The following is a 115,343-nucleotide window of genomic DNA, read 5'->3' as shown; positions in this document are numbered from 1 at the left end:
ATTGCCGGTAAGATTACTCGAGATAAAGCCTGCCAGCGTGTCGCACCAAGATCATAGGCAGCATCCACTAACGTTGGTGATAGTTCGTTAATCTTAGGTAAAACCATTAAGACAACAATTGGGATCGAAAAGGCAATGTGGCTTAAAAGAACCGAGATAAAGCCCAGACGAATTCCAAGAACCGTAAAGAATATCAGGAAGCTTGCCCCAATAATCACATCTGGAGAAACCATCAAAACGTTATTAAGCGATAGTAAACTATTCCGCCATGCACCACGGCTTTCCTTGATTGCTAATGCACCAAGTGTCCCCACGATTGTCGCGATTAAGGACGCTAAAACAGCGACCAATACGGTATTGATCACGATCGTAATCATTCGAGAATCAGCGAATAGGTCTGCGTAGTGTTGAAAGGAGAAGCCATGGTACCTTTCCATCGTCTTTCCAGAACTAAAGGAAAAGATCATCAAATATAAGATTGGGGCATAAAGGATGACGAACACTAAGCCTAAGTAAACCTTTCCCCAAGCAACTTTCCTTTTCATTAGTGGCGTCCTCCCTTCTCCCGTGAATCACCAGTAATAAACATTACAATAAACATTGCCAAGATCAGGACAACACCAATTGTGGAACCCATTCCCCAGTTTTGGGTCGTTAGGAAATGCTCTTCAATTGCCGTTCCGAGAGTAATCACCCGGTTCCCACCAATTAATCTGGTAATCATAAAGAGGGATAGTGACGGGATAAAGACAGCTTGAATTCCGGCCTTAACCCCTGGCATTGATAACGGCAAAACGATTCGCCGAAAAGTCTGCCATGACGTCGCTCCCAGATCCTTACTGGCATTTAATAATGACGGGTTGATTTCAATCAATGCATTGAAGATCGGTAAAACCATAAACGGAATCTCAATATATGCCGCAACGAACATAAAGCTAGCATCAGTGAATAACAACTGGTGACTTCCTAATCCCATAAACTGTAAAAACTGATTAACTGAACCTGTCCGGGAAAAGAGACCAATAAATGCGTAGGTCTTCAATAAAAGGTTAATCCATGTTGGCAAAATAACGATCAACAACCAAAACTGGCGGTTCTCTAACTGGGTTAAAACATAGGCTGTCGGGTAGCTGATCACCAGAGTCACAACCGTAATTAAGGCCGCATACCAAACTGAATTTAGCGTCATTTTCAAATATGTTGCTGAAGTTAAATAATCTTGGTAATTAGCCAGGGTAAAGTGACTATTCAAATCGAAAAATGATTGGTAAAAGATTAAAGCTAGTGGTGCGATCACGAATAAGACAATCCATAAAGCGTAGGGAACGATAAATAGTGCTTTTTGCCGCATTAATCCTCATCCTCCTCGTAACTGTCAAGTCGTGCATCAAAGTCTTCTTCGGACTCGTTATAGCGCATTACGTGAATATCTTCGGGATCGAAGACAATTCCTACCTGTGCCCCAACAGTTGTTTTATGGATCGAGTTAATCTTCCATTCATGTTCCCGCTGATCGTGGGCAGTTATCTGATAATCAACTCCCCGGAACAATTGGGTGTCTACCGTTGCTTTCAACTCACCCTTATCGACCGTGGTAATATCGAGATCTTCCGGTCGGATCACAACCTCGACCTTTTCGTTAGGCTTCATTCCAGCATCGACACATTCAAAGTCCTGACCGTTAATGTTAACAACATAGTCCTTTTTCATTACCCCAGGAACAATGTTGCTTTCCCCAATAAAATCAGCGACAAAGTGATTCAATGGTTCATCGTAAATATCAACTGGTGTCCCAGTCTGTTGAATCCGTCCATCATTAATAATCATGATTTGGTCACTCATTGCCAACGCTTCTTCTTGATCATGGGTCACAAAAATAAAAGTAATTCCCAATTGCCGTTGTAGTTGGCGCAATTCTCGCTGCATATCTACCCGGAGCTTATGATCAAGAGCGGACAATGCTTCATCAAGCAATAAAACTTTCGGTCGGTTAACAATCGCCCGAGCAATCGCTACCCGTTGTCGTTGACCACCAGACATTGCCGTGATCGCTCGTTCTCCGTAACCATCTAGGCGAACTAAGTGAAGTGCTTCTTTGACCCGTTGCTGGATCACCGTCTTTTTTACTCCTTTAATCTGAAGACCAAATGCCACGTTTTCAGCAACATTCATGTGTGGAAATAAAGCATAGTCCTGAAAAACAGTATTTACCTGTCGCTGGTTAGCCGGAACATCATTAATCCGTTGACCGTCAAAAAGGACTTCACCACTACTTGCCTGATCGAAGCCCGCAATAATCCGTAAAATAGTCGTCTTCCCCGAACCTGACGGACCAAGCAACGTATAAAACTTCCCCGCCTCAACCCCAAAATTAATGTCTCGAAGAACCACATTTTCATCGTAACGCTTACCAACATGCTTAAATTCCAGAATATTCTTTCCCATTTCCGTCCTCCGCAATCCCTTTTTTCTCCGCTTAAGAATGGCGTATTAATTATATCACTAAGAGAGTGTGAGCCAGCAAAGAGCTTGCGGTAAGTTAGCAATTTCTCCTGACGAAGGTGTCCTACGCCTAGGAAGGAGGTTGCTAACTCTAGCAAGCTCCTGGCGAACCGATCTTGACTATGTTGCAGTAGAACATTAGACGGAGGTGGCGGTCGCGGCGAACTCGTTTCGACTATGTTACAGTAGAACTAATAACAGTCGAACCTAAGCACTCTCTGAACAATATGAGGTGATTTTTATGCATATTAATCAATTTAGCATTACTAAAACAAATCCAGAAGAACAACTACGTGAACTAAAACGAATCCACCTTCTTAAAGGAAACGAAGCAGTTGAACTTGATCCAACCCAAATGTGGCTAACTCTACTAACTCGAACCCACACAACAAGTCAGGAACCGGTCGCAATCCGACAGTGGCTTCACGATCTGTTAGCCACCCCTGATCTCGCCGTTGACGAATGGCTTGAACGTGACCAACCGTTAACAACCGATATCTTTTACCGAGTTGCTTTTCAGCTTCTTAATTTTGAACCGGCAATTGACTTTAGCCTCGACCATCCCCTCGAAGATTGGGCACACATTGGTCTGCCATTTGCCCAACATACCAGCTGGTCAACGGAAGACGTTTTAACCGCTTTTTACCTTCTCCTTAACACTAGAAATAAGAATGGGCAATCATACATTGATCAACTTACCAGCGAAGGATTTATGGCCTGGTCATACCAGCTCTCCGCTTCACAAAAGCCGCTCTTTTTCAACGGTAAGCCACTAGCATCATTTGATCCCGCAAAATTCATCCGTGAAGTCGTGTACGTTGAAACGGACATGGATACTGATTATGATGGTCACGCCGATCTCGTCAAAGCTGAAATTCTCCGTCCGGTCGATAGCAATGACGGTCTAAAGGTCCCCGCCGTTTTTACTGCTAGTCCATACAACCAGGGAACAAATGACGAGTGGGGTGAAAAAGCAACCCACCACGTTAATCATCCCCTAACCCATAAAACCGCCGATGACATAGCACCAGCTGAGCCAACATTTCCCGGGAAATTTTCTCATCAGGAAATAAAAGGTAAAAGTAAAATAGCTACCGAAAGCTTTGCGGAAACACCTGCTTATACGCTTAATAACTACCTTGCTGCCCGGGGATACGCAATTGTTTATTCAGCAGGAATCGGGACGAAAGATTCTGATGGTTTACAAACATGTGGCTCACCTGAACAAACAGATTCAATGAAGGCGATTGTCGAATGGCTTCATGGTGATCGAGTCGCCTTTACCGATAGACACAGTGGGATCCAAATCAAGGCCTGGTGGTGTAATGGTAACGTTGCGATGACTGGTCGCTCTTACTTGGGAACCCTTGCTACCGCGGTCGCAACTACTGCCGTCCCTGGCTTAAAGGCAATCATTAGTGAAGCCGCTATTTCTTCCTGGTATGACTATTACCGGGAAAATGGTCTTGTTCGGGCTGCTGGCGGTTTTCAGGGTGAAGACGCAGATGTTCTTGCAGACGAAACCTTTAGCCGAACTAAGCGCCCTGCCGACTATCACCGAATCGAAGAAACCAATACTAAGTATATCGCTGGCCTAGCTAAAGCGATGGATCGGGAAGCCGGAAACTATAACGCCTTTTGGGCCAACCGAAACTATCGTCCTGCCATTAAGAATATTAAGGCAGCGGTAATGATGGTCCACGGCCTAAACGACACCAATGTTAAGCCAAGCAACGTCAAGGCCCTTTACGACGGTTTACAGGAGCTCCCCGTAACCAGTAAGCTAATTCTTCACCAAGGACAGCACATTTACATTAACGCTTTCCAGTCATTAGACTTTTCCGAAATGGTTAACCTGTGGCTAGCAAATAAACTTTGGGGCCAAAAGAACCACGCTGATGAAACTCTTCCTGATGTCCTTGTTCAGGATAATACTCGACCAGAAACTTGGCAGACATATGATCAGTGGACAGCTGGCAAGCGAAAAAAGCTTTACTTCGATCAAGCAAGGTTAAGTGATAAAGAATCACAAGACGTTACAGAGGTCCACTTCAACGATCAACAATCGCCTGAAACTTTTGAAAAGTGGTGCCAGGATAATATCGCTTGGCAAACTGCTCTAATTCAGGATAACGGAAAGTTCTCTTATCAACTAAGAACTGCCCCAGTCACTCAAGATCTGTTGCTTCGGGGAACACCAACCGTAGACATCACCGTTGCCAGTTCGGCTGATCACGGAATGATTAGTGCTCAACTTGTTGATTTTGGAAATGCCAAACGGTTAACTACATCTCCAGTATTAATGAATCGCAATGGTCTCCAACTGGGCTTCCACTGGGCTAGTGATGATCTTCGTGAATTCCGTCTACAGAAAAAGACAAGTGCCTTCAAGGTGATCGCTGATGGCCATATCAACTTGCAGAACCGTCATAGTGCTAGTCAAGTTGATGAGTTATCCGCAAACCAATTTGTGAAAATTCATTTTGAACTTCAGCCAATTTTCCACCATTTACTTAAGGGTCACCAACTTGGATTAGTCATCTACAGTACTGACTTTGGTGCTACTCTCCGTGGTAACGAGGCGATCAGTTACACAATTAAACCAGGCGAAAGTTCATTACAAATTCCTGGAGTAATGCCTTTTTAATGGTTCAATTTAAGACCGTTATTTTCACAAGCAAGTTCATCATGTGCTAGAATGGTCTTTATATCGTATAAATATACGAACAAAGGAGAGATTGAGAATGAAAACAGGAACCAAGATTATCACCCTTGATAACGGTTATCATCTTTGGACAAATACTCAAGGACAAGGTGATATTCACTTGCTTGCCCTCCACGGTGGCCCAGGTGGTAACCATGAATACTGGGAAGATGCTGCTGACCAATTAAAGAAGCAGGGCTTAAACGTTCAAGTAACAATGTACGATCAACTAGGCTCACTTTACTCTGATCAGCCTGATTACTCAGATCCTGAAATTGCGAAGAAATACCTGACTTATGAATACTTCTTGGACGAAGTTGATGAAGTTCGGGAAAAATTAGGTCTTGATAACTTCTACCTGATCGGCCAAAGTTGGGGCGGCTTGCTCGTTCAAGAATATGCCGTTAAATACGGTCAACACCTAAAGGGCGCAATCATTTCATCAATGGTTGACGAAATTGATGACTACGTTAAGCATGTTAATGCACTTCGGGAAAAGACTCTCCCTAAGGAAGCCGTTGATTTCATGAAGGACTGTGAGGCAAAGAACGACTACAGCAATCCAAAGTACCAAGAATACGTTCAGGTAATGAATGAAAATTACATTGACCGGAAGCAACCTTCCAAGCTTGACCACCTTAAGGATATTGGTGGCGATGCTGTTTACAATGCCTTCCAAGGTGATAATGAATTTGTCATTACCGGGAAATTAAAGGATTGGCATTTCCGTAACCAACTTAAGAACATTAAAGTTCCTACTCTGGTAACCTTTGGTGAACACGAATCAATGCCTCTCGCCACTGGTAAAAAGATGGCTGAGTTAATCCCAAACGCTAAATTTGTTACAACGCCAGAGGGTGGTCACCACCACATGGTTGATAATCCTGACGTTTACTACAAGCACCTTGCTGACTTTATCCGTCAGGTTGAAAATAACACTTTTAACAAGTAACCTTCTCTTTCTTTAGTGCCTGGTTGAATTAATTAATTCATTACCTTACTTTTGGTATAATGACACTGGAAACACTTAAGATTGCGAGGTTTATTTTATGGCACGCCAAATTACTAACTTTATTTTTGATATTGATGGTACGTTGATTAATACTTACGAAAAATACATGCCACCAATGATTGAAGTAATGGAAAAGCATGGTTACCACGTTCCGGCAGATCAAGTTGATACTCTGAAACGAGAACTGTTCGGAATCACTGGAGCCGATTCTCTACGTCAAGCGGGCGTTAAGGAAGAAGATATTCCTGAAATGACTGCTGAGTGGCGTGAGCTTTCGTTCCAACGCGAAGACTTAGTAACGGCTTTCCCCGGAATCAAAGAAATGATTGCAGGGTTAGCAGCTCGTCCGGACACTAAGCTAGCCATTGCAACCTCTAAAGTTCGCGAAGACTACCAGGAACACTTTGTTAATGACTACGAGTGGACAAAGTATTTTGATGTTGCCGTAACTGAAGAGTTAACCAGCAAACACAAGCCTGATCCTGATCCAATCCTGCTAGCAATGAAGAAAATGGGCGCCCGTCCTGAAAATTCCGTCTATGTTGGCGACACGATTAACGACTTAAAAGCCGCCCACAACGCTGGAATTAAATTTGCTGGTGCACTATATGGATCATCACAACCACAAAATATCCAAGGTGCTGATTATCCGCTCCATAAACCACAAGACTTATTGGACGTTGATTAAATATTGAGACTAAAAAATTCCCCTAGGGTTTATCGTTTAACCTTAGGGGATTTTTATCATTTATTTTTTGAATAACTGTGCCATTTTAGCAGCAACTTCAGGATCGAGGTTATCCGCAAGCGTTCCTGTATTATTTTCTGCTTTTGATTGCTGACTGTTCTTAATTACTTCGGCTAAGTTGTCGGCAACTGCCTGTTCACCAATCTCAACTGGGTTAATGGTCAAGCGACCACCAGCGGCATCAGCATGACCGCCACCATTAAAGTATTTTTCGGCAAACTTAGCAACGTCTAATTTCCCGTTACTCCGTAGTGAAACACTAACAGGGCTAATCACCAAAGCTGCTTCGACATCCGGGTACTGAAGCAATAACTCGTGCGCGATTTCAGACTTATAGTCATCAGCATAAACGATTCCTAACTGGTGACCGTCAATTTTTGTAACCAGAGTATCCTTAAGGTGACTCTTCAAGTACTTTGCCCGGCGCTCATTCAGTGTCTTAATTAGAAGGCGATTTTGTTTGGAATATTCATCCCAACCGGTACTAAAGACATTGGATACAAATGACGCTGAATCCTGTAATGGGTAGAACCAGAACAGCTGGTCAAAGTTATCCGCAGCGACCCGTTCCTCTTCAGTAATATCAGGATCATTTTGCCAGTCCCACGTATCATAAGCGCGAATCAACTCAACAAGATAGTCAAGCTGCTGACGGCGCTGTTCACTTAATTCATTAAAGTGCGGCTGTTCCTTTAGCCAATCCCATACCAAACTGGTTGCACTTGGATTGACTTTGGGGTTAGCTGGTCGAATGCTGTTAGCGGAATATTGCTCCCGTAAATTGGCTTCCGTTTCATGGTGGTCAAATACTAGCCAATGATTAGCAAAATTAGTATTTAGCTGCTTAAATGTATAGTCACTATCCGGTGTCATATCCATAATGTAGACATCAGTGGCACGGCTAGATTCTGCTGTTTGTAGCCACTTAGCGAATTCTTCATCGATCCGTCCTGCACCACAATTTGTGAGATCAAACTCGCAATTGGGGAACATCGTCTCTTTAACGGCTTCTAACAATAGCGGTGCGCCAAAGCCATCCAAGTCGTTGTGTGAGAAAATTTTAATTACCTGATTTGCCATGTTTATTACCATTTCCTTTGATTAATCCACATCAATTATACAGTAAGCCCGTACTTATGTCCTGACACTTTCCGAACTTCTTGGTATGATTGTTATTAGTAAGCATTTAGAAAGGGTAAGTATTATGCAATTATATGATTATCGACATGACTTAATTGAGCTGCTGGAAAGTACCAGTAGTGATCAAGAAAGCCTAAAACAAACACTACACAGTTTAACCACCGTTATTAATATCTTAAACCACTATGAGGATCACGATTCAAGCACCCCAATCCAGCGGCCAAAGCGGTTTTCTCAAAGTGAAAACAAGGCTAAACGGCCAGCACCACGGATTCGTCAAGCAAGTCACTCATCCCTCCTTACCGGACCAGCACATGAGGTAACTACTAATTCAGTGAGCCACTCAGTTCTCCCGGTTGAACCGACTGCAGTTGAAACTGTTTCTCAAGAAGAACGCCTTGCTGCGGACGATCTTTACCTCGTCCACAGGAAGTTAAGCGGTGCCGAGATTAATCATCGCTACTATAACGAAGCGTTGATTCACTCACTTCACTTTCCAATTGAGGATGGTGATATCGTCCAACTGGATCCGCAACAAACTGTTCGTGGACTACCAGCGATCCGTCGAGTGACTGCTGATCACATTGACGATTACGAACCCCAAAAGATCAAAGTAATCGAGTATGCTGAGCTGACTAGCGTTCCTGGTTCAGATGTTCTCCAGATCAGTTCCACAATGAAGGGAAACTCAATCCTTGATGAAGCTTCTGCTAACACCATTGTCATTGATCCTTTCAAGTTCCCTGGTCGGAGCCTGAAAGCCGGAATGGTAATTGACTATGCCTACTTCGATCATGGTAACGGCCTTGAAGACGCTAAGAACGGATCAATTCGCTGGATTCATGAAAAGCAGGACTTTGATACTACTAAGCAGCCTGAAAAGCCAAAGCAAACTAAAAAGCCCGTCCACACTCGTCACGACTACGAGAAAAAATTAGATTATGATTTGAAACAACGGATCGTCCTCGTCATCACCGGCGACCGGGAACGTTCACAAGAACTCAAGAACGTTGTTGATAAGCACCACGGAATTTACCATGCCCTTGATGCCTCGATGGAAGATAAGGTTTCAAGCAGCAAGATGAAACGGGAAATCCGTGAAGCCGATTTTGTTGTGGTTTGCATTGATAAGATCCACCACCGAATTAGCCAGCTGGCAAACCACCATGCTAAGCGTTATGAAAAGCCTTTAGCAATTGCTAATACCACTACAAACACAGCCGTAGAACGGGCAATTGCTCGAGCATTAAATGGCGATCCAGCCTATGCTCAAACAAGCGAAGATTTAGCCAATTACAAGAAAAAATAAAAAAGATTCTAAAAAAATGTTGACTTTGATTAAAAATTAGTTAGAATAATAAACAACAATTTAATTATTCGATCGCAATGAGAAAGAAGAGTAAATTAACGGTAACCTTAAGCGAGTCTCGTCAGGTGAAAGGAGATAGGTTTAACGTTAATCGAAAATCACTTTCGAGCTTAAGTCTTAACGATAGTAAGATTTAATGGTAGCACCCATTAACGTGCCAGCGTATCGCCCAGTCCCGGGCCGTACGTGTAAGGTATTATCAGCAATGATGATACGAAGATAGGGTGGTACCACGCTCGAGCGTCCCTTAGCCAAAGCAATTTTGGTTAAGGGACTTTTTTGTTGGGATCAAAGCAATTATTTAATGCTTTTTATATCCTAGGAGGGAATTAATTATGCAGGATTTAACAACAAAAAAGTTGACATTTAAGCAATACTTAGTTGTTGCTTCACTACTATTCGGATTGTTCTTCGGTGCTGGGAACTTAATTTTCCCCCTTCACCTTGGACAATTAGCCGGTGCTCATTGGGGACCAGCCGCATTAGGCTTCCTCGTTACCGCAGTTTTACTCCCGTTGCTATCAGTATTAGCAATTGCCGTAACTCGTGCAGAAGGGGTTTATGACGTTGGTCGGCCGCTTGGCGCAGTGTTTGCCCTAGTATTTATGGTCCTGATTCACGCTACCATCGGTCCATTATTCGGAACTCCCCGGACAGCAACCGTATCATTCACTGTTGGTGTCGCTCCGTTCGTTCCAAAAGCAGCTCAAGGTTGGGCACTTCTCCTATTCTCCGCGGTATTCTTCGTCCTCGCCTTTGCTTTCTCCTACAAGGAAAACAGCATTCTTTCAAATGTTGGTAAAGTTTTGAACCCAGTTTTCCTTGCACTCTTATTTCTTGTCTTCGTTGTCGCATTCGCTAATCCACTTGGTAACCCTGCCAGCGCTCCCGTAACAGGCGCTTACGTTCACGGTGCTGTTACTAATGGTTTCCTTGAAGGTTACAACACAATGGATGCTCTTGCCGGATTAGCTTTTGGTGTTACTGTTGTTACTGCTGTTAAAGGGATGGGCGTTCGTCGTCCAGGCGCTGTTTCTAAGGTTGTTACCCGTTCTGGCCTTCTTGCTGTTGGTGCCATCGGCTTTATCTACCTTCTCTTGATCGTTCTTGGTGCAATGTCACTTGGACGCTTTAAGGTTTCTCCTGATGGTGGTGTTGCCTTCAACCAATTAGTTAACGCTTATGCCGGTGCCTTTGGTCAAGTTGTTCTTGCCTTTCTTTTGACGGTTACTTGTTTAACAACCGCTGTTGGTTTAGTTGCTGCCTTTGCCCAAGACTTCCATAAACACTTTCCAAAGGTTAGCTACCACGCTTGGTTAGCCCTTAGCTGCCTTGCTTCATTCTTAACTGCCAACTTTGGTCTCGATCAAATCATTGCTTGGTCTACCCCAATGTTAATGTTCCTTTACCCATTATCAATGGTATTGATCGTTCTTTCCGTTGCTTCACCACTTTTCCATCGTGACAGCGTTGTCTACTTCTTCGTTGTTCTCTTAACAGTGGTTCCCGCACTTGGTGACATGGTCGTTGCTTTCCCAGCGGTTGTTAGTCAAAGTTCATTTGGCCTCTGGGTAGCTGGTGTCCGGAAGATGTTGCCACTTGCTTCAATGGGCCTTTCCTGGGTTGTTCCAGCCCTCGTTGGATTAGCTGTTGGTCTCGCATTCCACTTCTTCCGTCGCAACCAAGTTCATGTTAATCAGACTGAGGTTGATTAATAGAAAATATAATCTTGAAGATCAAAAAAATAGCAGGTACTGATAATAGGTCGGTACCTGCTATTTTTTTGATAATGTAACATTGGCCAGAGTTTTCTAGAGCTAAGGTTCTACTGTTACATAGTAAAGATCTGCTCATCAGGAACTTACTAGAACTAACACTTCTAGGCAACATAGCCTAAACGTGCTTCGCCCGAGTTTCCTAGGGCTAGCAACCTCCTTCCTAGGCGCAGGTCGCCTTCGTCAGGAGAAATTGCTAGCCTTCCGGAAAACCTTTGGGGCGAAGGCACTCTATTTATCATACTTCTCCAACCCAAACTTATGGATAGCGTAGATGAGTTTGTTGGCGTAGTTGGGATCGGTTGCGTAACCGTTCTTTTGGAGCTCTTGGGCGGCTTTTTGGTAGTCGGTTTTGGTCCGAACGCCATCGAAACGGTGGTGGTTATCTTTAGTTCCGTTCACAATGATGTTAGTGTGGGCCTTAATTGAATCGTCCCAAGTTTGGTAAACGGCAAAGTATTGGGGAATATAACGGCGCTTACCATTAATGTTTTCAATGGTGTACATCCGAACCTTTTCTTCACCCTTAGTGGCCTTCATTCCGAACAGGTTATTATATTTATTACCAAGGCGGCTATTACCCCATTGAGATTCTAGTCCTGCCTGAGCAATGGTGATGCTGGCCGGAATACCATACTTCTTTTGTTCCCGTTGAGCAGCTGGTGCAACCTGGGAAACAAATTCTTGAACTGTCATGTTTTGATCGTGAATTTGTCGTGGCATCCCCGACATCGGGTTGTTTTTAATTGTAATTCCACAGATCGCAAAAACAATGAGTAAGAATACAATCGTGATTGCCGAAATAATTTTAGTTTCTTTTTTCATCCTGTTATTCCTCTTTTGATATAAGCATTCGCGCTTATTATAGCCAATCAATTAGTTTAAGGCGAGTAATTTTAGTCTTTCTTTACTAAGTTCTTCTTTACTTCATTAAACCGCTTCGTATCAGTCAGCTTCATTCTTGGGAAGCTCTTAATCAGCCGCCGTTGGTTCCAAGAAAGCTGCTGCTTAAACTTCCGCAGTTCATCACTATCCGTTACCTCAGCACGCCAATTTGCTAAGCGGTGTTTTAGTAGTTTGCTTTCGGCAGGTCCCGCAACATGAATTCGCTGGTGGAGTTCTTCAAGGTGTTGATTAATCCGTTGATCCCACTGCTTGGTAGAAGTATGGAATTGATGAACACTGATCATTGTTAAAGCAGTATCGGTTCCCATCACAAGAACAATTATTACCGCTAGCCAGCCGTGAGTTCTCGCTTCTTCCCAGTTAATGATTCTTTGGATAAATGGTTGGATATATTTAACCAGGAACACGACGCCAATTCCCCAGAACAGTGATATTTCTGGAGCAACCCGTCCCTGGATGTTTCCCTTTAGTTTCGAGTAATCCCAAAGTTTCATGTGAAAAAGTTTTTCTAGCAGCAAGCTTGCAAAATACTCAAAAATACTAGCAACGATAAAACCAACAATGAATAGGAGAAGTAGGTTATGCTTAACCGGTTCCGCGGTAATTAGGATTGTTGTAACCGCAAAGCCATATACTGGACAGTACGGACCAAACAAAAATCCCCGGTAGGCATAATGATGATCCTTAATTGAGCAGTAAAAAGTTTCCCATAACCAACCTACAATTGAATAGGTAAAAAATAAGACAATAATTTCTGATAATGAGTAGTAGTGCATAACACCGCATCCTCCCTTCAGTATTTATTGTCTCATATTTTTTATTTTAAACTAAGTTTTTCAACGTTCAGGATCTTATCAAGCCAACCCTCATAGAAGCTCTGTTCGTGACTAACCAAAATTAAATTTCCCGGGAAATTTTGGAGAGCTGTCTTTAACCCATCCTTCGTTTCATCGTCCAAGTGGTTTGTCGGTTCATCCATGATCAAAAAGTTACATGGCGTTAACTCGAGGATTGCCAACTTCACCTTGGTTTGCTCACCACCAGACAGGAGGTGCAATGGCTTCATCGTGTTTGCCGCGTTAATTCCAGCTCGGGCTAACTTTTGACGAATCGTCTTTGGCTGCATCGTTGGAAACATATTCTGAATCGTCTGTAATGGCGTTAACGATGGATCATCCCATTCAAGATCCTGATCAAAGTAGTTAATCTTAGCGGATGGCGAAAAGGTTGCAGTTCCACCAAGGGCAGGGATCTTCTTAAGAATTGACTTAATCAACGTTGACTTCCCAACACCGTTAAATCCCGTGAAAAGAAGCTTTTCTCCCATCGTCATTGAGAAAGTTACAGGGGCTAATAATGGGTGTCCATAACCAACCGAAAGTTTTTCGACCCGGAGTGCATTTGCGGAGCCAGTGTTTTCATACGGAAATTTAAACGTTGCTTTTAGATTATCTGCCGGTGGATCAATCCGTTTCATCCGGGCAAGCATCTTTTCCCGTGACTTGGCCATTGTTGACTTTGAACCGGCCTTATTCTTACGGATAAAGCGCTCGGCCTTTTCAATGACAACCTGTTGCTTTTCGTATTCGCGTTCTTGAGTTTCTTTCCGCTCTTCCTTTTGCCGCATTGCTTGCTCAAAACTACCGCGATACTTAGTAATTTTTCCAAACGCCACGTCACAAATCGTGTTAGTTACCTGTTCCAGAAAATCATAGTCATGCGAGATAATCATTGCTGCCCCATCAAAGTTATTGAGGTAATCAATTAGCCATTCGATATGAGCAGTATCAAGATAGTTAGTCGGTTCATCAAGCAGGATCACATCTGGCTTTTCCAGCAGCATCTTAGCCAAAATAATCTTTGACCGTTGACCACCACTCATCTCCGAAACAACGTGATCCTTCCCAATTTCAGTCAATCCTAGTCCGTTCATTACCCGCTCAACTTCCGTCTCAATATCATAGAAGTTATGGGCATCAAGCTGTTCTTGTAACCGACCCGCTTTAGTTAGCAGTTCATCGTCCATGTTTTGAGCGTAATCTTGGTACAACTTATTCATCCGGTCATTGATTTCATAGAGATCGGCAAAGGCAGTATGAAGAAATTTAATCAGGGTCATCCCCTTTGGAATATCCACATACTGGTCCAAATAACCAATTTTGACATTTTTCGCCCAAGTAACCGTTCCTGCCACTGGAAGGACCTTACCGATTAGAATCTTAATAAGTGTACTCTTCCCTGCACCGTTTTGGCCAACGATTCCCATATGTTCATGCTTTTCAAGCTGGAAGCTCGCATCATCGTAGAGCTGTTTATCAGCATAACTCATCGTCAGTCCTTTGACATCTAATACTGCCATGTCGTTTCTCTCTCCTCATTTTGCCGTTTTAAACTGCTTAATATGGTAACACAAATTAAATTGCTCTCCAAACCAAAGCCTTCTCCACTCTTTAATGTGATTATTAAAAAAGTCTCATTTTTACCTTGACATCCAGATAACCCTTCGCTAAACTATAGACAATCTAAATGAACGGGAGAATGTTAAATGATTACTTTAAATCGCAACAAGTTAAGTCTTCGTTGGCAAAGCCGGTAGTTCGGGTTGAATTCGTCATGGATGCAACCTGAGATGACAGATTGCATCTGTGCCGGCTGAAAGTGATCATTTATTCAGTCTGCATGGATCAAACATGCAGGCTTTTCTTTTGTTAAAACGGGGAGCCATTCGCATGTGGTTCTCCGTTTTTTAATTTGGAAGGAGTTTATCTTATGAAAAGGATGTATACGGTAATTATCCTATTGTTGGGATTCCTCGGGATCGCCTTTTTCACTGAAAATGGCGGCGTTACTAAGCAGCGAGTTCCGAAGGTCGGTGTCTTAACTCTAATGCACCATCCCGCCTTAGACCAGATCTACAAAGGATTTATTGATGAACTTGCTAAGGAAGGTTACCACAACGGTAAAAATATTAAAATTGAATACGAAAACGCAAACGGTGATCAAAGTAACCTGAAGACGATGGCGAATACATTAGCCAACGATAATCCAACGGTGCTTTTTGGAATTACCACACCAGCTTCCCAAGCATTAGCGAACTCAACCAGTAAAATTCCAATCGTCCTTGGTGCGGTTTCTAATCCACAAGGTGCCGGACTTGTAAAAAATAATGAACACCCTGGTAGCAATATCAGTGGGGTCTCTGACCTTGCACCCGTTCATCAACAATTAACATTGATTAAGCAATTTGTACCAAACTTAAAAACACTCGGGGTCATTTACACTTCAAACGATAGTTCCGGTGTCACTGGTTACCACCAAATTGTCCGTGAATGCAAGAAAATGCACATCAACCTTAAGGCTTACTCGATTTCTAACAGTAACGACTTAAACCAGGTTTCACAACAAATGTTAAGTCAAGTCGATGCCGTGATTGTCCCAACCGATAATACAGTTGCCGGTGCAATGCAAACGCTAGTAAAAAATGCCGATGCAGTTAACAAACCCGTCTTTCCAGCTAGTGATACGATGGTTAAACAGGGTGGTGTCGCTACATATAGCGTTAACCAATACAAACTTGGGGTTATGAGTGCCAAGATGACGGTAAAAGTAATCAAGGGGAAGCAGATCGGTAACATGCCAATTGAGTATGTACGCCATGGTGACCCGGTCCTCAATCTTAAGCAGGCAAAGAAGCTCCACCTTCAAATTCCAGCTCAATTTGAACACGAAGCTCAAACAAAGGGGGAAGTATTCAAATGAATTTAATCGTCTCATCAATCGGGCAGGGACTGTTATGGGCTCTTCTCGGTCTCGGTCTCTACCTTACATTTAGGATTCTCGATTTTGCTGATATGACTGTTGAAGGGACCTTTCCTCTCGGTGCTGCTACTGCCGTTACCGCTATTTCAAACGGAATTAACCCATTTTTGGCAACGTTATTAGCAATTGGTGCGGGGATGATCGCCGGACTAATCACTGGTCTCCTCTATACTAAGGGGAAGATCCCGAGTCTTTTAGCCGGGATTCTTACAATGACCGCGATTTACTCCGTTGACTTACGGATTATGGGAAAGTCTAACATTTCCTTGCTTGGAAAGCCGACCCTTTTTAATGGTAACTTTCTTCAGCAACTCCCCCAGTTCTTTGACAGTGTCTCTGTCGGTCTGATCGTAATCATCATCGTTACGGTATTAATGATGCTTTTCTTAGCAACCGATTATGGTCAAGGCTTCATTGCCACCGGTGATAACCCAACAATGGCTAAATCATTAGGGATTCACACCGATTCAATGATCAATGTGGGGCTAATGGTTTCCAACGGGATGGTTGCCCTTTGTGGTGCTCTAGTAGCGCAAAGTAACGGTTACGCTGATGTTAACATGGGGATCGGGACAATCGTAATTGCCCTTGCTTCCATTATTATCGGTGAAGTAGCGTTTGGTGATTTAACACTTAACCAACGACTAGTTGCCGTAACCCTCGGTTCAATTATTTACCGGCTAATCCTTCTTGCGGTACTCCAACTTGGCTTCTCCGCTAATGATCTTAACTTGATCTCTTCAGTTGTCCTCGCAATCTGCATGATGTTACCACAATTAGAAAAGGTCGTTCATCTCCGGAAGCCAATCATGAAGGGAGTGCAGCCACATGAATAAACCAATTTTAGAACTAAAAAATGTCAAGACGGTTGTTAATAAGGGCACCGCAAACGAGACCACAATTCTTAAGGGGATTAACCTTAAAATTAATGAAGGAGATTTCATTACCATTGTCGGCACTAACGGTGCTGGAAAATCAACCCTCTTCAACGTCATCGGGGGTAATCTCCAAGCGGACAGCGGGCAAATTCTTCATAACGGTAAAGATATTACCCATTCAACCGAAGAACAGCGAACCACTTTTCTTGCTCGGGTCTTCCAGGATCCTAAGCTTGGAACGGCTCCCCGAATGACTGTTGCTGAAAACATGTTACTTGCTATAAAGCGTGGTGAAAAGCGCCACCTCGTTCTTCGTAAACTTAAGCAGAACATGGAACGGTTTACTAAACTTGCCGCTACAATGAACAATGGTCTTGAGAACCGGATGACAACGGCAACCGGAGCACTTTCTGGTGGTCAACGTCAAGCCCTAAGCTTCTTAATGGCAACTCTTAAGCGGCCAGACATTCTCCTACTGGATGAACATACAGCTGCCCTTGATCCGCACACAAGTTTAAACCTCCTCCACGCAACTAATGAACGGATTAATCAGGATCACCTGACAGCACTAATGATTACTCACCACCTTGAGGATGCTTTAACTTACGGGAATCGCCTAATTGTCCTAAAAGACGGCCAAGTTAAAGCTGACTTTAAGGGAGAAGAAAAGGAATCCCTAACAACAGAGAAACTTTACACCTATTTTGAAGATTAACCTTGTAAATATTCCAAAAGTGATATATATTTAAAATGAAATATATCGTTTTTGGAATATTGGAGGTTTAAACCATGAATTATTGGCTTCTTTTTGTTACCTTTATCGCAGTTAACCTGGACTTCTTCTTTATCTTGCTTTGTTTGGTTAATAAGTATCCATTGCGAGACGTCATTATTGGCTATGTGATTGGGGTCGCACTCCTGGTCACCACTAGTTTTGCTGCCGGAAAGGTTCTTGCACTCTTCCTTCCCGAATGGATCCTTGGTTTTCTTGGAATTTTACCAATTTACATGGCGCTTCACGATAATGACGAAGATCCAAATCAGCAATCAGCCACCCGATCGCCAATTCTAATTGTTCTTATAACTTACCTTGCAGTTTGTTCTGGCTGCAATCTCTCGATCTTCTTACCAATCTTAACTGGAATTCCGCTTAGTCACTTTGGTTTAGCATTGAGTTTCATCCTGATCCTCACCGTTCTCGTTGTAATCTTGATTAAGGGAATCGGCAAACTATCTCCAGTCGCTCGGTTTATGGATAAGTATAGTGAACTGTTAATGAAGATTGTTTATATTGGGGTCGGAATCTATGTCTTCTTTGATAGTGGACTGATTCATCACTTGGCACAGTGGGTTGGTCTGGTATAATATTCATCAAAAAGCGATGGAGGACTTTACCCGTGGAACAAGCAGATGTCTTAATTAATGAAGCGGCAAAGATTTACAAAGTATTAAGCAATAGTACGCGAATTAAAATTCTTTACTACCTTCGTCATCAAACTAATGAGGTTGATGTAAAAACAATTGTTAATGATCTTGGCCTTGCTCAGCCAGTGGTTTCCAAACAACTAGGAATCCTCCGTCGTTACCAACTAGTTTGTTCTCGCCGCTCCGGCACCCGAGTCTTCTACATTCTTGATGATCCTCATATCATGGAATTAACCGATGACATGCTCGCCCACGTTAAACACGAAATCAAAGGCGAACCACATCCGAAGAATTTGTATTAGAGGAAGAGAGTGCGAAGCCAGCAGAGGACTTGCGGTTGGCTAACGATGTCTTCTGGCGAAGGCGTGACTTGTTCACGTCTAGCCAGAAGTGCGTTAGCTCTAGCAAGTCCCTGGCAAGCAGATCTCGACTCTGTCGTCTAAGCAACGGCGCCTTGCCGTCGGAGGTGGAGGTTGCTAGCTTTAGGGAACTCGGGGCGAAGTACGTTTAAACTATGTAACAGTAGAAAACTCGGCGAAGCACAGTAGCTGAGCCGAGCTCTCACTCCAGTCATAAAAAGTCCTTACACAACCATCCCCTCCTGCGCTACAATATCAATATCCTTTAAATACTAGAGACTGAGATTATCCTCGGTCTCTTTAATGATTTAAATAACTATTTCTAACAGGAGGATTTTTGTGGATAACCTATTTGAACACACTTCAATAAGAAAAGCCTACTTTACCCTTGCACTACCAGTGGTGCTAAGCATGGCTGTCACACTTATCTATAACCTAGTTGATACTTTCTTCGTTTCGAAGACCGGTAACCCTGACTTGGTCGCAGGGGTATCTCAGGGAGCACCAATTTTTACCCTGATGATTGCGATCGGTGATATTTTTGGTCTTGGTGGTAGCTCGCTAATCTCCCGCCTCTTTGGTGAACACAAGGACCGGATTGCAAGAAATGTTTCAGGATATTGCTTCTACTATTCAATTGCTTGTGGACTCATCGTCACCGCATTAATGTTAATTTTTCAAAACCCGATTCTTCACATGCTCGGTGCCTCATCAACCACTTGGAAGTACGCTCGTGAGTATTACTTGGTAATCGCCTGGGGTGCGGCTTTTATCATCTTTGGCCTATCACCAACCAATATTCTCCGAACAGAAGGTCTGGCGATCCAATCGATGATTGCCTCAATGGCCGGTACAATCATTAACGTCTTCCTTAACCCGATCTTTATTTTCACTTGTGGATTAGGAGCTGCGGGATCAGCACTTGCGACCGTTACTTCTAGCGTGATTGCTGATATTATCATGGTTTACTACTTAAGGACAAAAAGTAAAAAGTTGACGACTTCGATTCACGAAACCAAAATCAATCGTCATCTTCAATTGCAAATCTATGCAATCGGTATCCCCGCTTCAATCACTAACATCATGGTTTCCTTTGCAACTGCCATGACCAATCGTTATCTAATTTCATACGGGGGCTAATAGCGTTGCCGCAATGGGGATTGCGATGAAAGCCAATTCCATCATCGTGATGATTATCGTCGGCTTTGCTTTTGGTGCTCAGCCCTTAATTGGTTATGCCTATGGGGCAAAAAACGAAAAACGCTTCTATGAAATTATTCACTTTGATCTATTTGTTATTTCTTCAATTAACATCGGATTAACAATTCTGCTTCTCATTTTTGCCCCAAACGTTATTCGGATCTTTATGAATGATCCAATAATCGTTAAAGAAGGAGCATTAATGCTTCGGTGGCTTTCGTTAACAACAACGTTTGCTGGGATTATTTTGGTATTCACCACGGCCTTCCAATCAATGGGAAAGGCATCTCCTGCTTTCTGGCTTTCGTTTAGTCGTCAAGGACTCATCTTTGGCTTTTCAATTGCAATCTTAGCTCACTTCTTCGGCTACACTGGGATATTAGCGGCTCAGGCTTGTTCAGATATGCTAACGTTAATATTAAGTCTTATTTTCTATAAAGTTTACGAACCGCATTTTAACAAAGAAGGAAATTAATATTGAAAACTTCACAATTGGTCCACCACAACAATCCGATGTCAATCCGGATTCTTGCACTGATTATCGGATTAGTTCTAAATGCATTAGGAAATGGTCTCACAGCTTCAACTGCCATGGGGACAAGTCCATGGACCGCCTCGGAAGTTAACATTGCTGCAATCGTTGGTACATCAGTCGACTTACCGATGTTTACTGTTGGTGTACTAGGTAGCAATTGCTAATCAAATTTTGATTCACCAATGGGATAAATTACGTTTCTTTGGTGAAGTTGGCTTCATCGCCTGCTTTAGTTACTTTGTTGATGTTTTTCTGGCCTTCTTTAACTGGATAGGCGTTCCAAAACTACCAATAATTATCCGTGTTGTTCTCTGTTTCATTGGGGTGCTCACGTTCGTTCTGCTGTGCCATTTCAATCTATCAGCGAGCTAACCTCATAATGCACCCGAACGACGATACTACCAACATTCTCCGTTTTCTTTATCTTCACAATAACGTTATTGTTGCTCAACTAGTTAATTTTCTCCCGCCAATCATCATTATGCTAATCATATTTTTAATTGACGGCCACCTATATGCCATCAATATCGGGACCCTTTTTGCGTTATTTACAAACGGCCCGGCAATCGGCTTTTTCGACCACCATATTTGGCATGGTCTCCACCACAACTTTCGGGTTAAGGTTAACAACTAAACTTAATACAAAAACAAAGCCACTAGGACTCGCTTAAACCGAATTCTAGTGGCTTTTATATTTTATGCTTCGTTAACTTTTCGCCCTAAGTAATGATCTAACTTTGCCTCTGGATAGAAGCCGGTTACCTTTTCCTTAGCTACCCCATTGCGAAGAAGTACTAAGGTTGGGATACTCATCACTTTATATTTAGCGGCGATTTCTTTATTATCATCAACATTTAATTTAAAAAACTTAATCTGATCATGGTATTTCTCTTCAAGGTGCTCCAAGGCCGGTGCCATCATTTTGCATGGCCCACACCATGGTGCCCAAAAGTCAACAATTGCTAGTGGCACATCCTTAGTAGCCGCTACAAATGTCTGATCAGTAATTTCTTTAGCCATTATTCATTCTCCTTTTTCTTTGGTCGGCGAAGGTAATGGATAATTAGGGTTGCCACAAGGACAACTAGAACGAAGATTCCAAAGACACTTGATGGGATTTCAATGTCAATTGCCGGAATGGTAAGAAATAGCTTAATCGCAATAACAAAAATCAGAATATATGCCATTGGTTCAAGCTCAGGGACCTTCCGCATTAGCTTCATAATCACCTCAGCGACTCCCCGCATACATGCAATCCCGATCATTCCACCAATCAGAACAATTACTGGATTACTGGAAACGGCCAGCGATGCTAAAACGGAATCAATTGAGAAGACAATATCCATCATTTCAATTTGAGCCACAACGGACCAGAATAATTTCCGTCCCGTTAACTTTGTCCCCCATTTTCGCTTCTTAGTCTTCTTCTCTCCAATCTCTTTCTTACCGAATTTTGCGCTAAAGAAGCGGTAAACCAGGTAAAGTAAGTAGGCAGATCCCAGAACCTTAATTTCCCAAAAGTGGATCAAGTAGGTACCTAGACCGATAACCAAGAAACGAAAAATATACGAACCCCAGATACCATAGAATAGTGATTCTTCCTGCTCTTTTAACGATGGCAGTACCCGAGTCTGGGCAGCAAGAACGATTGCATTATCAACTGACAGCAAACACTCAATCAAGACCAGTGAAAAAATGATTAGCCAATCCTGACCTGAAGTAATAACGGTTGCCCAATTATGACCATCAAAGAATGGACCGTAAAGTTTTCCTAAAAGTGACAACAAGTGTCCCCCTTTTTGTTTATTCTAAATGATATTTTACCAGATCCCGCTCAAAATAAGTTGGAACTGGTGCAATAATTTCAAGTTGCTCATTTGAGAATGGTAAAACCAATCGTTGCCTTTGCCCATGAAGGAGCATCCCCTCACCAGATCCAGGATTATAGATCGGGTCACCAATAATCGGATGGCCACTATGAGCAAGGTGGACACGAAGTTGGTGAGTCCTTCCCGTCCCAAGTTTTAGCCGTACTAATGAAGCTTGCTCAGTAGCGGCGAGTGTCTGGTAGAATGTTTGCGCTGGCTGAGCTGCTTCTCCATTAACCATCCGGCGCCACGGATCTGTCGGGTCATCCCCAATTGGCCAGTTCCACTCACCGCTTCCTGTCAGTCGTCCAGTAACGATTGCCAGGTATTCACGGTGAATTTGCCCACGACTAATCAAACGGTCCAAGATCGGCACAACGATTGGATTTTTTGCAACAATTACTGCACCACTAGTTTGCTGATCAATTCGGTGAACCATATATGCTTGGTGATGCAAGTAACCAGCAACATCGTTCATTAATGTCCCGGTTTCCCCCTTTTCGTTAGGATGACTTTTCTGTCCCCGCGGTTTATTGACAACTACCAGATCGCGGTTTTCATATAGGACATTTAAATGCGGCGTTGCTGTCGGTAAGTACTGATTAGCATCTGACTGCCGAAATTCATCTCCTCTAAATTGCAGAGTCACTTGATCCCCAGAATGAATAAGGGTATTCATTGACTGATATTCACCATTGATCAACACTTGACGACGACTCCGGAGATAGTGAACGAACCTTTTCGGAAGGAGCCACTGACGTTGTAACAACTCACGAATCGACACCACTGGCTGATCGGCGACTAACTGTTCCCGAAGCTGCCATTGATAATCAGCCATTACTTTACCTCCCGGACAGTTAATTGGTCAGGGACGTGGTAAACTTTCGGCTTATCCCAGTCAAGCATTTCTGAAGTTAATTGTAACTTTGTAATATCACCACGGTGGTAAGGCTGAAAATAATAACTTCTGCTTTCAGCAACCGTCACCGCCCGGTAGACCGAATAAGTTTCCTGGTGACGCGTATTCTGAGGTACCGTAACACTATCCAAGAGGTGCCATTCACTAATTACCCCGTGTTTCTCATCGCGGGGGATATCAGAACGTTCCTTTAAATAAGCCGCACGGACGAAGCGGGCACTTGGCGAATAATAGCCTGGTGGATTAGTCTTTCCAGAAAGGCGACCGGTTGTTACCCGTGGCGTATTAAGCGGTACCCGGTGCTCCTTAAATTCGGTTGTAAAGTCGACGTACTTTTCCATCTGCTGGAGCTGCTTTTCAAAATTAGGACTATTAGTGACAACCCCTAACGGATTCTCAACAACTCTTAGCGGATTTTGGGTAGGTTCGATGACAACAATTCTCCCCATCTTATCAGCAACCGCAAAGTGAAGCTCCGGATTACCATACTTGGTATCGCTATTTTTCTCGCTCATCAATTCGACTTCATCAAGGTGGTCCTCAATCTCGGTAACTGTTCGAAAATTACCCAATAGCCAAAAGATGAATTCATACGCTGCTAGTTGGGTCTTACTTTGATCTCGCTGATCAACATAGTGTGCCCCGTTAGCAAAAGTTAATTTCTGAGCCATCAAGCCATGTTCATTTACCCCGTCTGAAACATCAATCCGGGTTGCTGAAAGGCTACCACCACCGACCATTGCGTACTTATTAGTATAAATTCGGTGGTCAAATGCCGTTGCCCACTTAAACTGACGTGGGACGAACAACGGCGATACCTTCAGCTGGGGCCAATCCATTGTCCGGGCCAATAAGTGAGTTTTGTCGAGCGTTACCTGATAGATACTGGTACACATAACGTTTTTCCTCCCCATTTTCATTATTACTAGTCTAAATGATTTCCCGGGAAATAGTTAGAATTTTGTCTTCGGACTGCTTTACTTTTCTTTGTTAAAATAGTTGAATAGGGTTATAGGTGATTTAAGCAAGGGGATGAAGCGGATGTTAAGTACAGAGAGAATTAATGCTCATAGCTGGTGGATCAGTGTTTTTGAACCACTTCCCCATGAGCGTCAGGACCTGATTCAAAAATATGAGGTCACCAAAGAGCTCCTTGACTACGCCATCGACCCCTACGAAAAGGCCCGGGTAGAAGTTGATCCAGACGCCGGTGTTACCCTGCTAATCTTCGACGTTTACGTACCAACTCACGCAGTCACCTCTCCCCAAACCGCACCAATCGGGATCATGTTAACCAACAATAACCTGATCACATTTACAAACGCAAAAACTAACTTTGTTAACGGGATCATTGCAAACCAGCTTAAAAGACTGCAAAATCGCGATGCCGTTGTTGAAAAGCTCAACCTTGTCCTTGCCGTTCTCTATCGACTATCAACTGACTACTTTGGTCCCTTGCGACGGGTTGACCAAAAGCGGCAACAGATTCAGCAATCCCTTCAAGCACGGACTGGCCGTAAAGCCATCACCGAATTTATGGAAATTGAAACCGGCTTGGTCTACATGCTCACCTCATTAAAAGGTAACGTCTCCTTGCTCGAAGAATTCAAGCGACGGATGAAGCCCCTGATGTCAACTCGCCAAAGTAACGACTTAGATGATGTCATCGTCGAAGCGCAACAAGGACTGGAGATGGCCCAAATGACCTCGGATGTCTCTGCCCGTGTTTCAAACGCGTACAGCAAGGTCCTAGACAGTGACCTAAACCAAACGATGAAGTTTTTAACCATCTACTCGATCCTTCTTTCAATTCCAACCATTGTCGCCGGATTCTACGGTGAAAACGTCGCGTTACCACTAGCCAACAAAAGCTACTCCTGGATCATTACCATCGTGATCGCAATCCTCCTAATGATCCTCTGCGCCGTCTTCCTGATTAGAAAGAATTGGTGGAAGTAAGGAAGTGCGCCGTCCCAAAAAGCTTCCGGTTGATTAGCGATTTCTCCTGACGAAGGCGACTTGCGCCTCGGAAGGAGGTCGCTAATTCTAGGAAGCTCGGACGAAGCACGTTATCGCTAAGTAAACTCCCGACTGGATGCTGTAAGCATCTGGGAGGGAGGTTGTTGTCTATAGGGCCTTCCCTGCGAACGCGTTTTGGCTTGGTTGAAGTAGAAGCTAGGAAGCTCGTTATTGCTGTATAGCACCCCATATAATGTATCTCTACTCAAACATTTTGTAGTAATATATGGTATTTTTTAGTTAACTATTTGGTAATACAAGCTCACAAATTAACAAAAAAGTCTTGACAGCGTTTTCAATTAGTTTTATATTAAAACCGTAAATTAAATAAGCAGATTTGCCTGACACTGGTTAGGTAAATTGAAGGCATTTATTACAAGCCGTAAGTATAATGATTAATTTCATTTAAGGCTTGTAGTAAGTGCCTTCTTTTTTTATTCAGGAGGGATTTAAATGTCAAAAGTAACAATACTTAATTCACATGATATCGGTACATTGCTGGACATACCGGCAGTAATTCAAGTAGTTAAAGATGCGTATGCGGAAAAAGCCACTAAAGATGGTGAAATTTGGCCGATGGTCTACAACGCATTTAGTGAAACAGCTGATACCGATATACGCTCTGGCTTTTTGAAGTCAAAGGGAATTTTTGGTAATAAGGAACTAACCTGGTTTGGTAATAACAGCAAGAAAGGTCTGCCTGAATTACATGGGGCTGTGACCCTATACAGCAGTGAAACAGGAGCGCCTGAAGCCTTCATTAATGCTCCAGCCTTAACCGGTTTTAGAACCGGAGCCGCTGGTGCTGTTGCTACAAAAGCACTAGCTAATCCCAATACAGAGACATTATTAATGGTCGGTGCTGGAGGACAGGCTGCATATCAAATTATGGCCCAGATTTGTGTTCTACCCGAATTGAAGCAAGTCCTTATCTACGACCCAATGAGTAGCGAAAATGCTGGGAAATTTGTTCAAGAACTTCCGCAAAAATTAACAACCCTTTTTGCTGATAATGTCCAAACAAACCAACCAACATTGGCCGCCAAGATTAAAGAGCAAATTAAGCACATTAAATTTATTGCTGCAAGTAACATTATTGAAGCGACGAAGAACTCTCAAGTAATTGTAACCGCAACTCCTTCAACCAAGCCATTAATTAAAGCCAAGTGGATCCAACCCGGGACACATATTAATGCGATCGGGGCAGACATGGAAGGTAAGCAGGAATTAGATACACAACTCTATCAAAATGCTCGGGCCTTCGCTGATGACCTTGACCAAGCAAGTGAAGTTGGGGAAACTCAGAACCCAATTAAAGAGAATGTTATTAAGAAAGACGATGTTACGGAAATTGGGAACGTTATCGCCAAGAAAGTTGCTGGTCGGCAGGACCCTAAGGAAATCACGATTTTCGATAGTACCGGGATTGCTCTCCAGGACCTTGAAGCCGCTAATTTGGCCCTTCAACGTGCTAAGCAATTCAATGTTGGTGTAGTAGTTGACCTCTAATTTAGAAGGGAAGAAGAACAATGAAGATTAAAGATTTTGGTGTTGAACAATGGATGAACGAATATGAAACTAAAGCTAAGTACAATCTGGGTGAAACCTGTGTATCATCTTTTAGTATTCACTCACTTTGTGAAACCGCTGGAGTAGATGAAAAGGAATTTGCTGATAAGCTAGTTAACCGCCGCCTGACATATGGTGCAATTGAAGGATCTGTACCGTTAAAGGAACAAATCACTCGTCTCTACCAAAACTTAACACCAGGCGAAATTGTTACAGAACACGGTGCGATTGGGGCTAATAATCTGGTCTTGAATACTGTTGTCGAATCAGGTGATGAAGTAATTGCGGTTACCCCAACTTACCAACAATTACAATCAATCCCTGAAGCAATTGGGGCAACGGTTAAATTACTTCCTCTCAAACGAGAAAACAACTACCTACCTGATGCAGATCAATTACGGTCACTCGTTTCACCAAAGACCAAGTTGATCGTGATCAATAACCCAGATAACCCAACTGGTTCCTTGATGAGCAAGGAAGGGCTGATGACAATCATTAACATTGCCAAAAGCGTCGATGCTTATGTCCTCTGTGACGAAGTTTACCGGCACCTAACCCAAACTGATGAATATTCACCATCAGTTATTGATTTGTATGACAAGGGGATCTCAACCAGCAGCTTCTCGAAGGTCTTCTCCCTAGCCGGAATTCGGCTTGGCTGGATTGCAACCCACGATAAGCAATTGATGCGTGATCTCCTTTCTCACCGTGACTACGCAACCATTAGCTGTGGTCAACTTGATGAAATGGTTGGTACTTTAGCTCTTGAACATCAAGATGCCATCTTAAAGCGTAACCGGACAATCATCTGGAAGAACTTGGCAATTCTAGAAGAATGGGTCAAAAAAGAACCACACATTTCGTGGTTGAAGCCTAAAGCAGGGACAACCACCCTATTACATTATGACTTTGACATTCCAAGTGCGGAATTCTGTGACCGGTTAATGAAGGAATACCACACATTGTTAGTTCCTGGTAGTTGCTTTGATATTGAGCATTCACTACGGATTGGTTATGCCTTTGAAGCAGAAAACCTCAAGAAGGGCCTCGAACAAGTAAGTGCATTTATGAAGGAACTCGGTTAGGCTAATAGGAAATCAGGCGATCAGAATGAAAGAAAAATCAGGACTGAGCCTTGCTGAATTAATTGCACTAATTGTTGGCTCCTCCATTGGGCCAGGAGTCTATGGCATTTGTAGCGACTTAGCAAATGTTGCATCACCGGGTCCAGCATTAATCGCATGGCTTATCTGCGGAATAGGAATTTTTTCTTTGGTATTTTCCTTAAATAACCTACTAGAAAAACGTTCTGATCTTAGTTCCGGAATTTTCAGCTATGCAGGTGAAGCATTTGGACCATTAGGCGAGTTTCTTAGCGGCTGGGGATATTGGCTATCTGCCTGGTTAGGCAATGTGGCTTTTGGAACGTTCCTAATGAGCGCTGTAGGTGAATTCTTTCCTATCTTTAAAGGTGGTCAAAATCTTCCTTCAGTAATTGTAGCCGTGATCTTGGTATGGTTATTAACCTTGTTAGTAAACCGTGGTTTTGAATCTGCTAGTTTTATTAATATGATTATTACTATTTGCAAAGTGATCCCTTTGGTCGTATTTATTATTGCAGCAGTATTAGCCTTTAAAGCTCACGTATTCACTTCTGATTTCTGGGGAAACGTTATTCGAAATGCTTCAGCAACCAATAGCGGTTTTCATGCTTCAACTTTTCAGCAGATTTTCAACAGTATTATTGTTATGGTCTGGGTTCTAACCGGTACTGAAACAGCTAGTGTTTTATCAAGTCGGGCAAGAACTAGACATGATGCACAATTGGCAACAATCCTCGGAACAGTAACATTATTGTTTATCTATACATTAGTATCAATCTTGCCCTATGGACTAATGAGCAGGTCCCAAATTGCATCATACAGTCAACCAGTTGTAGCTAACTTGTTGGGTAGTCTAGTAGGTCACTGGGGTGTAGTCCTTGTTAATATTGGAATCATCATTGCTGTGATTGGTTGTTGGCTATCATGGACAATGTTGCCAGCCGAAACCACTCGCTTAATGTCGGATGATGGAGTCTTGCCAAAATCATGGGGAAAGGTAAATGCTAAAGAATCACCAACAAATTCACTGGTTATTTCTGCCGGTTTACAATCTATTTTCCTGTTTACTCTACTATTTACAACTTATGCTTACCACTTCGCATATACACTGGCAGCGGCGGCAATCTTGATTAGTTACATTTTAGTTGGTGCCTATCAAATTATATATTCATACCAACATAACGAAACAAAAGGGATCCTCTTAGGAGCGCTATTAGTTGTATTTGAACTTATAGCTATTATCAGTAGTTGGCAAAGGATCCTCGCCTTAACAATTGCTTATGCATTTGGCTTTATCTTTTATGTCATTGGTCGTAAACAACATAAACTTAAATTGACAAACGGTGAAAGGTTAACGATTGCCATAACCTGCTTATTAGCAGTTATTTCTTGTGTGATGATTTTTAACGGCATACTAAACATTAACTAACCCTACACATGCTTAACTTAATCATCGCTACTATGGAAAGAAGGTGTTAATTGCAATTAAAGACCCTCAAACATAAATATAAGTGTGAGTAAAAAGATCGTATCCCCTACGATCTTTTGTTGTCTACGCAATTATTAATAAATTAAGAAGGTACTAAAATGGATAAAACTATTCTCAATCATAATTATCGAAACCAGCAACCAAATATTCTTGCAACTTTCTGTGCTAAAGCCGCACGACTAAACGGAATAATTGACTTATCAATTGGTGATCCTGATTTCACCACTCCAAAAGAAATTATTAAAGAAGCATTCCAGCAAGCTAATAAAGGAATGACTCATTACTCTGATACAGTTGGATTAAAAAGCTTTCGAAATACAATCTGTGACTACTACCAGAAACAATACGATTTAAATTTTAATTCAAGCGAGGTCTTAATCACTACCGGTGCAGAACATGGCATGTATATTTTACTCCAAGCTATTTTGGAGCCTGGAGATGAGGTGATTATTCCGGAACCATGCTTTTCACCATACATCGATCAAGTAGAAATGGCCGGTGCACACGCAATAATGGCTCCTACTTCTGGTAATGACGATTTTAAAGTTCATTCATCACAAATTGCTAAGATGATAACTACAAAAACAAAGGCCATCATTATTAACAGTCCTAACAACCCAACTGGTGATGTAATGGATGATGAAGAGATGAAAGAACTTGCCCAGCTAGCTAAGGACAATAACCTACTACTAATCAGTGATGAAATTTATGCAGACTATATCATGCCAGGCCATCATTTTACTCCTCTAGCTGCCTACGCACCATCAAATACGGTAACCATAAACGGAATGTCAAAAAGTTTTGCAATGACTGGATGGCGAATTGGATATATGATCGGGCCAAGCTGGCTACTAAAGGGTGCCCAAGCTGTCAATGACGCAATCACTTTTGCTGCACCTACAATCTCTCAGGTTGCAGCAGAATACGCCTTGAAATATCATGACAAAATTTCTCAACCAATTACTAAGGAACTTTTGAGACGGCTACAATTTTTGGAAAAGGAAATTAATGCCCTTAAGAAATTTAAAGTATCTCCAATAGGCGGTAGCATCTATGCATTTGTTGACATCCGCCAAACGAGGTTAAGCTCGCTTGAATTTGCTAACCAGCTACTCAATCGTGAAAAAGTTTTAGTTATTCCTGGAATTGCCTTTGGAAATTCAGGAGAAGGATTTGTTCGAGTAGCGGCAACGCAGAAAATGAGTGTGCTAAAGGAGGTCATAAAACGACTGCAACATTTTGAAATGCAGCTAAGTTAGGCGATTAAATACTAATTATACGAAGATTCATCCTATTATACCGAACTTCAAAGCATAGTATAATTTAAAGACTATAGTAAAAAGACCTCAAATTCACTAATCTGAAATTTGAGGTCTTAATATATTTTGGTGATAAAGTATTACTAAAGCTAACGCACTTCTACTGCTACATAGCCAAAATACGTTCAGCCTAAGCTCCCTCAAGATAACGACTCTAGGCAACACAGTCTAAATTTCCTTCTACTGCAATATAGCCGAGATCTGCTCGCCAGGGACTTGCTAGAGCTAACGCACTTCTGGCTAGACGTGACAAGTCACGCCTTCGCCAGAAGCCATCGTTAGCCAACCGCAAGTCCTCTGCTGGCTCGCACTCTCTTAATAATTATCCCCTCTCTCAAATTGGAATTTGGAGTTGAGGAGGGCTTGGTGGATGAGGCTGTTGAGAAGATCTTTAGTGGCATCCATGGCGTGGGTAGCGGTCTTTTCGTTCCGCTTGGTAAGGAAGTCGGTAACGGCATCCCCTTGCTTAGTTTTGGCAATGGCAGTAATCATGTCAACCCGCTTAACTGCGTAACTTTGTGAAGCGTCACGGAAGGCATTTACTTCGTTGATGAATTCGTGGTAACGTGGTTCAACAATTACCTCAAGCTGCTTTTGTAGCCAGTATGCACTGTCATCAACCTTGTTACCAGCATGGTCATATGATGCTGGGGTTGCATTAATATTAGTAAAGAATGGAACATATGGGCTGTAAGCAAAGAAGCCAAAGTTGATCCATTGAATGGCCGCGCATTCTGCTGGGACATTATTCCGGATTTGCATAATGCATGAGCTTTGATTACGGTCTAAAGCAATCGAACGGAACTTCTTTTGGTCCTTTTCGTCACCAGAAGCGTATGAACCAGTTGGATCATACGGTGTGCCATTGTAATGTGATGATAAGAAGTATTCAACATCTTCAACAGCGATCTTCTTTTCTGCCCGTTGAATGAACGGAATATCTAAGCTTGTCGGTTCTTGTTCAACTGATGGGGTAAATAACTTTTGACCATACCATGAACGTGGTGTGTTGTAGTATTGATCAGCTTCATCGTTCGTTCCAAAGATCCGCCGGAAGTTAAAGCTACCAGGGTATGGATTCAAGTTGTTGTCCTCAACAAATTGTTGGATGGTTGGGGCAAACATGAAGTTGTCTGGATCACCGAAGTTAACTTCTTCAATGCACATGATATTCGGACAAATAGCATAAGCATCATCTGGAATCCGTTGAGCAACCCACTGGTGACCACCAGCAGTTTCAAAGTACCAAACTTCATTGTTATCGCTGAAGGCAATCCCGTTACTTTCACCAGTACCGTAAGTTTCGATCAGGTGGCCAAGTCGTTGAACACCTTCACGAGCACTCTTGATGAATGGCAATACAAGGTAAACCATTGAGTCTTCATCAACACCCTTTTCAACTAATGGGTCATGACCAAGAACTCGTGGATTAGTCATTTCGGTCTCAGATGCGCTCATGGCAACGTTATATTCGTTGATTCCTTGTTCATCCCACCGACCATTATTAATGTCACCATTAGTTGTAGCGGTGAAACGGCAACCTTGGCCATCCAAATCCACTTCTAAGCCATTGTAGGTTGACTTAAAGTGTTCACCCGTATAATCCTTTGCTGGATAAACTTGGAAAGTCTTTGGGTTAACCCCATCGTAATAATCTTCGTTCCGGGCAATCATGGTTGAGCCATCGATTGACGCATTCTTACCAACTAACATTGCAGTACAACTGCTCATCTTTTTGACGTTCATTTTGTCCCGTCCTTTCAGCTACGTTTACTACTATAATAACACTTTTGCTTAATTGCCTTGCCAGCTTTTTCAAGTCGTGGTAGGATAACAACACTATGCCTATATAATACCGTAATATGGTCGGTGAGTCTCTACCCAAAGCCTTAAACTTTGGACTATAAGCAATCGTACTAATGAATGTAGAGACTATGGCAACCGCCAATAGTCTCATTTTTTATTTAAGGGGGATTAATCGTGAATGAAATAAGTTCACCAACAACTAACCGACAGAAAAGGAACTTTTTCTCACCGAAGGACTTTGTATTGGGTTTTCAACACCTATTGGCAATGTATTCAGGAGATGTCCTCGTCCCGTTACTGATTGGTAGTTACTTGCACTTTTCGGCGATCCAAATGACCTACTTGGTATCAATCGATATTTTTATGTGTGGGATCGCTACTTTGCTTCAATTAAAGCGAACCCCACTAACAGGAATTGGTCTTCCCGTTGTTCTTGGCTGCGCGGTTCAATCGGTCACCCCACTGGAATCAATCGGAAGCAAGTTAGGAATTACCTACATGTACGGCGCGATCATTGCTGCCGGGATCTTCGTTTTTTTGATTGCTGGCGTTTTTTCCCGATTAAAAAAACTCTTTCCACCAGTCGTGACTGGTTCACTAATCACTATCATCGGTTTCACCTTAGTTCCTGTTGGTTTTCAGGACCTTGGGGGTGGTACGCCAACTGCTCATTCATTTGGTGACCCAAAGAACCTCTTCATTGGCTTTGTCACCATTGTTATAATTCTGCTTCTCAATGCATGGGCAAAGGGGTTCCTTAAATCAATTGCAATCCTTCTTGGGATCTTAATTGGCTCATTCGTTGCTGGGGCGATGGGGATGGTATCCTTAAAGCCGGTCTCTGAGGCGGCCTGGTTCCATACTCCACAACTATTTTTCTTCGGTGTTCCCCATTTTAACGGTAGTGCCATGATTACAATGATTCTGGTCTCCTTAACAACAATGATCGAATCAACTGGAGTCTTCTTCGCTCTAGGCGAGGTTACTGGACAAAAGCTTAGCAGTGATGACATTAAGCGGGGATACCGGGCTGAAGGGATTGCTGCTATTTTGGGTGGCTTGTTTAACACCTTCCCTTACTCAACTTTCTCTGAAAATGTTGGTGTTATCCGGATGTCTGGTGTTAAAACTCGACGACCAGTTTACTACGCTGCATTCATGCTCCTTTTATTAGGCCTCCTTCCTAAAGCAGGTGCTCTGGCAACTGTAATTCCCGACCCAGTCCTTGGTGGTGCCATGATCGTAATGTTCGGGATTGTTGGTGTCCAGGGGATTCAAATCCTGCATAAGGTTGACTTCACTGATAATGGTAATATCCTTGTAGCTTCAGTCTCTGTCGGTCTTGGTCTTGGGGTAACAATGTACCCACACATTTTCCAATTTCTACCAACCGAATTTCAGATTATGATGGGAAACGGTGTGGTTGTTGGTAGTGTTGCCGCTGTCGTTCTTAACCTTCTCTTCAACGGTTACGGCAAGGAAAAGCCAGCCAAAAATTAATCTCATTAAATTTTAATAATCTTCTTGACAATTTAATTTAGTCACGCTAGAATAATTTCAACAATTATCGTTTCAGTAGTTGCTTCGTTCGGTGTCAGAGAGCCGGTGGGGATGTGCGAACCGGTCAGGCGGAGTAAATGAATTATCACGAGTTTAAGATTGCTCGGCCATAGTCAGTGCCGTTACCACCTGATACGAGAGCGTACTATATCAGTACGTATGTGGGTGGTACCGCGGTTAATAAATCGTCCCGTTGATGAATTATTTCATCAGCGGGATTTTTTGTTCCGCAAGACAATCAAGGAGGAAAAATCATGAAAAATTGTGGTGGCATTATTCGTTATCAACTTCAATTCAAACACTAACCAATCAATTATTTAATAAGGGAGATTTGAATTATGAAGTCAATTAAGTTCGGTGAAGCGATTAGTATCTTACTAATCATGTTAATTATCTTAGGGACAGCTGTTATTAAGTTTGGGTTATCCCCACAGATTCCGGTACTGTTCGTTATTGCTCTAATTATGCTTTGGGCTAAGTTACGCGGTGCCACTTGGGATGAATTACATAAGGGGATTCAGGATGGAATTGGTACAGCAATTATTCCAATTTTTATCTTCATCCTGATCGGTTCACTAATTGCCGTTTGGATTAAGGCCGGAATCATTCCATCAATTATGATTGTTGGTTTTAAGATCATCAGCGCTAAATGGTTTGTACCGTCGACCTTCGTTGTTTGCTCACTAGTTGGGATTTCCATTGGAAGTGGTTTTACGACCATCTCAACAATCGGTTTAGCCCTCTTCGCAGTCGGCCATGCTATGGGAATCAACCCTGCATTAGTCGCCGGGGCCATCATTTCAGGGGCAGTCTTTGGTGATAAAATGTCACCACTATCCGATTCCACCAACCTTGCCTCAGCAATTGCCGGTAGTGACCTCTTCGCTCATATCAAAAACATGATGTGGTCGACGATTCCATCGTTTATTGTTTCGTTTATCCTTTTCTGGATTATCGGCCAAAGCGGTAGCGGGATGGACTCCAGTAAAATTATGCACACGACCCAAACGCTTACCAATAACTTTGCTATTAGTTGGTGGGCACTGTTACCAATCGCCCTCCTCTTCGTTTGCGCTTGGCGTCATATTCCAGCGATTCCAACCCTCTTTATTAACATCATCGTGACGATTGTCATGATTTTTATTCAAAGCCCTCACACCTCACTCAAGTCATTAACTAACTTGCTCAGTGAAGGGTTCGTTGCTCACACAAATGATGCATCAGTTAACGCACTGCTTTCTCGTGGTGGGATTACCAACATGATGGGAACTGTTTCCCTAATCATCGTGACCCTTTCACTTGGGGGAATTCTGATGCAATTCCATGTTATTCAATCAGCCATGAACCCCCTGATTAAACACCTGAAGACTCCTGGTAGTTTAATTCTGACAACAATCCTTTCAGGGATCGGGGTTAACCTCTTCGTCGGTGAACAATACCTTTCAGTCATTCTTCCTGGACGGGCCTTCAAACTAGCCTTCAAGGACATGAAGCTTGATCCATTAGCCCTTAGTCGGGTCCTTGAAGATGGTGGTAGTGTTATTAACTACCTGATCCCATGGGGCGTTGCCGGAATGTTTGCCGGTTCAACCCTTGGTGTTCCCGTTCTCCACTTCCTACCATTCGCCTTCTTTAGTCTTTTCTCACCTGTATTCTCCGTTATCAGTGGATTTACGGGAATTGGTTTGAAGCGAATGAGTAAGAATTAAGCAGGAAAATTAAAGATTATTCAACAAAAAAATGCTATTCGGAAAACTCTGAATAGCATTTTTTAGTATTCAACTATAGCGTAACATTGCCAAATCATATCTTACGAAATCAGCACTTCTGTAACCAAGATTCCCCCACCGAAGATGAGGACAAAGGCAACTACCGGCCAGACGAAGCGTACCCAGTGGGAGTACTTCATATCAAGCATTTGCAGGGTTGCCATAACTAATCCGGTTGGTGCTAAGAAGAGCATTGCGTATTGACCGAACTGGTAAGCAGTAACAACGATGTACCGCGGAATGTGAACGGTGTCGGCCAATGGTGCCATGATTGGCATAGCAAGAACTGCCAAACCAGATGATGATGGCACAATGAAACCAAGAACGAAGAAGATTAACATCATCATAATGATGAAGACGGAACCTGACATGTGACGAACTAATTCTGATGATTGGTAAAGAATTGTGTCAGAAATATAACCATCATTCAAGATGTTATTGATTCCCCGAGCTAAACCAATGATCAGTGATACACCAACTAAGCTAGCTGAACCACGAGAGAAGGCTTCGGTTGTTTGGTATTCACCAAGACCGTCTTTAGGACCAAAACAGGTCAAGAACATGATAATAACAGCGATCAGTAAGAATGATGATGCCATTTCTGGGAAGGCCCATCCCTTAGCCATCACACCCCAAATCATAATAATGAATGAAGCCGCAAAGAGAATTAAGATAATCCGCTTCTTGATGGTAAAGGTTAGATCCTTCTCTTCAGCAGAATCCATTGACCACATTGCATCGAACTTTTCCTTATCGTCATAGGTGTATGAGAACGATGGATCCTTTTGAACCTTCCGGGCGTACCAGTGAAGGTAAAAGAGCAGGCAAATTACGGCAACGGTGAACCCGACAATCCGGCCCATCATCCCTTGAGTAAACTGTGTTCCGGCTGCATTCGAAGCAATAACAACCTGGAACGGGTTAATGATTGAGAAGGTTGTCCCAATTGACGAAGCAAGGAAGATCGCCCCGACAACGACAATCGAATCGTAACCCATCGCAATAAAGACTGGTGCCAAGATTGGGTAGAACGCCACCGCTTCTTCTTCAATTCCACAGAGCGTTCCCCCAAAGGCAAGTAAGACCGCAACCATAAAGACAAGGATAAATTCCTTTCCCTTTGACTTCTTCGTCAATGCTTCCAGTCCTGATTCAAAGGCTCCACTAGCCTTAACGACCCCAATCAGTCCCCCAAGGACAAAGATAAAGATCATAATATCAACGGCTTGCATGGTCCCATTTACCATACTTGTAAAGATTGAGTACAAGCTCATTGGGTGTTGCTTAAGTCGTTTATAGGTACCAGGAACCGAAACCGGCTTGCTAATTGCACCAGACTTAAACTGTTCAACATCGATCTTAACGTTTAGCTTCTTCAATGTTGCTTGAGTAGCTGGATAAACCGTCTTCTTACCACTTGGTGCGGTAACCTGAAGATGATCGTGACTGTAAGAAAGCTTGGAATAGCTCCCCGCAGGAACAAACCACGTTAAGAATACTGAAATAACTGTTAAGAAGAACAGGATGGTAAATGCACCAGGCATTTTTAATCTCCACTTCTTCTTTGGCTTAACTGAAGCGTCCATAACCTTACTCCTCACTAAAAATAATTGCTCTATCAACCGGTGATCCTCGTATATGGTTGCCGATTGATAAGTGTATAATAATAACTAATTAGGCTAATTCTAATTTATTAATTAACCGATTACACACGTTATTCTAGTAAGCGCTTACGTAAATATTCAAAAATAATCATATTTCATCAGTGCTAAATTAAGGAGTTCACATGTTAAGGAATCTCAACCTCCTCCGCTACCGTAAATATCAGCGAATCATCATTGCCGCCATTATCGTTGCTCTCTCATCACAAATTGAGGTCAGTGCATTTGTCCCGGGAAATATCATTGCTCTTTCAGCATTCATCCTTCCCCTCTTTCTTTACTTTAACCAAGACCTCAACCCACTCCAAATTGGTTTAGCAATTGCGATTGCTTCACCGGTTTTCCGCGGTTTTACATTATTGGTAACCCAAGGAGCAACTGCGGAAAACATTTTAACCTATACCATTGCTGATATTATTTTCTTTGTTTGTTATTCGTTAATTTACTACTTACTTTATTGGTTGCGAACTTTTCAGAATAACGTTGCCTTTTACTTTACGATTATTATTTGTGATTATTTATCAAACCTTGCCGAAATTGCCTTTTTAAATCACTTTCACCTGTTCTCACAACAACTCTTGCAGGTTCTCTTTCTTCTCGCTCTGGCCCGAGCGACAATTGCTTTTATTCTCTCCTTCATCCTTCACTATTTCCAACTATTAACAGTCAAAAGTGAAAGTCATGAACGACAATATTACCACTTTATCTGGGTCGCTTCGGCGGTTAAAAGTGAAGTTTACTTTATGCGAAAAACGATTGGTGAGATTGAACAAGTAACAAAAAATGCTTACCAACTCAATGAACGATTAGCGGCTGAGCACCGACCAGAAGAACAAAAGATGGCCTACCAAATCGCCCAGAATGTTCATGAAATTAAGCATTCATACCAAAACGTTATTAAGGGACTCGGCGATTATTTTGATGACCGCAACAACGAGCCAATGCCAATGAAGGATATTTTAAAGATCGTCACTAGCTATTCACAAATGATCATCCGCGAGAAAGGGGCTCACATTAACCTAGTAATCCAGAACCACGTGGATATTAAGGTTCCGCAGCATTATTACTTGGTGACCATTCTTTCTAATCTAATCATTAATGGGATCGATGCAATTGGCAATCGACGGAATGGTGAGCTTTTAATCAAGGTTCGGGAAGACCAAAAACGGGTTTATCTTTCCGTAACGGATAATGGCAACGGGATCCCCAAGAACCTCTTACCATTGATCTTTAAGTCTGGCTTTTCCACTAAGTTTGATGCGTCTGGCGATATTTACCGTGGGATTGGTCTTTCAAACGTCCAAACAATCGTTCATGAACAATTTGGTGGTCAGATTTCGGTTGATTCAACAGTCGGTGTCGGTACAACCTTTTTCGTTAATCTCAATCGACAAAAGTTAACTATGGAAGGAGAATAATACGATGAAATATTATATTATTGACGATGACCAGTCGATTCTCTATGTTTTACAAAACATCATTGAACAGAATTTTAATGATGAAGTGGTTGGGATGAACGATCATTCTCCGGCTGCGCTAAAGGAACTATTAGTCCGCGATGTCGACATCGTTTTAGTTGACCTTTTGATGCCCGAGCTTTCTGGAATCGAGCTTGTTAAGCAGGTTAAAAAGATTAAGCCAAATACTCGTTTTGTAATGATTTCCAAAGTTCAGGATAGTGAGATGCGTGCCAAGGCTTACCAAGCAGGAATCGAATTTTTCATCAATAAGCCAATCAACTTAATCGAGGTTAAAGCCGTTTTGGAGAAAGTTGAGCAAAACATGCAGATGGCTTCCCAACTATCTTCAATTTCACAAATGATTAACAATTTTAACCACCAAGCCACCTCTCCGCAACAAACATCACCAGCAGATCAGGCAAGTGCAACACTGAAGTATTTGGGGATGGCTTCAGAAAAGGGAGCAACTGATATCCTGCAGATTATTCCTCTAATGAGAAGTCACGGGACTAATTACCGGAACTTGAACCTCAACGAGCTATTAGGGCTCACCGAACACCAGAAGAAAGTGGTAGAGCAACGGATCAGACGGGCAATTAAAGTTGGCCTAGCAAACACCGCTAATCGTCTCATTGATAATCCGTATGACGAACAACTCTCTGATCTTGCTAATTCTCTTTTTGGTTACGAGAACGTTCACGGTGAAATGCTTTATCAGCAAAATAAGCAAAAGTCAGGCGGTCGGGTTAACCTTCAGCGTTTTCTTGACGGGTTGGCGGATGCTGATTCGGTTAATTAGAGTAAAAAACGATCAAAAGATAGTTAATCTCTTGATCGTTTTTTTACTGTATTGATATTGGTAGTTCTAGGCAACATGGCTGAGATCTACTCGTCACGACTCACATTCTTTCAAATATTTAGAAAGTCGCTTTAATCCTTCTCGTAAGGTCTTTTCTGGTGCACAGTAGCCAAGACGGACGTGTTTAGGAGTATCGAAAGCATCACCGGGAACGAGGAGGACGCCTTCTTTTTTCAGGAGATTTTCACAGAAGGTATGAATATCACCAGAAATATCTAACTTCGGGAATGAAGTTGAGACTGCTTGAGGCATTACCACAGAAACACGATCTTCATGTTCAACCCAATCTTGATAGATCTTCAAATTGCCAAGTACCAATTTGCGGTTCCGCGCTAATACCTGATCACGGTGACGAAGGACGTACGTTGCAAGCATATCATTAAAGACACCACCACAAATCATCGTGTAATCACGAAATTTCCGGAAGAGATCCGCTAATTCACTATTAGTTGCGGTCCAGCCAATTCGAATACCCGGTACTGAATATGTCTTTGATAATGAATTTGTCGCAATTCCTTTATCATAAAGATCAATAATCGAAGTGAACTTTGAAGGATCATCTAAAGGTAAATAAACCTCATCTACTAAGATGTATGCACCAACTGACTTAGCAATTTCAACAACTTGCTTCAAAAATTCTTCATCCAGGATCGTCCCGGTTGGGTTATTAGCGTTATTCAAACAGATCATCTTGGTATCAGGACGGATTAGCTTCTTCAATTCCTCAATGTCGGGATACCAGTTATCTTCTTCATGAATATGCCAAAAATCAACTTCTGCCCCTAGCGACTTCGGAATATCGTATAGCTGTTGATATGATGGGTATTCTGCAATCACATGATCACCGGGTTGAATCAAACTGTAAAGCGCTAAAATATTTGCTCCGGTTGCCCCGTTGGTTTGTAAAATATTCTCCGGTGCAACGTGCTTGTACAACTTTGCAACTTCCTGCTTAAATTCCGGCGATCCTTCAATCCAGCCATAATTCATCTTTTGTTTGTCTAACATTTCATAGAATTCTTGACCATTATTGCCGTCAAGATTCAAAACTTCATGCATCGTCAGTGAAGCGATCGTACTTTGTGAGATATCATAAGTGGCACTCTTTTCCCACTTGTTTAACCACGCTTCAACGCCGAATGGAGCAATTTCAACCATAAGTAATAACCTCCTAATTATTAATCGAAATGGTACCGTTACCGATTAGAACTAGTGAAACTACCGCAAAAATAACAATTATAGCCATTACAACCTTTTCTCTTGTGGTAACAACATGCTTGAATTCTTTACATGCTTGCAGGTAAAAAATGAACCCCGGAATGAAACCAACCGAAACTACCATGACCTGCTTCCAACCTGAAAGGATCATTGCCATTAATTCAAAGAGGGTTGCGACTAACCCGATAATGAACTGACCCCATTCCTTGTTTTGACCGCTATATTCCATTTGATAAACCCCAACCAAGAAGTAACAAATCAGAATTGCGGCTGTACATAAGGTATATGCAAAATTATACGCATAATCTGTGAATAATAATGAGAAAAGGAAAATTGACTGAAGGATCCCAGTAATTACTAATGCCCGGGTTGGTGCTTTCTTACTATTCAGTTTTCCCCATGATGTCGGTAATGTCTGGTCCTCAGCCATTAACATTAACGATTCGGCTGGGAGCATTGTCCATGATAACCATGAAACTAGCACTGAAATAATTAAGCCAATACTAATCAGCGCAGCGCCCCAATTGCCAACCAGGTGTTGCATGATTGCACCAAGGGCTGGCTGCCCACCAGCAGCTAATTGTGCTCGAGACATAACACCATAAGGCAAAATCGAAACAATAATATAAATAGTTAGCAGACTAGCAAGGCCAAGGATTGACGCTTTTTCAGCATCCGTCCGCGTCCGTGCCCGACTTGAAAGAACCGATGCCCCTTCAACCCCGACAAAGAGCCACATCATGACAATAATTGATGAACGAACCTGAGTAAATAGCGACGTTTGCTTTAGGCCATGAGCATTCTGAGCAACGTTTCCCCAAAAATCTGCGGTAAACATTCGTGCTTTAAAAGCTAAAACAACACAAATAACGAAAACAACTAATGGAATAATCTTGCAGACAGTCCCAATCGAATTGATAAAGGCTGCCGATTCAATCCCCCGGTTAACTAAGAATGTCAGAATCCATGTCAAAATAATTGCAACAATAATTGAAATTAAGTTCTGCCCGTTCTTAAATACTTGTGGGAAAAAGGTTCCTAAAGCACTCATTGTAATGGTAGCGAACGCAATGTTTCCTAACCAGGCAGACAGCCAATACGCCCACCCAGAAATGAATTCGCCAAGCGGCCCAAAAGCAGCTCCAGCGTAACTAAAAATACCCGAATCAAGTTCTGGTCGCTTTTGGGAGAGATTATTTAATGATAGGACTAAGGTTAAGACACCAATTCCAACAATAATCCACGCGAGAATCGCTGGGCCAGGTGCCGCAGCCGTTGCCAAATCACTTGTAATTCCAAAAACTCCAGAACCGATTGTAGAACCAACGATTAATAGCGTCAGTTCGGTTGTATTAATTCCTTTTTTATTTTCCATAGGCATTAACTCCGATCTTTATCCATAAACAAGTGCTAAATTTTATTATTCACAAAAATGAATATTTATTAATTAAGCAAATTATAGCAGGAGTAAGTTGTGGTTTCAAACGGTAATTTTAATCTTACCAAGTTAAAACAAAGCTCCGGTATTCAAGAATCGTTGAATGCTGGAGTTGTTTGAAGATGGTCTACTGCAAATTAACTAAGCCTTCCGCGGGCTAAGGTCCTACTGTTATATAGTAAAGATCTGCTCGCCAGGGACTTGCTAAAGCTAACAAACTCCTAGGTAACAGAGCATAAACGTTGGAGTGAACCAGAAATTGATCTATCAATTTCGTCTGTGAACCCACGCAAGGATGAGTAGGTTTTTTGTTATCAACTTGTTGATGACAAAAGCCACTCAGCTACTGCGCTTCGCCCGAGTTTCCTTCTAATGCAACATAGCGTAAACGTGCTCAGCCTAACCTTCCTCGAGCTAACGACCTCCACCTCCGACGGCAAAACGCCGTTCGGTGGAGAAATCGTTAGCCACCGGAAGGTTTTAACGGCTTCGCACTCTACTTATCATATTCCTCTATCCTCAAATCATGGTCGGTGAGGGTGGCGGTGGTGAGACTGCCGTTTTTAGGACGGACGGTGACGTCGTATTTACCGCCACCAAAACGTTCGACAAGGCTTAACAGGGTGTTACCGTGACTTACCCATAGGACATTAGCACCATCAGGTAAATCGGCATCACGGATTAATTGAATTCCCTTATCCATCCGTTGCCAATATTCTTGATTATTTTCTGCATCATGGAACGGATCGGCATCTTTTAACCAGTCTTTGGCCTGACCGATTGAGGTTGCCAAAACGATTTCCTTAAAGTTTTTGTAACCATGAGGTGCCCCGGCATTATACCAGGCAAGATCCATGTTTGTTCCTTCGTAGGAGCCGTAAAATTCTTCCCGGAAGTATGGTGCAACTACTGGTTTATCAACGGAATCGGACTGGTTCATATCAAGAATCGTCTGGATCGTTTCCATTGCCCGCGTCGTGTCACTACAAAATGCCGCGTCAAAATGGATATCTTTTAACCGTTCTCCGGCATCCTTAGCATTTTGCTTACCTTTTTCGGTTAATGGCGAGTTGCTCCAACCTTGAAGCTTATTGTAAATGTTGTAGTATGTTTGACCATGCCGTACTAGGTAAATATTTAATTTTGTCATATTTTACCCTCCATTCTTCAGTTTTCCTTCTTAATTATAGCGCTCTCATTATTGATTTAGAAGAATGACTAATTCTTTGATCTTGCTTACGTTGATTTTCACATCTTCTTCATAATTTCACGCTATCCTTTAAAGCAAGTTGAAGGAAGGGATTATTAATGAAATTAAAGGAAACTGACTCTCAACCAAATATTGTCGCGGCTAAAATCATCGCCATCAGTGGCAAGAAAGTCACTATGGTTACAGAAGAAGGCCACCTATTGACGGTTCCGTTAACTAAGGAATACCGTCGTGACCGAACTAGGCTTGCTTCATTAAAGGATATTCTCCGGGCCGGGATTTGGATTCCGGTTAACAAGAAGCTTCATAAAATCTTTAACTATGACTGGTTAGCTGGTCCAACCCCAGTTCCAGTTAAAGCAAATCATTAAATTTTGGCAACAATCTAGCCTTATATGACTGTTTCTCAACTAATCTATGATAGAATGGCTGTTGATTTGCTAGTTTTGCTAGCATTGATTAACTATTAAATCTCGATTGCGAGGAACATTCCTAATGAAAAAACTAAGCAAATTTGTGGACACTAGGATTGGGTTCTTCACCCTCTTAGTAGTCCTTTTTTGGTTAAAGACATTATTTGCTTACTTTACTGATTTCAAATTAGGGGCAGAAGGGATCTTTCAGTACCTGATTCTGCTTATTAATCCACTACCAGTAACCGCATTGATTTACAGCATTGCTTTTTATTTCAAACGTGCCCGATTCTTCTACCCGGTTCTAATGGGACTAGACATCGCAAATACACTTTTACTGTATCTCAATGTGATCTACTACCGTGAATTTACTGACTTTATGACGATCGCCACAATGACTGGTTATTCAAAAGTCAACCAGGGACTAAGCGGTAGTTCTTTAGCCCTAACTAATGTTCACGATCTCTTCTACTGGCTTGATATTGTCATCATCATTATTTTAATGCTGATGCGGAAAATTCACTTCGATCCCCGAGCCATTAGCAGTAAATTAGCATTTGCCTTCACTTCAATGTCACTGACTCTCTTTGGTATTAACCTTTCATTCGCCGAAATGAGTCGCCCACAATTACTTACGCGAACTTTCGATCGGACATACATTGTTAAGTACTTAGGAATTGATGCTTTTACTGGATATGATGTTGTGAAGTCACAGCATATTAGTAAGATGCGCCAAAGTGCTACTAAATCTGAGCTGCTTAAAGTCAAAAAATTTACTGATAAGCACTACGCATCCCCAAATCCAAAGATGTTTGGAATCGCTAAGGGACGCAACGTTATTGTTATCCACTTGGAAAGTTTCCAACAATTCCTAATTGATAAAAAAGTTAACGGTCAGGAGGTTACTCCTTTCCTTAATTCCTTGTATCACGGTAAGGATACCTACGCGTTCGATAACTTCTTCCACCAAGTCGGTCAAGGAAAGACCAGTGATGCCGAAAACATGCTTGAAACGAGTACATTTGGTCTTCCACAGGGTTCGCTCTTTGCTACTCTAGGAAGTGATAATACTTTCCAAGGTGCACCGGCAATCCTTAACCAACGAGCTGGCTACACTAGTGCCGTCTTCCACGGTAACGTTGCTAGTTTCTGGAACCGGAATAACGTCTATAAGAACCTTGGTTACCAATACTTCTTCGATGCTAGTTACTACGATACCTCTGGTGATAAGGCCACTGGTTACGGATTGAAGGATAAGCTCCTCTTCAAGAACTCAGTTAACTACCTGCAGAATCTCCAACAACCGTTCTACACTAAGTTCATCACCGTTACTAACCACTTCCCGTACAGTTTGGATGATGAAGATAAGGATCCAAACTTCCAGACAACTAATACTGGAAACACAACGGTCGATAATTACTTTGTCACGGCACACTATCTGGACCAATCACTAGCTGAGTTTTTTGCCTACTTGCAAAAGACCGGGCTTGATAAGGACTCTGTAGTAATGATCTATGGTGACCATTACGGAATTTCCAACTCAGAAAACAAGGCACTGGCAACCGCCCTCGACAGGAATCCTGATGACTGGACGGACTTTGATAATAGTCAGTTACAACGGGTTCCATTAATGTTTGTCATTCCTGGTTCCGGTAGTCATGGTGGAATTTACCACCAATATGGCGGTGAAGTTGACGTCCTGCCGACTCTCCTTCACCTTCTTGGAATTAGTACAAAGCGGTATATTCAATTTGGTACCGATCTTTTCTCAAGTCACCATAACCAAGTAGTCGCCTTCCGAAATCGTGATTTTGTTACACCGCGTTTCTCTAACATTGGCGGGACAATTTATGATAATAAGACTGGTAAAATCGCGAAATTAACGGAAAAGCAAAAGAAACGGCTGAAAAAGGATCGCGAATTTGTTAATACCGAACTATCTCTTTCCGATTCTCTAAACGAAAAGAACCTCCTTCGCTTCTACCACCCAAAGGGCTTTAAAGCCGTTAACCCGGCAAACTATAACTACTCTAACGGTCTTAAGCGGGAGAAACGAATTGAGAAGAAATTGGGAAATAAATCAACCAGTATCTTCTCTAAGAATGGTAACCGTTCTACCGTTGACGATTACACAACCGATGCTCCTGAACAAAACCACTCTTCTACTGATTCTAACCGGATTAAGATCACTAACCCGGATGGAAACAATAAGTAATGACTGGTTAATATGTTACAGGATCAAAAAAGCTGGACTGCAGTTCGATTGCAGTTCAGCTTTTTAATTTAGATTTTGACTGTTACTAATAGTTTTCAGTAAGGAATTTCTCCATATCTTGGGGCTGATGTCCAGTAATATGGGCGAAGTCATTAGTGACGCTATCCATGAGTCCCATGGCGGCTGCCTGATACATTGATGCTAATTCACTGCCGTCACCTTCATCCTGATAGATTTCGGCAAAGCGGGCAACGCTAACTGGAGCGTAGCCGATTTGTTTACCAGTCACCTTGGTCATGATGTGGCTAAGTTCTGCCATCGAGTAATTTTGCGACATCGTCAACAGGTAATTTTGCTCCTTGTCTCGCAGGTATGGTTTAACAGCCACGTTAGCGATTGCTTCAGCACTATCTTGACGCGAAATAAAGCTCATTGCCTGATCGCCTACCGGGTAAATGACGTTGTGCCGTTCAATTAATTCTGGAAGGTAAGGAACGAGTGGATCAGCATACAGTGAGTTCTTAACCACCGCATAATTCAAGCCAGAACTAGCTAGCCGTGCAGGAAGATAGGCATAATAGCCAGCCATTTGAAAGGGATTATTTGGTTGATCCGCAATAAAACTGACATCAACAATATTTTGTACACCAGCTCGCTGAATCGCAGTTAAGGAATTTTCAAATTCATCGATTCGATCCTTAACTTGGTAGGTAATGCTAGGAATATAGATTACAACGTCAGTTCCTTGAAATGCTTTAACCATTGAATCAACATCGTTATAGTCAACTGCGGCAGTCTCATATCCAGCATCAGCAAACTTCTTTGCTTTAGCAGGATTATGAATACCTACCCGGATATTCTGGGGAGCAGTTAATTTACTTAGTTGTTGAACAACGTGTTGACCGAGGTGACCGGTCGCACCAGTGATGATGTATTTCATTATGATTGCTTCTTTCTTTGTAATGCTTCTTTCCGCGCTTGTTTTACGCGGATGGTATCAATAATATCTTGCAGTGAGGTTGCCGCTAATTTAGCCTTAGCAGCGGTTTCAGCCTGGTGGTAGTATTCATTTAAGGTTTCCTGAATATTGCCGCCAACGATACATTGCGGGTTTGTCCGCTCGTCAATTGCAAACAACGGGGCATCCCCTTCAATCGCCAGAAAAACATCATATAATGAAATGTCCTTCGTTGCCTTGGCTAATTCTGGGTCAGCCGTTCCGTGAGTAGTATTAATTAATCCGGCCTTATTAAGGGTACTCATCAACCGGCGGACAACCACCGGCGAAGTCTCAATACTACTGGCGATGTTATTGCTTGTTAGGGGAATAATTCCCTGGTAAATATCAATGAAAGCGAGGATATGGATACTATCACTAAAACGTGTTGAAATTTTCATATTATCATTCCTTTGATAGCTATTGTAACAGTTAAAGTTACAAATAGTCAACTTTAACATTTGACACATTAATTATTAAGTAGTAATTTAAAACCATTAATTGAAACTAATGAAGTTACAAAAGGAGTTAGAAATGAGAAATAAAAAATCAATTATTCTCCCCTTCCTAGGGGCAATTACCTTATTATTAGGAATCCTAATGCCAACAATGGCGAGTGCAGCTAGTAATAAACCGATTATCGTTGGCTCGAAAAACGTTTCGGAAAGTAAAACCGTTAGTGAGATTTATACCCTAGCCTTGGAGCATGCTGGCTATAAGGTGACCCGTAAACCTAATATTGCCAATAATGTTATTTTCAAGGCCACCCAAAAGGGCCAAGTTGATGTGTATCCTGAATATACTGGGACAATTGTTGAAGCTTACCTAAAAAAGAAAGGTACTGGTAAGAGCGCTTCTCAAATGGCAAAAATGGCCCGTCAAGGAATTAAAAAAGATGGTTTAACGACCTTTAAGTATGCACCAGGAGATAACCGGCAGGGGGTTGCAATGCCGACCAAAGTTGCTAAAAAGTACCATATTACTAACCTTAGCCAGTTACAAAAGCAGGCCCCAAAGATTAACTTTGCCTCCCAGGGCGAATTTGAAAAACGGGCTGATGCCTTACCGGAAATGAATAAGGTCTATGGTAAATTTAGCTTTAAGTCGATCAAGGACTATGATGTTAACTTACTATATAAGATTATGGAAGAGGGCAAGGCCCAAGCGGCTCCTGTTTCAACTACTGATGGTCAATTAGCAACCAGTAAATTTACCCTGATTAAGGATAACAAGAATATTTGGCCACCATATAACTTAGTACCGGTAGTCAACCAAAAAGTTGCTAAGAGTCACCCAAAGATGGAGAAGGCCTTGAATAAGGTTGATGCCAAGCTGACAACTAGTCAGTTAACTGCCTTAAACAAAAAGGTAAATGTCGATGGTCAAAATTACAAGACGGTCGCTAAGAATTGGTATAATGATAATATGAAATAAGTTTTAACAGGGTGATGGGATACGTTCATCACCTTTTTTCGTAAGGAGTGATAACTTGTTAGCTCAGATAATTCAGTATTTTCAATTAAATAGTGGCCAATATTGGCATTACGTTGGTCAACACCTCGGCTTGACCATCGCAGCACTAGCAATTTCAATGGTGATTGCCTTACCATTAGGCTACCTTGGTTCGCAAATCAAGTTTGTGGCGAGCTTTTGTGTCGCCTTTGCCCAGGTTTTACGGATTATCCCCAGCTTGGCGTTATTATTCCTGCTAATTCCGTTTATTGGAACCGGCTTTGTGCCGGCGTTAATTGCCTTAGTTGTCTTGGCCTTACCGCCATTATTAATCAATACGATTTTAGGCTTTAATGAGGTCAGTCCTCTTTATCAAGAAGTTGGGACAGCGTTAGGGATGGATCAACAGCAGCTACGGCGGCAGATCGAAATTCCGCTGGCCCTCCCGTATATTTTGAACGGGATTAAGCTGGCCCTTGTTGAAATTATCGCTAGTGCAACGCTGGCAACCTATATTGGTGCTGGCGGGTTAGGAACTTTGATTTTTACGGGACTGGGTTTGTACGATATGACCTATGTTGTTATCGGTGCCCTTAGCGTTGCCTTTTTATCCTTACTAGCAATGCTTGGCTTTGATTTTTTAATTAGAAAGGTACGGACATATGACAGAAGCAACTATTCAATTTAAGCACGTTCAAAAACGTTTTGGCGACAATCTGGTACTTCCAGATTTAAGCTTCCAAATTAAGCGGGGCGAATTCGTGACGATCCTCGGAACATCTGGTTCAGGGAAAACGACGACCCTTAAGATGATTAACGGTTTATGGCAGCCAAGTGCTGGTGAAATCCTGATTGATGGAAAGAACATTAACCAGCTGGATTTAGTTAAGTTACGGCGTCATATGGGCTACGTGGTTCAGCAAATCGGCTTATTTCCCCATATGACAATTGCTCAAAACATTGCGGTTGTTCCGAAGTTATTACAATGGGATCAAGCCAGAATCAATGCGCGGGTCGAAGAGTTACTGAAGCTAGTGCAGTTAGACCCGAATGAATATGCTAACCGCTATCCGACGCAATTGTCAGGTGGGCAGCAGCAACGGGTCGGCGTTGCCCGCGCCTTAGCAACTAACCCGTCCTACGTCCTATTCGATGAACCTTTTGGCGCCCTCGATGCCTTGACCCGGGAAGAATTACAAGGTGAAATCAAACAAATTCATGAATCACTAACCGATAAAACTTTCATGTTTGTTACTCATGACATTAATGAAGCCTTGTTCCTCGGCCAACGGGTAATGGTAATGCACCAGGGACGGATTGAACAGTTTGCTAGCCCAGCAGAAATTGTTCGCCATCCGGCAACGCCCTTTGTTAAGAAGCTCCTTGGCACGGTCCGACAAAACCAAGAGCTATGGAGGGAACAAGATGAGTGATTATTGGAATGCTAATTGGCCAACCATGCTTGAAGATATGCAGCAACACTTAACAATTGTTTTGTCAGCTCTTGGTGCGGCGTTAATAATTGCGGTAATTGTAATCTTACTGTGCTTGCATCACGAACGCTGGTTAAGCGGTCTGACTTATTTCTTTTCCCTCTTATATTCAATTCCCAGTTTTGCTTTTTTTGCCTTGCTATTACCACTATCGGGCTTAGGGATGAGAACTGCAATCATTGTCTTGACCCTTTATGCAGAATATGTCTTACTCCGTTCTTTTATCACCGGGATTCAAGGCGTTGATCCCCAACTAGTTGAGGTTGCTTCGGGAATGGGGATGACTAGTCGGCAAACTTTCTGGAAAGTTCAATTTCCGTTAGCCCTACCAGCAATTTTTAGTGGACTCCAAGTTGCCCTTGCTTCAACCATGGCAATGGCAACGATTGTGGCAACAATTAACGCTGGTGGTTTAGGCCAGTTACTTTTTGAAGGACTACAGGGTCAGCAAGTTGTGCCAATTTTATGGGGAACAATCTTAACAATGGTCTTAACACTTGGCTGTGCTGGTATTCTGTGGCTGATTGAGCGGGCTTGCACCCATCGCTGGCGTCGGGTGTTGAAAGCATAACTAGTTACATTTAGTTGGTTAATTAAAAGCCAGTCAACGGATCGGAAATAGATTCGTTGGCTGGCTTTGGTGATCTTTATTTAGATGAATATTTTTAGATTTCAACCGTTACTAAGGCTGGATCCGTTTTACCGCTTAGTAGTGAAGGATTATCTTCAAATTCTGATCGAACATCAACAATCTTACCACCAAATGGCGATTTAAATGTTTCAACGGCTTTACCACCTTCAATATCAATCAGCTGATCCCCCTTCTGAACTTGTTCACCAATTTGTGGAGTATCAAAGAAGGTAATACTTCCTAATTCTTTAATAATTTTAGAATCAAGCCCAATTTTTACCGTACTTTGTTCTTTCTGCCACCATAATCCATTTTCTTCACGATGAATCTCTGGTGCGTTACCTAATAATTTCTTAAACCACTTAACCAATCGTTCCCACATAGCAATTCCTCCTTTAGTCAGCAGATAAGATTAATTGAGCCAACTCACTCGGATCAGCATGACCTAAATTAACATCCAAATCTGCTTTTGATAGTGCTCTTTCAATTTCTGTTGCATTCATTTTTACGCCAACTAAAGCTTGTTCAACTTTATGTGGATCACCTGCAGTAAAGAAATCACCATAAATTTTTGCTTCAGTAATTTGGTCGTCTCTTACATTAAAATTAAATGCAATCGTACCAACCGGATAGTGTTTAGAAACATAGTGCTTAAAGCCGGGGTTCTTACCATAATTCCATTCATCAGTCCGGTATTTAGAATCTAATCGTTGATCAATGATAGTCCAGTCGTGCTCAGTTAAATGGTAGGTCTCAACATCATCCATTGAATCAACACCAAACATGTGACAGAGAAGATAGTTCTTAAAATCCTCGGTTGTCCAATCTTGGTATTTTTCTGGAAGGTACGGCTTAATATTAGTAACTCGAGCATCAACGGACTTAACTCCCTTAGAAGATAGCTTATCCTTTTCGGGAGTCAATACTTCATTAGCTGCTTCCATGTTCAAATCAAACATTATGGTTCCACCGGCAGCGTATGCATCATCAGCCTTGACAATTGCCATCCCCGAAAACTTCTTACCGTTAATTGCCATATCATTTCGTCCACGAACTTCAGCTGATTTAATTCCTAAGTCGTGCAAAGCATCTACAATTGGATCGCCAATCCGGTGAAAGTCTCCGAAATGTCCATCATCACCAATAATGATGTTTTCAAAAACCAAGTTACCATAATCATGGTAAACGGCACCGCCACCACTCGAACGACGAACTAATTGAATCTTATGTTTCTTCAGGTATGGCAAATCAATTTCAGCATAGGCATTCTGATTAACACCGATAATAACTGAGGGTTGATTTATATAACAGATCAGACCGTGGCCCTTAAGTCTAAGATCGTTAATTAAATAATTATCCAATGATTGATTAACAATTGCATCATGTACTGGCTTACCATTACAACTTGTATCAATAAAAAACATATATGCCACCCCTTAAGCTCAAAATAGATTACGCTTACATTTTACTGCATATTTATGAATTAAGATAGTAGATAAAAAATATAGAGTCGTTTATCAAGGCAATACAGTCTTGTTAAACGACTCTATATTTTTACTTATATGTTTCTACTGCAACTAGGTCGAAAGGTGCTCAGCCTAACCTTCCTCAAGCTAACGACCTCCACCTCCGACGGCAAGACGCCGTTCGGTGGAGAAATCGTTAGCCACCGGAAGGTTTTAACGGCTTCACACTCTATTTAATTCCACAACCTCTGCCAAAGATTACCGCGGTTGATGGTTTCGGTGCTTTGGAGAGGGACGGAAAGGGGCTTATTGTCGACAGTTCTGATATCGGAGCCGGTAACGGCAATGGTGCCAAGACGTTCGCCCTTCTTAACGGGGGCGTTTAACCGAGCTTTTCGGTTAGTTAAATGCTTATAGTATCGAGGCTGAATTGTGAACTGAGCGGTCTTTTGCATTTGCCAAACTGTAAATGAGTGTGGACCCACTGTTAGCATCCGTTTAGTACCGTTGGAAACTCGCTTTTGTGACTGCTTTTTGTTAAGCGTGAGGACTTGCTGGTGAGCATTTTGAATAAAGTATTGGTACAGCTGTTGAGTTTGGGTAAACCGTGCATCTTTATCCTTACCGTTAGCGTGAAGAACAACAGTAATTAAACGGTGCCCCTGATAAATTCCCGTACTTGCGAAACAAGCACCGGCTGCGTCAGAAGTTCCTGTCTTTAGACCGTCAATTTGAACATTATCCACTGTGTACTTACCACCGGGAAGCATCTTGTTGAGGTTCTCAACATCTTTCGTTTTTCCCTTAGCAATCATAAATTGAGCCTTTGGTTGGCTGGTAACCTTTAGGACGCTTGGATAATGTTTAACCAGGTAACGCGACATTAAGGCAACGTCTCGTGCGGTCATGGCATTTTCGGCATTATTCTTGATTCCTTTTTGCTTTAGCCCTTTTAGATCACCATTTTTTAGGCCAACGGGATTAACAATTGTGGCATCCGTGATCCCCATTTGCTTAGCTTTCTTTTGCATTTTCTGATTAAACTGCTTAATTGTGCTACCATCAGCTGTTGCCAAAGCTAATGCAGCCCCATCAGCGGACTTAATCAGGGTCGCATTAAAAAGTTCTCGAACCGTATATGATTGTCCTGCCTGTAATCCAATTGCTGAATAATTAGAATCATTGGAAACATCAGCGATCGGCTTCGTGATTTTAACCTTGGTGTTCCAAGATAATTGGTGGTGATTAATCTCATCTTCAATCACACTTACTGTCAATAACTTACTAACTGAAGCAATGGGGAGCTTTTCCTCACTGTTTTGTTGGTAAATGATTTGCCCCGTATCAGCATCAATCATAATTGCTGACCGAGCATCAATTGTTTGAGCTGCCGATACTGTTTGTGGCTTAACCATAAAACAGCAAAGTGCCAATAGTATTGTCGAAAGAAAAGCGATAATCTTTTTCATTTTTATTCTCCAATCAGCTGCTTTTAGCCAACTATTTCAACCTTTGTCCCCACTGGTAAATTTTCTTCCATCCATCTAGCATCTGCTACCGATAACCGAATACAACCATGTGAACCTGTTGACTTTCCTAACTTAGCAGCTTCCTTTTTATTATAGGATCCATCTGAATTTGTTGGCACACTGTGGAACAAGTATTCACCATGATTCAGCCATGAAGTGTAGTAATTTGCTCCTTCTTTCAAACGGGCATTATAAAAACTGTCGCCACGCTCCTGTTGAACATAAAAAGTACCAGTTGGTGTCATACTCTTCATTTTACCTGTTTTCGGATCCTTCTTATAAATACCACCGGTAGAATACATCGTATAAACGACATGTTTGCCGTCGTACAAGTAGGTCCTGTTTGCCTTTAGATCAACTTTGATCCAGAAATGTTTGAGCTTGCTTACATCAGGATACGCCTTGGTCTCTGAAGACTTCTGCCAATCAATTGGCGTCCGCATCTTACTATTTGAAGAAGTCTTTTGTTGTTGGGCAACTTTTTTCGTGACCGTTGCGGAAGATGTACTCTGATCAGCTTTAGTATTAAGGCTCGAGTGAAGCTCGATCATTGCAATAATTAGGCAGAATAGTGCGTAAATAACGTATCTACTTTTTTTCATTGATTTTAACTTACCCCTTCTAATTCGACTATCAATAAAATCATTTCTATTATATTATAGACTGTTAGATAATCAATTATATTTCAACGGAGAGTGAGTGGTAATTAGATGCGTCAAGAATTAAAAATATCTTATTTGACTGCAGTTTTCTTTTTCATTATTGCGGTAATCTGTGCTAACTTAATTTGATTGGAGGACAATCTATGCAAAACACTAACAATCTTTTCAACAAGTTATGGACATACACCGTTACCCACAAGTGGTCTAAAGATATTTTCAGGGGAAACATACTTTTTATTTTTCTTGTCTTGCTCTACGATCTTTTGCATTTTCAATTAGCAATTATTACGTGGGGAGTCTTTTTCAAGTTCTGGTTTCTCCTTAACATCTGTTACCTGTTTAAGCTCCTTCTCGAAAGGTTCTCGTAAATAACTAAAAAGCAACTATAAACTAATAAGTTAGAAATTAGTTTGTGGTTGCTTCTTTTGGTTTATTGGGAATGTTAGATACTAATGGTTTCTACTGCATCATAGCCAAGATCTGCTCGCCGCGACCGCCACCTCCGTCTAACTATCCCGTCCTTGATTGTCAAGCAATCATCGTCCGGGATTCCTTAGTACTCGGTGGCTAATTCGTCGCGGCTCGCACTCTCATCGATGAACTATGCATCGCCATTCGTTTGGTTGGGTAGAGTTGTTTGGCAAGGGCGGTGATGGCGGTGGGGGCTTCGCCGAATGCGGTGGCAATTAGTGCGGTTTTGCCGGGATAGGTAACACCATCCCCAATTGCATAAACACCTTCAATATTCGTTTGCATTGTCGAGTCGACTTTAATCAGGTTTCTCTCTGCCGCCAAATCTAATGACCATTGTTCAAGAGCCGCGTTATTTGATGTAAAGCCATAGTTAACAACAAGACGATCAACATTTAACTGCGTCATCTCATCACTTCGCATTTTCTTTAGGCTAAGCGTAACGGACTGATCATCTTCTACTTGAAGCTTCTTCGGTAGGAACGGCGTAACAAGATCCACGCTTGATTCTTTCAAGAGGGATACCGAATGTTCCATCCCCCGGAACTGATCACGACGGTGGATTAGTGACACTTTTTCGGCTACTGGCTCCAGCATCAATGCGATATCAATTGCTGAATTACCGCCACCTAAAACCGCAACACGTTTTCCGGCAAAGTCATTGCGGTGAGTAACAAAGTAATGAAGTTGTTGTCCTTCAATATCATCAGCACCCTCAAGTGCCAATTTTCGTGGCTTAAATGCACCGTTTCCTAACGCAATCACAATTGCCCGAGAATGAGATACACGTCCAGCGCTCCTAATCGTAAACGTCCCGTCGGCTTCTTTAACAACATCTTCAACCGTCTCGCCTGTAAATTGATCGATCGGTGCCACAGCAAGCTGTTTCTGCAAATGTTCAATTAAATCGTGGCCGGTAACCCCGGGAAGCCCCGCGACATCCCAAATTTGCTTTTCTGGATAGAGGGCATTAACCTGACCACCAAGCTGGGGTAAACTCTCAATTAGTTGAGCATTCAATTCATGTAAACCACAATAAAAGGCAGCAAACATCCCTGCTGGACCTCCACCAATAATTGTAATGTCATACATTTTTGCCATTTGCGCTAGCTCCTCTCTTTGCTTTTTCACTATTGTAATTGATTTTGATTAAAAATAAAATTGCAGTGTACTTATCGTTTAATTATTATTAACATAAAGCTACTCAAATGGAGGAATTAACATGGCCACTAAAAAGATGATCCTAGACCTCGATACTGGCGTTGACGATGCATTAGCCCTCGCCTATGCGATTGCAGCTCCCAATGTTGACCTCATTGGTGTTGTCGCTTCCTATGGCAATAACCTGCTTAACAAAACCGCCAAAAATTCTCTGCAACTGCTCGAATTATTAGGCCAAGAAGTCCCCGTCTTTAAGGGGATGGAACATTCAAGTACGACTAATCATTTTACCGTAATGCAAGTTAGCAAAGAAATTCACGGGAACAACGGAATTGGTGATATTAGTCTCCCTGAACCTACTCAAAAAGTGCAAACAACGGACGGAATCGACTTTATTATTGAGGCGGCCCACCAATACAACAAGGATCTGATCATCGTTCCTACTGGTCCGCTAACTAACCTTGCTGCTGCGTTGCATAAGGATCCGCAAATTAGTCATTTAATTGGTAACGTTACCCTAATGGGCGGTGCACTGACGGTTGAAGGGAACGTTAGCGACGTTGCCGAAGCAAACATTAATCAAGATGCTGAAGCTGCTAACGAAGTCTTTACCAGTGAACTACCAATTACAATGGTTGGCCTTGATGTAACACTGCGAACCCTCCTTACAAAGAAAGAAACACAGGTGTGGCGGGATCTCGGGACTAAATCTGGAACTGCATATGCCGATCTCACTGACTTCTACATTAATGCATACGCCAATCTGGGAATTGATCAACACGGGTGTGCACTTCACGATCCCCTTGCGGTTGGGGTAGCCATTGATCCTTCGTTTGTCACCACCCTTGCTCTTCCCATGAAGGTTGTAACAGAGAAGCATAACTATGCTCGGACAATTGGCGATAAAGCACGGCTTAATGAGCCTCAACCAAACGTTAAAGTTGCCATTAACGTTGATCAGAAACGGTTCGTTCCTACTTTTATGGAACATTTAACTAAGATTTTAGCTAATCACTAATTGGACTGTTCACTAAATGACTTTTGTTGTATGATTAAGTTGAAAATATTTATTATGTCTGGGGTGCCACTTGGCTGAGATTAGACCCATCGAACCTGTCTAGGTAATACTAGCGAAGGAAGCGCGTTTTTAATCAACCATTTAAGGGACCATGACATCCTTTGTCACGGTCCTTTTTCTTTCCCCAAGAAAGGAAATTCATTATGTTTCGTCAATTTCATTTAAAGGATATTATTCTCTTAGCAATTATCGGAATCGTCTTTGGGGTGATCTACCTTGCAACTGGCCTGCTTTATAACGGTCTAACGATCATTCTGACACCGTTTGGGTACGGCCCAATGGCTAACGATATTACACTAGGAATCTGGTGCATGGCTGGTCCCCTAGCCGCTTTTATGCTCCGTTTACCTGGTGCATCATTTCTCGGCGAATTTTTAAGTGCCATTGTGGAAATGCTCCTCGGTGATCAGTGGGGTGTAACAACGCTTCTTTCTGGACTGGTTCAAGGAATCGGGACTGAACTTGGCTTCACCTTAACCTTATATAAAATGTACAATTGGATTACTTTGCTTCTATCCGCAACCACAACCACAATTCTCACCTTCTCCTGGGATTGGTTCCGTAACGGGTATAGTCACTTTCCGCTTTCAATGCTGATTGTGATGCTGATCGTTCGTTGGCTCTCCATGTTCTTCTTCACCGGCATCCTGGTCAAATTAATCATTAACTTGTTAAACCGTAGTCATGTTCTCACGAGGTAGATAATGGAACAAATAATTATTCAGGACCTCACATTTGCATACCAAAAGGGACAGCCAATCCTTAATGATGTTTCACTTGAATTACCACTTCATAAGTCAATCTTATTAAGTGGCCCAATTGGGTGTGGTAAGACGACCTTGTTAAAGTTAATTGCGAGACTGCTGCCTAAATACGGTGGTGATTGCTCTGGAAAAGTCAACCTTCCCCAAGGGCAACGAATTGGGATGCTATTTCAAGATCCCACCATGCAGTTTACGATGGATACTCCCCGGCATGAATTGGAATTCACTCTCGGAAATCTTCAAGTTCCTCACAAAGAAATCAGCAATCAAGTAACCACCGCCCTGAATTTTGTTAACTTACAAGAGGTTGCCAACCAAAAGCTTACTACCCTCTCTGGTGGTCAGCTTCAACGAGTTGCTTTGGCCGTAACGATCGCAATGAAGGCAGATATCATCTTGTTGGATGAGCCTTTTTCTAATATTGATGAAGGAAACCGACAGTTTATCCTGCAAAAGTTAACTAAATTGCAGAAGAAAAACGGGACCACAATTATCATAAGCGATCACGATCTGCATAATTACCAAGACTTCAGTCAACTTGTCGTCCAATTTCATAATCAAAAAGCCGAGCTACTTTCACCACAAGACAGCCAGCAACTTTTAAAAAGCGCTAATCGTACCCACGCTAATAGAATAACTACCAGCGTTCCAGAAGCATCAGCCCAGCCGATTGTAGAACTCAAAGATTATTCTGTTATCCGTAATCGTAACACCCTTATAGGACCCACTGATTTAGACTTTATCCTTAATAAAGTTACGTTACTAACCGGTCCTAGCGGTGCAGGAAAGTCAACATTACTCAAATCTATCGCAAAGCTCACCCACTATTCGGGAAAAATAACATACGCTGGCAGAAATATTCAGAAAACATTTCCCGGGAAATACTATTCTCAAGTTGGCCTAGTATTTCAAGAAACTAACCAACAGTTCTTAAACGTTACCGTTGGTGAGGAACTATCTCTAAGTACCGAGAATGGGCAAAATCCCTTTTTTAAAGGAAAAACGCCACAAGCAATTTTATCAATGGTGGGATTACCGGATATTAGCAACAGGGTCGTTTACTCTTTAAGCGGTGGACAACGAAAGCTCATCCAAAACCTGGTGATGTTAATGATGGGACACAAACTTCTCTTGATGGATGAACCGTTTACGGGGCTAGATCACAAATCATTACAAAAATTACTTACCGTCATCAAACAAAGCCGGCAACAATTTCCCCAAACCTTGTTAATCGTAAGTCACCAATTAGACTACTTGAATGGTTTTATTGATTACCACCTTGTCCTTAACCATCATCAACTTTCGTATCAAGGAGGACTGCATGATGAATCCCAGCATTAAATTATTACTCCTCCTTCTAATTTCACTTGAGATCAGTTTTACAAACCGTCTCTTCGTTAACTTAATTCTGATTATCTGTCTTTTCATTGTTCTCATTTTCAATAAACTAACCTGGCACCAGTTCTGCTGGCTAATGCTAATCCCGTTAATTCCGGGAATTGCCGTCCTGATTACCATTGGTGGCTATGGTGCTGGACATGACTGGCTCACCGGTTGGAGCATGGTAAGTCGGTTCTACGTTTACGTTTTTGCTGGTGGTGTAATGACCTTTACTACCTCCCCATTAACTCTTGTCCGGTCATTAGAGCAAAATTGCCATTTGCCAAGTAAATTTGCCTATGGTACTCTCGCAGCCCTAAATATCCTACCGCAAATCAAGCGAAACGTTAGCACAATCAAAGTCGCGGGAAAAATGCGGGGGCTTGATCTTCATTGGTGGTCACCAACCCTCTACTTTAAAGCAATCCTCTCAGCGATTCGTTGGTCAGACCAACTAGCACAAGCAATGGAAACGCACGGCTTTCGTGAAGAAAGACCACGAACCTATGCTACCTTGATTCCGCTGCGCTGGGTTGACTGGGCGATCCTCATTATCAGCATGGTTGTTTTGCAAATTCTCCTAATTGCACTCCCGTAATAGATCATGCATAATTAAGAAAAACGAATTGGAGATTTTTTAATATGAATAATATCAGTTTATCGAAACGGATTATTGGGGCCCTTTCATACCTCAGTATTCTCTTCCTTCCGGTAATCTTCCCACTAATTGTTTGGATCGTCGCCGGACCAGAGAATCCATGGGTTAAGCGCCAAGCTAAGTTTGCTTTCTGGAGCCAGATTTTCCCACTAATCTACATTATCTTTGCCCTCCTGTTTATTAGCGTAGCAGCTTGGCATTCGATGGTTGTTAACCTTGGGGCATTCAGCGGGGTTCTTTTAACATTTGCCTTACTAATTGCACTGCTTCTCTATGTCTACAACATCGCAATGGCAGTAAAGGTCCTTCTTGGTCGAGAATAAGCAGTCATTATAAAGGAGTTGAGTAAGTAAATGGATACTATTTTTACAATTTTCCTATTACTGACTGCTGTTGTTGCCGCCAATATCATTCACCTGATTTACCCAAAGATCCCGCTATCAATCTATCAAATTGTTGCCGGAATTTTAATGGCATCGCTGCCAACGACCGCCACTGATTTTACGATGCACCCAGAATTATTCATGATGGTTGTTATTGCGCCACTAATGTTCAATGATGGGCAAAATCAATCGTTCAAGGTCCTATCAAAAAACGTTAAAAATATTTTGTCATTAAGTGTTGGCTTCGCGCTAGTTGCGGTAATTATTATCGGGGCAGCCTTACACCTTACCTTTCCAAGGACTTTCACCCTACCGCTCGCATTTATGCTTGCTGCAATCATTACACCAACCGATGCTGTTGCGGTAAAATCACTAACCACTAACGTTACTATGCCCGAAAATGTTAATACTACTCTGGAAGTCGAATCGCTTTTTAATGACGCATCAGGAATCGTCCTGTTAGACTTGGCGCTTGCTGCTTTTACTTCCGGTGCTTTTTCTCTTACTCACGGGATTTGGTACTTCTCCTACGTCTTTTTTGGCGGGATCATCTTTGGGGCAATTCTAGGAAACCTTTTAATTAGTCTCCGAATGAAATTAATGAGCCAACACGTCGACATTGGTTCAATCGTGATTCCGATTAACGTTATGACACCAGTTGTCATTTATTGGTTAGCCGAAGAATGTCACTTCTCCGGCATCTTAGCGGTAGTTTCTGCCGGTGTTGTCCATAGTATTCTCTATGACCGGTTACGATTATCCTCTGCTAAGGTTCAAATGGCAACAAAGATGATTTGGTCAATTGTTAGTGATGCCCTAAACGGAATTGTCTTCGTTCTTCTGGGATTATTAATTCCCCAAGTAATTGGTAGAACAACACCCACTAATCTCTTAAAGCTAATCGGTTTGGCTTGCGGCCTCTTCCTCGTGATGCTTATTCTTCGGTATGCATGGGCACGTTGGCGGATAGTCAACCTTCACTCCTCAAAGGAAAAAGTAAATCGTGATAGCTGGTTGCTTGCCCTTGGTGGTGTTCATGGAACTATCACACTTTCGTTAGCCTTTTCACTACCAATTTTAGTCAGTGGTAAATCGTTTGCCTTCCGTAACTCAATTATTCTCATTTCGGCATTAGTAATTCTCATTAGCATTATCGTTGGTGCAGTTGCCTTTCCGTTAATTCTTCCGCGAAAAGCAAATGATTATAGCAAGGCCGAATTTCATGATGCCTTAGTTAAGACGGTTCAGTATGCAATTACCGAGTTAAAATCGAACACCGAAGATCGAGCCGAAAGGGCAATTATTATGGACCAGTTAAGCAGTCAAATGACCCAATACCACCGCATAAATACGGATGTTTTTGAAAAGATCGCCCGTAAAGCCCACCAGTTAGAACTAGAAATTATTGAACAACTGGCTGAAGAAGAGAAAATTTCGGAACGGCAAGCAGAATGGTATTCACGGATCGTTGCCCGTTCAATTTATAACACTAGTAACCACACTTTCATGTCCTTCGTTTCAACCGTTATTCACCGGATTAAATGGCGGATTATTCGCCACCGAAACGTTAAAATTCAGGCGTTGCATCAACGGCACCTTGAGCAAAATCAGTTGCATCCAGACCAGTTCTTATCTTTTAGGAACGTTTTTAACCTTCTCAGTCATCGTGTTAACAAGTATCTTGATACAGTTCAGACTACACAAAACGTTAACGAAATTACGATGATTCGGCGAGCTTACCTTCAACGTGCCCACTTCTTCACTCGTGACACTAGCATTGATGCCGATCGGATGAATGCCCTTTTTGTCGAAGCGTTTCAACTTGAGCATTCCTACGTTCAACAAAGTCTTGTGGATGGGACATTATCGCAATCTCTTGCGAACGCCCTCAATGAACATATTTCAATTGATGAACTCGTGATGGTTCAATCAATGGAGTAATAGAGAACGAAAATAGGAATTACTACATACAAATTTTTCTTAAACAATTAAAAACGAGGCCTAAAGGTTGATTCTTTATCATACCTTTAAGTCTCGTTTTTATAAGGATAAAATTAACCCAATCACTGCTGGAATAAATTGAAATAGCCAGATCTTCTTTGTAGCAGTCAATGCACCATATAAGCCAACCACCGCAACGAAGAGTAATAATAAACGACCAACCATAATTGCTGTCATCCCCGTAAAAATAAACTGACTGACAATTAATAATAATCCAAGCATTCCGTTATAGATTCCCTGGTTTGCCATTGATACTCTCGCTGCCTTTTGCCGAAGAAATGACTCTTCCATATCAAATGCCTTGGCTTGCTTTCCCGGTTGAGCAAACATCTCCAACAACATAATTCCTAAGTGTTCAATTCCAATGAGGACTGTGACGATTTCAAAAGCGATTCCCAATTTTTGATTCTCTCCTACTTAATTTTATTAATTTCTACTATAACATGGCTGAGATTGTTTTGTCTTAGCTTTCCTTGAGCTAGCAATCTAGGCGACATGGTCAAAAAGCGTTCGTAGGGACTTCTAATGCGGCATTGTCCAGATCGGCTCACCCTAACCTTCCTCGAGTTCTAGGCAACCAAGTCAAAACGCGTTCGCAGGGAAGCCCCTATAGACAACAAACTCCCTCCCAGATGCTTTCAACATCCAGTCGGGAGAAATTGTTGTCTTACGGGCCTTCTTCACCTGCTCACACTCTATTTTACATACCTCCCCAAAAACCGTTCAAGATGTTGGCGGTAGGCGTGAGGAGAGTGGGCGAAGGAGGAGGCGTGACCGGCGCCAGGAACGACCCATAATTGTTTAGGACCACGGGTGGCTTGGTAGTTTGAATATACCATCTTCGTTGGCACAAAATGGTCATTGCTTCCATGAATGAAAAGCATCGGTCGGTGGTTATGGTGCAAACTTTCAACGGCGCTTGCTTCACCCGTAAAGAAACCATTCTTTGTCCGGTTAATTAGGCTTAACATTTTTATTAATGGCCAGCGAATTGGAGTAGGAATATTATACAGGTTTCCTGCTTCATAATTTAGTTCGTCATTTAAACTTGTATAGCCACAGTCTTCCACGTAGGCTTTTACCTGCTTAGGCATTGAAATCCCACTAGTCATCATTGATGTGGCACCACCCATACTGACACCGAAAATTACTACCTGACTATCTTTGCCATTATGCTTGATCAATTTTTCCGTCCACTTCCGGACATCGTACCGCTCAGGCCAGCCATAGCCAATATACTTACCCTGACTTTGACCATGTGCTCGAGCGTCAGGCATTAGCACATTATACCCGAGCTGGTGAAACAACGTAGCATATTCACCCATCTGTTCCTTCGTTCCCATAAACCCATGAAGGATCACCACATTTTTAGTTGTTGATTGACTTGCCGGAATATAATCAGCCACTAGCTTGTAATTCTTAGTAGCTGATGTCATTGTCCACTTCTGTTTTTGGGCATGTTTAAACCAAATTTTTTGTGAATATAATGGGTCACTCTTTTCAATCCGCTGGTTTCCCTTTACAAATGACTTATGACCGGGAACCATTCCTACATGAAAGAAATATGAACCTGCACCAAATAGTACCACAGTGATCAATAATATTACCGTGACTATAATTCTGCGAAACCATTTTTTTTGCTTTTTCTCTTGTTTCTTCAAATTGATTAACCCCATGTTGTATATTGATAATATTCTTGATTTTATCACAGAACAGATTTTATTTCACATTTTTCCACGAATCGTTGTTTCCAATGTTAAAATAAAGGTTAGTATTAAAGGGAGTGACTTGATGTTTCCAGAAAGATTACGTGCCTTGCGCAAAGGACAGAGAATCACATTAAAAGAATTAGCAGAACACCTGAACGAAAACCTGGGGCCTAACGAAAAACCAAATACTGCTTCTCAAATTGGTAACTGGGAACGGGGAATCCGTACCCCTTCCTACATTGAAGCGCGGAAACTAGCGGAATTTTTTGACGTTAGTTTGGATTATCTCACCGGGAAAACAGACCGGGACGACTTTGATCTCGCAAAGCTATTAATTTCCGCCCGTAACCTAACCTTCAACCAGACAAACATTAGTAGTGATGATCGTTACGAAATCTTTCAGCTAATTGATGGTTACTTAAAAGGCCGTAATAATCGTCTCGATACTGACAAATTTTACGGTAAACAAGAGCAACTTAATTTGAAGCTAAAATAAGGAGCAGCCATGAATCCAAAGCAACTCAAAAAGCTTAAAAAGCGGGTTAAACGTGCTCACAAGATTATTCAGCAACCTGCATATATTAAGCAACTAACCCAATATCGTGATCTCTTCGATCCTTTTCCTGAGGTTAAATTTTTAATCAATAACATCCTAGAAAGCGATCGACTATTGAAAAATGGCCTGTTACCGCAACCGTTACCACAACTTCTCCTTCCTAACGATATTCAGGATCAAGTTTTTGAATACGTCAACCAACACTACCCGAAAGGCGATCCACAAGGCGATGAGTTATGGAATAAATATTCAACGGCACTCCCAAAGCTTGATAAGGCCTTACGAAACTTCCGGGATTACTTAGAAGATACTTACGGGATGTGGTCATACGTCAACGCTCCTTTCGCTAAGGCATTATCGGAATACTTAAATGGTAAACCAGTTCTTGAAGTCATGGCTGGAAACGGCTATATCTCTAAAGGGTTACGAAATAATAACTCCACTCAAAAAATCTACACAACCGATAGTCAAGCCTGGGTTAAAGAAAACGAAACTGGCAAGCATCCCGTTACCCCAATCGAAAAGCTGGATGCAATTGAAGCAATCAAAAAATACGGTGATCAGGTTGATTACGTAATTATGTCCTGGGCACCAGATAAGCAAGAAACGGACTGGGAAGTTCTTCAGTTACTGCGAGCAGACTATCCAAATGTTAAGTTCCTAGTAATTGGCGAAAAAAATGGTGCTACTGACTCAAAGGTGTTCTGGAAAAATGCTAATTTAAGCCAGGATGAAGAGCTCCAAAAGGTTAACCGTCAGCTCCACTCATTTGATTTAATTGATGAACAAATTTATCTTGTAAAGTAATCTAAAAGGACCGCAAACTAATTTATTGCGAGTCTTTTTTATTGTGCCCTAGTAATTTGGTTCATCTTTCGTTACAATATTGCAAGTTTGGAAATTATTAAAGAAAGGAAAACTGAACGACGCTTTGTCTGTCAGTAAGGGTTGAATACAATGAAATACCGTCTTCAATCAATTTTATTCGTGTTCGTTGCGTTCATGCTTGGCTGTAATGAATACATGATCGTCGGGGTCCTACCTGACATTGCTTCTCAATATCATGATTCACTGTCACGCTTGGGGCTTCTCGTAACCGTTTTTGCACTTGTCTATGCTATCTTTACCCCAATTATCACTTCACTGGCTAGTCGCTGGAAACGGCATCACGTTCTCCTTGTTCTAATGGTCGTCTTCTTTATCGGTAATACCTGGACAGCCCTTGCTAGCAACTTTATTTCAATGCTTTTTTCACGGGTACTCACAGCAACGGTTGCCGGGGCAATTATTTCAATCGTCCTTGTAATGGCAAGTTTTGTTGCGCCGCGTGAGAAACGGGCAAGCCTAGTCTCATGGGTCTTTGCTGGCTTTAGCATTGCATCCGTTATCGGGATCCCGATTGGAACGGTTATCAGTACGACCTTCTCCTGGCACGATAGCTTTTGGATGATTTCAGGACTGACAATCTTTGTCTTTGTCTTCTTATTATGGCTGGTTCCCCGTGATACTCCTCAATTCAAGAGTACCCTTAGCAAGCAATTCACCCTACTCAAAGATGCACGGATCCTTCTCGGGGTTATCTTTATTATTACTGTCTGTGCGGCTGACTATACCATTTACACTTATATCCGCCCATTGATTACTAACGAAATGGGCTTCGATAATACTTGGCTAAACTGGCTCCTGTTTGGGATGGGGATCTTCTTCATCATTGGAAACAAGTTTGGGGGTTGGGTTGCCGATAATGGTGGTGTTCACCGTTTAGGCATCATTTACATTGCAATGACGATCCTCTACTTACTATTCGGTCCATTACTCTCATTCAAATGGATTGCAATTATCATTGTGGCACTGCTCTGTGTGGCTTTCTCATCCTATGGTTCGTCAACCCAGTTAATGTTCCTTGACATTGCTGAAAAGGAATATCCGCAGTCACTCGACCTGGCCTCATCCCTTAACTCAATTTTTGCTAATATTGGGATCTCGCTTGGTTCATTCACTGCATCACAGGCTGTTGCATTTACCTCAATGCGGAACCTAGGTTACGTTGGTGCCTTTTACGGTTTAGCAGCGGTAATCCTTATCCTGACTTTGAGTAAAAAGTACACGGGGATGCGGTATTAATAAGCTATTTAAAAACTAATCTGGTCTTAACATCCAATAGGCAGCTAAGACCAGATTTTTTTCATTTTTAAATGACATAATTCTTCTAGTGAACAAACGAGCAGTAAGCAAAAATTAAGAAAATAAACAGAACAAAGTAACCAAAGAAGTACCATTCTCTCATTTCAATCACCCCTCGCTTCTATTGTAAGCCCTTTCACGATTAAAAGCGAGGAAATAAAAAAAGAACCTTATAATTACTAGAAATAATCTAATAATTATAAGATTCCCTTCATGTGTATTGATATTATCTCAGAAAATTAATCGATGTCCACTTCGACTAATTCCAGACACCTCACAAATCCGGTGAGTTAACGTGTCCCACATTCGAAATGTCTTATGGTAGCCATTTGGGTTGCTACCAGACCTCTCGACTCATCGCAAAGAATAATCTAACACGAATTTTAATTTTTAGCAAGTTAATTACTTAGGCCCGTGCTTCCATAACATCGGCAAGGTGCTCAGCTAGCCATTCCTGAAGCCGTTCAACGAGCGAATCGATATCTCCTGACAAATCGGTTTCGTTTGCTAATTCATCAATTCGTAACCCAGACTTATTAACGTCTTCGCTCTCCATTACCATATAGAGGTTCACGGGATAGCTAATCTCCTTGTCTAAAAGCTTGACATCCAGTCGTTCAGCCTCCGCCATCGGAATGTTGATTAAGTTAGTATCAAGGTGAAAGACGACCGGATCGCCCTTTCTTACCTTAATCGTAATCTGGTATTTTCCTAAATGACCAGTATCCAAAGCATCGACAACTGTTTCAACCGCCTTCTTAAGCGGTGCTTTTTGCTGAACCTTTGACGCAGTGGTTTCGACTTCCGTTGTTATCGTTTTTCCACCAGCAAGCTGATCTAAATAATCTGCAACTGTTAATTTCATATTCCGTCTCTCCTTACCGGATAAAAAATGTGGTTAACCCACCATCCGGAAATGATCAATCAACCACATTTTACTAAATATCACGGCAAAGCTCAATTAAGCTAACAGATCAGCAATTTGATCGGTTGGAATTCCTGTGATGTATTGCTGAGTTCCGGCTTCATTCAGGACCTTCGCAATGGCATCGTGATCGTACTTAACTCCTTGAAGCTTATCTGCCAATTCGTTAATGTCTTGTGGACCGAAGAAGTCGCCATAGAACTTAACATTCTTGATCACACCATCTTTAACATCAAACCGGGCATCAATTGTCCCCATATCAAAGTGCTTCCGCCGCTTAATTGTAAATTCAGGAGACTTGCCGTAAACCCAATCCCAGTTATTGTAGTATTGTTCATAAATCTTGTCGATTTCCTTTTGGTCTTCTGGGGTAACAACATATTGCTTATCCTTGATTTCATCCAAACTATCTACATGGAACAATCCCTTAATTAGATCATCACGGAAAGTTGGAACATCAATATCTTGATATTCTTTATCAAGGAATGGCCGCAAGTTTGTAACCCGTGAACGAACGGATTTAATCCCCTTGGAAGCAATCTTATCCTTAGCAACGTGAAGGGCATCAGCAACAACGCTCAGATCAACGTTTAACATTAAAGTCCCGTGGGAGAAGGTCTTACCATTCCGTGAATACATGGCATTTCCAGAGAACTTTTTCCCGTCAACTAGAATATCATTCCGACCACTAACTTCAGCAGTAGTTGCACCCATCCTATGAAGGACATCAACGATCGGTTGGGTAAAGGACTTAAAATCACCGAACTCTTCACTGTCACTAGGAACAACAAAACTAAAGCACAGGTTCCCTAAGTCTTGGTAAACGGCGCCACCACCTGAAAGCCGCCGGGTTACCCGAATATTGTGTTTCTTAACATAGTCTTGATTAATTTCTTCGAGGGTATTTTGGTTCCGACCAACGATAATACATGGCTCTTCGTAGTAGAAGAGGACAAGTGGTTCCCTACCAAAATCCTTATCATTCATCAAATACTGTTCAGTTGCCAGGTTCATCCCAATATTATGGGAGGTCATTGAAACATATCGCATATTAACTGTAACTCCTTTGTGAAGATTCTAACTTTTATTAGACTAAATTCGGTCAATTGTCCTTTAATCTATAAGTAAAGTGTAGTCCTCATTGTAATCGTTTTCAATGATTGACGTTAATTTTAGTAAAATCCTATTTTTATTAACTAGTTGTAACCCAAAACAACTATAATTAAGGTAACGAATCTGAAAGGAAGTAAGTTTGATGAAGGACATGCAATATCAAAATATCGTTGCGGCAATTGATGGTTCAAAAGCGACCACCCCTGTTTTAAACGCTGCCGTTGAGTCTGCACTGCAAAATCATGCTCACTTGGATCTCCTCACGATTGAACAAGTGGGACAAATTACGGATGGCTATATCACTGATACAACCGTTAGCAGCGACCAAACATATAGTTTAGTTAAGGCTACTCAAGAGCGCCTAGAGGATCTTAAAATGCGAGCTTGGAAAATGGGCCTTCTTGACGTTAGCATCCACATTCGTTTCGGCAATCCTAAACGTGTTATTGCCGAAGACTTTCCTAAGGATCACCATAACGATTTGATCGTTATTGGAACAACAGGACTCTCAAGTGTTGAGCGCTTTGTTCTTGGTTCAGTTACAAACTACGTTAACCGGAATGCCCCTTGTGACGTTCTTGTTGTTCGGACAGAGGATAACCATTAGGAGGATTACCCGTGAAGAAAATTGTTGCAGGAGTTGTTGCCCACGTTGACGCGGGAAAAACAACTCTCTCGGAAGCACTCCTTTATCGTGGTGGCACCCAACGGCAACTTGGTCGGGTTGATAACGGTAACTCCTTCCTCGATCCAGATACACTGGAAAAGCAACGGGGGATTACCATCTTCTCTCATCAAGCTAGTGTTACCTATGATAACTTATACCTTACCTTGCTTGACACCCCAGGACACGTGGATTTTGCCGGACAAACTGAACAGGTTCTGCCGGTTCTTGATTACGCTATTCTCGTTGTTTCGGCAACTGACGGTATCCAAGGATCAACCCGAACCCTCTGGCGTCTACTTCAAAAATACCAAGTACCGACCTTTATTTTTATCAATAAGACAGATGTTGTCGGTGCTGATCCAAACAAGGTAATTAGAGAATTACAGGCTGAATTTTCTCCTGCTTGCTTACCATTCTCCGAGCCTTTAACTGACGAGACCGTTGAAGCTATTGCAATGACCAATGATAGTGTTTTAAATGACTATCTTGATTCCGGTAAACTTAACGATGATATCATCCACCAGCTAATCAGGCAACAAAAAGTGTTCCCCGTTTATTCTGGTGCAGCACTAAAATTAACTGGTGTCGATAATTTCATTGCTGGCTTTTCAAAGTGGACCAGCGAACCATCATTCCCTGCGGATTTCCAAGCACGAGTATTCAAGATTTCGCACGATAATAAGGGAGAGCGCCTTACCTGGGTTCGTGTACTAGGTGGGAGTCTAAAGGCAAAGACCGAGATCCTGCCTAACGAAAAGGCAAACCAACTGCGGATTTACAATGGCGCTAAATTTACCGTCGTCCAGGAAGTACCAAAAGGCGATGTTTGTGCGATTAGTGGTCCAACCTCCACTTTCCCTGGTCAAGGGATCGGAAATGCTCAGGACCAACCCCTAAATGAAATTCAACCGGTCCTCAGTTATGCGGTTAAATTAAAGGACGTTGATCCTCACAAATGCTTACTTGCTTTACGCGAACTTGAAGATGAAGAGCCACACCTCAATGTCCAATGGTCAGAGCATCTTCAGGAAATCCACCTTCAGATTATTGGTGAAGTTCAATTAGAAATAATCCAACAGCTCCTCCATCAACGTTACGGAATCGATGTCAATTTTAGTGAGGGCAAGATCCTTTACAAGGAAACCATCACATCGTCTGGAATTGGGATTGGCCACTTTGAACCTTTACGCCACTATGCTGAGGTTCACTTACTACTAGAGCCAGGCGCTCAAGGCAGTGGTCTCCACTTTGCAACAAAATGTAGTGTTGATGTCCTTAGCCATAACTGGCAAGAACAGATAATGACTAGTCTTAAAGATAAGGAACACCGGGGCGTCCTTATTGGTGCTCCATTAACGGATACTAAGATTACCCTTATCAACGGTCGTGGCAGCATCGTCCATTCTGTTGGTGGTGACTTCCGTGAAGCAACCTACCGTGCTATTCGTCAGGGATTAATGATGCTCAAACAGTCAGGTAATTGTGAATTGCTCGAACCGTGGTACCGATTCCGGTTAACGATTAGTCAAGAGCACGTTGGCCGTGCAATCAACGATATTCAACAAATGTCCGGAACATTTAAGCTTGCTGATAGCAATTCAAATGCCGCTATAACTGTTATTACAGGAACTGCTCCAGTAACCGAAATGCGAAAATACGCCCAGACGGTTCGGGCTTATACCCACGGTCAGGGTCAACTTGAATTAACGGTTATGGGTTATCAAAAGTGTCATAACGCTGACGAAATCATTGCAAACAGTAATTATAATCCAACTGCCGATCTGCCTAATACTCCTGACTCCGTTTTCTGTGCCCACGGTGCCGGTTATCCAGTAAAGTGGGATCAGGTCCCTTCAAAGGCCCATGTAGAAGATTAAATAAATATGGCTCTAAACATTCAGAATCACCTGAACGTTTAGGGCCATCTTATTTTTCACTCTTTAAGAAAAGTCCATAAAGTGCGCCAAGAAGGTTAGCTTCATTACCGAAATTTGCTGCCTCAATAACAGGCATCGTAACATCTGCCATTAGTCGCGGATCACTTTGTTGAACATGAGTGAATTGGTTTTTAACCTCCTCAATTAGGATTGGTTGGGCACTAATTCCACCACCAATCAAAACCACCTCTAGATCGAGGACTGCTTGAAGGTTAATAATCAAGTAGGCTACCCGTCGGCAATATTCTTCAAAGATTCCCCACGCCAATGGATCATGAGCAATAATCCGTTGAAACACCTGTCGACCATCAGTTAAATCAGGAAGATGGCAAGCACGTGCAACCATTTTCACCATTTTAACTGCCGAAGTTGTCGCACCAACTGTCCGTTGGATCACCACTGGATCGTCCCGATTAGTTACAATGGCGCTTAATTCACCCGCCCGACTATGTGGACCATGTAGTAGTTGACCATTAATTACTATTCCGCCTCCAACAGACGTTCCTAAAGTAATTACGGCACCGTTATCAATATTTACTAGATTCCCTAACCAGAGTTCTGCTAAGGTTGCACAGTTAGCGTCATTACCAACGTAAACTGGTAATTTGGTAGTTTGTTCAAGGTATTCGGCTAGTTGAAACTCACCCATATAACTCAGAACACCCGTAAACTGAACATTACCAGTTTGCGGATTAACGATCCCGGGAACACTAACACAAACCGCTGCAATCAACGGATTATCACGGATAATTGTCTGAAGTGCTTGAAGAAATGCGTCTTTTGACCGGGGTGTTAGTAGTTTCCCTTTAGTCATGATATTCCCGGAATGGTCTATCCGCGCACTCTTTATCGTTGTCCCACCAATATCAATACTTAGATACTGCCGTTGCATACTAACACCTCACTTTAATGATCACTAATATTATACACAACTCTTACTGATAGCAATGTAATTATGGTCAAAAAAACGACTGAGAAAGATTATTTCTCAGTCGCCTTATACTTATTAAGTGTTTAATTAGTAATCAAACAGGATTACTTAAGACCCTTCCAAGTCCAGTTAGTAACTTCTGGTAAGTCCTTACCTTCTGAACGGATGTAGTGGTTGTGCTTGTTGATCATGTTGTCCATTTCGGCAACAAATGAAGCACTCTTTTGTTCGTAACCAGGAACGCTTTGGATAGCATCCTTAGCTAAGTGGAAACGATCAAGTTCGTTCAAGACACGCATGTCGAATGGAGTGGTGATGTCACCATTTTCTTCGTATGAGTGAATGTGAACGTTCCGGTTAGCACGATCGAAGAACAATGCTTGGATCATGTCACGGAATCCGTGCCATGCGAAGATAACAGGCTTGTCAGTAGTGAAGTAACGGTTAAATTCGGCATCAGATAAGCCTTCTGGGTTCTTATCTTGCTTCATCAACTTCATGATTTCAATGATGTTGATGTAACGAATCTTCAATTCAGGGAAGTTGTCGTGAAGAAGATCGATAGCAGCAAGAGCTTCTTCAGTTGGTTCAGTACCTGCTGAAGCGAAGACAACATCTGGTTCACTACCTTGGTCAGTAGAAGCCCAGTTGATGTAGCCAAGACCATTGTCAACTAATTCAGTAGCTTCATCAATGGAGAACCATTGTGCACGTGGGTGCTTGGAAGTTACAAAGATGTTGATGCATTCTTGGTCGTTGAATGCCTTGTTAGATACAGCCATCAATGAGTTAGTATCTGCTGGTAAGTATTCCTTAACAAGATCTGGACGTTCCTTTTCGAACATGTGAGTTAACAGACCTGGATCTTGGTGAGTGTAACCGTTGTGATCTTGTTGGAAGACAGTTGAAGTATCAACGAAGTTCAATGCTGGGTATTGCTTACGCCAGTACATGTCCTTAGCCTTCCGTAACCACTTCATGTGTTGAGTAAGCATTGAATCAACAACACGACCAAATGATTCGTAAGTTGCGAAGAATCCGTGACGACCAGTCAAAGTGTAACCTTCAAGGAATCCTTCAGCTTGGTGTTCTGACAATTGTGAATCAATCATCCGACCTGCAGGAGCAAGGTCTTCATCGTTTGGTTCATGAATGTCTTCCATCCATTGACGCTTGTCATTGTCAAGGAATGCGTAAAGACGGTTTGACTTAGATTCATCAGGACCGAATCCACGGAATGTTGTTGGGTTTAATTCAGCCATCTTGCTGAGGTACTTACCCCATTCAAGCATATCTTGCTTAACAACGGAACCTGGAGTTTGAACGTCAACAGCGAAGTCACGGTAGTTAGGCAATACAAGAGGCTTAGGATCCTTACCACCGTTAGTGATAGGGTTCATTGCCATCCGCTTGTCACCATCTGGTGTGTTTTGTTCAACTAAGTCAACTGGGTGACCATTTTCATCGAACAATTCTTCTGGCTTGTATGACTTCATCCAGTTGATAAGCATGTCCTTGTAAGTCATGTCATCTTGTGATACCGGAATAGGAATCTGGTGAGCACGGAATGAGTTTTCGATTGGGTTACCATCAAGATCCTTTGTAGGACCAGTCCAACCCTTAGGAACACGGAAGATGATCATTGGCCATTGTGGTAATGATTCATCGTTGTTTTCACGAGCATTCTTTTGGATAGCCTTGATGTCTTCAATAGCTTCATCCATAGTCTTAGCCATTTGTTCGTGAACATCCATGTGGTCCTTGTAACCGTTGAATTCGCCTTCACGGTCAGCTTCCTTGTAAGCTGATACGAAGTAAGGCTTCCAGCCCATACCTTCGAAGTACTTAGTAAGTTCTTCGTCGCTCATCCGTGAAAGGATAGTAGGGTTAGAAATCTTGAATCCGTTAACTTGGATGATTGGTAATACCGCACCATCCTTGATTGGGTTGATGAACTTGTCTGAGAACCATGATGCCATTAATGGACCGGTTTCAGCTTCACCATCACCGATTTCAACAGCGGCAATAACGTCTGGGTTATCTAAAATAGCACCAACACCGTGTGAAAGTGAGTAACCTAATTCCCCACCTTCGTGGATTGAACCAGGAACTTCTGGAGCAGCGTGTGATGCAGTTCCGCCTGGGAAACTAAAGTGCTTGAATAACTTAGCCATACCTTCTTCATCCTGAGTAAATTGAGGATAAATTTCAGTGTATGAACCATCCAAGTATGAATTGTTCATCATAACTTGGCCACCGTGACCGGAACCTTCAATGTAGAACATGTCAAGGTCATACTTCTTAATTACACGGTTCAAGTGTGCGTAAATGAAGTTTTGAGGAACAATAGTACCCCAGTGACCAATTGGCTTAGGCTTAACATCTGAAGCCTTCAAAGGACGACGTAACAGTGGGTCGTTCATTAAGAACAATGTACCTGCTGAAAGGTAGTTAGCTGCACGCCAGTAAGCATCAACACTTTCCAAGTATTGCTTGGAATCGTAATCTACTGCCATTTCTAATAAACACTCCTTCTGAATAAGTAAATACGTTCTTGCTGTTAAACAATACGTAAATCATTCAAATTTACAATAACTATAATAACGGATTTAAAATAAAAGTCAACCTTTTTGAAAATTGATCCGATCCAATTTTTAAATTGAACTTTGACACAACATAATAAGCCGATTCTTAGTTATCCGCCATTACACATAACTGCAACTATTGTATACTAATCACCAGAAAATTTATGTTAAATTTCGTTTACAGAGAGGAACCAATTGATGAATCATTCATATCCAGCAGACGTCGGTGACTATGCAAAAACCTTTGCTGTTTTGGCCGTAATGTTGCAATCAGTACTAACCAGCGTAATGGCCATGGCAAATAACTCACAAGAATTCTTTCTTGGTGCAATTTATGAACTAGTCAAATACGCTGCTCCGATGTTTATTTTTGGAATTATGTACTCCACCATCCGAACAAACCCAGGTGCCACAATAATGAACTACCCCTTATATATGCGGAATCGTTGGCACATGCTTTTTGTCCCGTCTATTTGGTGGACATTAGCCTACCTAGTTTTAACTCCACAGCTCCAGCAAGGACATTCCTATACAAACATCGGAACTTTCTGCTGGCAATTTATCAACGGGAATGCCGCTCAGCACCTCTGGTATAACGTGATGATGCTCCAATTCATCATTATTACTCCACTCTTTTGGTGGCTAGCGCGCTGGGTTAACCAGAATATTAAACGTGGGTGGCTCGTTCTCGGATTAACACTCATTTTTCAGGTTTGCTGGCACCTAATGTATGAATTTCAGGTTTTTCACGGCCCCCACCATCGTGATTGGTACCTTCTCGACCGTGTTTTCCCGAGTTTTTTCATTTTTGCTATTCTTGGAACCCTTCTTTGGAGTTTTCACCGACAACTTTTTCCAATCTTAATTAAGTTCTGGTGGGTCACGATCATTGTTTGGACACTACTCTATATCTTTGTAACCCATAACTTCTTTAACTTTGGCCTACCAGTTAAACCCGCCAACGCACCCTATTACTTGCCCTCAATGATTTTCTACAATATAGCTGCAATACTTGCAGTCATTGCTCTCCACCTTCATGACATTCGTGGTAATAGCAGGAAACTCTTGTCATTCTGCCACCATATCGCTGACTTTGCCCACCGAGCCTATCTTTCTCACGTCTTCTGGCTTTATTGGATTTGGCAACTAGGCAAAGATTATTGGGTAAAATTAAACCCGTTTCTTCTATTAATAGTTGTGTATTTTTTAACAATTATTTGTTCATTTACCTCAGCTTATGGATTTCATAGGCTCTGGTTTAAGATTAAGCAGGGTTTAAACTAAAAAAGAAAGTGAGAGAAAACTAAACATTTTTCTCGCCTTCTACCTATACTTAGCGATTTTTTGAACTTACAGAGTCTAATCGCGGGAATCCAAATAGGCTCACTTCGTATCGTAACTGAGGGACTCGAGCCTAACTACGAACGACTCTGATGATTTCATCATCATTCATCGTTCTAGGTTAGTCAACCGTCCCTCCGAGAAAGTTAATTCCCAGCTTAATTTCCAGCTTAACTTTACTGATCCAAACTAACAAAGGTATCGTATTTCATATAGCGATAGTGAACTCGCATATTGGAAACTTCAAAGGGGGTTCCATCATCAAGGAAGAAGACCCCTTCCATAATGGCGACCGGTTCTGTTGATTTTAATTTTAACAATCTTTGATCATCTGCCTTAGATGGAGCAACGCTGATTGACATAAAGGACTTAGTAACCCGTTTTCCCTTTGCATTTTCCAGATAATTAAAAATTGAACTCTTAACAATATCTGGGGAAAGCGTCGGAATAATTTTAATCGGGATATACCCGGTTTCAATAATAAATGGTTGATCATCAATCAACCGTAACCGCTTGATCTTGTAAACAAAATCGTTATCATCAAGAAAGAGATCCTGCTGAAGATCTTTGCTTGCTGGGATAACTTGGTAATCCATTAGCTTAATGCTTTGCTTTTTGTCACCAAACTTAAAGCTATCCGTAACCCCCAAGTTACTCCCTTCATAGCGAAATAGTGACCGATTTTTTAAATATAGGGGGTTAATAAACGTCCCTGAACCACGCTTTTTAAAGATAATCCCCTGTTGAGCGAGGACACCTAATGCACGTTTAATTGAGCTTCGACTCACCCGATAGCTTGTGCTCAAGCTCCGTTCATCGGGTAACTTCATCCCCGGATATTTGTTTGCTAAGATTTTTTGTTTTATATCACTCATTACAGAGCGGTATACTAAGTCTGCCATGTCATTTACTCCTCAGATTATTTGATAGACAATTATTATTTCTAGTATAGCAGACCTATTTAAAATTGGGATCTATTTCAATAAAAATTGGTTCGTCCCAGAAAAGGAGTTTAATACTTAATTATGAGTAAGAAGAAAAAAAGTAAAATGAAGAAAACCCAAGTTGAGCAAATCTTGGACAAAAATAAAATTGCCTATGAGCAGGCAGAATTTCCAACCCACCAAGATGGTGATGTCAGGACAATGAGCGTTGACCATACTGGAGTTGACGAACATCATATTTATAAGACACTAGTGCTTTCCGGGAATACCACCGGCCCACTTGTTGGTGTTATTCCAGTCGATCAACACCTTGACGAGAAGAAGCTGGCTAAAGTATCCGGCAACAAGAAAGTAAACATGGTTCCGTTAAAGAACCTCTTGAAGACAACTGGATACGTCCATGGCGCTAATACCCCCGTGGGAATCTACGAAAAGTTCCAATACCCAATCTTCATTGATAATGAAGCTAAAGAACAGGGTGAGATATATGTTTCTTCCGGTAAGGTCGGTCGGTCCGTTAAATTAAACGCTGAAGATCTCGCAAAGTTAGTTCATGCTGAATTTGCCGATCTTGAGCAACATTCCTAAGCCATGCTTGCCCAATATTTTAATATTCTCAAGTTTATTGGAATCTATCTTATTTTGATCCCCACGCTTCTAGGTGGTTGTCTTTCCTTAACCAGTCGCCGGAACAAACAATTAATTGTTAACTTATGGGGAATCAAGGCGCAAATATTTCTTGGTGGCTTGGGTATTATTATTCATGAACTTAGCCATTCATTAGTTGCCCTTCTCTTTGGTCACCGAATTACCAGAGTACAACTACTCCACTTCCCAAATCCAGCCGATCCCGACGATAACAGTCTTGGAAGTGTCGATCACCAGTGGAACAACCGAAGCTTCTACCAGCGAGTCGGAAATGTGTTTATTGGGATTGCTCCCATTATCGGCAATGTAGCTGCTTTAATTTTCTTAACTAATTGGTTAATGCCCGGGCTCCTTAGCCTATTCAGTTCGACTGCCGCCCCGCTAAATCTCACATTAGGAAAATCAATTCTCTGGTTATTCCTTGTCACTAACATTAGCATCGGTGGTTTTGACTTAAGCAGTGCTGATCTTAAAAATAGTGCATCCGGTTTATTAGCGCTATTCACTGCGATCTTAGCGATTAGTTTAATTATCGGTCTGCTTGCGCCAACGACATTTTTTACGTGGCTCCAGCCTTGGCTTTCACAATGTTACCTTGCTTTAGGGATATCGCTAGTCTTTGCTCTGATCACCTTAATTCTTTTACACCTAGTGAGCTGGCACCAATAATTGATTACTAGGATCAAGAAGTTTAAAATAATAATGACCAGTTTTTATGTTTTATCTAGAAAGGTCTTGAATTAAATGAAGAAAAACCTATCTGCTTGTACTACCGTCTTAGTTGGTAAGGATGCCACAATTGACGGCTCTACAATGGCAGCACGTAATGATGATACGTTTGGTCCATTAACACCACAACGTTTTGTTACTTACCCCGCATACCACAACCATCCCAATCAAGTAAAAGCATACTTAAACAAGTGTGTCGTTGACCGGCCGGCTGATGGTTACCGGTATCAGGGAACACCGAATGTTAACTATAAGACTGAAGGTGTCTTTGATGAAAGTGGCTTTAACGAAAAAAATGTCGGCATGAGCGCCACCGAAAGTGTTTACGCTAACGAACGAGTTTTGGCTTGTGATCCATTGAATACCGAATCCGGGATCAACGAAGACTTGATCGTTGCCGCAACCCTTCCATTTATCGACAGTGCCAAGAATGGTGTTGAATATCTCGGAAAGTTAATTTCCAAGTACGGTTCTGCTGAAGGAAATGGGGTTATCTTTAGCGATAAAAATGACGTTTGGTATATGGAAATCGTTACTGGACATCACTGGGTCGCTCAACGAATCCCAGATGACGCCTATGCTGTAACTGGGAACCGGGTCGCAATCCAGCAAGTAGACTTTAATGACCCTGAAAACTTTATGTGGTCAGACGGAATTCAAGAATTTGTTGAGAAAAACCATCTTAACCCAGATAAATACGGTTGGGACTTCCGCCATATTTTTGGAACTGCTGATGTCTTTGATCAACACTACAATACCCCTCGGCAATGGTACGGTCACAAGGTTCTAAACCCAAGTGTGGAACAGGATCCACTTGATTTTGATCTCCCATTCATTATGCGGACTAACCACCGAATTACATTGGCTGATGTTCAAAAGATCCTAAGCAGCCACTACCAGGGCACTCCTTATGATCCACTGGGCCATGGTACCGATGAAGAAAAGCATCTTTTCCGGCCAATTTCACTTAACCGGACGCAAAACTCACACGTCCTTCAAGTGCGTAACGATCTTCCTGAAGCTGCCTCAACCATTATGTGGATGAGCTTTGGTATTCCAACCTTCACTCCATATGTACCTTTCTTTGGAAATGCCGATGACGTTGATGTTAGTTACCGTGAAACGCCAAAGAAACTTAACATGGATCTAAAGAGTGCTTACTGGATGTACCGTGCTCTTTCAATGATCGTTGAAGCCCACCATGCTGAATTTGCTCAGGACGACTTAAACTACTTAAAGGATTCCCGAGAATACTTCTACCGTTGGGTTAATGAAGTTGCTCCTAAGGTTGAGGGAATGTCTGATAAGGATGCCTGTGCTTACCTCAGTGCTGAAACCCATAAGATGGTCGCTGAGATGGCAAAGCGGACTAAGGAATTAATGAGTAAGCTCATTATGCACGGCCTCGAACTTTCTAAATTAACATTTATTATGGATAAGAATTTGTAGTCCATCTAGTATTAAAGCCCAGGGTTCGATAATATCGAACCCTGGGCTTTACTTGTTCCATGTGAAACTCTGTAATTTTCTTCAGCGGTTGCTAACTCCATAATCTGCTAAAATGAAGGTAATTAATTCATCGGAAGGAATGACAATGATGATTATGCCAATGCTAGGATTAAAGGGAAGTAGCGATCAACAACAGATTGATGATCGTCTCCAATACCACCCAGACATATATGAATTTTATACAAGCGTCGCTGACTTTACAGATGCAGGATACCAACGTCTTGATGAGGCTGTCCAATATGTTCAGTCAAAGGGGATTACGAAGATTGTTATCCATCACCCCATGGTCTATAAGAAGTGGCATTTGGAAGTTGTCGCACCAGAAAAAAGCTTTCCTGAGCTTTACCGTTTTATTGAGGAATCAACAGAAAAGTTAATTGCCCTAGCGCAAAAACGGAATGTTCAGATTCTGGTTCATGGTGGTTACGCCGGAAAAGAAGTTCAAGAAATGGTTAGTCTTTATCCTAATGTTGAAGCTGCGCGCCAGGCTGTCTATCGCCGCCTCGATCGTTTTGCCCGTGCTGGTGGTAATCAGATCATGTTTGAAAATTCGATTGCTCCAGTATTTGCGTATGGTCACCCAGAACAGGAAGATGAAATTCTCAGTCATAATTATCGCTTAGCCTTTGACACATCACACTGTTTTATCGAAATGCATGGTGATAACCAGGCCCTTCAGGCATCACTAAGGCACTTACGCGATCACATTGTTCATTATCACCTTGTCGACTCAATGGGCGAAACTCATGATAGTCTCCAACTTGGTAAAGGAAAAATTGACTGGGCTCCGGTATTAAAACTATTAAACCCACAAGCTACTAGTATTTACGAAATCAACCTCCAAGATCAATGGAATTGTCGTGAACAGGTTGCTAGTCATCAATACCTTACTAACGTTGCCAAGCATTTAAATTAAGGAGAATAACGTGAAATTAAAAATTCAAAGGAGCCACGTATCACTTGCAATTGCGGCATTTATTCTCTACCTTGCAATTCATTACTGGCCAGTGGTCGCTAAACTAATCAGTTCAATTACGTCTGCTGCGATCCCTCTTTTAATTGGTGGGATTGTCGCTTATATTGTTAACCTTCTTCTTCGCCAATATGAACATCTTTATTTGAAAGTATTTAAGACAAAGCAAGCCCAAAGATACCGACGTCTATTTGGAATTATTTTTTCCTACTTAACGATTATCCTAATTCTTGTAATCGTCTCTTCCTTGGTAGTTCCAGAACTAATTTCATGTATTAAATTGCTGGTCGCTAATCACGGTCAAGTGGTTGATAAGTTCGTTAAGGCAATTGAGCATAACCAGGATCTTAATACTCTCTGGGATAGCTTTGACTTAGAAAAAATCAAATGGAACCAGGTCGGTAAGTATCTTACCCTAGGATTCGGTGGAACGTTTAAGGCCGTTATCTCTACCGCCTCTTCTGTGGTCTCAGCAGTTACAACTACTGTTATTGCCTTTTTCTTCTCCGTCTACCTGTTAATCTACAAGGAAATGTTGATCCGGCAAAGCAGAAAGATAATTAACGCTTACCTACCACGGCTAAGTGAAACCTTCTTTTACGTTATTAAAGTGATTAACACCAGTTACAGTAATTACATCGCTGGTCAGTGTAAAGACGCTGCCATTCTAGGGATCTCATGTTTTATTGGGATGAGCATCCTTCGCCTACCATATGCTTCTATGATTGCGGTAGTAACTGCTATTGGCGCCCTTATCCCGATTATTGGTGCTATTTTAGGTGCTAGTATTGGGGTAATTATCATTTTTGCAGTTTCACCCTTCCAAGCTGGAATTTTCCTGATTTTCATTATTGTTCTCCAACAGTTAGATAATCGAATTACATACCCGCTAATTGTCGGCAAGTCAATTGGCTTACCAAGTGTTTGGGTCTTCGCCGCTGTTATTATCGGTGGAGGGATTTACGGTATTTTAGGAATGATGTTCACTGTTCCGTTATTTGCCGCGATCTATAAAATTATTAGGACTGATACCCGTGAACGCTTAAAAACAGAATAGTCTTAAAAAGGTGTAGAGTTCTTTTTATGAGCTCTACACCCTTTCTGTTCAATGTAACGTTTAATTTTTCATAGAATATTACTTTTCATCCTGAAGACCATCTTTTTGATTTAGCTTCATCATTACAGCCAAGAGATGACGACTCTTTAACCCCGCAAGTACTGCATCAATTCCAAAGTTCATTAACCGTTCATTGGCAGGATTAAAATTTGGGTTATTTGGAACCGTCTCATTTTTCAATCGGGCATTAAGAATTTCAACAAAGCGATCATATGCTTGTTTAGGGTAATCATTCGCGGTAATTTGAAGAATTCCCTGCCGAATATCATCAATTGCAAAGGTGTTTTTAAAGAAGCCGATCAGTAACAAATCAACGATCTGGTTAACCGCATACTTTTTCTTGATCGGAGCCTGGATGGTCTTTTTCTTAACGTAATTGTTAATCATCGACTTAGTAAGGGGCTCCATTCCTAAGCTAGTAAGATATTCATTAATCACTGCAGCCACTTGATCAACATATAGTCCAAGGCTTGGTAGTTCTTCCCATTTTGGAAAGTGCAGCCGTGAAAGATTATTTTCCCAGCGCTTAAATTCAACTAAGTTCATCCTCATTGACCTCCTTACTATTAACAATTCCAATTGACTGATTAAGATAATGATTCGTTTCGATTGCCGTTTGTAATACAGGAATCAACTGGTTAATCCCAAGTTGATCGCCACTCATCTGCTGTCCTTCAGCAATTATTTTAGCACTAGTATCATCTGTCACGAGTGGCGGAATGCGAATAATCGTATACGGAATCTCAAACTCATCAATCATCTTGATTGCGTACTGATGTGACATTATCATCGACCGAGCATTTTTTCCGTACCACTTCTCCACTTGTTCCAAAGAAGCATCGTCTGCTGTTCCGGGAATGCTTAGCATAATGATCTTTGTCGGCAAGAAAATACTCTTATCTATTAATGTTGCTAGCTCTTGAACTTCATCATCAACATAGTCATTTGGCAATGGCAACCAGCACAACACGTCCCCTGCCCGAAACTGGACTTTAAAATTAGTTGACACGATGGCATCAGGCATCTTCTTAATAAGTCGCGATGCTAATTCATCACCACGATTATCAACCAGGACTAATCTTCCCATCGACATTGCCTCCCTAGTTAAACAAATATCACCAAGTCATTAGTTCGTCTTCCACCGTCGCATCCTCAATTCGTACATCCGTAATCGTACTCTGCTCCAAAAGTGGCAACAGAACCTGAATATTACCGGTGAAAAGAAATCGTGTTTCTTTTGGGGCTTCCTCTAACATATGTGCGCCTAATTTAACGGCATTTTCAACTGGGAAACCTGTTCCCATAACCGTGACAACGCAGTCAACGCTATCTGCCATTTCAACATTCCGTGCAGATGTTAAGTGACTTCCCTCAAAGTAGTAAATTATCTTTGAAAATCTCATCAACGTTGAAACATCCTGACTAGTAAAGACTACTATCGAATCCGTCTTTTTAGTGTAGTCAGCGATTAAGTCACCCATTGTCAATCGACTATTTTCATCTAAGTCATCAAAAGCATTATCAAGAAGGACAATTGGACGACACCACGAAAGAAGAAGGACAATTCGCAGCTTTTGACACTCATCAGGAGTAAGATCATTAATTCTCTTACCAGGAATAATTCCAAGTGATTCAAGCATCTGGTTAGTCTGTTCAACCGTCAAAACATTTTGATGGTGTTTAAGACTATTCTTGACAGCCTTTAAGACGGTTTTTCCTTTTAATTCGACATCGTCAAAATGAGCGACTAGTGAATTCCCGTGCCGCCGGTTGATCTTTCCCAACGGTTCACCATTAACTAGCACTGTTCCTTCTTCAATCGTTCCTTGATCATCCAAGAGTTGCTTTAGTGCCGCGGTCGCTCCATCATCGTTACTACAAAATGCAATTACTTGCGGTGATGTTAATTCTAATGAAACATTTTCAAGTTGGTCACCAGACTTAGCGTCAAAAGTCAGATGATCTAAGACAATACTACTCAAATCGAGTCCTCCCCAAATAAGAAACGTTATAAATTAATTTTATCATGTAATTATGAAAATAGACTATGCCATTGCCTTAAAATCGTTATAATATTTCACCAATTAAAAAATAATAAAACACTTTTAGCATGGCCGTTAACTAATATTACTGATTCTAATAAGATTGTAAGCATTTACTAATAAATTAATTTATACTGTTATTTATCGCCCTATTCATCTAAAATAGAATAAGAATCAATCACGTTATAATAGAAAGAGGATTTCAAATGACAGCAATGAACATCATTTATATCTCAATTGAGGGGAATACGCGTTCATTCCTTAATCGAATGTCCACATATGCTAAACAGCAGCACAGTTTCAACCCCGATAGTCCATTACTAAACCTTAAAGAGGTTACGGATCAAACTGAACCAGCAAACGAACAAGAACCATTCTTCGTCTTTGTTCCAACCTACTTGGATGGTGGTGATGGGATCACTTCAGGTTTCACTGAAATTATGACTAATTCTCTAGGTGAATATATTGCTTATGGGGATAACGCTAAAAAGTGTCTTGGCGTTGTTGGAAGTGGTAACCGCAACTTCAACGAACAATATTGCTTAACTGCTCGCAAATACGCTAAGCAATTCAACGCACCATTCCTTGCTGACTATGAGCTCCGCGGGACATCCCAGGACATTGAAACGATCTATGGACGTTTAGCAAAAAAATGGAATGAGAAATAAAGCTAATAAGTAAATAAAAAGGAACCGGAAATTCCGGTTCCTTTTTATTTACTTATTTAATCTTCCTGCGTCAACTCACCGCTGCAAATCAGCCAGGTAATCCCATATTTATCGACAACTTGTCCAAGCTTATTATTAACGGTCTGACTGCCAAATGGAACTGTAACTCGCTGATCATCAGAACTTGCTAATTTATCAAATAGTTGTTTTGCCTCTTCCTCATCATCACCAAAGTTAAGCATAATTGAAACCATGGATGATGATTGTGGATTAGTCATTGTTGCATCCGCACAAATTAATTTTTGACCGGCAACCGTAAATACTCCACGAAACGTTGTTGAACTTAATGTCTCAGTATCTAATCCCCAATTTTCCGCCTGCTCCTTGCTTAACGGCTGGTGATAAATAATTTCAGCATCGAAGTTCTGCACGTAATAGTCCATTGCTTCCTTTGCGTTTTCAAATGTTAAATATGGGTATATCTGCGCAGTCATGTTTTTCCTCCGATAAAATCTTCCTTCCTGATTATATTGTTCATTTGAAGTCTCGTCAAACCGATGTGTAAAAATGAGACATTACCATTCGAATTTCCCATCACAAAACGCTTTTTCTGTTTTAATTTCAAATTACTAGCTCTTAATAATGGGAAAATCAAAAAAAGTTTTGTTCTAGACCAATTATTTTTTTAGAGTGCTGGTTCTCTCTACATGAATACGTCAATCAGTTGATCCATTATGTCACTAAGCATCACGTGAAGAAAACGTTTACCATTTCTAATGCATAATTGCCCGCGAAAGTATATAATTATACCGTTAGAAGATTTTCTGAATATTCAGAAGGAGTGAACATTTTGGCTACAGAAAATAAGGCATTAATTACATTGTTTGGTGCAACTGGTGACCTAGCTAAGCGGAAGCTCTACACTTCCCTTTTCAAGCTCTACCAAAAGGGCTACTTAGCTGACCACTTTGCATTACTTGGTACTTCCCGTCACGAAATGAGTGATGAAGAATTCCAAGAAATGGTATTAGACTCAATTAAGGATATTCCTGCAAAGGATGGCGAAGCAGAAGAATTTTCTAAGCACTTCTTCTACTGTGCTCACGATGTTACTAAGCCAGAACACTACGCTAAGTTAAGGGATCGCTTGGCTGAACTTGACAAGCAATTCGGTACTGAAGGGAACCGTTTATTCTACATGTCAATGGCTCCACAATTCTTCGGTACTATTGCCATCAACATTAAGAAGCAAGGTTTGTTAACAGATGATGGCTACAACCGTCTTGTTATTGAAAAGCCATTCGGTCGTGACTTCGATTCAGCTAAGAAGTTGAATGACGAATTATCACAAACATTCGAAGAAAACCAGATTTTCCGGATCGACCACTACCTCGGTAAGGAAATGGTTCAAAACATCCAAGCATTGCGTTTTGGTAACCCTGTTATCGAGGCCCTTTGGAACAACCGTTACATTGACAACATCCAAGTAACCCTTAGTGAAAAGCTTGGTGTTGAAGAACGTGCCGGTTACTACGACCATTCTGGTGCCTTACGTGATATGCTTCAAAACCACATTATGCAAGTTGTTGCTCAATTGGCAATGGAAGAACCAGTTGCCTTTACTGACGACGATGTTCGTGTTGAAAAGATTAAGGCATTACGTAGTTTACGTGTTTACACCCCATCACAAGCAGCTGCTAACTTTGTTCGTGGTCAATACGGTGCTGAAGGCAGTCAACCTGCTTACCGTAATGAAGATGGTGTTGATCCAGAATCAGGTACTGAAACATTCGTTGCTGCTAAGTTGATGTTTGATAACTACCGTTGGTCAGGTGTTCCGTTCTACGTTCGGACAGGTAAGAAGCTTGCTGATAAGTTCACGCGGATTGACGTGGTCTTCAAGAAGCCATTAATTGACATCTTTGCTAACCCTAACTCCGGTAACGAACAAGCACTTCATTCAAACGTTCTGACTATCTTTGTTGAACCTAAGTCTGGCTTTGCTCTTCAATTGAACGCTAAGCACGTTGGTCAAGGTTACACAACCGAACCAGTTGACTTGAAGTTCCTTCAAAGCGATTCTGCTAAGAAAGAATCACCAGAACCATATGAACGTCTCTTCCACGATGCTCTTGAAGGAAACCACACTAACTTTGCTTCATGGGCTGAAATTGCATACGCATGGAAGTTCGTTGACGTTATTCGGAACCTTTGGGACATCGAAAAGCCTCAATTCCCTAACTACACTCCTGGATCAATGGGTCCTGCCGCAGCTAGTGAATTGTTAGCTCGTGATGGTCGTAAGTGGGTTTACGATCTTAACAAATAATTGAATATCATTTACTAAGAAAGCCACGAAGCAAAAATTAATTACTTCATGGCTTTTTTATTTGTATTTTTACTAGTATTTGCTGTATAATAATTATTGTGAAATTAAACACAAGATTAGCTAAGGAGCGTAAGAATATGTCAGATCAAAAAGCACAAATTGGTGTTGTTGGTTTAGCTGTTATGGGTAAGAACCTTGCCTTAAACATTGAAAGTCGTGGATTTACGGTTGGTGTTTATAATCGTCACCGTAGCCGTACTGATGAAATGATGCGCGATCACAGCGACAAAAAGTTAGTGCCAAGTTACACGATTTCAGACTTTGTTGACTCACTAGAGAAGCCACGTCGAATTCTCATGATGGTTAAAGCTGGTAAACCTACTGATGCCGTTATCGACGAATTATTACCACTACTTGATAAGGGTGATGTCCTAATTGATGGTGGTAACACCAACTTCCACGATACGATGGCCCGTAACGCTAAGTTGGACAAGTCTGGTATTAACTTTATCGGAATGGGTGTTTCTGGTGGTGAATTAGGTGCCCTTCACGGTCCATCATTAATGCCTGGTGGCCAAAAGGAAGCCTATGACTTGGTTGCTCCAATCCTTACTCAAATCGCTGCTAAGGCAGAAGAAGACGGTAAGCCATGTGTTTCCTACATCGGACCAAACGGTGCTGGTCACTACGTTAAGATGGTTCACAACGGTATCGAATACGGTGATGAAGAATTAATCGACGAAAGTTATAACATCATGCGTAACGTTCTCAAGATGCCTGTTGATGATATTGCAAAGACCTTCGCCGAATGGAACAAGGGTGAATTAAGCAGCTACCTTGTTGATATCACTGCTGACATTCTCACTCGTAAGGATGATCTTGGTGATGACAAGAATGCCCCAATCGTTGACATGATCCTCGACCGTGGTGCTAACAAGGGTACTGGTAAGTGGAGTTCTGAAACTGCCCTTGACGGTGGTGCACCACAATCTGTTATTACCGAAGCTGTTTACGCTCGTTACATTTCAATGATGAAGAAAGAACGGGTTGAAGCAAGTAAGGAATTACCTGAAGACGTTGAAGCTGTTTCAATCGACAACAAGGAAGAAATGATTGAAAAGATTCGTCAAGCCCTCTACTTCGGTAAGGTTATGAGTTATGCTCAAGGATTTGAACAAATGCGGATCGACTCCGACCGGTACAACTGGAACCTTCAATATGGTGAACTAGCTCAAATCTGGCGTGCAGGATGCATTATTCGTGCTCAATTCTTACAAAACATCACTGATGCCTTCACTAAGAACCCAGACTTAAAGAACCTCTTGTTCGACGATTACTTCAAGGACATCGCCAAGAAGTACCAAAAGGCTATTCGGGACGTTGTTACCCTTGCTGTTAAGGCTGGTGTTCCAGTTCCATCACTTAGCGCTGCTATTAGTTACTACGACTCATTCCGTGCAGAAGTCCTTCCTGCTAACTTACTCCAAGCTCAACGTGACTACTTCGGTGCCCACACTTATGAACGGACTGACCGTCCAGGTAACTTCCATTACAGTTGGTACGAAGAACAATAAATCAACTGAATAATCAATAAACTTTTACGTTAATTAAGGACTTATGAAAAAATCATCATAAGTTCTTTTTTTCGTGCTTAAATAAAGATTTACTAACATTCCCGACTACCTGATCATTTTATTATTATCGTTGTACTATTACTTCCACCATTCTGCCCATTAGCCCTATACCAATTAAACATTTTTATCTAATAAGCAAATTATTTAGTAACTTTTTTCGTAAAAATTTACTAAAAGGTTATTGACATCTTTTTTGAAAGCGCTTAACATAATTGCTGTAAGTTATTTAAGTTGTTGTAGAAAAGAGGAGTTAATATGGATAAACCTAATGGAGAACAACATATTGTCCGTTCGCGCCTTGCATATTCGCTAGGTGCATTTGGGCATGATGCTTTCTTTGCATTATTATCTACTTACTTTATGATGTACGTTACTGGTCACTTGTTTGATTCTAGTGATAAGGCCTTCGATAACCGGATGGTTGGGTATGTCACCGTTATCATTCTTGTTTTACGGATTGGTGAATTAATTATCGATCCAATGATCGGGAACGCGATTGACCGGACCCACACTCGTTGGGGTAAATTTAAGCCTTGGGTTGTTGGCGGTGGTGTTATTTCAGCCGTTTTGCTTGCCGCCCTCTTCACGCCACTAGGTGGTTTGAACTTAAGTAACCCAATTCTTTACTTAATTCTGTTTGCTATTATTTACATCATTATGGATGTCTTCTATTCCTTCAATGATGTTGGTTTCTGGTCCATGGTTCCTGCGATGTCCTTCGACTCACACGAACGTGATAAAATTGCTACCTTTGCCCGGGTTGGTTCAACTATTGGTGGTCAGATCATCGGATTTGTTATTATGCCAATGGTTCTGTTCTTCTCAGTAAAGCAAAATGGTGGTACTGGGGATGACCGTGGTTGGTTCATCTTCGCCGTAATTGTTGCTGCTATCTCAGCAATCACCGCAATTGGTGTTGGGATGTTTACTCACGAACAACAATCATTGCTTCGTGAAAACAAGGAACAAACTAAGTTCAAGGACATCTTGAAGATTCTGGTTAAGAATGATCAACTTCTTGCCATTGCCATGTCCTACCTGTTCTTTACTACTGGTCAAACACTATTGAACAGTTTTGAACTTTACTACTTTACTTACATTCTGGGTAACTCCAAGGCCTTCTCAATCCTTGGTGGTTTGAACACCGTTGTTGGTGTTATCTCTGTCTTCCTCTTCCCACTATTCTCCGGGAAGATTGGTCGTCACAAGCTCTTCTACGGAGCTGCTTCAATCGAAGTTCTTGGTGCAATTATCTTTGCCTTTGCTGGCAAATCATTAGTTCTTGTTTTGATCGGTGCCGAATTATTCTTCATTCCACAACCAATTATCTTCTTGGTTGTTTTGATGACCATTACCGACTCTGTTGAATATGGTCAATTGAAGTTAGGACACCGTGATGAATCACTGACATTATCTGTTCGTCCATTACTTGATAAGTTCGGTGGTGCCGTAGCTAACGGTGTTGTTGGTATGGCTACTGTTGCTGCTGGTATGACCGGTGGTGCTACTGCTGCTACTGTTACTGCTCACGGTGTTAATGTCTTCAAGATTTACATGTTCTTAATTCCAATTGCTTTAATTCTCGTTGGTATTATTATCTTCGCTATTAAAGTTAAGTTGGATGAAGGCTCCCACGCTAAGATTGTGGCTGAACTTGAAAAGACCTGGGGTAAGCAATTTAACAAGGACGATAGCGACAACGATAATGCCGCTTCCGAACCTGCTCCTCAACCAGTTCCTGGTGTAACTGAAATTCCTGCACCTGTTGCCGGAACCGTTGTTGACTTGAAGAATGTCAGTGACCCTGCATTTGCAAACGGCAGCATGGGACAAGGATTCGCAATTAAGCCATCTGACGGTAAAGTTTACGCACCATTCAGTGGTACTGTTCGTGCAACTTTCTCAACCCGTCATGCGGTTGGATTAGTTTCTGACAGTGGAATTGCCCTATTAATCCACGTTGGTATTGATACCGTTAAATTACATGGTACTGGATTCGTTACCTACTTTAGTAAGGGACAACACGTTAATAAGGGTGACGAATTAATGGAATTCTGGGACCCAACCATTAAGAAGGCTGGTCTTGACGATACCGTTATTGTTACCGTTACTAACAGTGAAGAGTTCGACTTCAAGCAATTAATCAATGCTAACCAAGAAGTTACAACAACTGATAACGTTATGGAAGTTACTAAGAAGGACCAAGAAAAGTAGTTCTTATCCTTTAAAGAAAAAGCAACTGAGATTTTTCTCAGCTGCCTTTTTTGTTTTATAATCAACAATGGAGGTGTGAAGATGGCTAAAAGTAAAGTTACCGCGTGGTTTTTCGTTATTCTATGGGCAATTGTCCTCATTTTAACGTTTATGAATAAGATGATGCTCGCAATGGACCTGATGGCAATTGGAATGTTCCTAGACGCAGTCGTCTGTTTAATTAAGTCCTAAATATAAAAAGAGTACGAAGTCAAAATTGTAATTCATTGAATTACGGGGTTGACTTCGTACTCTTTGTTTTATGTGTGTTGCTCCTGGCAACGATCCTAATGCAGCATAGTTAAAACGTGTTCGCAGGGAAGCCCCTATAGACAACAAACTCCCTCCCAGATGCTTTCAAGCATCCAGTCGGGAGAAATTGTTCTAGGCAACATAGTAGAAACGTGCTTGCCAGGGACTTGCTAAAGCTAACGCCCTTCCGGCTAGACGTGACATGTCACATCTTCACCAGAAGAAATCGTTAGCCAACCGCAAGTCCTTTGCTGGTTCACACTCTATTTTACCTGATCCACCGCCGTACGAACGACGAGGACATCGACGGGAGCGTTACGCTTAACGTAGGAAGTAACAGAACCCATGATTGCCCGTTGCATCCGAGATAAACCACTGGCACCCATCATGATCATGTCATTGTGGTGGTCACGAACAAAGTCAAAGGCAATGATTGTCTTTGGGTTTCCAAGCCGAATGTGGATATCAATGTTATCAAACTTTTCTTGTTCCTTAACCCGCTTCAAAACATCATCAAGGTATTGCTTGGACTTATCAACTAATTGGTAAGCAATGCTACCATCAGACATTCCAGCAAAGTTATAAGCCATAGCACGAGTATCGATAACATTTAGTATATCAATGTGTGCCTTACCGTTACGCTTTGCAACGGCAACCGCACGTCCTAATGCTAATTCAGATTCCTTTGAGCCATCCATTGGAACGAGGATGTTTTCATATTCTTGATCCATAATAGAACCCTCCATTCAACCTCTTCAATTATTGTCTCTATTGTACCATTAAATATTCTTCGCTTGTAACCTTGCATTTATTATTTATCACTTTTATTCAGATTCACTGAATTATTAACCATTTGACTTGAACCAGGCAATCAATTACAATCAACGTTAAATAATATTAAGATTTAATTAGGGATATTTAATAAATTCTAATTTGCATCTACCGAAACGAGGTAATTATCGTGGATAAAATCGATCGCAAAATTGTCAATATTTTACAAAAAAACGCCCGAGCGTCCTTAAAGGATCTCTCTAAAGAATGTTTTATTTCCTCCCCTGCAATTGCAGCCCGAATTAGCAAACTTGAGCGTTCTGGTATCATCGAAGGATATCAAGCAACCATTAATCTAGAAAAAATTAACTTCCATGTTAAAGCGTTTATTCAAGTTCAACTTGAACCACGACAGAAGAAAGAATTCTATCCATACATTCAGCAAATTCCAAACGTCATTGAGTGCAACTGTGTTACCGGTGATTTTTCTGAAGTTATGGAAGTCGTTTTCCCGTCAACAACTGATCTTGATGATTTCATTAACGACATTCAGCAACGATTTGGAAAAACAAGCACACAAATTGTCTTTAGCACCAGCGTTGATCACCGGGGGGTTCAACTAAACGAACCAAAAGAATAAGTAGTCAGGAGTTTGTTAGATCATGCTTAGTTATCGTCGAGCCAAAACAAACGATCTTGCAGAAATCATTAAGATCTATAACACTGCAGTGCCAAGTCACGAGATCACCGATGATGAAATTCCAATTACCGTGGAAAGCCGTCGAGACTGGTTTAATCATTTCAACGATGACTTTCCCATTTGGGTTGTTGAGAAGAGCAATACAATCATTGGCTGGTGCGCCCTTGGTCAATTCTATCCCCACCGTGCTTACCGTTTCTCTGCTGAAATTTCGGTTTACTTAACCCCAGATACCCGGGGACACGGTTACGGTCAACAAATCTTGAATTTCATCAACCAGCAAATTAACGATCACCTTAACATCAAAACGGTAATCGCCTACGTTTATGAAAATAACCTTCCAAGTCAGAAAATTTTTGAAAGATCTGGCTATCAACAATGCGGCTGTTTACCACAGATTTCATTCATTGATGGAAAATTAAAAACATTGAATATCTTTGCTAAACACTTCTAAAAGAAGCCTAAGATTTGTCCAAAATGAAAATAATCATTTTGAACTAACCTTAGGCTTCTTTAAATAATAACTGAAAATTGGCTTGTTTCTACTGCAATATGGTTGAGAGCTGTTCGCCGCGACTTTCCTCGACCTAACGAATCAGGCAACATGGCCGAGATCTGTTCGCCAGGAGCTTGCTAGAGTTGATATTTTTACTGCAACATAGTCAAGAACTGCTCGCCGTGACCGCAACTTCCGCCTAGCTATCCCGTCCTTGATTGCAAGCCAATCATCGTCCAGGATTTTCTAGTGCTCAGTTGCTAGTCCGTCACGGCTCACACTCTAGTTTTTTCCATACGTATCCAAATAGTGGTTGTACTGTTCGCGGTTAAATTCTTTTTCGGATTCACCGATAACTAGTGTGGCGATGGAATTACCGACAACGTTTACGGCAGTTCGTCCCATATCAACAAACCGGTCAATTCCGGCGATGAAGGTAAGTCCGGCGATCGGTACCCCAATCGTTGAAACACTCGCTAGAAGAACAACGAATGAGGCTCCTGGCACCCCGGCCATCCCCTTACTGGTAATCATCAGAACAACCAATAAGGTAAACTGGTGGGCAAAGGTTAAGTGAATTCCGTATGCCTGAGCAAGGAAAAGCGCTGCTAGTGACTGGTAGATTGCTGAACCATCAAGGTTGAAGGTGTACCCGGTCGGAATAACAAAGGAAACGATTCCCTTGCTAACACCCATCTTTTGCGTCTTCTCCATCAACCGTGGCAAGGTAACTTCAGAACTTGCCGTGGTAAAGGCCAAGATAATTTCATCCAGAATTACGTGCATCATCTTCCAGTAACGCAAGTGGAAAAGGTGGGCCGTAATCCCTAAAATGATGACGATAAAAATGATCATCGTTGCATAGGCAATTACGATAAATAGCCCTAACGGTAACAGGGCACTGATCCCCATTTCGGCGATTGTCATCCCGATTAAGCCAAAGACCCCAATTGGCGCAAACTTCATTACCCAGTTAGTAACCTTAAACATTACTTCCGCAACTGCGTTCAATACGTCAATTAAAATCTTGGCTTTCTCGCCAACCGATGCAATCCCCAAACCAAAGAGGACTGAGAAGAGGATTACTGGCATCATATCCCCATCAGACATTGACTTAAAAATGTTTGTCGGAATAATTGAAAGGATTAGATCCCAGAAGCCACTGTCATGTGAGGCAGTCTTTGCGCTTGCCATGTACTTTGAAATATCAGTTGCATGAAGCTCATGAATATCAATAAACGTTCCCGGGTGCGTAATATTTCCGATCACTAGTCCAAGAATAATAGCAATTGTTGTCAAAACTTCAAAGTAGATTAATGTCTTTCCACCAATCCGTCCTAACTTTTTAATATCACCAATGTTCGCAATCCCGACCGTTAAACAAGAAACAACGATTGGCATTACAATCATTTGGATCAAACGAATGAAAATTGTTCCCAAGCTCTGCATGACCTTGATCGCACCAGTATTGTGGTAAAAGATCATCCCACAGATAATCCCTAATACTAGTCCGATCATAATTTGCCAGCCCATGCTTAGGCGTGAAATTCGGTATTTTTTCACCTTAAATCAGACTCCTTAAAAAATGTCTTGTTCTACTTTAGCATATTTTCAAGGGATTTTCTTAGTAAAATTTAAATTTTGCTTAACAAAAGACGAACAGTTATTTTACGTTCATAATTGTTTATTCACCTATCTTTCTCAATGAAAGCGATTTTATTTTCAAGTAAATAGAAGTAAGATAGTAATATAGTTTGATTTCAAAGAAGAAACTTAATAATTAAATCATAAGGACTAGAGAGGTATAGCTAAAATGAAGCAAACTTACATTAATGGCAAAATCTTCGTTGGCGATACGGAAGATCATTTTGCAAACAGCATGATTATTGAAGATGGTCATGTTAGGTGGATTGGCAACGATCCTACTCCAGAGGGAGAAACGATTGATCTCAATGGTCAAACCGTCCTTCCGGGATTAATCGACTGTCACACTCACCCAAAGTACATTGCTGACGCACTCCATGGTGTTGCATGTACTCCACCAAATGTTAACAGTATCAAAGAGATGCAGGAAGCACTTCGGAAATCTCCCGCTTATGGTAAGGGAGAGAATACATGGATTGAAGGCTGGGGATTTGACGAAACAAAGTTAGCTGAACACCGTAGCCCTAACCGGGATGACCTTGATGCCGTTTCAACCACTCAGCCAATCTTTATTTACCGTTCCGACTGCCACTCTTCAGTAGGTAACTCTAAGGCACTTGAGCTTGCTGGAATTGATGAAAACACTCCAGATCCAGTTGGCGGTAAGATCGAACGCTTTGATGATGGTCGGCCAACAGGTTTCATGCGTGAAGTTGCTGCATCTCAACTCTTGATCCGTGCCAAGTCCGCTCAAAGCTATGAGGGCGATGTTCAAAACATGATTAATAGTTCTAAGCACTACCTCGCTAACGGACTAGTTGCAATTGGCGAAATGATGGGGCGGATGAAGCCTTATACTACCCTCAAGCTTTATCAAGATGCCGTCAAAGGCGGTTTTGCACCGAAAGCATCAATCTACTATGTCTTTGACGAAATCGATCCTGAAAAGGGACTTCAACCAAGCGGTAACGCAAAATTACGGGTTGCTGGGATTAAAGTTTTCATGGACGGGAGTATTTCTGGTGAAACAGCCTTTACTTCCGAACCATACCCTTCTGGCAAGATGGGGGTTAGCCTGACATCGAAAGAAAAACTAACCCGTGCCGTTAACATGGCGCGTGAGAACAAACTCCAGTTAGCCGTTCACGCGATGGGAGATCAAGCAATTCAGACCGTTATCGACGTTACCAAGGATTTGAAACCATGGCTTGATGAAATGCCTTCAGTCCGGATCGAGCACGCTTCACTAATGACTGATGACATGTTTGCTGAGATTGCCCACAGCAAGATGAAATATGCCCTAGTAACCCAGCCAATCTTCTTCTTTGCTGAAGATGAATCATACCGTCACTACCTCAATGCTAAACAGTTTAAGTTAGCATACCGGGTTAAAACAATGCTTCACTCCAAGGCAATGCTTGGTTTAAGCTCTGATGCTCCTTGTACGCCGTGGGCTGAGCCAGATAGTCCATTCTACAGTATCTATGCTGCGGTAACTAGGAAGGCCGCTAACGATGATATCGTGAACCCTGAAGAGGCCATTACGGTTCCTCAAGCAGTTCTTGGTTATACTCGAGACGGCGCAAAAATTGGTGGCTTCGATGATAACGGAACTCTGGAAGCCGGAAAAGCAGCTGACTTTGTAATTCTCAATAAGGACATCTTTACCGTGCCTCACGACGAGTTGCAAACGGTTCGGGTTAAGGAAACCTGGATGGCAGGGAAAAAGGTTTTTGAAAATTAGGTAAGAATGATTAGGGATCGGGGTTAACTCGGTCTCTTTTTGTTTTTACTGCGCTTCGCCCGAGTTTCCTAGAGCTAGCAGCCTCCTTCCTAGGCGCGAGTCGCCTTCGTCAGGAGAAATTGCTAGCTTTCCGGAAACTCTTTGGGGCGAAGGCACTCTAATTTTCAATTGATGCCGCTTTCAAAGAAGTTTACAATAGTATTGTGAATACGTTTGCAAATAATTTTGGGGATTGGAGTGAGAAATTTGCAAGAAGTAAAGAAAAAGCATCGGTTTCATATGCCGTCAGCGTTTACTATTCTATTCATTATTATCGTTATCATTGCTGCACTAACCTGGATTATTCCGGCTGGGACATACGCAACTGATAAGGCTGGAAATATTATTTCTGGTACTTATCGGGCTGTGAAAAGTAAGCCGCAAGGGATCTGGGATGTCTTTATGGCTCCGGTTATCGGGATGGTCGGTGACAAGAAAACTGAAGGAGCTATTTCAGTTTCACTATTCATCCTGGTTATCGGAGGATTCTTAGGGGTCGTAAATAAAACGGATGCCTTGAATGAAGGAATTAGTTCAATCGTTCACCGTTATAAGGGGCGCGAAAAACAACTAATTCCGATTTTGATGATCCTTTTTGCCATCGGTGGTTCAACTTACGGAATGGGAGAAGAAACAATTGCTTTCTACCCACTCCTAATTCCCGTAATGATGGGAGTTGGCTTTGATTCACTTGTTGCCGTTGCAATTGCCCTAGTTGGGACTCAGGTTGGGTGTCTAGCATCAACCGTTAACCCGTTCGCCACCGGGGTTGCTTCACAGACATTACATATTTCACCAGGTGATGGTCTGGTATCCCGGGTTATTCTTCTGGTCATTACTATCGCAATTAGTATTATTTATGTTTATCACTATGCTTCCGTAATTGAAAAGCATCCTGAAAAGTCGTTAGTTTACGGTCAACGTGCAGAGGACGAAAAGCGCTTTGCAATTAAGGTTCGTTCCGGGGAAGATGACTTCAAGATGACAAAGCGGCAAAAGGCTGTTATTTGGCTCTTTGGTTTGACCTTCTTAATTATGATCCTCGGCTTGATCCCATGGACTAACCTAAACAGTCATTGGACTTTCTTTGATACCTTCACCAAGTGGCTTACTGGTATTCCATTCTTAGGAAACTTACTAGGACAGGACATGGCACCACTAGGAACCTGGTACTTCAACGAAATCACCATGCTCTTCCTTTTCATGTCCGTTCTAATTATGTGGGTTTACCACATGAAGGAAAGTGAATTCATGGACGCCTTTATGAAGGGAATGGCTGAATTCCTTAGCGTTGCAATTATTGTTGCCGTCGCCCGGGGGATTCAGGTAGTCATGAATAACGGAATGATCACCGGGACTGTTCTCCATTGGGGTGAAACTGGCCTACACGGTCTTTCACAAAGTATCTTCATCATCTTGACTTACATTTTCTACATTCCAATGTCATTCTTAATTCCATCAACTTCAGGACTTGCTGCTGCAACAATGGGAATCATCGGTCCATTGGGTCACTTTGCCCACGTCTCCGGTAGTCTAGTAATCACTGCCTACCAAGCTGCTTCTGGTTGGGTTAACCTGATTACACCAACTTCTGGAATTGTTATGGGAGCCTTAGCAATCGCTCACGTTAATATCAGTATTTGGTGGAAGTGGATGCTGAAACTAATGATCTACCTCTTCATCGTTACTTGTGTATTCCTAGGCGTTGCTGCTGTACTTTAGGAGGAATAAATAATGTCACAATTAGTTACCGAAAAAGAACAACAAGAAGCTGTTAATGCTCTTGAAGAATTAATTTCCGTCCCTTCTTATAATCAAGATGCAGAAGACGGTGCCCCATTTGGTCGTGGGATCCGAAATGCCCTTGATAAAATGATGGAAATTTGTAAACGCCTTGGCTTTAAGACTTACGAAGATCCTGATGGCTATTACGGCTATGCTGAGGTTGGGGAAGGTGACAAGGTCTTTGGCGTAATCTGCCACCTTGATACTGTCCCTGCTGGTGATCCAAAAACATGGGAACATGATCCTTTCAAAGGCACGGTAGTTAACAATGCCGTCTATGGTCGAGGCTCTCAAGATGATAAGGGTCCCGGAATTGCCGCATTATTTGCTGTTAAAGCCTTAATGGATCGTGGTTACAAGTTTAACCAACGAATTCGCTTCATCTACGGAACCGATGAAGAAATTCTTTGGCGAGGAATTGCCCAGTATAACAAGAAAGAAAGCCAAATTGATAGCGGAATTTCCCCTGATGCAGAATTTCCACTTATTTACGCCGAAAAAGGACTTCAACAATCCTACCTTGTTGGACCAGGAACCGATCAATTTAAATTGAGTCTCAAGAACGCTTTCAATGCCGTTCCTGATAAGGCTGTTTATGACGGGCCAAAACAAGACGAGGTCAAAGCATCCCTTGATAAGCATGGTTTTAAATACACTAGCGATGAACACTTAATTACCGTCTTAGGGAAGTCTGTTCATGCGATGCTTGCACCACAAGGATCCAATGCAGTCCTTCGTTTAGCAATCGCACTAGACGATGTCTTTGACTTTAAGCCACTTGATTTCATCGGTAAGCTCTTCAAGGAAGATGCCACCGGTACTAACCTGCTCGGTGATGTCGAGGACGAATCTGGTCACTTAACCATTAATATTTCAAGCTTAGAAATTAACGAAAAGGAAACCCGGATGCAAATTGATCTCCGGATCCCCGTTACCGTTGATCGGGATAAATTACTGGATAAACTTGCTCAACGAGTTGCTCCATATGATCTTAAATACGTTCACTTTGACTATGTTGCACCGTTATACGTTCCAAAGGATAGTAAACTAATTCAAACCTTGATGGACGTCTACAAAGAACAAACTGGCGATACCACCGCCACACCACAAATCTCCGGTGGTGCCACCTTTGCTCGAACAATGCATAACTGTGTTGCCTTTGGTGGAATGTTGCCAACCACCCCCGACTACATGCACCAAGCCAACGAACAGTGGCCTCTCAAAGACATGTTCAAAGCCATGGAAATCTACGCTCAGGCAATAAGGAGATTGTGCGTAGATTAGAAGAGTGCGAGCCGTGACGAACTAGCAACTGAACACTAGAAAATCCCGGACGATGATTGACTTGCAATCAAGGACGGGATAGCTAGGCGGAAGTTGTGGTCACGGCGAGCAGATCTTAGCTATACTGCAGTAGAAACGCTAACTCTAGCAAGTTCCTGGCGAGCAGATCTTAGCCATGCTGCAGTTAACCCGTTCTAATTATTGACATAACTAAATAGGCTGAGAGTTAAGAAAAAAATTACTCTCAGTCTATTTTTGTACAACAATGCTTAATGAATATTATTGATTTCATTTTAATTTCGCCTTATCATCCATACAAGAGATTAATTGTATGGATTACAATATAGGAGAGTGATTTGAATGCCAGTTAACGACTTTAGCCATCACCAGCTTACCTGGTACCCCGATAAGGGTAAGTTACAACGGCCAATTTATAAGAGCTTAATAGAACAACTAAAAGTCGCAATTAATAACGGAGAGCTTGCTCCAGGGACTAAACTTCCACCGCAAAGAGAATTAGCTGACTTTCTCGATATTAATTTCACTACCATCACCCGGACATATAAACTGAGTGCACAGCTTGGCCTAACCTTTGGGATTCACGGTAAAGGAACATTTGTTAGTCCTAATGGAATCGATCCGCTAACCGCCAATTCTCGCCAACGTCACACCATTGACTTAGGCTTTGCCGCCTCATTTGAACAAACAAACCACCTACTGGATCAAGTAATTAAAAAAACGGTTAAGCAAGGAGCCACCCAGCTCTTAACGTATGACTCTCCTACTGGTCGTGAAGTAGATAAATTGGCTTTTAAGAGTTATCTTCAGTGGCTAGGAGTCGAACTTCACATAAATCAAAGAGTTCTTGTAACCGCTGGTGGAGAGAATTCGTTAACCCTTCTCCTCATGATCATTTTTTCGCGTGGGGATAAAATAGCGGTTGATGAATTTACATATGGCAACCTAATCGCAACTGCTCAACTTAACAATATCCAACTAGTTGCAATCAAAAATGACCAGTATGGGATGGACCCAACTGATCTTGAACGTAAATGTCAAAGTAATAATTTAACTGGCCTCTACCTAATGCCCGAATATAGCAACCCAATGGGAATAACATTGAACACTAGCCGCCGTAACGAACTAGCAACAGTCGCTAAAAGACACCACCTTAAGGTTATTGAGGATGATTACCTAAGCTTTCTAAGTCGAAATAATCATGAGAGGCCACCAAAATTAATGCAGCTTCTTCCCGACCAAACCTTCTACATCTGTAGCATGTCAAAGGTGCTTGCATCAGGATTACGAATCGGTTATCTTGCCTTTCCTCAAGCCTATAAACAGCAAATTGAGAATGGCTTCTTCAATACGGTAGTCAAAGTTTCTTCCCTCAATAGTGCAATCGCGACCGAAGCAATCAATAGCCAAACTATTTACAAAATAATCGACCATAAGATGTCACTAGCAAAAGAAGCTAATAAACTATTTGACAGCATTTTCACTAATGCTCCAAAAACCAGCCTAACTGATATTGCATTTTTTAGACGGCTTCCTATCAAGAAGAAAATGAGTGGCCAGAAAATTGAGCGCGATTTGGCAGACATTTCTATTCGTTGCTTTAGTTCTGATCGTTTTAAAATAAATGCTTCAGCAACAGGTGCTTTCCTTCGTGTTTCACTTTCCGCTACTAGTTCTCTTAACGAGCTAGCATATGGCTTAAAGAAGCTAAAAGGGTACTTAAAATCACAAAAACTAATATAAAAAAAGCTAGGGCGCGTGACAGAAGTCATTCATGACTTCGTTTTCACGCCCCCGCAAGCACAAATAGGGCTTCAGCGTTCGGATTTTCCGAGCACTGAAGCCCATTTGTGTACTGCGTCGTTTGTATTTCATCTAGGTAATATAGCTTATGTCATTTATTCTTATTTTGTCGTCTGTCGTTTAATTAAATGGGTTCCAACGACCGTCTTACAAGGGTCATTAGCCGGATGAGTAAGCCGCTTAGCCATTACATCAACGGCTGCATGAGCCATTTCATCAGTTCCAACATGGATTGCCGACATACTTGGGTAAACGTACTTCACAATTGCTGTATCGTTAAAGCTAATCATTGCTAAACGATCGGGAATATCAATCTTGGCTTCTTGAACGGCCTTTAGTGCCCCAACAGCCATCGGGTCATTAGCGATAAAGATTGCGTGAGGTAACTTGTCACCAAGCTCATCAATCGCTTTCTTCATCGCCCGGTAACCGGACATTGAAGTGTAATCACCAGTAAGCATGTATTCTGGATGATAAATTCCGCGCTGACGCAAATCAGCTTCAAAGTATTGGCGACGCAGATCAGGAACAACTTCATTATCAGTCGTCTTTTCTGTTCCGGCGAGCATCCCAATATCCTGGATTCCTTCATCCAAGAACTCATTAATAACCGTATGAACCGCATTTTCGAAATCGGGCACTAAGCAATCATAACCCGCTGCTAAACTGTCAAAGTCAACAAAGACGATATTATTGGTTACCAACTTTAACTCTTGAACCTGCGAATTACTAAACTTACCAATTGCTATGATCCCTGTTACATTCCGGGGGATCTTCTCTAAGTCATTTTGGTAAATCGGAACGGTTTGGATTCCACGTTGTTGAGCGGATCGCTCAATCTCCATCCGGATCGCCATGTAGTACAGGTCATCAAGTTCTTGAGTCAGGGAATACCATTGCACAATCGCTACTCGTTGCACTTGGTCACTCCGCGTCCGCTTATGTTTCGTGTAATTCAACTCCTCTGCTGTGCTCAAAACCCGCTGACGAGTATTTTCATTGACAGAAAGCGTCGAATCATTATTTAAGATCCGCGAAACTGTTGCAATTGAGACGCCAGCTCGACTGGCAATATCACGTAACGTTGCTGCCATGGCAGTCACCCCTTTCATATCCAGAACTTATTTTACCCGGAACTCCATTAACTTGTCTAGACCAGACTATAATTGAGCGATAAATCGATCCCAACCAGCATTGCCGGCCTCATCATCCTTGAAGACGCCCGCATTTTCAAGAACATTAGCAAAGACATTCGCTAATTCTTGTTCCATCACTTCATCAACATTATCAGCATTGATTTCCATCTTTTCGGCAATTTCCTTGGCCCATGGAAGGTGGCTATCGGCAATGTTATTGTCCTTGCCAAGCCAGAACTTCTTTACTTCAGCTAATTCGTCCTTTAACCGTGCAGGAAGAATTGCCCGACCCATAACTTCGATCAGGCCAATATTTTCCTTCTTGATGTGCCATAACTTTTCGTGTGGGTGAAAGATGCCAAGTGGGTACTTGTCACTCGTGTTGTTATCCCGCAAAACAAGGTCAAGAACAAACTTCTTACCATCACGGTGCATAATTGGGGTAACGGTGTGGTGACGAGTATCACCATCAAAGGCCTTCAATGAAAGACTTTCATCGTCATAATGATCCCAAACGTCAATAATGTGTGAACCAAGGTTAATTAATTCAGTTGTGTTTGCACTGGTTAACCGAATATCACTCATTGGCCAGTTAACAATTCCGGCTTCAACGTCTGGGTATTCATCAAAGTGGAGTGGCTTTTTGATTTCTGCCTTCATCATTGGGAAGCTGTGACGACCACCTTGGTAGTGTTCGTGAGCAAGCATGGAGCCACCAACGATTGGTAAGTCAGCGTTACTGCCGACAAAGTAAGCAGGTAATTGTTCTTCAATTTCAACTAAGTTAATCAAAGTTTGGCGATTAATTTGCATTGGTTCATGCTTACTATCAAGGAAAATACAGTGTTCATTGAAGTAAGCGTATGGTGAGTATTGGAAGCCCCACTTGTGACCGCCAACCATAATCCGGATTACTCGGTGGTTACTCCGTGCTGCTTGACCAAGGCGACCCTTGTAACCTTCGTTTTCCATACAAAGGGCACATTGTGGGTACTTCTTTTTGGTATCATGGGCAGCCGCAGCAATCGCCTTTGGATCCTTTTCAGGTTTAGAAAGATTAATGGTAATTTCAAGGTTACCGTACTTTGTTGGGCGATCAAAAACGATATTCTTCTTGATCGCTGCAACCTTAACGTAATCGTTTGAGGTCATTAACTTATAGAACCAGTTAGTAGCTGTTTCTGGTGAATCTTGGTATTTTTCCCAAAATTCTTCGTTAACAACTGATGGACGTGGTGTCATCAGGTCGTAGAGTTGATCGTTCAGAATTTCTCGTTCCGTTTGACCATCCTCAATTTTGCCCCGTTTAACAGCTAAATCAACTAATTGAGCAACAACTGGTTGGTCTTCATTACCATCAACATCCTCGTCGCCTACAAAGCCACGAATCTTGTTCATTACATAAATTTTGTCAAGGGGCTTATATGCACCACTGGCAATTACATCATCAGCAAACTTTTCGATTAACTTCATCTTTTAATTCCCCCACTCACTTAAATACTATTTAATACGATTGAAGTTGACTTACCCGAGTTTCCTAGGGCTAGCAGTCCAAGGCTACACAGTCGAGATCTTGGAGTGAACCAGAAATTGATTTATCAATTTCGTCTGTGAACCCACGCAAGGATGAGTAGGCTTTTGACTATCAACTTGTTGATGGCAAAAGCCACTCAGCTACTGCGCTTCGCCCTAACCTTCCTCGAGCGTTCCTAAGCAACATAGCCGAAACGTGCTTCACCCGAGTTTCCTAGAGCTAGCAACCTCCTTCCTAGGCGCAAGTCGCCTTCGTCAGGAGAAATTGCTAGCCTTTCGGAAACTCTTTGGGGTGAAGGCACTCTATAACTTGTGTGGTCCATCCACAACTTCGGCGTCGTAGAAGCTGGCGTCGTAGCCAATCTTGTCGCGGTAGATCTTACCAACGTTCTTCTTGAAGTTTTCGGCTTCGGACTTCTTAACGATGGCAATTGCACTACCGGCAAATCCACCACCGACCATCCGAGCACCAAGGCATCCTGGTTGGTCCCAAGCGTTTTCTGCTAAGGTATCGAGTTCCTTACCGGTAACTTCGTAATCGTACTTCAATGAAACGTGGGAAGCGTTGATTAAACGACCGAGTTCTTCAAGGTCACCCTTTTGCATTGCATCAATGGCCCGCTTAGTCCGTTCATTTTCGCTAACTGCGTGACGAGCACGACGAAGTAAAGTATCATCATTAATTAGGTAAGTGTATTGATCAAAGGTTTCTGAATCAATTTCACCAAGCTTATTGATATTTAACTTCTTGCTGAGGCGCTTTACTGCTTCTTCACATTCTTGAACCCGTTCGTTGTACTTTGATCCAGCTAATGAGTGGGTCTTGTTCGTACTCATAATGATAATTTCGTAGTCGCCAAGTTCAAGTGGTAAGTACTTGTAATCCAACGTGTTGCAGTCGAGGAAGATTGCGTTGTCTTTCTTTCCCATCCCCACAGCAAATTGGTCCATGATTCCGGAATTCAAACCAACAAAATCATTTTCGGTCTTTTGACCAAGCTTAACGAGGTCAATTTCATCAATATCTAAGTTGAATTCTTCCTTTAACAGGTTACCCATCAGCATTTCAATTGAAGCTGATGATGAAAGTCCTGAACCATATGGTAAGAAGCCATGAATATAAAGGTTAAATCCATGATCGATCTTGTATCCACGTTGCTTAAGGTAAACAAGCATCCCCTTAAAGTAGTTAACCCACTTTTCATCCTTGGCTGATTGTGGTTGATCATCGTTAATGTCAAACGTAATGATCTTACTATTTTCAACCTTAGCTGAGTTAGCTGAGTAAATTGCTACAGTAGTGTCTTTGCGAGGACCATAAACACCATAAGTACCAATACTAATTGCACATGGGAAAACGTGACCACCATTGTAGTCCGTGTGTTCACCAATCACATTAATCCGGCCTGGAGAGAAGAAAACATCTTTCCCTGGTTCCTTAAATGTGTCTTGATATTCTTTAAGAAAATCTTGCTTATCCATGTCAAAATACCTCCATGACCACTTGAACAAAGTGGCTAAACAAATTAGTAAACTTTTACTAAACTATAATTTAGACTCTTTTACCGTGTTTGTCAACAAGCGCTTTCATTTTCACAGCGTTAATGTTGAAAGCGTTTTCTACAGATGCTGTCCTTATGCTATTTCTCTCTATTTAAAAATTTGATAATTATTTAGCCAAGAAAGGACTATTCTTCATGTACCATTACTCTCCAAGTTCAATTTACTCCCTTATTCCTTCAAATAGTCGCTGGTTCATTAAACAAATCAATCAACGGCCGACCCTTTATACAACTAATCTCGGTAGCAGATTACGCTTCTCGACATCGAACGTAACTAAGTTAACAATCAATGTTTTAGATAATCGCAATGAACTCTCCCCATCACAAATTTATGCCTGGCGGGTTGATAACAATCAATGGCATCGTGAACGAGCCAGTCAACATTCTTGGCAAATTACTTGTAGTCCTGAACCGCACTTAATAGAAGTCATCACTGCTGGTAACACAGATTTTGATCAAGTTTGGAACGGTAATGAAGGATTTGCGATCACTTCGATCGATATCGACCAAGGAACATTATCACTAGCGCAAACGGTCCCTGTAATTGACTTTATCGGTGACTCAATTACTGCCGGATGCTGGGTTAATGGTCGACACGCGTCTTATGATTACCGGCCAGAAACGAACTATGTCGGTACTGCTGTTGACCTCCTTCACGCCACCGATGTCCGGATCGCTTATTCTGCTGGAGGTGTTTTACGTCAAGCTACTGGGGGCGTACCAACTGCCGAGCAATTTTTAAGGAATCTTGACGCCACGACCCCCTGGCAGCCTAACAATCCTGACTTAGTAGTCATTAATCTTGGCGTTAACGATCGTCGCTTCTCATTAGAGCAATTCTATAGGGCTTATGATCACTTCTTAGGCCTCGTCATAGAACTTTTTCCTACTTCTTCAGTTTTGGTAATGATCCCCTTTAGTCAAACCTTTGCGGAGCAGATTCGTGATCTTGCCGCAAAACACCATCTCCCAATAATTGAAACTAACGGCTGGTGCTCAACTTACACTGACGGTCTCCACCCAGACCAAGTAGGAGCAAGCAAAAGTGGCCATTCACTTACGAAGGTTTTATCAAAGCTCTTAAAGTAGTGTACAATTAAAGAAGATCATAACGTCAACGCTCAAGGAGGATTCGACATGACGGAACAGCGGCTCTTAAACATTCAAAAAGGCTATAATTTCCGCGATCTTGGCGGCTATGCTACTAGGGATGGTCACCACGTCCAATGGCACCGTCTTATCCGTTCTGGCTCATTAGCACGACTGGATAATTCTGATCTATCTACTCTTACGGGCATCCCCGTAACCATTGATATTGATTTGCGGGCACCGGAAGAAGTTAAAATTGCCCCCGATCGGGTACCAAAGACAGCCAAGTACTACCACCTTCCCGTTTTTAGCTCTGATGAAACCGACGCATCTCACAGTGATGAAGAAATTATGAGTCGGATTTTACAACCAGGCAACGGTTACCAGCATATGCTTGAGGTTTATACCCGAATGACAGAAGTAGCGACCGCTAAAGCTGCTTACCAAAAAATGTTCGAATTATTACTCACCAATGCTCCTGATCAGGCAACGCTCTTCCACTGTACTGCAGGAAAAGATCGTACCGGAATGGCTGCCTATCTAATCCTGAGCGCTTTAGATGTACCGGAAGAAACGATCTTACAGGACTACCTGTTAACTAACGAGGCAACCCATGATTTTCGCGTTCATTGGCTTCAATCCTTACGTGATCAGGGAGTGAGTGAGACCGTTGTTGAAAACCGCCGAGCCCTCGGTTCAGTTTCACCGGATTACATCAATCAGGCAATTAAACTCATCAATACTAACTACGGCAATGTTCATAACTACTTAATAGAGCATCTCGATCTAACACCAGCCGATTTCAAGCAATTACGGCAACTATACTTAGCTTAAAGGAAGTGATTTGATGAAAATTTCTGTACCACTTACTAACGGTCTGTTAGCTGACGAATATGGAAAATACGCACCAGCTGATCTGATGCTAGCTGACCACCCAATTAAATCTTTCCCGATTGAAATTAATGATGCACCAGCCGACACCAAGACCTTTGCGATCGTCTTTATTGACTATGATTCAACTCCCGTCTGTGGTTTCACCTGGATCCACTGGTTAGCGGCAAATATTCCTAGTTCAATGACTAGCATCCCTGCTAATGCTAGTCGTCAATTGAAGGATCAGTTTGTCCAAGGAAACAATAGTAACGCTGGAGCACTAGTTAATGGAAATCCGGCAATCACTAGCGGTTACGTTGGCCCACAGCCACCCGACAAGACGCACCACTATACCCTAAGAGTTTACGCATTGGATGACCAATTACCACTCAATAATCATTACTGGTTAAATGATTTTATCCATGCAGCTGAAGGACATATTTTAGATCAAGCCGAATTTGACATTCCAAGTCGTGCATAAGGAGGAACAGACAATGGAAACAAGAATTTTCTTTAACCCTGGCGATTCAATCGCTAATATTCATGATTACAATGAAGCAGTCCGGAAAGGACAAATTTTCAAACGTGAACGGCAAGCTGATGACCTTGTTATCGCAAAGGGCCCTGATGATGAAGAGTATGCTATTTTCTACGCCAAGGATGCTCAAACTAAGCCAAAGGCCATGGAAGCAAAGCCTTATGACATTAAGAATCGACTTTAATGTAGTGAAAAATGCAGGAAAAAACAAAATGTTTTTTCCTGCATTTTTCTATACTCAATAATTTTTGAACTTACGAAGTCCAATTGCGGGAATTAACTGAGTGACGGTTAATTCCCAGCTTAACTTCTTTACCGGCCACCAACTAGTTTAGCAACCTGCGACTCAAGATAGTCAATTAAGGCATCTGAATCTTCCTTAAAGTCGTCAACAAAGCTCTTTCCCTTTGGTGCTATTGTTCCAACTTGTGCACCCATCGCATCGGTAACAATCAGCTGATCGCCATCGCGCTTCACTTCATCGTAGCGGCCTTCAAGAGCATCATCCAACAATACCTGAAGGATGTCAGGGACTGCCTGTTCAATGACTTCTTCAGGAGTTACCTTTTCACCGTGGACTTGGCGCTTAGCTACCTGAACGGCTACTTCTTCCATGTTTTCAGGAATATATTCACTCATAAACTTCAGCCTCCTTCCGTTACTAAAATAGTGAGTTAACTATTTTTTGCGCTTTTTTCGCCGCTTCTTACTAAACTTGATCCCCTGGGGTACTCGTTTCTTCTTCAGCAACTGTTTATCCTTTTCTACTGGGACCTGTTGCTGGTGAGCTTGCTGTTGCTTATGCAATTGCTGCCGTTCATATTCACCCCATGGTCTCAGAATTGAACGCATAAAGTCTGCTACTTCGGACTGGTGAGCATCCATCCACTTTTCGGTCTTATTAATGTTATCAGTATCAACACCCCGACTCCGGATGTATGAAAGCATCAGCTGGGTTGTCCGTTGTCGTCGTTCAAGTGAAGCCAACATATTCTGTGACGTCTGCATGTGGGCAATTGATTTCAGCGCAACTCGATATTGTTCCATCGTAATCTGATCGGTTCGCTTTAAATAATCAAACAATGCTTGCGCGGTCGGAACGATATTTAAGATCTCTAATTTAGTGATGTTCGGGTCTAGTGGCATCATCATCCCCAGAACCAATTGTAAATCACTAAATTGCCATTGGTTAGGTCCCTGGTGACACTCTTGGTACATTAATTGCAAGAATTCAACTACCAGATATTGTTGATCAGCAACGCTTAATTCTTTGTCCTGAAATTCAGGAGCGGTTGCTACTTCTTGCTTAATTTGGGCAATTTGTTGCTTCATTTTTGCGGCTGGAATTAACTTTACTGGTGTAGTTGGTTGTTGTGGCTGTTCATCAACGGTCGCTTTCTTCTCTACTGGCGTTTCCTTCTTTACCGGTTCACCATTCATTTCAGCCAATGTTTGATGAGCTTTCCGGCACTTATTCATTGTTGGTCGCTGTTCATCGATCGCCGCTTCAATAGCACTTAATTGTTTATTCCCCAAATACTTTTGATAAGCCTTCAAAACAGGTGCAACGGCAATCCCAAATGAATTGGTTAATGCTGGATCAGCAATGAATTGACCAACCATTACTTGCTTAACCGCTTGGGGCGTCCACGCGGTGTCATCCAGTTGGTGCTCTTCAGTCATGTACTTGTTAAACCGAGTCAGGATGTCTTGAGCATGTTTCTGCTGGTTAGCAGATAGCTGGTCATACGTGGACGAATTTAGGAACCCTTTAAGATGTTCTTCATGTTCGCTCATTTCCCAATTATTCCTCCATCATAAATTGAATTATCTTCTCTATCATATCATAATTACAAATGAACAATTAATTATGCCCTTTGAGGGGATAATCAAGGAGCGATCATTTAAAATGCAACGAAAGAAAATCCAAGAAGCAATGGCCCGCGTCTATTTTCAAAAAATGACCCCTACTGGCTACCACGAAATTGAAGAAGAGATTGAACAGTTAAAAAAACAGCGTCCCGCTAAGATTAGCCAACTGAAAGCTGCGCGTGCGCTCGGCGACTTATCCGAAAACACAGAATACAGCACCGCAAAACGTGAACTCCGTCATTTGGAGAGTCGACTCCGTTATCTGAACAAACAATTGCAATACGCTGAAATAGTTAAACCTGCTGATACTAAGACTGTCGATCTCGGCTCAACCGTTACCCTCCAGTTTGAAGATGACGACGAACAAGCTAATTACACCATTGTCGGTAAGCAGGAAGCAGACCTGCAAAAGCAGAAGATCTCATTTGACTCACCACTTGGTCAAGCACTCCTCCATCAGGAAGCTGGACAAACGGTTTCTGTTCAGGCTCCTCAGTCTACCTATAAAGTTAAAATACTGGCGGTTCAATTAACCCCACCAGAAGAATTAGATTAAACTGCCTCAGTAAAAAAATATTTTAACTTTATCCTATGCCTATCCCTGAAACCATTCGGGCAAATATCAACTGATTAATTGCCAGATTTTCTCCTTGTTTCAAAGAGGAAGAATGCTATACTAGATATCGTTGTATTTTTACGTGTCCACAATATATTGTACTTTTTTAGTTTTATTATTTGTGATGGACACAATATATAGATATAGGAGACTTTGAGTAATGAAGAATTATCTACACTTTCTCGCTCACCAACTTAAGGGCTGGCCTCAGCAAAATTACTACCTCTTTTTCTTCAGTCTTGGTTGTCAGGTAATGACCTTGGTAAATGATAAAATTACTTGGATTACGGTAATTACCTTTATCGGGACAACATTAGGAGTTCTTTGTATTTTGGCAATTAATGCTGCTAAATCAGTTAACGGTTGGCTAGGGATTCTTTCCGCCATTTGTTTTATCATCGTTGGTTTTAGCGCAAAGAACTACCTAAGTATTGGTGAACAACTTGCCTACGTCATTACTCTTGATATTCCAGTCCTTCTTTCCGCAAACTGGAACATCAACATGGTCTCAAAGATCCGGAAGTTCACTGGTAAGACTTGGGTCATCGCAATCCTGTCAACAATTGTTGTTTACTTTGTTTCCGGTTACCTGATTGGTGCCTTAACAAACGATCCACGGCCATGGGTTGACGCTATTAGCTTCTCAATCAGCTTAACTGCTGGTGTTATCTGCTTCCTCCGGTACAACAACCAATACTTCTGGTGGTTGGCTTCAGGAATTTTCCAAATGGTTCTTTGGGGAATTACCTTCGCTCAAGGTGATGCTTCATTGGCAATGGCAGTTAACAGTATGGTTTACATCATCAATGACGTCTTGGCCTTTACCATTTCACCATGGTACAACAAGCGCGAACGTGCCCGTCTTGAAAAAGAAGAAGCTAAGTACTCAGCAAACTTACAAGCTTAACCTAAACTAATAAATCCCCAACTCAGGTCATCACGATTTGAGTTGGGGATTTTCTTAATGTATGATTTGGTTAGTTATTTGGTATTCGGGGGTTCAAAAATGGCAAAAATATTTATTGTGGAAGATAATCCCGCTATTATCCAAACGATCCATGACGAACTAGCAAAGTGGAAGCATTCTGTGGTAACCGTTAATGACTGGGATTACGTTGATCAGGAGGTAGCAGCCGCTTCACCTGACCTGATTTTATTTGACATTACCCTGCCAACCTTTGATGGCTTCTATTGGATCAATCAGGTACGAAAAGTAACACAAGTACCAATTATTGTAATTTCAGCAGCCGATATTGACAGCAACATTATGCACGCAATCACGTCGGGAGCTGATGATTATATCATGAAGCCATTCTCTACCGCAGTTCTCCTCGCTAAAATACAGGCACTCCTTCGGCGAAGTCATGAAGCAGAGGGCGGGAATATACTTACCTGGGATTCTAACCACTTTAATTCTTTAACTAATGAATTAACGACCCCACAAGGCAGTATCCAGCTATCGCCAACGGAAAGTGCCCTTTTAGGAATCCTAATTAGCCACTTAGACCATACCGTTACAAAAGAATACCTTCTCGAATCGCTTTGGCAGGGTGGAAAATTTCTAAATGATAACACCCTAAACGTTAACATTAGTCGACTTCGTTCTAAATTAGCCACGATTAACATGGATCGGTGCTTGCGAACCGAACGGGGGATTGGCTACCGACTGGTGAATAATCATGAAGACTAAAACATTTTGGTTCTATCAATTCAAGTCATTCTTACCTATTACCATTACCTACTTTTTCTTCTGGGGCTTAATCTGTCTTCTTGCAACCTTGTACTATTTGCCAAGAACCTTTTTCTGGGATACCCTTCGCTTTAGTCTCCCGTTTCTAATAATTTGGTTCTTAGTTAACAGCTTCCATCATGCTAAACAATTAAGAGCGATCGTTAAGGAGAAGGTCATTTGCGCTAATAATCCTGTTGAGGCTCAATTATTGCGTTCTTACCGATTGCAACATCGTGAGAGTGAACACCAAATCCGCCATTTAAATAACCAGCGACAAGATCAACTGGACCATATTGAGCTTTATTCCCATGAGATCAAAAATTCATTAACTGGATTACAAGCTGCAGCGGAAAATAACGATGTCGTCACTAGCAATAATATTCTTCAAGCTGTCCAACAAGCCAATTATCACCTTGACATGTTACTAAACGATGAGCGGCTCTCAATGACAAGTCACGATTTTAACTTTGAATGGATTAGCCTTGATTCGTTAATTAGCGAGATCTTAAAGCAAAACTCAACACTTTTCATTAACCACCAATTGATTCCTCAATTGGTAGAGCTTAACGGTGTCCAGGTGTTAACTGACCGCAAGTGGTTCCGATTTTGCATTAACCAATTACTTTCGAACGCAATCAAATACTCCCCGAATGGTGCATCAATCACCTTAAAATGGGATACCAATGAACTCCAAATCATTGATAATGGTGTCGGAATTTCCAGTGGTGATCTTCCCCGAATTTACGATAATGGGTTCTCCGGGAAGAACGGTCACCAAACAACTAAATCAACCGGAATGGGCCTTTACCTAGTTAAAAAGGTCACGGCTCAATTAAATTTTAGTCTGACAATTAACTCAAAAAGCGGTCAAGGAACTCAAGCAATTTTACATTTCCCGGGAAATAACATCAGAAAAACTAAAAATTACACCTAACATTACAATTCTGTAAGGTTCTCCACAATGCTGTAAGTACAAATCAGTGGAGAGCCTTTTTATAATAAGAGTGCGAAGCCGTTAAAATCTTCCGGTGGCTAACGATTTCTCCACCGAACGGCGGTATGCCGTCGGAGGTGGAGGTCGTTAGCTTGAGGAAGATTAGGCTGAGCACATTTAAGCTACGTTGCAGTAGAACTTTTATCTCTAGGGAACTCGGGCGAAGCACGTTTAGACTATGCTGCAGTAGAACCTTTTAGCTCTAGGAAAATCAGACGAGAGTGGGACAGAACTAGCTTGCCTAGTTCGTTGTCCCACCTCCGCAAGGATGGCTACGACGCGAAGCTAGCCTACTAGGGGTTGGTCAAATGCTGATTTATCAGCGTTTGAACTGCCAGCCAGCTACTGCGCTGTTGTATTATCATATTTAAAATAGTTAAGAGACTGGGTTAATTCCCAGCCTCTGGTTCACTCCAACGTTTTGACTCAGTCGCCTAGATCGCTATCTCAAGTGAACTCCCCAACAAACAGATTTCAATCATAAAATTTAACCCATTACAAGAAAGGGATGGAAAACATGAATCTTCTTCACATCAGTCACGTCCAACGAATATATAACGCTAACTCAAGTCACCCGGTGAGGGCACTAAAGGATATTAGCTTTGATGTTAATGCCGGCGAATACATTGCAATTATGGGAGAGTCAGGTGCGGGAAAAAGCACCTTATTAAATATCATTGCAACCCTCGAAAAGGCAACAGCCGGTGAGGTCTTACTAAACGATCAGGACCTTAGTGACCTCACTCCAGACGAAGCAGCAAAGTATCGTCGCGAACACTTAGGTTTCATCTTTCAGCATTTTAACCTTCTCGATAGTCTTTCTAGTCGCGATAATATTTATTTACCGTTAGTCCTCGCAAAAGTTCCCGTTGCTGAAATGGCAAAAAGAATTGATCCCCTAGCAAAAGCTCTCGGAATCACTAAGATCATCGACCGATTTCCAACTGAAATTTCTGGTGGTCAACAACAACGGGTAGCGATTGCTCGTGCATTAATTACCCACCCTGACCTCTTATTAGCTGATGAACCTACGGGGGCGCTTGACTCAAATACAAGCAACGAAATTCTTCATCTTTTTGATACCGTCAATAATCATGGACAAACGATCATTATGGTAACTCATAGCGCTGCGGCCGCTAGTCATGCTAAGCGAACCCTATTTATCAAGGACGGTAAAATTTATCATGAGTTATTCCGCGGTGACGAATCTCTTAAAGAATATCAGGAGCAAATTAGTAACACGATGATGACCCTTACGAATGGCGGTGAATAAGGATGTTATATTTCAGGTTAATTAATTCCAGTTTCAAGCGAAATATGCGGAGCTATGGACCATACCTAATGGCAACCATTATGCTTGTCGCAATTAATTACATTTTTCTTGCAATTGAAGCCAACTCTAGCCTTAAGAAACTTAATACGGGAGCTACCACTTCAGCAATGCTTGATCTTGGTTTCCAGTTTATTCTTCTAGTTACCTTAGCCTTCTTGATTTACGTCAATCGTTTTCTTTGGCAACAGCGGAGCCGAGAAATGGGCTTATACAGTATGCTAGGAATGACTAGTCGGAACCTTCAGCTTCTAACAATCATTGAGAAATGCTACTTAATGATAGTTAGCCTAGTTACCGGTCTTATCTTTGGGATCATCTTTGAGAAACTAGCCTTCCTTGGTC

106 protein-coding genes, 1 pseudogene, 2 riboswitches and 1 other annotated feature (1 of these 110 running past the window's edge) are annotated in these 115,343 nt (G+C 41.8%); of the genes and pseudogenes, 66 read left to right on the top strand and 41 right to left on the bottom strand.

The window, feature by feature from the left end; all coding sequences use genetic code 11:
• The 3 genes in view from LKJ51_RS00535 to LKJ51_RS00525 are tightly spaced (each overlapping or abutting the next) and all read right to left on the bottom strand, a layout consistent with a single transcriptional unit that may run on beyond the window.
• On the bottom strand, positions 1–545 hold the 5' portion of the coding sequence (locus LKJ51_RS00535) for an ABC transporter permease (protein WP_291978599.1). It extends 271 nt beyond the left edge of the window; the window shows 545 of its 816 coding nt (coding positions 1–545); the start codon lies at positions 543–545; its stop codon lies off the left edge, out of view.
• Positions 545–1,351, bottom strand: a complete 807-nt coding sequence (locus LKJ51_RS00530; RefSeq protein ID WP_291978598.1) for an ABC transporter permease — start codon at positions 1,349–1,351, stop codon at positions 545–547. The genes LKJ51_RS00535 and LKJ51_RS00530 overlap by 1 nt, the downstream gene beginning before the upstream one ends.
• Positions 1,351–2,445 (bottom strand): ABC transporter ATP-binding protein, encoded by a 1,095-nt coding sequence (locus LKJ51_RS00525; RefSeq protein WP_291978597.1) that lies wholly within the window; start codon positions 2,443–2,445, stop codon positions 1,351–1,353. The genes LKJ51_RS00530 and LKJ51_RS00525 overlap by 1 nt, the downstream gene beginning before the upstream one ends.
• Before the next feature lie 298 nt (positions 2,446–2,743).
• Between LKJ51_RS00525 and LKJ51_RS00520 the strand changes: the two genes are divergently transcribed.
• From LKJ51_RS00520 to LKJ51_RS00510, 3 genes are all read left to right on the top strand, one after another.
• Positions 2,744–5,149 (top strand): Xaa-Pro dipeptidyl-peptidase, encoded by a 2,406-nt coding sequence (locus tag LKJ51_RS00520; protein WP_291978596.1) that lies wholly within the window; start codon positions 2,744–2,746, stop codon positions 5,147–5,149.
• A gap of 97 nt (positions 5,150–5,246) precedes the next feature.
• Positions 5,247–6,158 carry a proline-specific peptidase family protein gene (locus LKJ51_RS00515; protein ID WP_291978595.1) on the top strand — a complete coding sequence of 304 codons (912 nt, stop codon included), beginning with the start codon at positions 5,247–5,249 and terminating at the stop codon, positions 6,156–6,158.
• Between the two features lie 97 nt (positions 6,159–6,255).
• Positions 6,256–6,906, top strand: a complete 651-nt coding sequence (locus LKJ51_RS00510) for an HAD family hydrolase (RefSeq protein WP_291978594.1) — start codon at positions 6,256–6,258, stop codon at positions 6,904–6,906.
• Positions 6,907–6,966: 60 nt separating this feature from the next.
• Here LKJ51_RS00510 and LKJ51_RS00505 read toward each other — a convergent pair whose 3' ends face one another.
• A complete protein-coding gene (locus LKJ51_RS00505) occupies positions 6,967–8,046 on the bottom strand; it encodes a DHHA1 domain-containing protein (RefSeq protein ID WP_291978592.1) in 1,080 nt (359 codons plus the stop codon).
• A gap of 124 nt (positions 8,047–8,170) precedes the next feature.
• On the opposite strand from LKJ51_RS00505, the gene LKJ51_RS00500 reads away from it, so the two are divergent.
• Both LKJ51_RS00500 and brnQ read left to right on the top strand, forming a co-directional pair.
• Positions 8,171–9,415 carry a DUF2325 domain-containing protein gene (locus LKJ51_RS00500; protein WP_291978591.1) on the top strand — a complete coding sequence of 415 codons (1,245 nt, stop codon included), beginning with the start codon at positions 8,171–8,173 and terminating at the stop codon, positions 9,413–9,415.
• Positions 9,416–9,483: 68 nt separating this feature from the next.
• Positions 9,484–9,726 (top strand) — a binding site (T-box leader).
• Between the two features lie 84 nt (positions 9,727–9,810).
• Entirely contained in the window at positions 9,811–11,190 is a 1,380-nt protein-coding gene (gene brnQ, locus LKJ51_RS00495) for a branched-chain amino acid transport system II carrier protein (protein WP_291978590.1), read from the top strand.
• A gap of 291 nt (positions 11,191–11,481) precedes the next feature.
• On the opposite strand, the gene LKJ51_RS00490 is transcribed toward brnQ, so the two are convergent.
• The 3 genes from LKJ51_RS00490 to LKJ51_RS00480 all read right to left on the bottom strand — a co-directional run bounded on the left by LKJ51_RS00490 (position 11,482) and on the right by LKJ51_RS00480 (position 14,515).
• Entirely contained in the window at positions 11,482–12,075 is a 594-nt protein-coding gene (locus LKJ51_RS00490; protein WP_291978589.1) for a glycoside hydrolase family 73 protein, read from the bottom strand.
• Positions 12,076–12,146: 71 nt separating this feature from the next.
• Entirely contained in the window at positions 12,147–12,932 is a 786-nt protein-coding gene (locus LKJ51_RS00485) for a putative ABC transporter permease (RefSeq protein WP_291978588.1), read from the bottom strand.
• A gap of 41 nt (positions 12,933–12,973) precedes the next feature.
• On the bottom strand, positions 12,974–14,515 hold the full coding sequence (locus LKJ51_RS00480; protein ID WP_291978587.1) for an ABC-F family ATP-binding cassette domain-containing protein: 1,542 nt from the start codon (positions 14,513–14,515) through the stop codon (positions 12,974–12,976).
• A gap of 410 nt (positions 14,516–14,925) precedes the next feature.
• Here LKJ51_RS00480 and trpX point away from each other — a divergent pair, with 410 nt between their 5' ends.
• The 8 genes and pseudogenes from trpX (at position 14,926) to LKJ51_RS00440 (ending at position 21,006) form a co-directional block, all read left to right on the top strand.
• Positions 14,926–15,915: a tryptophan ABC transporter substrate-binding protein gene (gene trpX, locus LKJ51_RS00475; RefSeq protein ID WP_291978585.1), complete on the top strand. Its 990-nt coding sequence runs from the start codon at positions 14,926–14,928 to the stop codon at positions 15,913–15,915.
• Positions 15,912–16,811 carry an ABC transporter permease gene (locus tag LKJ51_RS00470; RefSeq protein ID WP_291978584.1) on the top strand — a complete coding sequence of 300 codons (900 nt, stop codon included), beginning with the start codon at positions 15,912–15,914 and terminating at the stop codon, positions 16,809–16,811. The genes trpX and LKJ51_RS00470 overlap by 4 nt, the downstream gene beginning before the upstream one ends.
• Complete coding sequence (locus tag LKJ51_RS00465) at positions 16,804–17,568, top strand: ABC transporter ATP-binding protein (protein ID WP_291978583.1); 765 nt, start codon at positions 16,804–16,806, stop codon at positions 17,566–17,568. The genes LKJ51_RS00470 and LKJ51_RS00465 overlap by 8 nt, the downstream gene beginning before the upstream one ends.
• Positions 17,569–17,642: 74 nt before the next feature.
• On the top strand, positions 17,643–18,218 hold the full coding sequence (locus LKJ51_RS00460) for a cadmium resistance transporter (RefSeq protein WP_291978582.1): 576 nt from the start codon (positions 17,643–17,645) through the stop codon (positions 18,216–18,218).
• Between the two features lie 32 nt (positions 18,219–18,250).
• Entirely contained in the window at positions 18,251–18,580 is a 330-nt protein-coding gene (locus LKJ51_RS00455) for an ArsR/SmtB family transcription factor (RefSeq protein WP_291978580.1), read from the top strand.
• Positions 18,581–18,976: 396 nt separating this feature from the next.
• Positions 18,977–20,312 (top strand): annotated as a pseudogene (locus LKJ51_RS00450) (MATE family efflux transporter).
• 2 nt (positions 20,313–20,314) lie between these two features.
• Positions 20,315–20,536 carry a hypothetical protein gene (locus LKJ51_RS00445; RefSeq protein WP_291978579.1) on the top strand — a complete coding sequence of 74 codons (222 nt, stop codon included), beginning with the start codon at positions 20,315–20,317 and terminating at the stop codon, positions 20,534–20,536.
• A 140-nt stretch (positions 20,537–20,676) separates the two neighbouring features.
• A complete protein-coding gene (locus LKJ51_RS00440; protein ID WP_291980019.1) occupies positions 20,677–21,006 on the top strand; it encodes a hypothetical protein in 330 nt (109 codons plus the stop codon).
• 62 nt (positions 21,007–21,068) lie between these two features.
• Here LKJ51_RS00440 and trxA read toward each other — a convergent pair whose 3' ends face one another.
• Genes trxA through LKJ51_RS00420 form a run of 4 tightly spaced genes read right to left on the bottom strand, consistent with a single transcriptional unit; the run spans position 21,069 to position 24,055 of the window.
• Positions 21,069–21,392, bottom strand: coding sequence for a thioredoxin (gene trxA / locus LKJ51_RS00435; protein WP_291978577.1), 324 nt, complete (start codon positions 21,390–21,392; stop codon positions 21,069–21,071).
• The gene (locus tag LKJ51_RS00430) at positions 21,392–22,156 is read right to left on the bottom strand and encodes a TerC family protein (protein ID WP_291978575.1); all 765 of its coding nucleotides are present in this window, start codon (positions 22,154–22,156) and stop codon (positions 21,392–21,394) included. Before LKJ51_RS00430 ends, trxA begins: the two co-directional genes overlap by 1 nt.
• A gap of 19 nt (positions 22,157–22,175) precedes the next feature.
• Complete coding sequence (locus tag LKJ51_RS00425; RefSeq protein WP_291978574.1) at positions 22,176–23,078, bottom strand: RluA family pseudouridine synthase; 903 nt, start codon at positions 23,076–23,078, stop codon at positions 22,176–22,178.
• Positions 23,078–24,055, bottom strand: a complete 978-nt coding sequence (locus LKJ51_RS00420) for a choloylglycine hydrolase family protein (RefSeq protein ID WP_291978573.1) — start codon at positions 24,053–24,055, stop codon at positions 23,078–23,080. The genes LKJ51_RS00425 and LKJ51_RS00420 overlap by 1 nt, the downstream gene beginning before the upstream one ends.
• 145 nt (positions 24,056–24,200) lie before the next feature.
• Between LKJ51_RS00420 and LKJ51_RS00415 the strand changes: the two genes are divergently transcribed.
• The 5 genes from LKJ51_RS00415 to LKJ51_RS00395 all read left to right on the top strand — a co-directional run bounded on the left by LKJ51_RS00415 (position 24,201) and on the right by LKJ51_RS00395 (position 30,598).
• Positions 24,201–25,118, top strand: a complete 918-nt coding sequence (locus LKJ51_RS00415) for a magnesium transporter CorA family protein (protein ID WP_291978571.1) — start codon at positions 24,201–24,203, stop codon at positions 25,116–25,118.
• A 513-nt stretch (positions 25,119–25,631) separates the two neighbouring features.
• Positions 25,632–26,687 carry an ornithine cyclodeaminase family protein gene (locus LKJ51_RS00410; RefSeq protein WP_291978569.1) on the top strand — a complete coding sequence of 352 codons (1,056 nt, stop codon included), beginning with the start codon at positions 25,632–25,634 and terminating at the stop codon, positions 26,685–26,687.
• A 20-nt stretch (positions 26,688–26,707) separates the two neighbouring features.
• Positions 26,708–27,832, top strand: a complete 1,125-nt coding sequence (locus tag LKJ51_RS00405) for an aminotransferase (RefSeq protein WP_291978568.1) — start codon at positions 26,708–26,710, stop codon at positions 27,830–27,832.
• A 25-nt stretch (positions 27,833–27,857) separates the two neighbouring features.
• Positions 27,858–29,279, top strand: a complete 1,422-nt coding sequence (locus LKJ51_RS00400) for a basic amino acid/polyamine antiporter (RefSeq protein WP_291978567.1) — start codon at positions 27,858–27,860, stop codon at positions 29,277–29,279.
• A gap of 158 nt (positions 29,280–29,437) precedes the next feature.
• Positions 29,438–30,598, top strand: a complete 1,161-nt coding sequence (locus LKJ51_RS00395) for an aminotransferase class I/II-fold pyridoxal phosphate-dependent enzyme (RefSeq protein WP_291978565.1) — start codon at positions 29,438–29,440, stop codon at positions 30,596–30,598.
• Positions 30,599–30,973: 375 nt separating this feature from the next.
• Here LKJ51_RS00395 and LKJ51_RS00390 read toward each other — a convergent pair whose 3' ends face one another.
• On the bottom strand, positions 30,974–32,404 hold the full coding sequence (locus tag LKJ51_RS00390) for a C69 family dipeptidase (protein ID WP_291978564.1): 1,431 nt from the start codon (positions 32,402–32,404) through the stop codon (positions 30,974–30,976).
• 79 nt (positions 32,405–32,483) lie between these two features.
• A riboswitch (purine riboswitch) is annotated at positions 32,484–32,582 on the top strand.
• Between the two features lie 65 nt (positions 32,583–32,647).
• On the opposite strand from LKJ51_RS00390, the gene LKJ51_RS00385 reads away from it, so the two are divergent.
• Both LKJ51_RS00385 and nhaC read left to right on the top strand, forming a co-directional pair.
• On the top strand, positions 32,648–33,964 hold the full coding sequence (locus tag LKJ51_RS00385) for a nucleobase:cation symporter-2 family protein (RefSeq protein WP_291978627.1): 1,317 nt from the start codon (positions 32,648–32,650) through the stop codon (positions 33,962–33,964).
• A gap of 398 nt (positions 33,965–34,362) precedes the next feature.
• Positions 34,363–35,733 (top strand): Na+/H+ antiporter NhaC, encoded by a 1,371-nt coding sequence (gene nhaC, locus LKJ51_RS00380; RefSeq protein ID WP_291978563.1) that lies wholly within the window; start codon positions 34,363–34,365, stop codon positions 35,731–35,733.
• A gap of 101 nt (positions 35,734–35,834) precedes the next feature.
• On the opposite strand, the gene LKJ51_RS00375 is transcribed toward nhaC, so the two are convergent.
• Positions 35,835–37,379: a YfcC family protein gene (locus LKJ51_RS00375; protein WP_291978562.1), complete on the bottom strand. Its 1,545-nt coding sequence runs from the start codon at positions 37,377–37,379 to the stop codon at positions 35,835–35,837.
• A gap of 200 nt (positions 37,380–37,579) precedes the next feature.
• Here LKJ51_RS00375 and LKJ51_RS00370 point away from each other — a divergent pair, with 200 nt between their 5' ends.
• Both LKJ51_RS00370 and LKJ51_RS00365 read left to right on the top strand, forming a co-directional pair.
• A complete protein-coding gene (locus tag LKJ51_RS00370; protein ID WP_291978561.1) occupies positions 37,580–38,872 on the top strand; it encodes a sensor histidine kinase in 1,293 nt (430 codons plus the stop codon).
• 4 nt (positions 38,873–38,876) lie between these two features.
• Positions 38,877–39,713, top strand: a complete 837-nt coding sequence (locus LKJ51_RS00365; protein ID WP_291978560.1) for a DNA-binding domain-containing protein — start codon at positions 38,877–38,879, stop codon at positions 39,711–39,713.
• A 93-nt stretch (positions 39,714–39,806) separates the two neighbouring features.
• Here LKJ51_RS00365 and LKJ51_RS00360 read toward each other — a convergent pair whose 3' ends face one another.
• The 3 genes from LKJ51_RS00360 to LKJ51_RS00350 form a co-directional block, all read right to left on the bottom strand.
• Positions 39,807–40,931, bottom strand: a complete 1,125-nt coding sequence (locus tag LKJ51_RS00360) for an aminotransferase (protein WP_291978559.1) — start codon at positions 40,929–40,931, stop codon at positions 39,807–39,809.
• Positions 40,932–40,944: 13 nt separating this feature from the next.
• Complete coding sequence (locus LKJ51_RS00355; RefSeq protein WP_291978558.1) at positions 40,945–42,366, bottom strand: basic amino acid/polyamine antiporter; 1,422 nt, start codon at positions 42,364–42,366, stop codon at positions 40,945–40,947.
• Between the two features lie 559 nt (positions 42,367–42,925).
• Entirely contained in the window at positions 42,926–43,579 is a 654-nt protein-coding gene (locus tag LKJ51_RS00350; RefSeq protein ID WP_291978557.1) for a histidine phosphatase family protein, read from the bottom strand.
• Positions 43,580–43,737: 158 nt separating this feature from the next.
• On the opposite strand from LKJ51_RS00350, the gene LKJ51_RS00345 reads away from it, so the two are divergent.
• A complete protein-coding gene (locus LKJ51_RS00345) occupies positions 43,738–44,010 on the top strand; it encodes a hypothetical protein (protein ID WP_291978556.1) in 273 nt (90 codons plus the stop codon).
• Between the two features lie 124 nt (positions 44,011–44,134).
• The gene (locus LKJ51_RS00340) at positions 44,135–46,267 is read left to right on the top strand and encodes an LTA synthase family protein (RefSeq protein WP_291978555.1); all 2,133 of its coding nucleotides are present in this window, start codon (positions 44,135–44,137) and stop codon (positions 46,265–46,267) included.
• Between the two features lie 85 nt (positions 46,268–46,352).
• Here the strand turns inward: LKJ51_RS00340 and LKJ51_RS00335 are convergent, their stop codons facing one another.
• A complete protein-coding gene (locus LKJ51_RS00335) occupies positions 46,353–47,207 on the bottom strand; it encodes an SDR family oxidoreductase (protein ID WP_291978554.1) in 855 nt (284 codons plus the stop codon).
• Complete coding sequence (locus LKJ51_RS00330; protein ID WP_291978553.1) at positions 47,207–47,665, bottom strand: Rrf2 family transcriptional regulator; 459 nt, start codon at positions 47,663–47,665, stop codon at positions 47,207–47,209. Before LKJ51_RS00330 ends, LKJ51_RS00335 begins: the two co-directional genes overlap by 1 nt.
• 133 nt (positions 47,666–47,798) lie before the next feature.
• On the opposite strand from LKJ51_RS00330, the gene LKJ51_RS00325 reads away from it, so the two are divergent.
• The 4 genes from LKJ51_RS00325 to LKJ51_RS00310 are packed head-to-tail and all read left to right on the top strand — an operon-like array spanning position 47,799 to position 50,780.
• Positions 47,799–48,698, top strand: a complete 900-nt coding sequence (locus tag LKJ51_RS00325) for a glycine betaine ABC transporter substrate-binding protein (RefSeq protein WP_291978552.1) — start codon at positions 47,799–47,801, stop codon at positions 48,696–48,698.
• Positions 48,699–48,753: 55 nt separating this feature from the next.
• The gene (locus LKJ51_RS00320; protein ID WP_291978551.1) at positions 48,754–49,404 is read left to right on the top strand and encodes an ABC transporter permease; all 651 of its coding nucleotides are present in this window, start codon (positions 48,754–48,756) and stop codon (positions 49,402–49,404) included.
• The gene (locus LKJ51_RS00315; RefSeq protein ID WP_291978550.1) at positions 49,379–50,149 is read left to right on the top strand and encodes an ABC transporter ATP-binding protein; all 771 of its coding nucleotides are present in this window, start codon (positions 49,379–49,381) and stop codon (positions 50,147–50,149) included. The genes LKJ51_RS00320 and LKJ51_RS00315 overlap by 26 nt, the downstream gene beginning before the upstream one ends.
• The gene (locus LKJ51_RS00310; RefSeq protein WP_291978549.1) at positions 50,142–50,780 is read left to right on the top strand and encodes an ABC transporter permease; all 639 of its coding nucleotides are present in this window, start codon (positions 50,142–50,144) and stop codon (positions 50,778–50,780) included. The genes LKJ51_RS00315 and LKJ51_RS00310 overlap by 8 nt, the downstream gene beginning before the upstream one ends.
• Before the next feature lie 94 nt (positions 50,781–50,874).
• Here LKJ51_RS00310 and LKJ51_RS00305 read toward each other — a convergent pair whose 3' ends face one another.
• The 5 genes from LKJ51_RS00305 to LKJ51_RS00285 all read right to left on the bottom strand — a co-directional run bounded on the left by LKJ51_RS00305 (position 50,875) and on the right by LKJ51_RS00285 (position 56,069).
• Positions 50,875–51,222 carry a glycine cleavage system protein H gene (locus LKJ51_RS00305; RefSeq protein ID WP_291978548.1) on the bottom strand — a complete coding sequence of 116 codons (348 nt, stop codon included), beginning with the start codon at positions 51,220–51,222 and terminating at the stop codon, positions 50,875–50,877.
• A 13-nt stretch (positions 51,223–51,235) separates the two neighbouring features.
• Positions 51,236–52,264, bottom strand: coding sequence for a lipoate--protein ligase (locus tag LKJ51_RS00300; RefSeq protein WP_291978547.1), 1,029 nt, complete (start codon positions 52,262–52,264; stop codon positions 51,236–51,238).
• A gap of 275 nt (positions 52,265–52,539) precedes the next feature.
• Entirely contained in the window at positions 52,540–53,775 is a 1,236-nt protein-coding gene (locus tag LKJ51_RS00295; protein ID WP_291978468.1) for a D-alanyl-D-alanine carboxypeptidase family protein, read from the bottom strand.
• A gap of 23 nt (positions 53,776–53,798) precedes the next feature.
• Positions 53,799–54,437 carry a L,D-transpeptidase gene (locus LKJ51_RS00290; protein ID WP_291978467.1) on the bottom strand — a complete coding sequence of 213 codons (639 nt, stop codon included), beginning with the start codon at positions 54,435–54,437 and terminating at the stop codon, positions 53,799–53,801.
• A gap of 627 nt (positions 54,438–55,064) precedes the next feature.
• Entirely contained in the window at positions 55,065–56,069 is a 1,005-nt protein-coding gene (locus tag LKJ51_RS00285; RefSeq protein WP_291978466.1) for an NAD(P)/FAD-dependent oxidoreductase, read from the bottom strand.
• 121 nt (positions 56,070–56,190) lie between these two features.
• On the opposite strand from LKJ51_RS00285, the gene LKJ51_RS00280 reads away from it, so the two are divergent.
• The 6 genes from LKJ51_RS00280 (at position 56,191) to LKJ51_RS00255 (ending at position 62,333) form a co-directional block, all read left to right on the top strand.
• Entirely contained in the window at positions 56,191–57,147 is a 957-nt protein-coding gene (locus LKJ51_RS00280) for a nucleoside hydrolase (protein ID WP_291978465.1), read from the top strand.
• Between the two features lie 49 nt (positions 57,148–57,196).
• A riboswitch (TPP riboswitch) is annotated at positions 57,197–57,286 on the top strand.
• Between the two features lie 64 nt (positions 57,287–57,350).
• Positions 57,351–57,908 (top strand): ECF transporter S component, encoded by a 558-nt coding sequence (locus tag LKJ51_RS00275; protein WP_291978464.1) that lies wholly within the window; start codon positions 57,351–57,353, stop codon positions 57,906–57,908.
• Positions 57,909–57,911: 3 nt separating this feature from the next.
• Entirely contained in the window at positions 57,912–59,312 is a 1,401-nt protein-coding gene (locus tag LKJ51_RS00270; RefSeq protein WP_291978463.1) for an ABC transporter ATP-binding protein, read from the top strand.
• Positions 59,296–59,949, top strand: coding sequence for an energy-coupling factor transporter transmembrane component T family protein (locus LKJ51_RS00265; RefSeq protein ID WP_291978474.1), 654 nt, complete (start codon positions 59,296–59,298; stop codon positions 59,947–59,949). The genes LKJ51_RS00270 and LKJ51_RS00265 overlap by 17 nt, the downstream gene beginning before the upstream one ends.
• Before the next feature lie 44 nt (positions 59,950–59,993).
• A complete protein-coding gene (locus LKJ51_RS00260) occupies positions 59,994–60,332 on the top strand; it encodes a DUF4870 domain-containing protein (protein WP_291978462.1) in 339 nt (112 codons plus the stop codon).
• Positions 60,333–60,362: 30 nt separating this feature from the next.
• Positions 60,363–62,333 carry a cation:proton antiporter gene (locus LKJ51_RS00255; RefSeq protein ID WP_291978461.1) on the top strand — a complete coding sequence of 657 codons (1,971 nt, stop codon included), beginning with the start codon at positions 60,363–60,365 and terminating at the stop codon, positions 62,331–62,333.
• A gap of 99 nt (positions 62,334–62,432) precedes the next feature.
• Here the strand turns inward: LKJ51_RS00255 and LKJ51_RS00250 are convergent, their stop codons facing one another.
• Both LKJ51_RS00250 and LKJ51_RS00245 read right to left on the bottom strand, forming a co-directional pair.
• Positions 62,433–62,792: a DUF1304 domain-containing protein gene (locus tag LKJ51_RS00250; protein ID WP_434737658.1), complete on the bottom strand. Its 360-nt coding sequence runs from the start codon at positions 62,790–62,792 to the stop codon at positions 62,433–62,435.
• 296 nt (positions 62,793–63,088) lie between these two features.
• Positions 63,089–64,069: an alpha/beta hydrolase gene (locus LKJ51_RS00245; protein ID WP_291978460.1), complete on the bottom strand. Its 981-nt coding sequence runs from the start codon at positions 64,067–64,069 to the stop codon at positions 63,089–63,091.
• Positions 64,070–64,184: 115 nt separating this feature from the next.
• On the opposite strand from LKJ51_RS00245, the gene LKJ51_RS00240 reads away from it, so the two are divergent.
• The 3 genes from LKJ51_RS00240 (at position 64,185) to LKJ51_RS00230 (ending at position 66,782) form a co-directional block, all read left to right on the top strand.
• Positions 64,185–64,598, top strand: coding sequence for a helix-turn-helix domain-containing protein (locus tag LKJ51_RS00240; protein WP_291978458.1), 414 nt, complete (start codon positions 64,185–64,187; stop codon positions 64,596–64,598).
• Positions 64,599–64,607: 9 nt separating this feature from the next.
• A complete protein-coding gene (locus LKJ51_RS00235; RefSeq protein ID WP_291978457.1) occupies positions 64,608–65,465 on the top strand; it encodes an SAM-dependent methyltransferase in 858 nt (285 codons plus the stop codon).
• Between the two features lie 150 nt (positions 65,466–65,615).
• Positions 65,616–66,782, top strand: coding sequence for an MFS transporter (locus tag LKJ51_RS00230; RefSeq protein ID WP_291978456.1), 1,167 nt, complete (start codon positions 65,616–65,618; stop codon positions 66,780–66,782).
• A 466-nt stretch (positions 66,783–67,248) separates the two neighbouring features.
• Here LKJ51_RS00230 and LKJ51_RS00225 read toward each other — a convergent pair whose 3' ends face one another.
• Positions 67,249–67,707: a hypothetical protein gene (locus tag LKJ51_RS00225; RefSeq protein WP_291978455.1), complete on the bottom strand. Its 459-nt coding sequence runs from the start codon at positions 67,705–67,707 to the stop codon at positions 67,249–67,251.
• Positions 67,708–67,803: 96 nt separating this feature from the next.
• Positions 67,804–68,817, bottom strand: coding sequence for a lipoate--protein ligase (locus tag LKJ51_RS00220; RefSeq protein WP_291978454.1), 1,014 nt, complete (start codon positions 68,815–68,817; stop codon positions 67,804–67,806).
• Between the two features lie 205 nt (positions 68,818–69,022).
• Here LKJ51_RS00220 and LKJ51_RS00215 point away from each other — a divergent pair, with 205 nt between their 5' ends.
• Both LKJ51_RS00215 and LKJ51_RS00210 read left to right on the top strand, forming a co-directional pair.
• Positions 69,023–69,487 carry a universal stress protein gene (locus LKJ51_RS00215; protein ID WP_291978452.1) on the top strand — a complete coding sequence of 155 codons (465 nt, stop codon included), beginning with the start codon at positions 69,023–69,025 and terminating at the stop codon, positions 69,485–69,487.
• Positions 69,488–69,498: 11 nt separating this feature from the next.
• Positions 69,499–71,424 (top strand): elongation factor G, encoded by a 1,926-nt coding sequence (locus LKJ51_RS00210; RefSeq protein ID WP_291978451.1) that lies wholly within the window; start codon positions 69,499–69,501, stop codon positions 71,422–71,424.
• A 49-nt stretch (positions 71,425–71,473) separates the two neighbouring features.
• Here LKJ51_RS00210 and LKJ51_RS00205 read toward each other — a convergent pair whose 3' ends face one another.
• Positions 71,474–72,376 carry an ROK family protein gene (locus LKJ51_RS00205; protein ID WP_291978450.1) on the bottom strand — a complete coding sequence of 301 codons (903 nt, stop codon included), beginning with the start codon at positions 72,374–72,376 and terminating at the stop codon, positions 71,474–71,476.
• A 143-nt stretch (positions 72,377–72,519) separates the two neighbouring features.
• Positions 72,520–74,931, bottom strand: a complete 2,412-nt coding sequence (locus LKJ51_RS00200) for a phosphoketolase family protein (protein WP_291978449.1) — start codon at positions 74,929–74,931, stop codon at positions 72,520–72,522.
• Between the two features lie 267 nt (positions 74,932–75,198).
• On the opposite strand from LKJ51_RS00200, the gene LKJ51_RS00195 reads away from it, so the two are divergent.
• Positions 75,199–76,284, top strand: a complete 1,086-nt coding sequence (locus LKJ51_RS00195; protein WP_291978448.1) for an acyltransferase family protein — start codon at positions 75,199–75,201, stop codon at positions 76,282–76,284.
• Between the two features lie 233 nt (positions 76,285–76,517).
• Here the strand turns inward: LKJ51_RS00195 and LKJ51_RS00190 are convergent, their stop codons facing one another.
• On the bottom strand, positions 76,518–77,243 hold the full coding sequence (locus tag LKJ51_RS00190; protein ID WP_291980017.1) for a GntR family transcriptional regulator: 726 nt from the start codon (positions 77,241–77,243) through the stop codon (positions 76,518–76,520).
• Between the two features lie 123 nt (positions 77,244–77,366).
• Here LKJ51_RS00190 and ybaK point away from each other — a divergent pair, with 123 nt between their 5' ends.
• From ybaK to LKJ51_RS00165, 5 genes are all read left to right on the top strand, one after another.
• Positions 77,367–77,873 (top strand): Cys-tRNA(Pro) deacylase, encoded by a 507-nt coding sequence (ybaK, locus tag LKJ51_RS00185; RefSeq protein WP_291978446.1) that lies wholly within the window; start codon positions 77,367–77,369, stop codon positions 77,871–77,873.
• A 3-nt stretch (positions 77,874–77,876) separates the two neighbouring features.
• The gene (locus LKJ51_RS00180; RefSeq protein ID WP_291980016.1) at positions 77,877–78,602 is read left to right on the top strand and encodes a hypothetical protein; all 726 of its coding nucleotides are present in this window, start codon (positions 77,877–77,879) and stop codon (positions 78,600–78,602) included.
• A gap of 75 nt (positions 78,603–78,677) precedes the next feature.
• Positions 78,678–80,111: a C69 family dipeptidase gene (locus LKJ51_RS00175; RefSeq protein ID WP_291978444.1), complete on the top strand. Its 1,434-nt coding sequence runs from the start codon at positions 78,678–78,680 to the stop codon at positions 80,109–80,111.
• Between the two features lie 148 nt (positions 80,112–80,259).
• Entirely contained in the window at positions 80,260–81,087 is an 828-nt protein-coding gene (locus tag LKJ51_RS00170) for a TIM barrel protein (RefSeq protein WP_291978472.1), read from the top strand.
• A 10-nt stretch (positions 81,088–81,097) separates the two neighbouring features.
• Positions 81,098–82,201, top strand: coding sequence for an AI-2E family transporter (locus LKJ51_RS00165; protein WP_291978443.1), 1,104 nt, complete (start codon positions 81,098–81,100; stop codon positions 82,199–82,201).
• A gap of 78 nt (positions 82,202–82,279) precedes the next feature.
• Here the strand turns inward: LKJ51_RS00165 and LKJ51_RS00160 are convergent, their stop codons facing one another.
• The 3 genes from LKJ51_RS00160 to LKJ51_RS00150 are packed head-to-tail and all read right to left on the bottom strand — an operon-like array spanning position 82,280 to position 84,243.
• The gene (locus LKJ51_RS00160) at positions 82,280–82,807 is read right to left on the bottom strand and encodes a DUF1836 domain-containing protein (protein WP_291978442.1); all 528 of its coding nucleotides are present in this window, start codon (positions 82,805–82,807) and stop codon (positions 82,280–82,282) included.
• Positions 82,794–83,348, bottom strand: a complete 555-nt coding sequence (locus tag LKJ51_RS00155) for a saccharopine dehydrogenase related protein (protein WP_291978441.1) — start codon at positions 83,346–83,348, stop codon at positions 82,794–82,796. Before LKJ51_RS00155 ends, LKJ51_RS00160 begins: the two co-directional genes overlap by 14 nt.
• A gap of 28 nt (positions 83,349–83,376) precedes the next feature.
• Positions 83,377–84,243 carry a multidrug ABC transporter ATPase gene (locus LKJ51_RS00150; RefSeq protein ID WP_291978440.1) on the bottom strand — a complete coding sequence of 289 codons (867 nt, stop codon included), beginning with the start codon at positions 84,241–84,243 and terminating at the stop codon, positions 83,377–83,379.
• 266 nt (positions 84,244–84,509) lie between these two features.
• Here LKJ51_RS00150 and nrdI point away from each other — a divergent pair, with 266 nt between their 5' ends.
• The gene (gene nrdI, locus LKJ51_RS00145; protein WP_291978439.1) at positions 84,510–84,971 is read left to right on the top strand and encodes a class Ib ribonucleoside-diphosphate reductase assembly flavoprotein NrdI; all 462 of its coding nucleotides are present in this window, start codon (positions 84,510–84,512) and stop codon (positions 84,969–84,971) included.
• Positions 84,972–85,027: 56 nt separating this feature from the next.
• On the opposite strand, the gene LKJ51_RS00140 is transcribed toward nrdI, so the two are convergent.
• Positions 85,028–85,465 carry a VOC family protein gene (locus LKJ51_RS00140; RefSeq protein ID WP_291978438.1) on the bottom strand — a complete coding sequence of 146 codons (438 nt, stop codon included), beginning with the start codon at positions 85,463–85,465 and terminating at the stop codon, positions 85,028–85,030.
• Between the two features lie 356 nt (positions 85,466–85,821).
• Here LKJ51_RS00140 and zwf point away from each other — a divergent pair, with 356 nt between their 5' ends.
• The 4 genes from zwf to LKJ51_RS00120 all read left to right on the top strand — a co-directional run bounded on the left by zwf (position 85,822) and on the right by LKJ51_RS00120 (position 91,379).
• Positions 85,822–87,300, top strand: coding sequence for a glucose-6-phosphate dehydrogenase (gene zwf, locus LKJ51_RS00135; protein WP_291978437.1), 1,479 nt, complete (start codon positions 85,822–85,824; stop codon positions 87,298–87,300).
• 137 nt (positions 87,301–87,437) lie between these two features.
• Complete coding sequence (gndA, locus tag LKJ51_RS00130) at positions 87,438–88,874, top strand: NADP-dependent phosphogluconate dehydrogenase (protein WP_291978436.1); 1,437 nt, start codon at positions 87,438–87,440, stop codon at positions 88,872–88,874.
• A 315-nt stretch (positions 88,875–89,189) separates the two neighbouring features.
• Positions 89,190–91,148, top strand: coding sequence for a glycoside-pentoside-hexuronide (GPH):cation symporter (locus LKJ51_RS00125; protein ID WP_291978435.1), 1,959 nt, complete (start codon positions 89,190–89,192; stop codon positions 91,146–91,148).
• Between the two features lie 81 nt (positions 91,149–91,229).
• Positions 91,230–91,379: a hypothetical protein gene (locus tag LKJ51_RS00120; protein WP_291978434.1), complete on the top strand. Its 150-nt coding sequence runs from the start codon at positions 91,230–91,232 to the stop codon at positions 91,377–91,379.
• Positions 91,380–91,702: 323 nt separating this feature from the next.
• On the opposite strand, the gene LKJ51_RS00115 is transcribed toward LKJ51_RS00120, so the two are convergent.
• Entirely contained in the window at positions 91,703–92,170 is a 468-nt protein-coding gene (locus tag LKJ51_RS00115; protein ID WP_291978432.1) for a universal stress protein, read from the bottom strand.
• A gap of 230 nt (positions 92,171–92,400) precedes the next feature.
• Between LKJ51_RS00115 and LKJ51_RS00110 the strand changes: the two genes are divergently transcribed.
• Together LKJ51_RS00110 and LKJ51_RS00105 are read left to right on the top strand one after the other, a co-directional pair.
• A complete protein-coding gene (locus LKJ51_RS00110) occupies positions 92,401–92,850 on the top strand; it encodes an Lrp/AsnC family transcriptional regulator (RefSeq protein WP_291978431.1) in 450 nt (149 codons plus the stop codon).
• 22 nt (positions 92,851–92,872) lie between these two features.
• Entirely contained in the window at positions 92,873–93,364 is a 492-nt protein-coding gene (locus LKJ51_RS00105) for a GNAT family N-acetyltransferase (RefSeq protein WP_291978429.1), read from the top strand.
• Between the two features lie 324 nt (positions 93,365–93,688).
• Here LKJ51_RS00105 and LKJ51_RS00100 read toward each other — a convergent pair whose 3' ends face one another.
• Positions 93,689–94,969 carry a cation:dicarboxylate symporter family transporter gene (locus tag LKJ51_RS00100; RefSeq protein WP_291978428.1) on the bottom strand — a complete coding sequence of 427 codons (1,281 nt, stop codon included), beginning with the start codon at positions 94,967–94,969 and terminating at the stop codon, positions 93,689–93,691.
• Positions 94,970–95,219: 250 nt separating this feature from the next.
• On the opposite strand from LKJ51_RS00100, the gene LKJ51_RS00095 reads away from it, so the two are divergent.
• The 4 genes from LKJ51_RS00095 to LKJ51_RS00080 all read left to right on the top strand — a co-directional run bounded on the left by LKJ51_RS00095 (position 95,220) and on the right by LKJ51_RS00080 (position 101,663).
• Positions 95,220–96,794, top strand: coding sequence for an amidohydrolase (locus tag LKJ51_RS00095; protein ID WP_291978427.1), 1,575 nt, complete (start codon positions 95,220–95,222; stop codon positions 96,792–96,794).
• A 279-nt stretch (positions 96,795–97,073) separates the two neighbouring features.
• Positions 97,074–98,555: a YfcC family protein gene (locus tag LKJ51_RS00090; RefSeq protein WP_434737661.1), complete on the top strand. Its 1,482-nt coding sequence runs from the start codon at positions 97,074–97,076 to the stop codon at positions 98,553–98,555.
• A 12-nt stretch (positions 98,556–98,567) separates the two neighbouring features.
• The gene (locus LKJ51_RS00085; protein ID WP_291978425.1) at positions 98,568–99,902 is read left to right on the top strand and encodes a M20 family metallopeptidase; all 1,335 of its coding nucleotides are present in this window, start codon (positions 98,568–98,570) and stop codon (positions 99,900–99,902) included.
• Positions 99,903–100,262: 360 nt separating this feature from the next.
• Positions 100,263–101,663, top strand: coding sequence for an aminotransferase-like domain-containing protein (locus LKJ51_RS00080; RefSeq protein WP_291978424.1), 1,401 nt, complete (start codon positions 100,263–100,265; stop codon positions 101,661–101,663).
• Between the two features lie 161 nt (positions 101,664–101,824).
• Here the strand turns inward: LKJ51_RS00080 and LKJ51_RS00075 are convergent, their stop codons facing one another.
• From LKJ51_RS00075 to LKJ51_RS00065, 3 genes are all read right to left on the bottom strand, one after another.
• Positions 101,825–102,817, bottom strand: coding sequence for a LacI family DNA-binding transcriptional regulator (locus LKJ51_RS00075; RefSeq protein ID WP_291978423.1), 993 nt, complete (start codon positions 102,815–102,817; stop codon positions 101,825–101,827).
• Between the two features lie 66 nt (positions 102,818–102,883).
• Positions 102,884–104,332, bottom strand: coding sequence for a UDP-glucose--hexose-1-phosphate uridylyltransferase (locus tag LKJ51_RS00070; RefSeq protein ID WP_291978422.1), 1,449 nt, complete (start codon positions 104,330–104,332; stop codon positions 102,884–102,886).
• 363 nt (positions 104,333–104,695) lie between these two features.
• On the bottom strand, positions 104,696–105,874 hold the full coding sequence (locus LKJ51_RS00065; RefSeq protein ID WP_291978421.1) for a galactokinase: 1,179 nt from the start codon (positions 105,872–105,874) through the stop codon (positions 104,696–104,698).
• A gap of 215 nt (positions 105,875–106,089) precedes the next feature.
• Between LKJ51_RS00065 and LKJ51_RS00060 the strand changes: the two genes are divergently transcribed.
• From LKJ51_RS00060 to LKJ51_RS00045, 4 genes are read left to right on the top strand one after another with little or no spacing between them, the layout of a single operon-like run.
• Positions 106,090–107,043, top strand: coding sequence for a GDSL-type esterase/lipase family protein (locus LKJ51_RS00060; RefSeq protein WP_291978420.1), 954 nt, complete (start codon positions 106,090–106,092; stop codon positions 107,041–107,043).
• A gap of 48 nt (positions 107,044–107,091) precedes the next feature.
• The gene (locus LKJ51_RS00055) at positions 107,092–107,877 is read left to right on the top strand and encodes a tyrosine-protein phosphatase (protein ID WP_291978419.1); all 786 of its coding nucleotides are present in this window, start codon (positions 107,092–107,094) and stop codon (positions 107,875–107,877) included.
• A gap of 13 nt (positions 107,878–107,890) precedes the next feature.
• A complete protein-coding gene (locus LKJ51_RS00050) occupies positions 107,891–108,397 on the top strand; it encodes a YbhB/YbcL family Raf kinase inhibitor-like protein (RefSeq protein ID WP_291978417.1) in 507 nt (168 codons plus the stop codon).
• Between the two features lie 13 nt (positions 108,398–108,410).
• Positions 108,411–108,638: a hypothetical protein gene (locus tag LKJ51_RS00045; RefSeq protein ID WP_291978416.1), complete on the top strand. Its 228-nt coding sequence runs from the start codon at positions 108,411–108,413 to the stop codon at positions 108,636–108,638.
• A 128-nt stretch (positions 108,639–108,766) separates the two neighbouring features.
• Here LKJ51_RS00045 and LKJ51_RS00040 read toward each other — a convergent pair whose 3' ends face one another.
• Together LKJ51_RS00040 and LKJ51_RS00035 are read right to left on the bottom strand one after the other, a co-directional pair.
• Positions 108,767–109,093: a hypothetical protein gene (locus LKJ51_RS00040; protein WP_291978415.1), complete on the bottom strand. Its 327-nt coding sequence runs from the start codon at positions 109,091–109,093 to the stop codon at positions 108,767–108,769.
• A gap of 39 nt (positions 109,094–109,132) precedes the next feature.
• Entirely contained in the window at positions 109,133–110,251 is a 1,119-nt protein-coding gene (locus LKJ51_RS00035; protein ID WP_291978414.1) for a hypothetical protein, read from the bottom strand.
• 112 nt (positions 110,252–110,363) lie between these two features.
• On the opposite strand from LKJ51_RS00035, the gene greA reads away from it, so the two are divergent.
• From greA to LKJ51_RS00005, 6 genes are all read left to right on the top strand, one after another.
• Positions 110,364–110,882 carry a transcription elongation factor GreA gene (greA, locus tag LKJ51_RS00030; RefSeq protein ID WP_291978413.1) on the top strand — a complete coding sequence of 173 codons (519 nt, stop codon included), beginning with the start codon at positions 110,364–110,366 and terminating at the stop codon, positions 110,880–110,882.
• A 220-nt stretch (positions 110,883–111,102) separates the two neighbouring features.
• On the top strand, positions 111,103–111,849 hold the full coding sequence (gene pnuC, locus LKJ51_RS00025; protein WP_291978411.1) for a nicotinamide riboside transporter PnuC: 747 nt from the start codon (positions 111,103–111,105) through the stop codon (positions 111,847–111,849).
• A 99-nt stretch (positions 111,850–111,948) separates the two neighbouring features.
• On the top strand, positions 111,949–112,632 hold the full coding sequence (locus LKJ51_RS00020; RefSeq protein ID WP_291978410.1) for a response regulator transcription factor: 684 nt from the start codon (positions 111,949–111,951) through the stop codon (positions 112,630–112,632).
• Positions 112,622–113,608, top strand: a complete 987-nt coding sequence (locus LKJ51_RS00015) for a sensor histidine kinase (protein ID WP_291978409.1) — start codon at positions 112,622–112,624, stop codon at positions 113,606–113,608. Before LKJ51_RS00020 ends, LKJ51_RS00015 begins: the two co-directional genes overlap by 11 nt.
• 577 nt (positions 113,609–114,185) lie before the next feature.
• Positions 114,186–114,941, top strand: a complete 756-nt coding sequence (locus LKJ51_RS00010) for an ABC transporter ATP-binding protein (protein WP_291978408.1) — start codon at positions 114,186–114,188, stop codon at positions 114,939–114,941.
• Positions 114,942–114,943: 2 nt separating this feature from the next.
• Positions 114,944–115,343: FtsX-like permease family protein (locus LKJ51_RS00005; protein ID WP_366017766.1), on the top strand; the 400-nt coding region annotated here is incomplete at its 3' end.

This window comes from Limosilactobacillus sp., assembly GCF_022651205.1.
Lineage (GTDB): Bacteria > Bacillota > Bacilli > Lactobacillales > Lactobacillaceae > Limosilactobacillus.
The sequence above is the reverse complement of the archived record's forward strand: the minus strand, read 5'-3'. Positions and strand labels throughout refer to the sequence as shown.

Excerpts from the sequence above, each read along its gene's own strand:
- LKJ51_RS00530 (WP_291978598.1), bottom strand. The coding sequence starts at position 1,351 with ATGCGGCAAAAAGCACTATTTATCGTTCCCTACGCTTTATGGATTGTC.
- LKJ51_RS00525 (WP_291978597.1), bottom strand. The coding sequence starts at position 2,445 with ATGGGAAAGAATATTCTGGAATTTAAGCATGTTGGTAAGCGTTACGAT.
- LKJ51_RS00520 (WP_291978596.1), top strand. The coding sequence starts at position 2,744 with ATGCATATTAATCAATTTAGCATTACTAAAACAAATCCAGAAGAACAA.
- LKJ51_RS00515 (WP_291978595.1), top strand. The coding sequence starts at position 5,247 with ATGAAAACAGGAACCAAGATTATCACCCTTGATAACGGTTATCATCTT.
- LKJ51_RS00510 (WP_291978594.1), top strand. The coding sequence starts at position 6,256 with ATGGCACGCCAAATTACTAACTTTATTTTTGATATTGATGGTACGTTG.
- LKJ51_RS00505 (WP_291978592.1), bottom strand. The coding sequence starts at position 8,046 with ATGGCAAATCAGGTAATTAAAATTTTCTCACACAACGACTTGGATGGC.
- LKJ51_RS00500 (WP_291978591.1), top strand. The coding sequence starts at position 8,171 with ATGCAATTATATGATTATCGACATGACTTAATTGAGCTGCTGGAAAGT.
- brnQ (WP_291978590.1), top strand. The coding sequence starts at position 9,811 with ATGCAGGATTTAACAACAAAAAAGTTGACATTTAAGCAATACTTAGTT.
- LKJ51_RS00490 (WP_291978589.1), bottom strand. The coding sequence starts at position 12,075 with ATGAAAAAAGAAACTAAAATTATTTCGGCAATCACGATTGTATTCTTA.
- LKJ51_RS00485 (WP_291978588.1), bottom strand. The coding sequence starts at position 12,932 with ATGCACTACTACTCATTATCAGAAATTATTGTCTTATTTTTTACCTAT.
- LKJ51_RS00480 (WP_291978587.1), bottom strand. The coding sequence starts at position 14,515 with ATGGCAGTATTAGATGTCAAAGGACTGACGATGAGTTATGCTGATAAA.
- trpX (WP_291978585.1), top strand. The coding sequence starts at position 14,926 with ATGAAAAGGATGTATACGGTAATTATCCTATTGTTGGGATTCCTCGGG.
- LKJ51_RS00470 (WP_291978584.1), top strand. The coding sequence starts at position 15,912 with ATGAATTTAATCGTCTCATCAATCGGGCAGGGACTGTTATGGGCTCTT.
- LKJ51_RS00465 (WP_291978583.1), top strand. The coding sequence starts at position 16,804 with ATGAATAAACCAATTTTAGAACTAAAAAATGTCAAGACGGTTGTTAAT.
- LKJ51_RS00460 (WP_291978582.1), top strand. The coding sequence starts at position 17,643 with ATGAATTATTGGCTTCTTTTTGTTACCTTTATCGCAGTTAACCTGGAC.
- trxA (WP_291978577.1), bottom strand. The coding sequence starts at position 21,392 with ATGGCTAAAGAAATTACTGATCAGACATTTGTAGCGGCTACTAAGGAT.
- LKJ51_RS00425 (WP_291978574.1), bottom strand. The coding sequence starts at position 23,078 with ATGGCTGATTATCAATGGCAGCTTCGGGAACAGTTAGTCGCCGATCAG.
- LKJ51_RS00420 (WP_291978573.1), bottom strand. The coding sequence starts at position 24,055 with ATGTGTACCAGTATCTATCAGGTAACGCTCGACAAAACTCACTTATTG.
- LKJ51_RS00415 (WP_291978571.1), top strand. The coding sequence starts at position 24,201 with ATGTTAAGTACAGAGAGAATTAATGCTCATAGCTGGTGGATCAGTGTT.
- LKJ51_RS00410 (WP_291978569.1), top strand. The coding sequence starts at position 25,632 with ATGTCAAAAGTAACAATACTTAATTCACATGATATCGGTACATTGCTG.
- LKJ51_RS00405 (WP_291978568.1), top strand. The coding sequence starts at position 26,708 with ATGAAGATTAAAGATTTTGGTGTTGAACAATGGATGAACGAATATGAA.
- LKJ51_RS00400 (WP_291978567.1), top strand. The coding sequence starts at position 27,858 with ATGAAAGAAAAATCAGGACTGAGCCTTGCTGAATTAATTGCACTAATT.
- LKJ51_RS00395 (WP_291978565.1), top strand. The coding sequence starts at position 29,438 with ATGGATAAAACTATTCTCAATCATAATTATCGAAACCAGCAACCAAAT.
- LKJ51_RS00390 (WP_291978564.1), bottom strand. The coding sequence starts at position 32,404 with ATGAACGTCAAAAAGATGAGCAGTTGTACTGCAATGTTAGTTGGTAAG.
- nhaC (WP_291978563.1), top strand. The coding sequence starts at position 34,363 with ATGAAGTCAATTAAGTTCGGTGAAGCGATTAGTATCTTACTAATCATG.
- LKJ51_RS00375 (WP_291978562.1), bottom strand. The coding sequence starts at position 37,379 with ATGGACGCTTCAGTTAAGCCAAAGAAGAAGTGGAGATTAAAAATGCCT.
- LKJ51_RS00370 (WP_291978561.1), top strand. The coding sequence starts at position 37,580 with ATGTTAAGGAATCTCAACCTCCTCCGCTACCGTAAATATCAGCGAATC.
- LKJ51_RS00365 (WP_291978560.1), top strand. The coding sequence starts at position 38,877 with ATGAAATATTATATTATTGACGATGACCAGTCGATTCTCTATGTTTTA.
- LKJ51_RS00360 (WP_291978559.1), bottom strand. The coding sequence starts at position 40,931 with ATGGTTGAAATTGCTCCATTCGGCGTTGAAGCGTGGTTAAACAAGTGG.
- LKJ51_RS00355 (WP_291978558.1), bottom strand. The coding sequence starts at position 42,366 with ATGGAAAATAAAAAAGGAATTAATACAACCGAACTGACGCTATTAATC.
- LKJ51_RS00350 (WP_291978557.1), bottom strand. The coding sequence starts at position 43,579 with ATGACAAAATTAAATATTTACCTAGTACGGCATGGTCAAACATACTAC.
- LKJ51_RS00345 (WP_291978556.1), top strand. The coding sequence starts at position 43,738 with ATGAAATTAAAGGAAACTGACTCTCAACCAAATATTGTCGCGGCTAAA.
- LKJ51_RS00340 (WP_291978555.1), top strand. The coding sequence starts at position 44,135 with ATGAAAAAACTAAGCAAATTTGTGGACACTAGGATTGGGTTCTTCACC.
- LKJ51_RS00335 (WP_291978554.1), bottom strand. The coding sequence starts at position 47,207 with ATGAAATACATCATCACTGGTGCGACCGGTCACCTCGGTCAACACGTT.
- LKJ51_RS00330 (WP_291978553.1), bottom strand. The coding sequence starts at position 47,665 with ATGAAAATTTCAACACGTTTTAGTGATAGTATCCATATCCTCGCTTTC.
- LKJ51_RS00325 (WP_291978552.1), top strand. The coding sequence starts at position 47,799 with ATGAGAAATAAAAAATCAATTATTCTCCCCTTCCTAGGGGCAATTACC.
- LKJ51_RS00315 (WP_291978550.1), top strand. The coding sequence starts at position 49,379 with ATGACAGAAGCAACTATTCAATTTAAGCACGTTCAAAAACGTTTTGGC.
- LKJ51_RS00310 (WP_291978549.1), top strand. The coding sequence starts at position 50,142 with ATGAGTGATTATTGGAATGCTAATTGGCCAACCATGCTTGAAGATATG.
- LKJ51_RS00305 (WP_291978548.1), bottom strand. The coding sequence starts at position 51,222 with ATGTGGGAACGATTGGTTAAGTGGTTTAAGAAATTATTAGGTAACGCA.
- LKJ51_RS00300 (WP_291978547.1), bottom strand. The coding sequence starts at position 52,264 with ATGTTTTTTATTGATACAAGTTGTAATGGTAAGCCAGTACATGATGCA.
- LKJ51_RS00295 (WP_291978468.1), bottom strand. The coding sequence starts at position 53,775 with ATGAAAAAGATTATCGCTTTTCTTTCGACAATACTATTGGCACTTTGC.
- LKJ51_RS00290 (WP_291978467.1), bottom strand. The coding sequence starts at position 54,437 with ATGAAAAAAAGTAGATACGTTATTTACGCACTATTCTGCCTAATTATT.
- LKJ51_RS00285 (WP_291978466.1), bottom strand. The coding sequence starts at position 56,069 with ATGGCAAAAATGTATGACATTACAATTATTGGTGGAGGTCCAGCAGGG.
- LKJ51_RS00280 (WP_291978465.1), top strand. The coding sequence starts at position 56,191 with ATGGCCACTAAAAAGATGATCCTAGACCTCGATACTGGCGTTGACGAT.
- LKJ51_RS00275 (WP_291978464.1), top strand. The coding sequence starts at position 57,351 with ATGTTTCGTCAATTTCATTTAAAGGATATTATTCTCTTAGCAATTATC.
- LKJ51_RS00270 (WP_291978463.1), top strand. The coding sequence starts at position 57,912 with ATGGAACAAATAATTATTCAGGACCTCACATTTGCATACCAAAAGGGA.
- LKJ51_RS00265 (WP_291978474.1), top strand. The coding sequence starts at position 59,296 with ATGAATCCCAGCATTAAATTATTACTCCTCCTTCTAATTTCACTTGAG.
- LKJ51_RS00260 (WP_291978462.1), top strand. The coding sequence starts at position 59,994 with ATGAATAATATCAGTTTATCGAAACGGATTATTGGGGCCCTTTCATAC.
- LKJ51_RS00255 (WP_291978461.1), top strand. The coding sequence starts at position 60,363 with ATGGATACTATTTTTACAATTTTCCTATTACTGACTGCTGTTGTTGCC.
- LKJ51_RS00245 (WP_291978460.1), bottom strand. The coding sequence starts at position 64,069 with ATGGGGTTAATCAATTTGAAGAAACAAGAGAAAAAGCAAAAAAAATGG.
- LKJ51_RS00240 (WP_291978458.1), top strand. The coding sequence starts at position 64,185 with ATGTTTCCAGAAAGATTACGTGCCTTGCGCAAAGGACAGAGAATCACA.
- LKJ51_RS00235 (WP_291978457.1), top strand. The coding sequence starts at position 64,608 with ATGAATCCAAAGCAACTCAAAAAGCTTAAAAAGCGGGTTAAACGTGCT.
- LKJ51_RS00230 (WP_291978456.1), top strand. The coding sequence starts at position 65,616 with ATGAAATACCGTCTTCAATCAATTTTATTCGTGTTCGTTGCGTTCATG.
- LKJ51_RS00225 (WP_291978455.1), bottom strand. The coding sequence starts at position 67,707 with ATGAAATTAACAGTTGCAGATTATTTAGATCAGCTTGCTGGTGGAAAA.
- LKJ51_RS00220 (WP_291978454.1), bottom strand. The coding sequence starts at position 68,817 with ATGCGATATGTTTCAATGACCTCCCATAATATTGGGATGAACCTGGCA.
- LKJ51_RS00215 (WP_291978452.1), top strand. The coding sequence starts at position 69,023 with ATGAAGGACATGCAATATCAAAATATCGTTGCGGCAATTGATGGTTCA.
- LKJ51_RS00205 (WP_291978450.1), bottom strand. The coding sequence starts at position 72,376 with ATGCAACGGCAGTATCTAAGTATTGATATTGGTGGGACAACGATAAAG.
- LKJ51_RS00200 (WP_291978449.1), bottom strand. The coding sequence starts at position 74,931 with ATGGCAGTAGATTACGATTCCAAGCAATACTTGGAAAGTGTTGATGCT.
- LKJ51_RS00195 (WP_291978448.1), top strand. The coding sequence starts at position 75,199 with ATGAATCATTCATATCCAGCAGACGTCGGTGACTATGCAAAAACCTTT.
- LKJ51_RS00190 (WP_291980017.1), bottom strand. The coding sequence starts at position 77,243 with ATGGCAGACTTAGTATACCGCTCTGTAATGAGTGATATAAAACAAAAA.
- ybaK (WP_291978446.1), top strand. The coding sequence starts at position 77,367 with ATGAGTAAGAAGAAAAAAAGTAAAATGAAGAAAACCCAAGTTGAGCAA.
- LKJ51_RS00180 (WP_291980016.1), top strand. The coding sequence starts at position 77,877 with ATGCTTGCCCAATATTTTAATATTCTCAAGTTTATTGGAATCTATCTT.
- LKJ51_RS00175 (WP_291978444.1), top strand. The coding sequence starts at position 78,678 with ATGAAGAAAAACCTATCTGCTTGTACTACCGTCTTAGTTGGTAAGGAT.
- LKJ51_RS00170 (WP_291978472.1), top strand. The coding sequence starts at position 80,260 with ATGATTATGCCAATGCTAGGATTAAAGGGAAGTAGCGATCAACAACAG.
- LKJ51_RS00160 (WP_291978442.1), bottom strand. The coding sequence starts at position 82,807 with ATGAACTTAGTTGAATTTAAGCGCTGGGAAAATAATCTTTCACGGCTG.
- LKJ51_RS00155 (WP_291978441.1), bottom strand. The coding sequence starts at position 83,348 with ATGGGAAGATTAGTCCTGGTTGATAATCGTGGTGATGAATTAGCATCG.
- nrdI (WP_291978439.1), top strand. The coding sequence starts at position 84,510 with ATGACAGCAATGAACATCATTTATATCTCAATTGAGGGGAATACGCGT.
- LKJ51_RS00140 (WP_291978438.1), bottom strand. The coding sequence starts at position 85,465 with ATGACTGCGCAGATATACCCATATTTAACATTTGAAAACGCAAAGGAA.
- gndA (WP_291978436.1), top strand. The coding sequence starts at position 87,438 with ATGTCAGATCAAAAAGCACAAATTGGTGTTGTTGGTTTAGCTGTTATG.
- LKJ51_RS00125 (WP_291978435.1), top strand. The coding sequence starts at position 89,190 with ATGGATAAACCTAATGGAGAACAACATATTGTCCGTTCGCGCCTTGCA.
- LKJ51_RS00120 (WP_291978434.1), top strand. The coding sequence starts at position 91,230 with ATGGCTAAAAGTAAAGTTACCGCGTGGTTTTTCGTTATTCTATGGGCA.
- LKJ51_RS00115 (WP_291978432.1), bottom strand. The coding sequence starts at position 92,170 with ATGGATCAAGAATATGAAAACATCCTCGTTCCAATGGATGGCTCAAAG.
- LKJ51_RS00105 (WP_291978429.1), top strand. The coding sequence starts at position 92,873 with ATGCTTAGTTATCGTCGAGCCAAAACAAACGATCTTGCAGAAATCATT.
- LKJ51_RS00095 (WP_291978427.1), top strand. The coding sequence starts at position 95,220 with ATGAAGCAAACTTACATTAATGGCAAAATCTTCGTTGGCGATACGGAA.
- LKJ51_RS00090 (WP_434737661.1), top strand. The coding sequence starts at position 97,074 with ATGCCGTCAGCGTTTACTATTCTATTCATTATTATCGTTATCATTGCT.
- LKJ51_RS00085 (WP_291978425.1), top strand. The coding sequence starts at position 98,568 with ATGTCACAATTAGTTACCGAAAAAGAACAACAAGAAGCTGTTAATGCT.
- LKJ51_RS00080 (WP_291978424.1), top strand. The coding sequence starts at position 100,263 with ATGCCAGTTAACGACTTTAGCCATCACCAGCTTACCTGGTACCCCGAT.
- LKJ51_RS00075 (WP_291978423.1), bottom strand. The coding sequence starts at position 102,817 with ATGGCAGCAACGTTACGTGATATTGCCAGTCGAGCTGGCGTCTCAATT.
- LKJ51_RS00070 (WP_291978422.1), bottom strand. The coding sequence starts at position 104,332 with ATGAAGTTAATCGAAAAGTTTGCTGATGATGTAATTGCCAGTGGTGCA.
- LKJ51_RS00065 (WP_291978421.1), bottom strand. The coding sequence starts at position 105,874 with ATGGATAAGCAAGATTTTCTTAAAGAATATCAAGACACATTTAAGGAA.
- LKJ51_RS00060 (WP_291978420.1), top strand. The coding sequence starts at position 106,090 with ATGTACCATTACTCTCCAAGTTCAATTTACTCCCTTATTCCTTCAAAT.
- LKJ51_RS00055 (WP_291978419.1), top strand. The coding sequence starts at position 107,092 with ATGACGGAACAGCGGCTCTTAAACATTCAAAAAGGCTATAATTTCCGC.
- LKJ51_RS00050 (WP_291978417.1), top strand. The coding sequence starts at position 107,891 with ATGAAAATTTCTGTACCACTTACTAACGGTCTGTTAGCTGACGAATAT.
- LKJ51_RS00045 (WP_291978416.1), top strand. The coding sequence starts at position 108,411 with ATGGAAACAAGAATTTTCTTTAACCCTGGCGATTCAATCGCTAATATT.
- LKJ51_RS00040 (WP_291978415.1), bottom strand. The coding sequence starts at position 109,093 with ATGAGTGAATATATTCCTGAAAACATGGAAGAAGTAGCCGTTCAGGTA.
- LKJ51_RS00035 (WP_291978414.1), bottom strand. The coding sequence starts at position 110,251 with ATGAGCGAACATGAAGAACATCTTAAAGGGTTCCTAAATTCGTCCACG.
- greA (WP_291978413.1), top strand. The coding sequence starts at position 110,364 with ATGCAACGAAAGAAAATCCAAGAAGCAATGGCCCGCGTCTATTTTCAA.
- pnuC (WP_291978411.1), top strand. The coding sequence starts at position 111,103 with ATGAAGAATTATCTACACTTTCTCGCTCACCAACTTAAGGGCTGGCCT.
- LKJ51_RS00020 (WP_291978410.1), top strand. The coding sequence starts at position 111,949 with ATGGCAAAAATATTTATTGTGGAAGATAATCCCGCTATTATCCAAACG.
- LKJ51_RS00015 (WP_291978409.1), top strand. The coding sequence starts at position 112,622 with ATGAAGACTAAAACATTTTGGTTCTATCAATTCAAGTCATTCTTACCT.
- LKJ51_RS00010 (WP_291978408.1), top strand. The coding sequence starts at position 114,186 with ATGAATCTTCTTCACATCAGTCACGTCCAACGAATATATAACGCTAAC.